The sequence below is a fragment of the Nocardioides sp. Iso805N genome (assembly GCF_000364605.1).
In the GTDB taxonomy this organism is placed as follows: domain Bacteria; phylum Actinomycetota; class Actinomycetes; order Propionibacteriales; family Nocardioidaceae; genus Nocardioides.
Map to the genome: position 1 here is coordinate 396,579 of NZ_KB822576.1, position 113,670 is coordinate 510,248.

The following is a 113,670-nucleotide window of genomic DNA, read 5'->3' on the forward strand; positions in this document are numbered from 1 at the left end:
TCAGAGCAGCTGCACGTGACCTGCGGGCGTTGACACGCACCGGTCCCGCGCGCTGGCGCTCAGTGACCGCCCAGCACCCGCCCTGCCAACGCGATCCGCTGAAGCGCCGTCGGATGCGAGCCGAAGACGAACTGCGACCACGCTGGCGGCGTCGGGTCGGAGAGCGAGCTGATCGCCAGCCGGCGCTGGAGCGCGACGAAGGAGTCCGCGTCCCGGGTGGTCACCAGCGCGTCCACGTCGGCGCGGGTCTCGATCTGGCGACTGATGGTGTTCTCCACCGGCAGCGCGAGCACCGAGGCCAGCGCGAAGAGCGCGAGCAGCAGCGGCACCGCGGCGGGATCGCGCAGACCGGCGTACCTGCGCCCGACCAGCAGCCCCAGCAGACCGACACCGAGGAACGCGGCGGCGACCCCGAGCAGCGTCCCGGTCAGCACGTCGTCGTGATGCGCGTGCCCGAGCTCGTGCGCGACCACGGAGAGCACCTGGCCGCGCGGCAGCTCGTCGATCAGGTTGTCGTAGAGCACCACCCGGCGAGTCGACCCGAAGCCGGTGACGTAGGCGTTGAGCTGCGTGGTCCGCTGCGAGGCATCGACGACCAGCACGTCATCGAGCCGAACGTGCTCCTCAGCCGCGATCTGGAGGATCTGGGAACGTAGCTCCCCCTGCGGCAGCGGCGTGAAGTCGCTGAACAGCGGCTCGACCAGGACCGGGTAGACGAACGAGCCGAGCAGCACCAGCGCGGCGATCACGACACCAGCGATCGCCGGCCAGGCGCGCTGCCAGCGCCTCGCGATGCCGAGCAGCACCACCACCGCGATCGCGGAAGCCACCACGGTGACGCCGACCCCGATCGCCACGTCGGAGAAGTACGACGCCCAGCTCTGCCTCGACAGGCCGTAGCGGAGCTGCTGGTGCTGCAGCGCGATGGCGAAGGGCAGTGTCGCGAGCCGGCCGATGACCGTGACCAGCAGCACCAGCACCGTCGCTCGCAGCCACCAGGGCCCGCGCAGCCGCTCGGCGACCGCCCGACCGAACCGGCTGAAACCCAACAGGCAGGCGACGGCCACCGAGACCACCAGGCTGCTGCGGCCCAGCCAGCGGGCCGCGTGCGAGTACGCCGTGGCACGGTCGATCTGCGCTTGGGTGAAGACGCTGTCGGCGGCCGGCGGGTGCAGCCGCCCGCCTGGGTAGGGGTGCCACGGCACCAGCACCGCCGCCAGTACGACGAACGCCGCGGCGCCGCCGACGGCCATGACGAGCGAGAGCCGCTTCATGGTGCTCACCGGGCCAGCCCCTCCAGCTCACGGCGCCACTGGACGGTGAATCCGCTGAGTCCGAAGCCGAACTGCTGCCGCATCGTCGTGTCCAGATCGGCTCCTCCGCGGACCTCGTCGTACAGGTGGACCAGGGCCTGCTCACCACCGACCCGGGCCAACAGCCGGCAGGCCAGCCAGGCCGCCTCGTACTCGGCACCGAACGACTCCGACTGGTCGTCGAACTCCGCCGGTCCCGGCAGGTGCTTCGGCGCGCCGTCCTTGCGCACCTCGGCCAGGATCTGCCGAGCCGTGGTGGACAGCGGCAGGGTGACGTCACGCAGCGCGACATAGTCGGCGAAGCCCTCCAGCAGCCACGGCGGCAGGGTGTCGTTGGTGGCCACGTCGGTCGCGGCGTGGGTGGCCTCGTGACTGAGCACGATCTGCGCGCCCTGGCTGTTGAGGCCGCCGATGACCTGCGGATTCACCAGCACGTGCACGGGGCCGCCCGTGCTGCCGTCGACCGTCGCCGTCACCGCCGCGACGCCGTGGTAGCTGCCGGTCGTGGCCCCCATCATCCGCTCCAGGCCGGTCTCGTCGGCCGGCACCTCAAGGACGAGGTCCGGGCGCGGCCAGGGCAGCACCTTGCGCACCGCCGCGACGGCACGGTCAGCGAGCGTCCCGTAGCGAGCGGCATGCCGCTGCGCAGCAGCACCGGTGCCGGCGAGCACCACCGTCGCGTCGTCGGTACGCCGCACCTGCACGGGGCCGGCCAGCCACAGTGGCAGCCGCCCTCCACCCGCCCCGAAGCCACGCAGCTCTATCCCGCCGCCGGCAGGCGCGAAGGTGGCACTGACGTCGGTGGAGGCGGTCTCGGTGTCGATGCCGCCGAAGCGCCAGGTGAGCGCGACGTCGGCGTTCCAGGAACCGTCGCTCGCCACGGCGCCGTCCTGCGCGACGTAGCGCGCAGTGAAGTCCTGCACCCGCAGCGCTGCTGCGTTGGCCACCACGGTGCGTGCCTCGCTGCCCTGCACCCGGTCGGGGCGCCGGTCGCGCACCGCCTGTTGAAGCGCTGCCAGGGCTGCGGCGGCCTTGCCCGGCTGCTCGGTCGCTGGCCTGCCGGAGCCGACCGCCTGAGGAGGCACCACGTAGGTGTCCTCGCCGTGCAGGCGCCAGGCGAGGAGACCGAGCGCCACCGCCAGCGCGGCGACCGTCGCCACGACGACACGGACCGCCACTCGCGAGGAGTGGCGGTCCGTGTCGGCAGTCATGGCGCCGAGTCAATCAGACCCGGCCTAGGGGTTGTGCGGGGATCAGCCCGGGCGGACGGCGCCCACGTAGGGCATCGAGTACAGGCCGGTCACCTTGACGCCCACGCTCGGGTTCTCGGCATTCACGATCATGCCGTTGCCGATGTACATGCCGACGTGGCTGATCGGGTGGTAGTAGAACACCAGGTCGCCCGGCTGAAGATCGGAGGCGGCGATGTGGCGACCGGAGCCGTACTGCGCGGCCGAGGAGTGCGGCAGCGAGACGCCGGCGGCGCCCCAGGCGCGCATGGTCAGACCCGAGCAGTCGAAGGCGCTGGGGCCGGCCGCACCGTAGACGTAGGCCTTGCCGACCTGAGCCATCGCGTAGGAGATCGCGGCCGCGGCGCTGCCGGTGGCGTTGATGTCACCGGCCGAGACCCGGGTCGAGTCGCGGGAGAGAAGCTCCTCGCGCTGCTTGGCCTGGAGGCCGCCGAGGACCTTCTTGGCCTCGGCGAGCTTGTCGTCGATCGTCGCCTTGGCCTGCTTGAGGTCGGCCTGGGTCTGCGTGACATCGGCGGCGCGATCCGCGGTCGCCTGCTGGCGCAGCTGGAGTGCCTGGACCTGGTTGGAGTAGTCGGTGAGCAGGCTGTTCTGGATGCCGTCGTAAGCGGACATCGTCGACAGGCCGGCGAGGAACGCCTTGGGATCGTCGCTGACGACGACCTGGCCCACGGCCGACATGTTGGAGCCCTCGAACTGGCGCATCACCGAGTCGCGGACCTGCTCGCGGACACCGCTGAGCGCCGTGTCCTGGCGCTTCTGGTCGGCTTCGAGGTCGGAGAGCTCGCTGCGCAGCTGCTTGAGCCGGACGTTGGCGGCGTCGTACTTCTCGCCGGCGGCGTCGGCCTGTTGGTAGAGGTCGTCGACCTGGGCCTGGACGTCCTTGATGGAGGGGGTCGCGTGGGCGGCCGTCGAGGGAAGCATTCCCACGACTCCGGCGACAGCAATCGTCGCGATACCAGCGATGAGTCGGTTCCGACCGTTCAGCACGAGCGGGCGTTCTCCTTGTTTTGTCGTACGCCTACCGGGTGAGCTGACGGATTCGGGCACGACATGCCCTACTCCCACTCCTCACGTCCGATAGGACGTGCCTCGCAGGAGATTCACCCCAGATGGCGGCTAGGCCGCCGATGGTTCCCCGGCTCGTGATCCGCCCCGATGCGGCTCACAACTCAGCGCGGTGCCCTCGCGGATCCGGTGTGATCCACTGCCTCGGGCACCAAGTGTCCTAGACCTTAACCGAGTCCTGCACAGCGTTGCCAATCCCTCTCCACAGTGTGTCGATATCCAATCTGCCTCATTTGTCACATGAGTCACATCAGCATCAGGAATCACGCCGAAACGCTAGGCCGACTCCACCGCCGGCCCCTCCACCGGCGAGACCAGTCGCAGCGGCGGCACCAGACCGCCGTCGGCCAGCACCTCCAGCGCCCGCCTCTCCTCGTCCTCCATGGTCAGCTCAGGTGGCAGTCCCAACAGCACCGTCACCACACAGTCGTGACACTCAAGGCCTCGCACCACACAGGTGTCGCAATCGATCGTCGTGCTCATGTCGAAGACGTTCGCAGCCGCCACCGACAGTTTTCGATCCGCCACCCGGACAGCGTGTCGCGGCGTGTCGCCACGGCGCTGCCGAAGGCCGGATCTAGCGCAGCGCCTGCAGCAGCACAGGCGTCGGCACCGGCCGTCCACCGCTGAGCGCGATGTCGCGCGCCACCGCCTGGTCGTCGCTGACCACCAGCACCACCCGGCCCGCAGGCTCGGCGGCAACCAGCTCACGGATCACGTCATCGGCGATCACACCGGCCGGGCTGAAGACCACCCGCACCCCGCGCGGCGCGCCGGCGACGTGACGGGCGGCAGCACCGGGCACCGCGGCCGCATCGAAGACGACGGTCGTCTCGGCGCCGGTGCGGGCCACCAGCGGCGCCAGCGCCTGCATCAGCCGGATCCGCTGGGCCTCCAGCGGAGAGGCGGGCCAGGCCTGCTTGGTGACGTTGTAGCCGTCGATGACCAGCCGGGCACGCGGCATCGCCAGGTAGCCCTCCAGCTCGCCGAGGCTCGCCACCGTACGGCTGCGCCCGGCCGGCTCGGACGGCACCTCGGCATAGGTCGCCTCGACGTTCTCCCCCGGCGTCCCGCTCACCTGCGGCAGGGCCAGCTCGCGGCGCAGACCGGACGCTGCGTCGATGATCGTCTCGAGCAGGAGCCGGGAGCGCTGGGTGGCCACCTCGCGCTCGCCGCGGGCGGCACGCCGCTCGTCCCCCGCCTCCGCCTCGAGCTGGGTGACCCGGCCCCGCAGCTGACGCAGCTCGCGGGCCTGGCTCGCCGCCGTCGCCTCGGCCTCGGCTCGGGCAGTCCGTGCCGCGGCGAGGCCCTCCTCGGCCTCGGCGAGGGCCTCGCGGCCGCCGCTCCGGGCCTCCCCGAGCCGACGCCGCAGCAGGGCGTTCTCCTGCTTGACCCCCTCGAGGTCGGTACGCCGCCGCTCGCGGGCCTCGCGCAGCTCCTGCTCGAGCTGGTCCACCCGGCGCTGCAGGCGCGCCACGTCCTGCTCCGCCACACCCGAGCGGGTCTGCTGCAGGCCCTGGAGCGCCTCCTCGAGCTGCTCGACCCAGGTCTCGGGCCGCAACAGCCAGGCGAACGCAGCGATCTCTGCGGCCTCGGCACCGGACGGCAGTCGGTCGGCGGCGTAGCGCGGCTGGGTGGAGCGCAGCTGCACCGCGAGCCGCTCACGCAGGCCGCCCTCGGCGTCCGGGTCCGCATCGAGCGCGGTCGCGATCGCCGTACCTCCCGCCTTGGCCCGCCGCGCTGGTGCGAAGGCGGCGATGCGGCGCAGCGCCGCCGGCAGGTCCGGAACCTGCGGCAGCACCTCGGCGCAGAGCGCGACGAGACGCGTCCGCACCGGCTCCGGAAGCTCGGCGACGGACGGCACCGGGGCCGGGGCAGTGGTCACGAGTGAAGGATAGGTGCGCCGGCACAGGCGCGCCGTCCCAGAACTGTCGGTGCTCGGATCTACGGTCACCGACATGAGTGAGCGGAGCGAGCGAATCGTGCGACACAGTGCGCGCCGTGCCTCATGCGCGCACGGAGCCCGGCGCCCTCGCATGCTGGGAGCGCGTGCATGAGCGCCACCGCAACGACCCGGTCTCGATGGGAGACCCAGCGCAGCTTCGACGAGCTGGGTCGACAGCTGCGCGACGTGACCTTCTGCGTGGTCGACCTGGAGACCACCGGCGGCTCTGCCGCGGGCGGCTCGATGATCACCGAGATCGGGGCAGTCAAGGTCCGCAGCGGCGAGATCCTGGGCGAGTTCCAGACGCTGGTCAACCCGCACAGTGCCATCCCGCCCTTCATCGCGGTGCTCACCGGCATCAGCGACACGATGGTGGCCGACGCTCCCGGGATCGAGTCGGCGCTGCCGGCGTTCCTGGAGTTCGCCGAGGGGTGCGTGCTGGTGGCGCACAACGCCCCCTTCGACGTCGGATTCCTCAAGCACTTCGCCACCCGCCAGGAGCGGCCCTGGCCTGCGTTCGAGGTGGTCGACACCGCCAAGCTCGCCCGCCGGGTGATCACCCGCGACGACGCTCCCAACTGCAAGCTCTCCTCGCTCGCCCAGGTCTTCCGGTCCGGCACCACGCCCAACCACCGCGCCCTCTCCGATGCGCGCGCGACCGTCGACGTGCTGCACGGCCTGATGGAGCGGCTCGGCGGCCTCGGCGTGCACACCCTGGAGGAGCTGCAGACGTTCTCCGCACGGGTCTCCACGGCCCAGCGCAAGAAGCGTCACCTCGCCGAGGCGCTGCCGCACGCGCCCGGGGTCTACCTGTTCCGCGACGACCGCGAGCGGGTCCTCTACGTCGGCACCAGTCGCGACCTCCGCACCCGGGTCCGGTCCTACTTCACCGCCTCCGAGACACGCTCCCGGATGGGCGAGATGGTCGGCCTGGCCGCGACGGTCACCGGCATCGAGTGCGCCACCACCCTGGAGGCGCAGATTCGCGAGCTTCGGCTGATCGCCGAGCACAAGCCCCGCTACAACCGGCGCTCCCGCTTCCCGGAGAAGATGCACTTCGTCAAGCTCACCCGCGAGCCGTGGCCGCGGCTCTCGCTGGTCAAGCGGGTCCTCGACGACCAGGCCGACTACCTGGGGCCGTTCTCCTCCAAGAAGGTCGCCGAGAAGGCCCTCCAGGCCCTCCACGACACCTTCCCGGTGCGCCAGTGCTCGGATCGGCTGGCGCGCAATGCCACGCGGTCGCCCTGTGTGCTGGCCGAGATGGGGCGCTGCCTGTCCCCCTGCGATGGCAGCGCCGACGAGGCCGCCTACGACGCCGTCGTCCGGCAGCTGCGCGACACCCTCCTGCGCAGGCCCGACGAGGTGATCGCCTCGATCAGCGGGCGGATGGAGGCGCTGGCGGCCTCGGAGCGCTTCGAGGAGGCCGGGGTGCATCGTGACCGCCTCGCTGCGTTCCTGCGCGCCGCTGCGCGCACCCAGCGGCTCTCCGCGCTGGCTCGTTGCAGCGAGATCGTGGCCGGCCGACGCCGCGACGACGGCCGCTGGGAGGTGCACGTGGTCCGGCGCGGCCGGCTCGCCGCGGCCGGCACGCTGCCGCCCGGCGGTGACGCCCACGCCTACGTCCGACAGCTGCGCGCCTCCGCTGAGACGGTGCTGCCCGCCCCGGGACCGGTTCCTGCGGCCAGCGCCGAGGAGAGCGAGCTGGTGCTCAAGTGGCTGGAGTCACCCGGCATCCGGCTGATCGACATCGACGGCGAGTGGACCTGCCCGGTCGCCGGGGCCACCCGGCATCTCGCTGTCCACGACGCCGTCGAGGAGTCGCGCCGCACGTTGGTCCCCTTCGACGAGCGCCGCGAGCTGTCCACCGTCCATCAAGGCGTGCCGTCGGCGCGGTAACGTGCCATCGTGATCACCGCCATCGTGCACGTCTCCGCAGAGGTCGCCAGCATCCCCGAGGTCGCCCAGGCGATCGCGGCAATCGACGGGGTCAGCGAGGTCTACTCCGTCACCGGCCCGATCGACCTGATCGTGCTGGTCCGGGTGCGCAACCACGACGAGATCGCCACCGTGGTGGCCGACAAGCTCAACAAGGTGCCGGGCGTGGTCGACACCGAGACGCACATCGCCTTCCGCACCTACTCCCGGCACGACCTGGAGGCTGCGTTCTCCCTCGGCCTCGACTAGGCAGACTCAGGCCTGCGCCGCGCTCGGGCCGGGCTTCCGTACGCCGTCAGCGCGACGAGCCGGCGACCCAACGCTCCAGCGCGCTCGCGGCAGCACCCGAGTCGACCGCCTCAGTCGCCCGCTCGACACCTGCTGCCAGCCGATCCTCGATCGAACCCTCGGCGTCGTCGTAGACCGCCAGTGCGGCCCCCGCGTTGAGCACCACCGCATCGCGGACCGGCCCGGGCTCCCCCGCCAACAGCCGGCGCACGACGTCGGCGTTCTGCACGGCGTCCCCGCCACGCAGGTCCTCGGTCGTGGCCCGGCCGATGCCGAAGCGGGTCGGATCGACCGCATGCTGGGTGATCTCGCCATCGTGCACGGCCCACAGCGAAGAGGTCGTCGTGGTGGTCAGCTCGTCGAGCCCGTCGTCGCCGCGGAAGACCCAGGCGTCGGTGCCGCGCGCCGCGAAGACGCCCGCCATCACCGGGGCCATCCGGACGTCGGCACAGCCGATCGCGCTCGCCGCGGCACGGGCCGGGTTGGACAGGGGGCCGAGGAAGTTGAACGTCGTGCCGATGCCCAGCTCGCGCCGCGCGACGGCGGCGTACCGCATGGCCGGGTGGAAGACGGCGGAGAACAGGAACGTGATGCCGGCCTCCTCGGCCAGCGCGGCGACCCGCGGTACCGGCAGGTCCAGCCGGATGCCGAGCGCCTCCAGCACGTCCGCGGAGCCGGACTTGGAGGACGCTGAGCGGTTGCCGTGCTTGACCACCTTGGCGCCGGCGCCGGCAGCCACGATCGCGGCCATCGTGGAGATGTTGACCGACATCGAGCGATCACCACCGGTGCCGACGATGTCCAGCAGCCGGCCGGGGATGGAGATCGGCGTGGCGCGGTCATACATCGCCGTGACGAGGCCGACCAGTTCCTCGGAGGTCTCGCCCTTGGCCCGCAGGGCCACCGCGAAGCCGGCGATCTGGGACGGCGACGCCTCACCCTCGAGGATCTCGCCCATCGCCCAGGCGGTCTGCTCGTTGGTCAGGTCGACGCGCGTGACCAGCGCCCCGAGCACGTCGGGCCAGGTGATCGTGGACATCGCGTCCTCAGGCGGGTACGGCGGCGCGGAGCAGGCCCACGACCGTCTCGGCCAGCACGATCGGGTCCAGCGGCTGCGGCACCGCCGCGTCGGCCCGCGACCAGGTCGCCAGCCAGGCATCCTGCGGTCGCCCGGTGAGGACGACGATCGGCGGGCAGGAGGCGATCTCGTCCTTCATCTGCTTGGCGACACCGATCCCGCCCGCGGGCACGGCCTCCCCGTCGAGGATCGCGAGGTCGATGGTGCCCGCGTCGAAGTTCTGCACGACGATCGGCTCGGTGGCTACCTCGACGTACTCGACGTCGGGAAGGTCGGGGTGAGGCCGGCGCCCGAGGGCCAGGATCACCTGCTTCCGAACGCTGACGTCGTCGCTGTAGACGAGCACCTTGAGCGGCTTCGCGGAGGCGGTCACGGGCGCGACTCTACTCGCGGCGGGCCTACGGCGGCAGCAACGAGCCAGCGGTCGGGATCAGGTAGTGCCCGACCCACCCGACCTGCATCCGGATGCCGACCGCTGCCACCACGCCCAGTACGACCGCGCGCACCCACCGCTGCGACCCCGCTGGCGCCAGCGCCGGCAGTGGCAGCCACGGCACCGCCGCGAGCAGCATGTAGCGCTCGATCGAGCTGGTCGGGCGCAGGGTCAGCGCGAGGTAGAGGCCGTAGACCATCGCCCAGACCCGCAGCTCGATCGGCCACGCCCGAGCACCGGGTATGACGAGGGTGAGCAGTAGCACCAGCAACACCAGCAGCGCCTTGACCGCGTCCTGGCGGTCGTCGCCGCCGAAGAACCAGCCCAGATAGGAGCTCTGCAGTCTCAGCTCGTTGCCCCAGGCGCGCTGGGTCGCGAAGTAGACGTCCCCTCGGCCGGTCACGGCGGCCGCCACGGCCGGCCACAGCAGCACCAGCAAGCCGGAGGCAGCGGTGAGGCCGCCCACCGCCCAGCGCTGCCAGCGCGTCGAGTCTCGCCAGTGCAGCCAGCCGTGCATCACGATCACCGGCGCCGCCACGATCACGATCGGGCGGGTCAGCGCGAGCACCAACAGCGCAGCGAGGGCTCCGCCGTACTGGCGACGCGAAAGGCACCAGATCAGCAGCGCGATGCCGAACAGCGCCAGTCCCTCGGTGTAGCCGGCCTGCAGGATCGGCGCCGAGGGGAAGACGCACAGCCCCAGCACGGTGATCGTGGCCGCGAACCCGTCGGCGCGCTCGAGGACCATCCGGTAGATCAGCACCATCGCCGCCGCCGCGAACGCAAGGCTCACCAGGGACGCGGCAGGCGCGAACCCGAGTGATGTGACCAGCATCACTGCACGAACGATCATCGGGTACAGCGGGTAGAAGGCCCACGCGGTCTGCGGCACCGGTCCGTGGGTCGGCAGCGAGCGCGGGTAGCCGTGGCGGGCGATCGTCTCGTACCACTGCCCGTCCCAGTTGGTCAGCGCCGCCCAGTAGCCCGGGTGGGCGGGCTTCGACTCCTCCACGTGGATGCCGTAGGAGCCGTCCATCAGCACCTGGGAGTGCGCCGCATGGGCGATCACGAAGATGTCGACGAGCCGGGTCAGGACGAAGATCGCAAGCGGCACGAGCCACCACGTCGAGCGCGCGGAGAGCCTCACGGCCCGAAAACTATCCTTTAACTGAGGGGGGCGGGGTGCCCTCGCCAACAGGTCACGACATAATGGCGCCCGTGGCGACAGTTTCGACTCTTCCGGCTTCCCGTCTGCACGGGCATCACGACCGGCCCAGCATGGTCAGCGTTGGGACGATCATCTGGCTCTCCAGTGAGCTGATGTTCTTCGCGGCGCTGTTCGCGGCGTACTACACGATCCGTGCGGTCAGCCCGGATCTGTGGGCGCAGAGCACCCAGCACCTCAATGTGCCGTTCGCCTCTGTGAACACCACGATCCTGGTGCTCTCCTCCTTCACCTGTCAGTGGGGCGTCTTCGCCGCTGAGCGGGGCCAGGTGGGCCGCACCGGCTCGCTGTTCAACGTAGCCAAGTGGGGTCTGCGCGAGTGGTTCGTGCTCACCTACCTCATGGGCGCGATCTTCATCGCCGGTCAGGCGACCGAGTACGCGAGCCTCATCCAGGAGGGCATCACCATGCCCAGCTCCGGATACGGCACGATGTTCTACCTGACCACCGGCTTCCACGGTCTCCACGTGACCGGCGGACTGATCGCGTTCCTCTTCGTGCTCGGCCGCACCTTCGTGGCCCGTCGCTTCACCCACGAGCAGGCGGTGAGCGCGATCGTCGTGTCGTACTACTGGCACTTCGTCGACGTCGTGTGGATCGGTCTGTTCGCGACCATCTACCTCATCAAGTAGTTCGACCGCCTGCGTAGATCAAGGACTGAATGTGCGTCTCCTGAACCGCTCCGCCGGTCGCCTCTCGCGGCACCGTCGCGGCCCGATCGCCGGCCTGGTGCTGCTGCTCCTGGGCCTGGCCCTCTCAGGTGGTCTCTACGCCGCCTTCTCCCCCTCCTCCTCGGCTGATACCGCCGAGGACCAGGCCGCCATGGCGGCCAAGGGTCGACAGCTCTTCCTGGTCAGCTGCGCCTTCTGCCACGGGCAGAACGGCGAGGGCCTCACCTCCAAGGACGGGAAGCTCATCGGCCCGGCCCTGGCGGGCGTCGGCGCTGCCGCCGTCGACTTCCAGGTCGGCACCGGCCGCATGCCCATGGTGCAGCCGGGCGCCCAGGTCCAGAAGAAGGAGAACGTCTTCTCCCAGGACGAGATCAACGAGCTCGCGGCGTACGTCGCCAGCCTCGCTCCGGGCCCGGCGATCCCGACCAAGGAGGACTACAGCACCGACGGTCTCAGCGCTGAGGAGAAGCAGGAAGCCATCGTGCGCGGTGGCCAGATCTTCCTCACCAATTGCACCGCGTGCCACAACTTCACCGGTGAGGGCGGTGCGATGCCACGTGGCGGCTTCGCTCCCAAGCTGCTCGACACCGACCCCAAGCACATCTACGAGGCCATGCTCACCGGCCCGCAGTCGATGGACTCCTTCTCCAACGGCAACCTCTCGCCGGAGATGAAGCGTGACGTCATCGCCTACATCCAGTCGATGAAGGCCCAGCCCGGCTACGGCGGGTTCAGCCTCGGCAACCTCGGCCCGGTGAGTGAGGGTCTCTTCGCCTGGATCGTGGGCCTCGGCGGCCTGGTCGGCTTCGCCGTCTGGATCGCGGCCCACACCGCGCGCACGAACAAGAAGAAGGGAACGGCCCAGTGAGCGACTCTCACGAGATCCAGGCGCACACCGACGCGCTGCTGCCGGATCCGGGTCATCCGGAGCACCACTGGCGTCCGACCGACGTCGACCCGAAGGCCGAGCGCCGCGCCGAGCGCCAGGTCGCCACGCTGTTCGGCCTCTCCGTGGTCTGCACGATCCTGTTCGTCGTCTCCTACGTGACGCTCCAGACGGGTATCGGCGGCCAGGAGTTCATCGGCCTGGGCGCCTCGAACGTCGCGCTCGGCCTCACCCTCGGCGGTGCCTTCCTCTTCATCGGCATCGGCGTCATCCAGTGGGCGCGCAAGCTCATGGCCGACGTCGAGCTGGTCGAGGAGCGCCACCCGGCGTCCTCGTCGTTGGAGGATCGCAGCGCCACGGTCGCCGCCCTGCAGGCCGGCCTCGAGGAGTCGGGCATCGCCCGCCGTCCCCTGATCCGCAACACGCTCGTCCTCTCGGTCGGCGTGCTCGTCGCTCCGGCCGTGGTCATGCTCCGCGACCTCGGTCCGCTGCCCGGCGACAAGCTGCGCCACACCGTGTGGGCGAAGAACATGCGCGTGGTCCGCGACGTCGTCGGTACGCCGATCCGTCCCGCCGACCTCGAGATCGGCGATCTGGTCAACGCGGAGCCGGAGATCATCTTCGGCACCGACAAGGGTCAGCCGCTGCCGTCCGGCGAGGTCATCGAGGGCAGCGACCTGCAGGTCCAGAAGGCCAAGTCGGCCACGGTCCTGCTGCGGATGGACCCCGACGACATCGTCTCCGACGTGACGCGCAACTGGTCCGTCAACGGCATCGTCGCCTACTCCAAGATCTGCACCCACGTGGGTTGCCCGATCTCGCTCAACGAGCGCACCACGCACCACCTGCTGTGCCCCTGCCACCAGTCGACCTTCGACCTCGCCGACTCCGGCAAGGTCATCTTCGGCCCGGCTGGCCGTCACCTTCCCCAGCTGCCGCTGGGTATCGACGACGAGGGCTTCCTGGTGGCGCTGAGCGACTACCCGGAGCCGGTCGGACCGAGCTTCTGGGAGCGCGAGACCAAGTCGCCTCAGGCGATCTATGACGAGTGGAGCAAGGAGACCGGCCAGTGAGTGTCGACACAAGCAAGGTCGCCACGAGCAACACCTCCGCTGCGACCGCGAACAAGCCGACGAAGGTCGGCGCCGCCGCTGAATGGGCCGACGAGCGCCTCGGCCTTGCGGCCATGGGCAAGAAGAACCTCCGCAAGATCTTCCCCGACCACTGGTCCTTCATGCTCGGTGAGATCGCCCTGTGGAGCTTCGTCGTCCTGCTGGTCACCGGCGTCTTCCTGACGCTGTGGTTCCGGCCCTCGATGGCAGAGGTCACCTACCAGGGCAGCTACCCGAACCTGCGTGGCATCTCCATGTCGGAGGCGTACTCCAGCGCGCTGAACATCTCCTTCGACGTCCGTGGCGGCCTGCTGCTGCGCCAGATGCACCACTGGGCCGCGATGCTGTTCATCTCGGCGATGATGATTCACATGCTGCGCGTGTTCTTCACCGGCGCGCACCGCAAGCCGCGTGAGCTCAACTGGGTCATCGGCTCCCTGCTGCTGCTCCTGGGCACGCTGGAGGGCTTCACCGGCTACTCGCTGCCTGACGACCTGCTCTCGGGCACCGGTGTCCGAGCCGCAGACGGCTTCATCCAGGCCATCCCGATCGTCGGCACCTATATCGGGTTCTTCCTCTTCGGCGGGGAGTTCCCGGGCGACGCGATCATCCCGCGCCTGTACACGATCCACGTGCTGCTGATCCCCGGCATCCTGCTGGGTCTGGTCGCCGCGCACATGCTGCTGCTCGTCTACCACAAGCACACGCAGTGGGCGGGCCCCGGCCGCAAGGAGACCAACGTCGTCGGCTACCCGATGCTCCCGGTCTACGCCGCGAAGGCCGGCGGCTTCTTCTTCATCACCTTCGGCGTCACTGCCGTCATGGGCGCGATCCTCTCGATCAACCCGGTGTGGAAGTTCGGTCCTTACGACCCGACCAAGGTGACCGCAGGCTCGCAGCCTGACTGGTACATGGGTTGGCCCGACGGCGCGCTGCGCATCATGCCGGGCTGGGAGTCCCACTTCTGGGGCTCGACCTGGTCGTGGAACATCTTCATCCCGGTCATCCTGATGCCGATGGTGTCGTGGATGGTCGTGACGTCCTTCCCGTTCCTCGAGTCCTGGATCACCGGCGACAAGCGCGAGCACCACCTGCTCCAGCGCCCGCGCAACGCGCCGACCCGCACGGGTGTGATGGTCGCGGCGATGGTCTGGTACGCCATGTTCTGGCTCGCCGGCGGCAACGACATCATCGCCATCAAGCTGCACATGTCGATCAACCAGATCACCTACTTCCTGCGGGCGGCGGTGTTCCTCGGCCCGGTGATCGCGTTCTTCATCACCCGTCGTTGGTGCATCGCGCTGCAGCGCCACGACAACGAGGTACTGCTGCACGGCTACGAGACCGGCGTGATCATGCGCTCGGCCGTGGGCGGCTACTCCGAGATCCACCTGCCGATCAGCGAGGAGAAGGCCTACGCGATCACCGTCCGTGACCGTGGCCCCGAGGGCGCCGGCGAGGCCGACGGTCCGAAGGCCAACGGCAAGCTGACCCTCCGTGACAAGCTCCGCACCCTCTACTACGAGGACGACGTGGAGAAGCCGACCGTGGAGGAGATCGAGGCGGCCCACGCCCACGCCGCACACGCGGTCGAGGGCGGTCACGACGACGCCCACGCGATCGAGGGCGGTCACGACGACGCCCGCGCGATCGAGGGTGGCCACGGCGAGCACTGATCGCCCAGCGCCCCCTACCAGGGCATCATGAGGGCCCGGGAGCACTGCTCCCGGGCCCTCGCTCGTTCCATTCCGTGCACCATCGGTTGAGGAGACACGATGTACGACGTGAAGTTCGGCCTAGACACCTTCGGAGACGTCACCGCCGATACCCACGGTGTGCCCCTCCCCTACCCCGAGGTGCTGCGCAACGTCGTCGAGCAGGGCGTCCTGTCCGACCGGGTCGGGGTCGACGCCTTCAGTGTCGGCGAGCACCACCGACCTGACTTCGCCATCAGTGCGCCCGACATCGTGCTGGCCGCGCTGGCTGCCCGCACGGAGCGGATCACGCTCGGCACCGCCGTCACCGTGCTCAGCTCGGACGACCCGGTCCGGGTCTACGAGCGGTTCGCCACCCTCGACGCGCTCTCGCACGGCCGCGCCGAGCTCACCTTGGGACGTGGCTCCTTCACCGAGAGCTTTCCGCTGTTCGGCTTCGACCTGGCCGATTACGAGGTGCTCTTCGAGGAGAAGCTGGAGATCTTCGCCGCACTGCGCAGCGAGCAGCACGTGCACTGGGAGGGCAGCACTCGGGCGCCGCTCGATGCCGAGATCTACCCGAAGACCGAGCGCGGCACGCTCGATGCCTGGATCGGCGTCGGCGGCTCACCCGAGTCGGTGGTGCGGGCGGCGCGGCACCGCTTCCCCCTGATGCTCGCGATCATCGGGGGCGCCCCTGACCGCTTCGCGCCGTACGTCGACCTCTACCACCGTGCCCTGGACCAGCTGCACCCCGAGCAACCGCGTCTGCCGGTCGGCGTGCACTCCCCCGGCTTCGTCTGGGACGACGACGCCCAGGCACGCGAGCTGCTCTTCCCGCACTTCAAGGCGAACCGCGACCGGATCGGCCGTGAGCGTGGCTGGCCGCCCAGCTCGATCGCCGAGCTGCACGAGGAGGCCGACCACGGTGCGCTCTTCGTCGGGTCGCCCGACTCCGTCGCCGAGAAGATCGCCGCCACTGTCAGGACGCTGGGCCTGAGCCGATTCGACCTGAAGTACAGCAACGGCCCGATGCCGCACGAGCAGCTGATGCACTGCATCGAGCTCTACGGCACCGAGGTGATCCCGCGGGTGCGCCGCCTGCTGGACTGAGGCAGCAAGATCGCAGGCTGGCGCGCGGACGCACGGGGGATACCGAAGAAGCGCTGCCGGAGGACGCGCCGGCGAGGTACGAGCCGCCGCGCGGCCGTAGGCCTGCTTCGAGGTGTCCCCGCGGGCGGTCGGGCGTCGACCCGCGAAGCAGGCCTCAGGCCAGCGCGCTGCCCGCCTTGTACTCCTTGTACGACATGTTCCAATCGCCGTACCCGTTGGTGACCTCCATCTTGCGGGAGGTGCCGAACTCGTTGACCACGTCGCCGACGCGGGTCATGTGGAAGAGCCAGTCCGCGTTCGCGGTGCTCATGCCCGTGCAGCCGTGGGAGACGTTCTCCCGGCCCTGCGAGCCGACCGACCAGGGCGCGGCGTGGATGAACTCACCCGAGTAGGTCATCCGCATCGCCCACTGGACGTCCTTCATGTTGTAGTAGTTGGGGTCGCCCTTGGGGATGCCGATGGTCTCGGAGTTCATCGTGTGCTTCTCGTCCTTCTCCACGATGACCTTGATGCCCGAGCGCGTGGTGAAGCCCGGCTGACCGGTCGTGACCGGGATGGTCCGCAGCAGCTTGCCGTTGGAGTAGACCTTCATCTGGTCCGTCTTCATATTGACCCGGTAGATGTGCTGCGCGCCAACCTTGAACGTGGCCTGGCGATCGCTCTGGCCGTAGATGCCGTTGCCGGCCGGGACGCTGTTGATGTCGGCGTGCACCGTCACTGTGCTGCCGGCCTTCCAGTAGTGCTTGGGACGCCAGTGCACCTCGGTGTCGGAGAACCAGTGCCACGAGCCCACCTGGGCCGGCTGGGACTCCACCGAGAGGTGCTTCTCGATCGACGCCCGGTCGGTGACGGGTACGTCGAAGTGCACGATCACCGGGAAGCCCACGCCGACCTTCTGGCCGTTCAACGGCGAGATCGAGGCGAAGGTCTGCTGCGAGAGGGCCAGCTTCTGGGTGTGGAAGCGGCGGGTCCAGCTGGTGCTCGAGCCCTGGTTGCTGGTCAGCGAAGCCTTGAGGACGTACGTCGTGTTCGGCTCCAGCAGGCTGCCCGCCTGCCACGTGCTGCCGTCGTCGGCCAGCGTGCCGTCGATCGCGACGCCGGCCTTCGAGGTGAGGGTGACGTCGTGCAGCTTGCCGTTGGCGCCGGTCACCTTCACGGTGGTGTCCACCGGAACCGGCTTGGCCCGCTTCACGTTAGCGGTGATGCTCGCCGCGACGTTGTCGACGCCGTTGTCGTTGGTCGCGCCGGAGACATCCGCGACCCCTCCCTTCGCTCCGCCTGTGCCGTCGGCGTCCGAGGAGGTGCTGGCGCCGCAGCCCGCGAGGCCGAGCGCAGCCGCTGCCGCGAGCGCCGTCACCCCCATGCGGAGGCGTCGAGCGCCTCCGATGCGACGCGACAGTGATGCGGTTGCGGTCATGTGGACTCCCCCAGCTCAGTCAAAACAGGACCGTCCCGAGGACGAGTCCGGCCCCCAGGGTAACTGTTCGACCGGTGAGACGGCCGAACCCCGCGTGCTGGGGTGTCCAGCATCACGGGGTCCGGTCGTGGGGTCAGCTCATGCTCAGTGACTGAACTCGCCCCGGTAGTACTCGAAGATCCAGCCGCAGAGCGCGATCAGGCCGACCACGCCGGCGATGATGAAGAGCCACCACTGCAGCATCGCGATCGAGAAGGCGATGAACGCCACGCACAGCGCGGCCCACAGCGGCCACCAGGAGAACGGCGGGAAGAAGCCGAGCTCACCGGCACCGTCGGCGATCTCGCCGTCGTTGCGGTCCTCAGGACGGTCGTCCATCTGCCGGGCGTGGAAGCCCAGGTAGGCGGAGATCATCGCCAGCAGCAGGGTGCACATGGTCAGGGCGGACGTGCCCGTCCAGTCGCCACCGTGCTCGGAGCCGGCGGTGACGAACCAGTAGGTGGGAGTCACCAGCACGAGGAAGATCGTGCAGGCGACGAACAACCAGGCTTCGGCCTTCATCAGACGTCTCCGTTCCCAATGCGAGCGGCGAGCTCCTGCTCGGACTCCATCTCCAGCGCGGCGATCTCCGGGTGGTGGAGGTCGAAGGCCGGGGACTCGGAGCGGATGCGCGGAAGCGTGTGGAAGTTGTGTCGCGGCGGCGGGCAGGACGTGGCCCACTCCAGCGAGCGGCCCCAGCCCCACGGGTCATCGACGGTGACCTTCGGCGCGTTCCGCGAGATGTAGAGGTTCAGGAACCACGGAACCATCGACAGGCTCAGCAGGAAGGCGCCCACGGTCGAGACCTGGTTGAGGCCGGTGAAGCCGTCGGTCGGCAGGTAGTCGGCGATACGACGCTGCATACCCTCGACTCCGAGCCAGTGCTGGACCAGGAAGGTGGTGTGGAAGCCAACGAACAGCAGCCAGAAGTGCACCTTGCCCAGGCGCTCGTTGAGCATCCGGCCGGTGATCTTGGGCCACCAGAAGTAGAACCCGGCGAACATCGCGAACACGACGGTACCGAAGACCACGTAGTGGAAGTGCGCCACCACGAAGTAGGAGTCGGAGACGTGGAAGTCCAGCGGCGGGCTGGCCAGGATGATGCCGGTGAGACCGCCGAAGAGGAAGGTCGTGAGGAAGCCGATCGACCACAGCATCGGGGTGTCGAAGCTGATGGATCCGCCCCACATCGTGCCGATCCAGTTGAAGAACTTCACGCCTGTCGGCACGGCGATCAGGAAGGTCATGCCGGAGAAGAACGGTAGGTCGACGGCTCCGGTGACGAACATGTGGTGAGCCCACACCGCCACCGACAGGATCGCGATGCCGAGGGTCGCGCCGACCAGGCCGATGTAGCCGAAGACCGGCTTGCGGCTGAAGACCGGCAGGATCTCGGTGATGATGCCGAAGAACGGCAGCGCGATGATGTAGACCTCGGGGTGGCCGAAGAACCAGAACAGGTGCTGCCACAGGATCGGGCCACCGTGGCTGGCGTCGAAGACGTGCGTGCCGAGCTGGCGGTCCGACTCGAGCATCAGGAGCGCACCGGCGAGCACCGGGAAGGCGATCAGGACCAGCAGCGAGGTCACCAGCGTGTTCCACACGAAGATCGGCATCCGGAACATGGTCATACCGGGTGCACGCATGCAGATGATCGTGGTGATGAAGTTGACCGCACCCAGGATGGTGCCCAGACCCGCGATGTAGAGACCCATGATCCACAGGTCACCGCCGACGCCCGGCGAGCGGACCGCGTTGGAGAGCGGGGTGTAGGCGAACCAGCCGAAGTCAGCCGCACCCTGCGGGGTCAGGAAGCCCGAACCGGCGATGAGGCCACCGAAGAGGAACAGCCAGTAGCTGAACATGTTCAGACGCGGGAACGCGACGTCCGGAGCACCGATCTGCAGCGGCATGATCATGTTGCCGAAGGCGAAGAACAGCGGCGTCGCGAACAGCAGCAGCATGATCGTGCCGTGCATCGTGAACATCTGGTTGTACAACTCGTCGTTGAGCAACTGCTGCCCGGGGAAGGCGAGCTCGGAGCGGATGAGGAGCGCCATCACGCCGCCGACGAGGAACCAGCAGAACGAGGTGACGGCGTACATCTTGCCGATCAGCTTGTGATCGGTGGTGGTGAGCAGCGAGTAGAGCTGCTGGCCCAGCGGCCTGCGCGCGGGGACGGTCGTGGTGGTGGTGGGGTGTGCTGTCGCAGTCACTCTGCTTGTCCTCCGGACTGGAGACCGGCCTGGGTGTAGGCGTTCCGGCCGCCGATGAGCGGCTGGGTGGCTGTGAAGCCCTCGGTCTGAAGGTTCTTGAGGTACGCCTGGTAGTCAGCCTTCGAGACGACCTTGACGTTGAAGAGCATCCGCGAGTGGTAGAGGCCGCAGAGCTCGTAGCACGCTCCCCGGTAGGTACCCATCTTGGTCGGGGTGACGGCATAGTGGTTCACCCGGCCTGGCACGACATCCATCTTCATCAGGAAGTGGTCCACGCCGAAGTCGTGGATGACGTCGGGCGAGTGCAGGTTGAACCGCGTGGTCTCGTCGACCGGCAGCACCAGCGTGGGGATGTGCGAGGCCGTACCGGCGTCGTACACGTAGTTCGAATACGGGAACTTCAGGTCCGCCGCGTCATCGTCAGCCGCGGCGTCACGCGCACCGATGCCGTAGCTGAAGGTCCACGTCCACTGCTGGCCGGTGACCTCGATGGTGTTGTCCACCGGCAGCTTGTCGTCGAGGATCGCGTCCTGCGCCTTGACGGTGTGGAAGAAGAACACGATCACCATCAACACTGGGGCGATCGTGTAGAAGATCTCCAGCGGAAGGTTGTAACGCGTCTGGACCGGGATCTCGTCCTCGCTGCGACGACGGAAACGCCAGATCGCATAGAAGATCAGACCCCACACGATGACACCGGTCACCAATGCGGCGATCCAAGCGCCCTGCCACAGGTGGAGGACGTGATCGCCCTGCTTCGTGGCGGGCGTCGGCATGCCGAAGTTCTTGGCGGCGGTGGAGCAGCCACCCAGCAGGACGGCGCTGGCGCCGAGCCCCGCCACCAAGGCGAGCCGGCGCACGCGTGCAGCCGTCCCCTTGGCGCGCTTGGGCCCGGGCGATCCGGGCATCTGCAGACCCACGAACGAGCCTCTCTCTCTACGACCAGTCACGGATAGCGGCAGACTATCGGAATCGACGCGGGGTTGAGAGGGTGGGTAGGCCGTTACGCTTCGGCTGTGACAAATGCCGCCGTCTATCTCGACGCGGCGTCCTCCGAACCGATGCACCCGGCCGCGCGCGACACGCTCCTGGCCGCTCTCGAGCACGGGTACGCCGATCCGCGCCGCCTGCACGGCCCCGGCCGCAACGCCCGGCTGCTGCTCGACAACGCCCGCGAGGTGGTAGCCGAGGTGCTCGGAGTACGGCGCGACGAGGTGCTCTTCACCTCCTCCGGCACCCGAGCGGTGCAGCTCGGCCTGCTCGGCCTGGCTGCGGCGCGGCCCGGTCGGTCGGCGTCAGGTCCGCCCGCAGCCGGACTGCCCGCGGACGGCCGGCGGATCGTGCACAGCGCTGTCGAGCACCAGGCGGTCACCGACGCAGCGGCGTGGTGGGGCGAGCCGGTCACGGTCGCGGTGGACACCACCGGCCGGGTCCTGCTCGAGGCGCTCGGCGAGGCGCTGGGCAAGGCTGCACCCGGTGCCGACGCGATCGCGTTGCAGAGCGCCAACCACGAGGTCGGCACGGTCCAGCCGGTCGCCGAGGCGGCCGAGCTGGCCGCGGACCGCGGCGTACCTTTGTTCGTCGACGCCTGCGCCTCCCTCGGCCGCCTACCGCTGCCGGACGGCTGGGACGCGTTGGCGGGCTCGGCGCACAAGTGGGGCGGCCCGGCCGGCGTGGGCGTCCTGCTGGTGCGCCACCGGGCGCGCTGGAGCCACCCGTTCCCCGCGGGAGACCCGCTGGCCCGAGTCGATGACGGCTTCCCCGATGTGGCGGGCACGCTCGCAGCGGCGGCCGCGCTGCAGGCGGTGACCACAGAACGTGAGCAGGTCGGTGCACGTCAGCGCGAGCTGATCGACCTGATCCGAGCGAGTGTGGCGCACATTCCCGACGTCGACGTCGTCGGCGACCCCCAGGGACGACTCCCCCACCTGGTCACCTTCTCGTTCCTGTACGTCGACGGCGAGGCGCTGGTGACCGAGCTGGATCGACTGGGGTTCGGGCTGGCCAGCGGCTCTGCCTGCGCGGTCGACACCCGCGAGCCCTCCCGCGTGCTGGCCGCGATGGGAGCGCTGACCCACGGCAACGTGCGACTCTCGCTGACCCGCGACACCAGCAGAGCCGACGTGGAGCGCTTCTTGGCGGTGCTGCCGGGTGTGATCCGCGGGCTGCGCGAACGGGCCGGCCTGTGAGCGGGCCTGTGAGCGGGCCTGCGAGCGGGCCTGTGAGCGGCGCCGCGAGCGGGCCCGAGCTGGACGTGCTCGACTGCCGCGGCCTGCTCTGCCCGGCCCCGATCATCGCGCTGGCGCGCCGGATCGGGGACGTCCCCGTGGGTGCGCTGCTCGGCGTGGCCGCGGACGACACTGCGGCACGCCACGACGTACCCGCGTGGTGCCGGATGCGGGCGCAGGAGTTCGTCGGCGAGGAGAAGGCCGCCGATGGCGTCCCGATCTACGTGATCCGCCGGATCACGTGATCAGGTGAGCGCCACCTCATGGTCAGACCGGGGGCGATTCGGCCCCGCGACCCTCAGCTCGGCAGGTGCTTGGCGACGTCGGCGGAGGCGTCAGCGCCGTACGAGCCCTCGAGCCGAGCCAGGAACTCCGCGCCGGTGAAGCTGTACTCCTGGGTGCCGACCGTCTCCACGACATAGGCGGCCAGGACGCAGCCGACCTGGGCGGCGCGCTCCAGCGAGACACCCCACGCCGTCGCGGCCAGGAAGCCGGCCCGGAACGCGTCACCGACGCCCGTCGGCTCGACGGCGACGACACCCTGGGCGGCGGGCAACACGATCGGAGCCTCGCCCTTGCGGGTGATCCGCACCCCTTCGGCGCCGAGCGTGGTCACCTGCGTGCCGACCCGGTCGAGGATGTCCTCGGCCGACCAGCCGGTCTTCTGCTCGATCATGTGCGACTCGTACTCGTTGGAGAACAGCACCGTCGCACCGTCGATGAGCTGGCGGATCAGCTCGCCGCTGCCGAACGCGAGCTGCTGGCTCGGGTCGGCGATGAAGCGGTAGCCGCGCTGGCGGCACTCCTCGGTGTGGCGCAACATGCCGTCCGGGTCGTCGGCGCCGACCAGGACGTAGTCGGGCTCGCCGACGGAGGCAACGATCGGGCCGAGCTCGATCAGCCGGGCCTCGGCCATCGCACCCGGGTAGAAGCTGGCGAACTGCGCGTGGGTCTCGTCGGTGGTGCACACGAACCGCGCCGTGTGCTTGGCGTCGGAGATGCGCACGTGGTCGCAGTCGACGCCGTGCCGCTCCAGCCAGGAGCGGTAATCGGCGAAGTCCTCACCGGCCGCACCGACCAGGACCGGGCGCAGGCCGAGTCGGCCCAGGCCGAAGCACATGTTCGGGGCCACGCCGCCGCGGCGGATCTCCAGGTCGTCGACCAAGAAGCTCACCGAGAGCTTGTCCAGCTGTTCGACCACGAGGGAGTCGGAGAACTTGCCCTTGAACGTCATCAGGTGGTCGGTGGCGATGGAACCGGCAATGAGGAGTGAACCCATGCGCGGAACACTACCCAGCGGTACTCCTGGAGGTACTCCGCGGTAGCCCATAGCGTCGAAGCATGACCTCCAGCCTCACCGCCTACGACGACCCCGCCACGCCCGCGGAGCTGCGCGCAGACTGCCGCGAGACGGAGCGCCGCCTTGCGCTCACGAGCGTCACCCGCAACGCCCTGCGACCCTCCCCGAGCATCCGGTTCGAGGAGCACCCGCAGGGTCTGCCGAAGCAGGACATCGACATGCTCGCCGCCGCGCACCGGCTCTCTGGTGTGCTCGGTCTCGACCTGGACTGACCTGCGCCGTACGGATGCACGAAGGGCCCCTGCCGAGGCAGGGGCCCTTCGTGGTGCCTGAGGCGCCCGGTGCGTGCCGGGCGTCTCAGATCAGTGGAAGCTGTCGCCGCAGGCGCAGGAACCGGTCGCGTTCGGGTTGTCGATCGTGAAGCCCTGCTTCTCGATCGTGTCCACGAAGTCGATGGTCGCGCCGTTGAGGTAGGGGACGCTCATCCGGTCGACGACGACGCCCACGCCGTCGAAGTCGGTCAGCACGTCGCCGTCGAGGCTGCGCTCGTCGAAGAAGAGCTGGTAGCGCAGACCCGAGCAGCCACCCGGCTGCACCGAGATCCGCAGGTTGAGGTCGTCGCGACCCTCCTGCTCGAGGAGGCTCTTCACCTTCGCGGAGGCGACGGGGCTGAGGTTGATGCTGTCCGTCCGGTGCTCGAACTGAACCTGCTCGGTCATGCTGATGCTCCCTGCGATTCTGGGGTGCGGAGTCTGTCCTTGGTCTCAATCGTCGCACATGCTCGGTTATTCCGCCCCGCTCCAGGTTCGCGCGACCCGCTCGGCGAGATCGGCCAGGGCGGACCTCGGATCCTTCATCGCCCGGTCCTCCCCGACGAGGTCGACGACGGAGTAGGCGGACTCCACGCCGAGCGCACGGTGCTCCCGTGCCCCCATGCCGACCCGGCCGGCCAGGACCACGCACGGGCGGGCCCGCTCCCCCGCCAACCTCGCCACGCCCACCGGCACCTTGCCGCCCCGGCTCGAGGCATCGAAGGCGCCCTCGCCGGTGAGGACCAGATCGGCACGCTCGATCCGCTCCTTCAACCCGACCGCCTCAGCCACGAGTGCAAGGCCCGGTCGGCGGGTGCCGCCCGCCAGCAGCAGCGCGAACCCGACGCCTCCGCCGGCCCCGGCGCCCGGCAACGTCGCGGTGACGCGATCGGTCAGCTCGGCCAGATGCTGGAGGGCAGCATCAGCACTGAGCTGCATCTCCTCGGTGAGCCCCTTCTGCGGGCCGAAGACCTTCGAGGCGCCGAACAGGCCGGTCAAGGGGTTGTCGACATCGGTGGCCGCCAGCAGCTCCACCCCGGCCAGCAGCCGGCGCGCCGGCTCCAGGTCGACGGCAGCCAGCCCGGCGAGCGGCCCGTAGCCGCTGTCCAGGACGCCGCCCTCCGCCTTCGCCCCCAGCGCGGCGAGCAGTCCGGCGCCGCCGTCGTTGGTCTGCGTGCCGCCCACCCCGACCACGATCCGGGTGGCTCCGCCCTCCACGGCAAGGCGGATCAGATGCCCCAGTGGGAGGGACGAACGACGCTCGGCGGCGGTCGTGGCGCCGTGGGGCGGTCCGAGTCGGCCCAGCACCTGAGCCGCCTCCACGTAGGCGGTCCCTCCCACCCGCAGGAGGGTGGCCGGCTCGGCCTCGGCCGTGTCCAGACCGGGCACCGAGGCGAGCACCAGCTCGCCGCCTAGCGCCGCGTGCAGAGCGTCGACGAACCCCGGTCCACCATCCGAGAGCGGAAGCAGATCGAGCTCGTCCTCGGGAGCAGTACGGCGCCACCCTGCGGCGATCGCCTCCGTCGCCTCGGCTGCGGCGAGGGTCCCGGCGTACTTGTCCGGCGCGATCAGGATCCGCATGGCGCTCACCCTAGGGCCCGGCGGAAGCCGTTGCCGCGCGCACGAGGTCCGCGTCCACCCGGCCGGCGCCGCGTGTCGACGGGGCTCGTGGCCTGACTTCCGTGGACTCCCCGAGCCGGCCCCCATGCGGAGGAAATAGAATGGGCTCATGACCACCGTGGACCTCCCGCTGCTGCCGCTCGGCCGCGGCGTCGACCCCAACTCCGAGCGCGGCGTGGACTGCCCCGGCGACCTGCCGCCGGCGTCCGACCCTGACCTGGTCGCCCGCGCGCGGGCGGCGAAGGAGAAGCTCGGCGAGCGGGTGTTCGTCCTGGGGCACCACTACCAGCGCGACGAGGTCATCCAGTTCGCCGACGTGACCGGTGACTCCTTCAAGCTCGCGCGCGACGCGGCAGCGCGCCCGGATGCGGAGTACATCGTCTTCTGCGGCGTGCACTTCATGGCCGAGTCCGCTGACATCCTCACCACCGACGAGCAGCAGGTCGTGCTGCCCGACCTCGCCGCTGGCTGCTCGATGGCCGACATGGCCCGCCTTCAGCAGGTCGAGAGCGCCTGGGAGGCCCTGGAGGCCGCCGGCATCGCCGATCAGGTCGTGCCGGTGACCTACATGAACAGCTCGGCCGACATCAAGGCCTTCTGCGGACGCCACGGCGGCGTCGTGTGTACGTCGAGCAACGCCGAGACAGTGCTCGAGTGGGCCTTCGAGCGCGGCTCGAAGGTGATGTTCCTGCCCGACCAGCACCTCGGCCGCAACACCGCCGTGCTCAAGCTCGGCATCCCGCTTGAGAAGAACGTCGTCTGGAACCCGCGGCTCGCGAACGGCGGCCTCACGGCCGAGCAGCTCCAGGACGCGACCATGATCCTGTGGCAGGGCCACTGCTCCGTGCACGGCCGCTTCTCGCCCGATACCGTCGACGAGCTGCGCGCCGAGATCCCGGGCGTCCAGATCCTGGTCCACCCCGAGTGCCAGCACGAGGTGGTCCTGAAGGCTGATCTGGTCGGCTCGACCGAGTTCATCATCAAGACGATCGCCGAGGCCCCGGCTGGTTCAGCCTGGGCCATCGGCACCGAGCTCAACCTCGTGCAGCGCCTGGCCAACGCCCACCCCGACAAGCGCATCGTCTTCCTCGACCGCACGGTCTGCTACTGCTCCACGATGAACCGGATCGACCTGCCCCACCTCGTCTGGGCACTGGAGTCGCTCGTCGAGGGCACCGTGGTCAACAAGATCGAGGTGGACCCCCAGACCCAGGCCGAGGCCACCGTCGCCCTGCAGCGGATGCTGGACCTTCCCGGCAAGTAAGCGCCCCTCCCACGCTCGTACGGCCATCCCGGAGCCGCGCAGACGCTCCCAGCAGCCGCGCAGCGCGGCAGGCGCGCTCAGGCGAGCAGCACCACGCTGATCGTCGTACTCCCAGGACGTGAGTCCAGCGCGACCGAGCCGCCGTGCGAGGTGACGATGGCCTGGACCAGCGACAACCCGAGGCCCGCTCCGCCATCGCGGTGCTCACGGTGGCGGGACTGGTCGCCACGGCTGAACCGCTCGAAGGCGTGGTCGACCAGGTCCGGCGGAAAGCCGGGGCCGTCGTCGTGCACGCTGAACCCGCCAGGCCGCACCGCCACGGTGATGGTCGTCCCCGTCGGGGTGTACTTGCGGGCGTTGGTCAGCAGATTGGTGATCACCTGGTGCAACCGGAGCCGGTCCCCCACCACCAGCACCGGCGCAGGGTCCTCCAGATCGCTCTCGGCCGGGAGCACCACTCGCCAGTGGTGCTGGGGCGAGATCACCCGGGCATCGGAGACCGCCTCGAGCAGCAGCTGGGTCAGGTCGACCGGCTGACGCTCGAGCGCACGGCCCGAATCCAGCCGCGCGAGGAGCAGCAGATCCTCGACCAGCGCCGACATCCGGACCGACTCCTCCTCCACCTTGGCTAGCGCGGTCTTGGTGGCCTGCTCGTCGCCGGGCCGGCGCTGTGCCAACTCGGTGTAGCCGCGGATCGTGGTCAGCGGCGTCCGGAGCTCGTGCGACGCGTCGGCGACGAACTGTCGCACCTGCTGCTCGCTGCGATGTCGTGCCCGCAGCGAAGCCTCGACGTGCTGGATCAGGGTGTTGAGAGCAGCACCGACCTGACCGACCTCGGTCGCCTCGTCGGTCAGATGGTCCGGCACGCGCGCCGTCACGTGGATCGCGCCGGAGGCCAGCGGCAACGCCGCCACCGCGTGCGCCGTGCCCGCGACCTCGCGCAGCGGCCGGAGCTGACGGCGTACGACGACGACACCCACGCCGGCCGCGATGCTGACCCCGAGCAGGGTGAGCAGCGCCTCCCAACCAATCAGGTTGTGGATCGTGGAATCGACGACGGAGGTCGGCAGCCCCGTCACCATCACCACCGAGCCGGTCTCCCCGATCACCTGCCCACTACGTGCGATCACTCGGTAACTGCCGAAGCCGGGCAGCCGAACGCTGTGGATCCGACCGTCACGAGGAACGCCCAGGAGTGCTGCGGTCGCGGTGTCGGAAAGCCCTCGATACTGCCCCGACACGTCGGTGAGCACGCCGCCCTCCACCTGGGAGCGGGCGTCGAGCGGGACCAGGGCGAGCAGCGTGCCGGGACCGCGATTGTGGGTGTCGGGTGCGCTGACCCGGGCAGGGAGGTGCTTCACGTCCTCGTCGAGCCGGTCCATCAGCGAGGACCGCATCGCCAGCGTGGTCAGGGTGACGGTCAGCACGCAGACGACGGCGACCAGCGCCACGGCCGTGATCACCAGCCTGGAGGTCAGTGAGACCCAGCGCCGGGGCGACTCCTCGGCCGCGTGGAGCGTGGACACGGCTTCCCCTGTCGGACTGTCGGTCCTGGCGAGGACCGGTGCGCGGCTCAGTCTGCCTGCTCGGTCTGCTGCGCGGGCTTCAGGACGTAGCCGGCGCCCCGCATGGTGTGGATCATCGGCGCACGGCCCACGTCGATCTTCTTGCGCAGGTAGGAGATGTAGAGCTCCACGACGTTGGCCTGGCCGCCGAAGTCGTAGTTCCAGACCCGGTCGAGGATCTGCGCCTTGCTCACCACCCGGCGCTGGTTGCGCATCAGGTAGCGGAGCAGCTCGAACTCCGTGGCGGTCAGACTGATCTCGTCACCGCCACGGAAAACCTCACGGCTGTCCTCATCCAGCTCCAGGTCACCGACGCTGAGCACCGAGCGGGCGTCGGCGCGGTGCGCGCCGGCCCGACGCATCAGCGCCCGCAGCCGAGCGACGACCTCCTCGAGCGAGAACGGCTTGGTGACGTAGTCGTCGCCACCCGCCGTCAGGCCGGCGATCCGGTCCTCGACCGCGTCGCGGGCGGTCAGGAAGACGACGGGTACGTCGGGGTCGTCGCGGCGGACCCGACGAAGCACCTCGAGGCCGTCGATGTCGGGCAGCATGATGTCGAGCACGATCGCATCGGGCTCGAAACCGCGAGCCGTCTGGACGGCATCGGCACCGGTGTGGGCCGAGCTGACCTGGAAGCCCTCGTAGCGCAGCGCCATCATGATCAGCTCAGCGATATTGATCTCGTCGTCCACCACGAGGACTCGCAGCGGCGACCCGTCGGGCCTGGTGAGCTCAGGCGCAGCAGACGTCATAGCGCACAGGTTCCCGCACCAGTCTGTGGGGAACCTGTGCGCCTGTTGTCAGCCTCGGCCCGCGAATCCTGCTCCCCCGCTGAAGCCGCCGCCGGTGAACCCGCCGCCGGTGCCGCCGCCGAACGTGCGGTTGGTGGTGGTCGAGCCGCTGGTCGGCAGAGCGGTGGACATGTCGGCCAGGACGATCTCCTGGCCGGCCTTGAGACCGCTGCTCACGACCGTGCGGGTGCGACCGACCAGACCGGTGGTGACGCGGACACGGCTGACCTCGCCGTCGGCGTACACCTCCACGGAGCCGTTGGATACGGCAGATGTCGGGACCGTGAGGACGTCGGTCGCCGACCCGAGCACGATGCCGACCGACGCGGTCGCGCCTGCCAGCACGTTGAGGCCCTTCTCGTCGAGCGTGACCGTCACCGGGTAGGTCGAGGACCCGGTGGTGCTCGTCGTCGGCACCTGACCGATGCGGGTCACGCTGCCGGCGTAGGCCTCACTCGCGCCAGCGGGCGTCACCTCGGCCTTCTGGCCGACCTTGAGCTGGGCGACCTGAGTGCTGCTCAGGCTGAGCTCGACGGTGGTCGTCCCCGGCGCGATCACCACCATCGCCGTGCTGCCCGCGCTGGCCGAGTCACCCTTGCCGACCGACAGCTGGCCGACGGTGCCGCTGGCCGGAGCCTTGATGGTGGCACCGGTCAGTGCCTGGCTGGCGGTGATCAGGGTGGCCTTGGCCGAGTCGATCGAGGCCTGGTCCTTGGCCAGAGTGGCGGCGGTGACCGTCTGGCTGCCGACGTAGCTGCCCGAGCTACCCGAGCTACCCGAGCGGGACGTCGAGGTCGCAGACCCCGACGAGGCGGACGAGGCGGCACCCGAGACGGAGGACGCCGACTTGTTCGAGCCCTGGGAGCTCTTGGACGTGGAGCCCGATCCGGTGGAGCCCGATCCGGTGGAGCCCGATCCGGTGGAGCCCGATCCGGTGGAGCCGGACCCCGTCGAACCCGTACCGGTGGACGTGCCTGTCGACGTGCCAGCCACCTTCGCTGCGTTGCCCAGCGTGGTCGACAGCGTCGCGAGGGCGTCCCTCAGGTTGCCGGAGCCGCTGTACTCGGCGTCGGCCACCTTCTGCTGGGCGCTCTGGACCGCGTCGATCGCCGCCCCGCAGGCGTCGCTCCCGGCGCCCGTGCTGGCACTTGCCGACGGTGAGGCGGTGCTGGAGGGGTCGGCGGAGGAGGAGTCCGAGCTCGCGCAGGCCGTGGTCTCCTGGTCGGTCGCGTCCTTGGCGGCCGCGATGGCCGTGTCGACAGCGGTCTGGGCCACCTCGACGGCCTTCTGCTGGGCGGCCAGCTGGGCCAGTGCTTTGGTCAGCGCTGCCGAGGAGCTCCCCGATGAGCTGGTCGAGCCGGAGCCGGTCGAGTGTGTCGAGCCTTGGTCCGAGGTGGTGGACTTGGTCGAGCCGGCACCAGACGACGACGAGCCGGACGAGCCCGACGTCGAGCCGGACGTCGAGCCGGACGTCGAGCTGGTGGTCTCGTCAGCCTGGGCGTCCTCGTCCTTCGCCAGCTGATCACGTGCCGAGGCGAGCTGGGCGTCGGCCTTGGTGACTGCGGTCTTGAGGCTGGTGGTGTCGAGCCGGGCGAGCAGCTCGCCCTTGGTCACCTTGTCGCCGACGGCGACCTTCAACGTGGCGATCGTGCCGGACGAAGCGAAGGAGAGGTCCGAGCGCCCGGAGGGGTCGACGGTGCCCGACAGTGCGAGCGTCTGCTCGACGTCGCCGAGGGCCGCCTTCGCGGTCCGGTAGTGGTCACTCCCGCTGCCGTGCTCGGCGTACGCTGCGACCCCACCGCCGACGAGGACGGCGACGATCGCGACGCCGGCACCGACCCGGACGGCCCGAGTGCGCCAACGGCTCACGCCGCGCCGCCCTGGTTGGAGCCCGCACCCTGACCGCCGGCGCCCTGTCCGCGACCACCGAAGCCGGTGCTGCAGGCGCCGTCGACCGGATCGCTGACCGTCAGCCGGGTGGCGGCGACCGCGCCGGTGTCATCGGACTGACCGACGGCGACCACGCACTTGCCCACCTTCAGCGCGGAGGCGTCGGAGGTCTTGGTGGCGGTGTACGTCGTCGATCCGCTCACGGTGACGGCGATGCTGCTGCTCGCGCTGGCGCCGGGGAAGCTGGATGCCACGGTGAAGCCGGTGCCGGAGACGGCGGTGACCTTGCCGTTGGCGCCGCCGAACCCGCGACCGCCGCCCGGGAAGCCGCTGGCACCGCGGCTGGGGAAGTTGCTCGGCCTGCTGGTGGGCATGCCGCTCGGCCGGGTACCGCCGCCGAATCCACCGCCTCCGAAGCCGCCGGTGCACTCACCGTTGACGGCAGCGGTGACCCGCACGGACGCGGCGGTCACCGCCGTGTTCGAGCGGGATCCGGAGGAGGAGCCGGAGGGCCCCGAGGTGTCGGTGACCGGGGTGACGGTGACGCAGCTGCCGACCTTGACCGCGCTCAGCGCGGCGGCGACCTGGGCGCTGATGGCGGTCTTGGCGGTGTAGGTGACGGCGACCTGACCGTCGGTCTGGTTCTGCACCTGCAGCGTGGAGCCGTCCTTGGCAGCGATCTGGCCCGATGCTCCCGGCGTACGATCCCGGGCGTTGTCCTGGCCGGAGCCGTTGGCTGCGGCGCTGGCCTGGGCCGAGGGCGCGGAGCCGCTGTCGGAGGCGCTGTCGGAGGACGAGCTGCCGCAAGCGGTGAGTGAGAGGAGAGCGATCGCGGCGGTGGCGACGGCGAAGAGGGGACGACGAGACATGGCAGGCTCCTTATTCCGAACGCAGAGCGTCGATGGGGGTCAGACGGGCGGCGCGGCTGGCGGGGTAGACCCCGAAGCCGATGCCGAGGATGAGTGAGGTGCCGATCGCGCCGGCGGTGGCCACCAGCGAGAGCGAGACCGGCTGGTTGATCAGGCTCGGCAGGACCGCGGCCCCGACCACCGCGATGATCACGCCGATGATGCCGCCGGCCAGACCGAGTAACGAGGCCTCCACCAGGAACTGGCGCCGGATCACCCGCGGCGCAGCCCCCAGGGCCTTGCGCAGCCCGATCTCGCGGATCCGCTCGGTGACCGAGACCAGCATGATGTTCATGACCCCGATCCCACCGACCAGCAGCGAGATCCCCGCGATCCCGGTCAACAGCACCGTCAGGGTCTTGTTGGTCGAGTTCGCGGTCGCCACCAGCGACTGCTGGGAGGAGATCGAGAAGTCGGCCGTGCTCGCGCTGACACCGTGCAGGTTGGTCAACAACCCATCGATCTCCTGATAGGCCGCCGAGAGCGCGTCGCCGCTTTGGGCCTGGACATAGATCGTGGAGACCGAGGCGTTGGTCGAGCCGGTGAGACGCTTCGCGGTGGTCATCGGCGTCACCGCCTGGTCGTCCTCGCTGGTCCCCGAGGAGGAGGAGCCGCTGGAGGCCAGCACGCCGATGACCGTCATCTGGGTGCCATCGACCGTCACGGACTGCCCCACCGGGCTGACCGGACCGGAGAACAGCTCGCTGGCCGTATCAGCACCCAGCACCACCACGTGGGCAGCGCTGGTGACCTCGTCCTCGTTGAAGAACCGCCCCGCCGACAAGCTCCGCTTGCGGACCTCGGGCCAGCTCGTGGTGGTGCCCACGATCGAGGTGGTCCAGTTGGTGGTGCCGTTGACCAGCTCAGCGCTGGTGGAGGTCTGCGCCGCAACGTTCTTCACGTCCGGGGCCACGGTCTTGTCCGCGATCGCCTCCGCGTCCTGCAGGGTCAGCGTGGAGGCCGACCCGAAGCCGCCCCGCACACCACTGGAGCTGGTGGTGCTGCCCGGGGAGACGATCAACAAGTTGGAGCCCAACGCACTGATCTGGTCCTTGACCTTGTCCTGGGCCCCCTGACCGAACCCGACGGTGAGGATCACCGAGGAGATGCCGATCACGATGCCGAGCATCGTCAAGATGCTGCGCATCCGATGCGCCCGCACCGCATCCACCGCAGAGCGGAACGTCTCGAGCCAGTTCATGCCGCCACCAGCTCGTCAGAGGTGATCTGCCCATCACGGATCACCAGGTTGCGCTGCGCGCGGGCCGCGACCTCGTGCTCGTGGGTGATCAACACGATCGTGCGACCGCTGTGGTGCAGCTCATCGAGCAGGCCCAAGACCGCCTCGGTCGAGACCGAGTCCAGGTTCCCGGTCGGCTCATCGGCCAAGATGATGTCCGGCTCGCTCACCAGCGCGCGGGCGACAGCCACCCGCTGCTGCTGACCACCGGACAACTCACCGGGACGGTTCTCCACCCGATCGCCCAGACCGACCCGCTCCAAGGCACGGATCGAGCGCTCGCGCCGCTCCGCACGCCCGATCCCGGCATAGATCAGCGGGAGCTCGACATTGCGCCACGCCGGCAACGACGTGAGCAGGTTGAACTGCTGGAACACGAACCCGATCCGACGATTGCGCACATGCGCCAGCTGCGCCTCCGACATCGTCGAGACATCCTCACCACCCAACAGGTAGGTGCCGTCGGACGGGTTGTCCAAGCAACCCAGGATGTTCATCAACGTGGACTTCCCGGAACCGGACGGACCGATCACCGCGACGTACTCGCCCTGGTTGATGGTGATATCCACCCCGCGCAGCGCCTCGAACTCGATGCTGCCACTGCGATACATCTTGCGAATCCCCGCCAGCTCCACCACCGGCTCGGGAACGATCAGCCGGCTCACTGCCCGCCACCCGGGAAGCCGCCCGCGCCGCCGCCCGGGAACGTGCCGGTGCCGCCGCCGGTGAAGCCGCCGCCACCTGTGAAGCCGCCACCGGTGCCGTTACGCCGGGTGGTCCCGCTACCAGTGCCGCTCGGCAGAGTGATGCCGGGGATCTGGACGGTGTCGCCGCTGGAGAGTCCGGAGACGATCTGGGTGCTAACGCCGTAGACGGTGCCGATCTTGACCGGCGTCTTGACCGCCTTCCCGTTGACCACCTTCATCACGTACGTGCTGCTGCCCGAGGACTGGATCGCCCGGCTGCTCACCGTCAGGACGTTGTCGACCTGCTTGACGATGATCGAGGCGGTCGCACTCGTGCCGGCGTAGATACCCTTCTGCGCACCGGTGAGGTCGATCGTGACGGGGAAGACCGCCGCGCCGCTGTCGCTGGTCTGGGCGACCAGGCCGACCGAGGCGACGGTGCCATAGATGGTGGCGGTGCTGCCGGTCGCGGTGATCGTGGCCTGCATCCCCTTCTTCACCTGGGTCGCCTCATCGGCCGAGACCGTCGCATCCACGATGTACTTGTTGGTCGAGGTCACCGTGACAGCACTGGTGCTCGACGTGCTGGAGCTGGCAGCGTTCGACATGGAGTTGCTCGCGCCGCTCGAGCCGCTGTTGCCCGAGCCGGAGCCGCTCACCACGTCACCGACAGCCAGATCGATCGAGGCGACGGTGCCATTGATCGTCGAACGCAGCACCGCATCGGTCACATCCTGCTTCGCCGACTCCAGATCCGACTCCGCCGACAGCACAGCGGTCTGGTCCGCAGCAAGCTGGACCGCCGAAGCATCCGCATCGATATCGTCGGTGTGCTGAGTCACCGCCGCGGCATAAGAAGCCTGCGCCGCAGTACGAGCAGCAACCAACGCCGCATCATCGACCTTCGCGATCGCCTGACCCTTGGACACCGTGTCGCCAGCCGCGACGTACACCTTGGTCACCGTGCCCGAGACACCGAAGTCGAGATCGGCGGTCTTGGCCGGCTCGATCGTCCCCGACGCGCTCACGCTCTGCTTGACGGTCCCGGATGAGGCAGTGGCGGTGAGTGCCTGCGTAGCGCCGGCCCCGTCATCCCGGGTCAACAGCCACGTACCGATACCGCCGACCACGACGAGGACGGCGACGAGCGCCAGCCAGCCCCGCTTCCCGGGTCGCCTCAACCTGCGCTTCACTGCAACGCCACCTCTTCACGTCCGAATTGACGTCAAGAGCCTCGCGGCGATGCCTGAAAGAAACCCATGAGCAACGCAAAGACGATTCTGTGACCTCTTCACAGAATCTCGTTGCCGGCCGTGCTGACCAGGGACTTTCGGCCTGGTCAGAGGGCTATCTCACAGCCCTGGAGCACTCCACAGGGCCATCCAGCGGGAGAGGTCGGCCTCGAGCGGCAACTCGTTCTTCAGGGTGTCCCGGATCTGGATCTCGAGCAGGTTGTCACGACTGTTCGCACCGGTCGGCGCGAAGGGGTAGAAGGTGCCCTGCTTGTAGAGGTAGACCAGCGCCACGGTCCGGCTCGCCGAGTCGGTGAACGGCACCAGCGAACACAGCAAGCCGGGGCCGAAGCCGTCCTGCTCCAGGGTGGTGTTGACGGCGTGCAGGTCGGTGCACAGCGAGGTCAGGTCCGGCGCCTGCGGGTCGAGGGGCTCGTTGTCCACCAGCAGCCACGTGAAGCCATAATCGTCGGATTGGGTGCTCACCTTGGGGGCTCCCTCCCCCTGCGCGAGCAGCGCGACCAGGTCTTGCTGCGCGTCGGCGAATCCCGCGCCGGCCGCGGCCCGATAGCAGACGGCTCCGTCGCCGGTGGGCACGAATCCGAGCGCGCTCTGCAACGTCAGTGCCGCGGACGGTATGCCGAAGAGTGCATCGAGATTGGCTTGCTTGGGCTTGCTGCGCCCCGTGAGAGCTCCCCAGAAGCTCATCAGGAGGTCGGCCTGCCCAACTCGGCCTCGATCTTCGCCAGCTGGGCGAGCCGCTGCTCGAGCGAAGGGTGGGTCGAGGTCAGCGTCGAGAGCGAGACGCCACTGATGGCCGGCGCGATGAAGAAGGCATTCATCGGCTGGGACCCGCGCAGGTCCTGTTGCGGGATCTTGTTGATCTCGCCGGTGATCTTCTGCAGGGCGCTGGCCAGTGCCCGCGGCTTCATGGTCAGCTGCGCGCCGGCCCGGTCGGCAGCGAGCTCGCGGTAGCGGGAGAGAAGTCGGAGCAGCACGAAGCTGATGGCATAGGTCACCAGCGAGACGATCAGGACGAGCAGCCACACCGGAACGCCGTTGTTGTTGCGATCGCGGCGGTCATCGCCGAACAGCGCGCCGTACTGGGCCCCGCGCGCCAGACCGCCGGCGATGATCCCGGCGCTGGAGGCCACGGTCATCACCAGCACGTCGCGGTGTGCCACGTGGGACAGCTCGTGCGCGAGCACCCCCTCCAGCTCCTCCGCGTCGAGGCGACGCATGATGCCGGTCGTGACGACGACGACCGCGCGGCCCGGCGAGCGGCCAGTCGCGAAGGCATTGGGGATGTCCGTGTCCGCGACCCCGACCCGCGGCATCGGCATGTCGGCCAGCGTGCAAAGCCGCTGCACCATGCCGTAGAGCTCGGGCGCATCCTGCGCGCTGACCTCCCGGGCACGCATCGCCTTCATCGCGACCTTGTCGGAGTTGTACCACTGCCACCAGGCGATGCCGAGCCCGATCAGCACGATGATCGGTGCCCACTGGGCCGGCAGGATCAGCATCACCACCACGATCAGTGCGACGAAGACCGCGCCGAGCAGGAAGATCACCGACGTCATGCGGGTGGTGAGCCCTCGGTCGGGTGCGAAGCGTGTGCGTGCCATCTCAGTCTCTCTCCTCCCCTGCCTCAACGAGTGCAGCGCCGGGGAGGTTCCATCGCTCAGCCGGGGATGAGGCCGTCGTCCGCGAGCATCTCGCGGACCTCCTCCAGCGCGGCATCGGCCGGCGGGAGGATCAGGTCGGACTCGATGAAGTCGTCCTCGGCGTGCGGGACGCCGACGGTGCGTACGCCGTCCAGCAAGGCCTCGAGCGCGGCGCGGAACCCGACGTGGTCACCCGAGGCCACCGCCGCCTCCAGGTGCGCGTCGAGCTCGTTGAGCCGGTCCAGCGCCGCGTCGGCGACGTCGTACTGTCCCTCGGAGAGGATGCGCACGATCACGGCTGCGTCTCCGGCTTGCTCTCGGTCGCCGGTACGTCGATGGGCGCGGCCGAGCCGACCTGGCCCTGCTCGATCGCCTGCGGTGCGGCCGGGGCGTCGAGGCCCTTCAGCTTCGCCAGCTCGAGCTCGACGTCGCTCTGCGAGCTGAGCTCGTTGAGCTGCTTGCCGATGTCGTCGCCCGGCTCTGCGGTCAGGTCGTCGAGCGCGCCGGAGGCGAGCAGCTCGTCGACAGCGCCGGCGCGGGCCTGCATCTGGGCGGTCTTGTCCTCGGCGCGCTGGATGGCCATACCGATGTCGCCCATCTCCTCACCGATGCCTGCGACTGCGTCGTTGATCTTGGTCTGCGCCTGGGCCGCGGTGTAGGTCGCCTTGATGGTCTCCTTCTTGGTGCGGAAGGCCTCCACCTTCGCCTGGAGCCGCTGCTGGGCGAGGATCAGCTTCTCCTCCTCGCCCTGCAGGTTGGCGTGCTGGGCCTGCAGGTCGGTGATCTGCTGCGCCAGGCCCGACTTGCGGGTCAGCGCCTCGCGGGCGAGGTCCTCGCGATTCATGTTGATCGCCTGCTGCGCCTGACCCTGGAGCTTGTCGGCCTGCTGCTGCAGCTGGTTCATCTGCAGCTCGATCCGCTTGCGACTGGTCGCCACGTCGGCGACGCCCTTGCGCACGTTGGTCAGGAGCTCCAGCTGCTTGGTGTAGCTGTAGTCCAGCACCTCGCGCGGGTCCTCGGCCTTGTCGAGGGCCTTGTTCGCCTTCGCCTTGAAGATCAGGCTCATGCGCTTCATCAGACTCATGGACGACGACTGCCTCTCTTGCACGCCACAGCGCCACTCGGCACCGGTGTGATCACCCTAGTCGACTCGAGCAAGAGCGAGAACGAGCCTGGCCAAGGTCGCGTCGTGCGAGAACGCCGTGTGGATGGACGCCAAGCGCCGGGGCCGTTGCGAGCCGTCGCCAGCGGGATCGGGCGCTGTGGCGGTTAGGCTGAGCGCTGCATCATTCCGAGACCTGAAGGCCGTCAGTTGTTCCGTCGCAAGTCCGAGGCCGCCGAGCCCGCCGTCATCGACACCACGAAGCCCGAGGGGAAGGGTCGCCCGACCCCCACCCGCAAGGAGGCGGAGGCGGCCGCCAGGGCGCGCGCGAAGGCGCCGCACGACCGCCGCGCCGCGGCCGCAGCCCAGCGCGCCGCCCGCACCGAGGGCTCGGCCAAGATGCGCCAAGCGCTGCGCACCGGCGACGATCGCTTCCTGCCGACCCGCGACAAGGGGGCTGTGCGCCGGTTCGTGCGCGACTACGTCGACACCAAGGTCACCTTCGCGGAGTTCGCACTGCCCCTGGTGGTGGTGTGCTTCCTGCCGAGCTTCTTCGCGCCGGCCGACTTCCTGCGGATCCTCAACAACATCCTGATCGTGATGATCGTGGTGATCGGGCTCAACCTGGTCGTCCTGCGCTTCGGGCTGGGTCGCGAGCTGGCCCGCCGGTTCCCCGACACGCCGACCCGCGGCCTGACCTGGTACATGTCCTCCCGCGCCCTGCAGCTGCGCTGGATCCGGGCGCCCAAGACGCAGCGACGGGTCGGCGAGAAGCTGCCCGACACCTACCGCTGAGGCACTCGCGCCACCTGCACACACGAGGGGCGGCCCGGTCGATATGACCGGGCCGCCCCTCGTACGTCTGGTGTCTCGGCTGGTGTCTTGCCTGGTGCCTCGGCTCAGTCCAGGGGCAGAAGGTGCTCCAGGCCGACGGTCAGGCCCGGGTGATCGGCGATCGCTCGTACGCCGGTCAGCACGCCGGGCGCGAACGAAGCCCGATCCATCGAGTCGTGCCGGATGGTCAGCGTCTCCCCCGGCCCACCCAGGATGACCTCCTGATGGGCGACCAGGCCGCGGATCCGCAGGCCGTGCACGTGGATGCCGTCGATGACAGCACCGCGGGCGCCGTCCAGCGACGTGCTGGTGGCGTCCGGAACCGGTCCCAGGCCGGCTTCGCGGCGCGCGGCCGCGATCAGCTCCGCCGTACGCCGCGCCGTACCTGAGGGGGCGTCGGCCTTCGTCGGGTGGTGCAGCTCGACGATCTCGACCGACTCGTAGAACGCGGCGGCCTGGGCGGCGAAGCGCATCATCAAGATCGCGCCGATGGAGAAGTTGGGGGCGATCAGCACGCCAACCCCCGGGGCGTCCGCGAGCCAGCCGCGCAGCGTGTCCAGCCGCCCTTCGTCGAAGCCTGTGGTGCCCACCACCGCGTGAATGCCCTGCTTGATGCAGTACTCCAGGTTGTCCATCACCACGTCGGGATGGGTGAAGTCGACGACCACCTGGGCACCGCTGGCCGAGAGATCGGCGATCGACTCGCCCGCGTCGATGCCGGCGACCAGATCGAGATCGGGGGCGTCCGAGACGGCCGTACAGATCTGGGAACCGACCTTGCCTCGCGCGCCCAGCACGCCCACGTTGATCACGGCGCCCAACCTACCGCCGATCCTCGCCACGCCTCGTGTGTGGGCGTTCGGGCGAGACCTACCCGAGCAGACGACGTCGGCATCTGGCAGGCTTGCCCCCATGGTGGTGCAGACGATTCCGGCGCGGATCCGCTGGGCGGTGGATTTCATGGACATCCAGCCGAGCGATCACGTCCTCGAGATCGGGTGCGGCCCGGGCGCCGGGGCGGAGCTCATCTGCAGCCGTCTGGTGACCGGCAAGCTGTTCGCGATCGACCGCTCGGAGTCCGGGGTCGACCGCACCAAGCGACGCTGCCAGAAGTACATCGACGCCGGCCGGCTCACCGTCCGTCAGATCGACCTGGCGACCCTGCGCGTCCCGGTCAAGCGACTGCACAAGGTCTTCGCCTTCAACGTCAACCTGTTCTGGGTGCGTGACGCGAGCGCCGAGATCGCCCTGCTGCACGAGCGCGTCCTGCCAGGCGGCAGTGTCTACATCTTCTACGAGGCGACCCACCGCGAGCAGGTCCCCGAGATGATCGAGCGTACGTCGAAGGCACTCGCCTCCGCCGGCTTCCGAGTCTCGATCGTCGACTCCAAGCAGCCCGCCGCTGTCGGCATCATCGGCAAGCGTTGAGAGGTCACTTTCCGCGGCTCGAGTGTCCAGCTCACTGGACACTCGACGCGCGGAAAGTGACCTCTCGACGTGCTTAGCGGGGACCGACGATCGCCAGGATCTCGGGCCGGCTGAAGACGTCGGCAGCGACCGCCTGACACTCCTCCACCGTCACCGAGCTGATCCGGTGGAGGACCTCGTCGATGGTGAGCAGCTGATCGTGGACGAGCTCGGCCTTGCCCAGCCGTGACATCCGCGAGGCCGGGTCCTCCAGACCGAGCACGAGGCCACCGCGCAGCTGGCCCTTGCCGCGGACGACCTCCTCGGCCGTGATGCCCTCGGCGGCCACCTTGCGCAGCTCCTCACGCACCACCTCGAGAACCTCCTCGACCTTGTTCGGCAGGCAGCCGACGGCGACACCGACTACACCGCTCTCGGCGTGCGCACCCGCGAAGGAGTAGACCGAGTAGGCCAGGCCGCGATGCTCACGCACCTCCTGGAAGAGGCGCGACGACGTACCGCCGCCGAGGGCAGCGTTGACGACGCCGAGGGCGAACCGGCGGTCGTCGTCGCGCCACAGACCCTGCATGCCGAGGACGACATTGACCTGCTCGAAGGGGCGGGTGGCACGCACCTCCCCCGGATGCAGCTCGAGTGGCACGCCCGAACGCGGCGGGATCGGCGACGCCGTACCGGACAGGAAGCCGTTGCGGGCGAAGGCCTGCTCGGCGAGCGCCACCACCACCTCGTGGGTGAGGTTGCCGGTCGCGGAGATGACGATGTTCTCGGGGCGGTAGTGCGCACGGTAGAAGGCGTCGATCTGGTCGCGGGTCAGCGCCTCGATCGACTCCACGGTGCCGGCGATGCCACGACCGAGCGGCGTGTCGGCACCCCACGCCTGGGCGGCGAAGAGGTTGTGCACCACGTCGTCGGGGTCGTCGTCGTGCATCGCGATCTCGTCCAGGATCACGTCTCGCTCGGCCTCGACGTCCTCGTCGGCGAGCAACGAGGAGGTGATCATGTCGCCGATGATGTCGACCGCCAGCTCCAGGTCCTCGTCCAGGACCCGGGCGTGGAAGCAGGTGTACTCCTTGGCGGTGAAGGCGTTGAACTCGCCGCCGACCGCGTCCAGGGCCACCGAGATGTCGAGTGCGGTCCGTTCGGCAGTGCCCTTGAAGAGCAGGTGCTCCAAGAAGTGCGAACAGCCGTGGGTGTTGTCGGCGCCCGCGGAAGCGTTCTCGTCGCGCGAGCCGACGCCGACCCACACGCCGACCGCGGCCGAGCGGACTCCGGGCATCTCCTCGGTGACGATCCGCAGACCGCTGGGCAGGACCGTGCGGTGCACACCCGGCTCCAGCTCCGCGGTGGAGCCGGGCGGCTGGAGTGCACCCGAAGGGGCAGAGCCGGACGGCCGGCCAGCAGTTTCCTGCCGACCGGCCGTCCGGGTGGTGCTGTTGGTCGAGCTCACTCCTCGGTCGACTCCTCAGCCGACTCGGCGGAGGCGGTCTCCTCCACGACGGGAGCCAGCGAGAGCTTGCCGCGGTCGTCGATCTCTACGATCTCGACCTGGATCTTCTGACCCACCTCGACGACGTCCTCCACCGACTCCACGCGCTTGCCGTCGTTGAGGACACGCAGCTTGGTGATATGGAGCAGGCCGTCCTTGCCCGGGAGCAGGGAGACGAACGCACCGAAGTTGGTCGTCTTGACGACGGTGCCGAGGTAGCGCTCGCCGATCTCGGGCATCGTCGGGTTGGCGATGGCGTTGACGGCCGCACGAGCAGCCTCGGCAGCCTCGCCGTTGGTCGCGCCGATGTAGACGGTGCCGTCGTCCTCGATGGAGAGGGTCGCGCCGGTGTCGTCCTGGATCTGGTTGATCACCTTGCCCTTCGGGCCGATGACCTCGCCGATCTTGTCGACCGGGACCTTGACGGTAATGATGCGCGGCGCGTACACCGACATCTCCTCGGGGCCGGCGATGGCCTCGTTCATCACGTCGAGGATGGTCAGACGAGCGTCCTTGGCCTGGTTGAGGGCCTGCGCGAGGACCTCGGCCGGGATGCCGTCGAGCTTGGTGTCGAGCTGGAGCGCGGTGACGAACTCGGCGGTGCCGGCGACCTTGAAGTCCATGTCGCCGAAGGCGTCCTCGGCACCGAGGATGTCGGTCAGCGCGACGTACTGGGTGGTGCCGTCGACCTCACCGGAGATCAGGCCCATCGCGATGCCGGCGACTGGCGCCTTCAGCGGCACGCCCGCCTGCAGCATCGACAGCGTCGAGGCACAGACCGAGCCCATCGAGGTGGAGCCGTTGGAGCCCATCGCCTCGGAGAGCTGGCGGATCGCGTAGGGGAACTCCTCGCGGGTCGGGAGGACCGGCAGCAGCGCACGGCGCGCGAGCGCACCGTGGCCGACCTCGCGACGCTTCGGCGAGCCGACCCGGCCCGTCTCACCGGTGGAGAACGGCGGGAAGACGTACTTGTGCATGTAGCGGCGCGACTTCTCCGGGGAGAGGGTGTCGAGCTGCTGCTCCATCTTCAGCATGTTCAGCGTGGTGACGCCCAGGATCTGGGTCTCGCCGCGCTCGAACAGCGCCGAGCCGTGCACCCGCGGGATGACCTCGACCTCGGCGTGCAGCGGGCGGATGTCGGCCAGGCCGCGTCCGTCGATGCGCACCTTGTCGCGCAGCACGCGCTCACGGATCAGCTTCTTGTTGACGCTGCGGAACGCTGCGCCGATCTCACCCTCGCGGCCCTCGAACTGGCCGGCGACCTTCTCCAGGAGCGCAGCCTTGATCTCGTCGAGCTTGGCCTCGCGCTCCTGCTTGGGGCCGATCTGCAGCGCTGCGGCGACGTCGGCGGCACTAGCGGCCTCGACGGCGGCGTAGACGTCGTCCTGGTAGTCCAGGAAGATCGGGTAGTCGACGACCGGCTTCGCGGCCTGCTTGGCCAGCTCGGCCTGGGCCTCCACCAGCTGCTTGATGAACGGCTTGGCGGCGTCGAGACCGCCGGCGACGATCGCCTCGGTCGGCGCCTGGGTGCCGCTCGAGACGAGGGTCCAGGTCTGGTCGGTGGCCTCGGCCTCGACCATCATGATCGCGACGTCGCCGGTCTCGGTGACGCGGCCGGCGACGACCATGTCGAAGACGGCGTTCTCGAGCTGGCTGTGCGTCGGGAATCCGACCCACTGGCCCTCGATGAGGGCGACGCGAACGCCGCCGACGGGGCCGGAGAACGGCAGGCCGGAGAGCTGGGTGGACATCGACGCGGCGTTGATGGCCAGCACGTCGTAGGGCTGGTCGGGGTCGAGCGCCAGCACGGTGATGACGACCTGGACCTCGTTGCGCAGACCCTTCTTGAAGGTCGGGCGCAGCGGGCGGTCGATCAGGCGGCAGGTCAGGATCGCGTCCTCGGAGGGGCGACCCTCGCTGCGGAAGAAGGAGCCGGGGATCTGACCCACGGCATACATCCGCTCCTCGACGTCGATCGTGAGGGGGAAGAAGTCGAAGTGGTCCTTCGGCTGCTTGGAGACGGTGGTGGCCGAGAGCAGCATCGTCTCGTCGTCCAGGTAGGCGGTCACGGAGCCGGCGGCCTGGCGAGCGAGCAGACCGGTCTCGAACTTGACCGTGCGCTTGCCGAACTTGCCGTTGTCGATAACGGTCTCGACCGCAGTGATGACGGGTTCAGTCACAGATTTTCTCTTGTCGTACGTCGGAGGCCTCGCGCCTCACGCGGATGGACTTGTGTGTTCGGCACCAGACTACTGATCTGTGGCGACAAATACAGAACGGGCGACTCCCGAAGGAGCCGCCCGTCCGGACGCTTTGCGATCAAGCGACGATCAACGGCGAAGGCCGAGGCGCTCGACGATCGAGCGGTAACGCTCGATCTCGGTCTTCTGCAGGTAGTTGAGCAGACGACGGCGCTGGCCCACCAGGAGCAGCAGACCACGACGGCTGTGGTGGTCGTGCTTGTGCTGCTTGAGGTGCTCGGTGAGGTGGCTGATGCGGTGCGAGAGCAGCGCGATCTGGACCTCGGGCGAACCGGTGTCACCCTCAACGGTGGCGTACTCGGCGATGATCTTCTTCTTGGTCTCCGCGTCGGTACCGATCGACATACGGGGCTCCTCTCGACTTGTTGCGCGGCGCGCCCGGGCCTGTTCACCGGGGCACTCTTGGATCCGCGGCCGTTAGACGGCAACCGGGGAAGACTATCAACGCCGTACGCCGGGACCGAATCCACGCCGGACCGCCCGTCGCGCCCGAGCCGATCCGGTGGCACCATCGGCTCATGAACCGTCTCGGACTCGTGCTCGGACCTGTGCTCGCCGGGGTCGTCCTGACGAGCGACCTGTTCCTCGCGCCGACCGCGATCGCGGTTCCCACGCTACCGGCCGCTGTCCCTGCGGGCGGCGTTGCGACCGCGCGCCCGGCCCAGGCGGCCACCCCGGCCACCCCGCGTGTCGCCCGCGCCAAGCTGCCCGACCCGCACACCGCGACGTTCGCCGACCAGGTCCCGGCCGACACCACCCAGGTCGTGCGCACCATCCCGAGCCACCGTTGGTGCAAGGCGGTCTACTGCAGCCTCACCCAGGCGTGGCGCAAGCAGGACGGCACGTGGCGACTGGTGCGACAGTTCCGCTCCACGATCGGCTCACGCGGCTGGGGCAAGACCAAGGAGGGCGACGACCGCTCCCCCGTCGGCGTCCTCCGGATCACCGTGACGTTCTCGACCGGCGCACGGCCGGGCCCGATGCCGTGGCGTCGACGCAAGCCCACCTCGGTGCTGTCCATGAGCCACGGCGCCAACTACAACACCTGGCTCGAGATCCCCGGCCGCACCGCCGGCAGCAGGCCCTCGATGCGGTGGGGCTGGGTGGTCGACTACAACCACCCGCGGCTCACGCCCGGCAAGGGACCGGCTCCGGTGGCCGGCAAGGGCGGGGCGATCTTCTATCACACGTCCCTGCCCGGGCACCGGTATGCGCCGACCGAGGGATGCACCCAGGTGGGCAATCCCCGGTCGATGCACTGGCTGGTGCACTGGCTGCGCCCGAAGGCGGACCCGCGCATCGTGCAGGACCTCTAGGCGACCAAGAGAGCCAGGAGCGAGCGCTGGCGCTGGCCGCGGGCACCGGAGCCAGGTGCCTCATGCTCAGTGCGCCCGATCCGGCGTTCCTGTCGTGGGCATCGGCGGAGTGCTCCTGAGCTCGGCGACCCGCGCGGCCGTGGCCGTACGCGATGCGTATCCGATCCGCGATTCGCGCACATGCCATCCCATCAGCTCTGCCGCACGGTCGCAATCGCCGGCATCGATGGCGCCGAGAATGACACGGTGGTCGGGCCAGGTGCGCTTGCCACGGGAGAACTTGTCGAGCGCGTAGAGCCACTCGATCTTGTGGGAGAGCTGGCGCAGAAGCGTCGCCAGGGTGCGGCTCGCGCTCAGCTCGGCGACCAGGAGGTGATAGCGGTCGTTGAGTGCTACCAGCGGTTCGAGATCCTCTCGGGCGATGCAGGCATCGCCATCGTCGAGAACCTGCGCCAGCTGATGCCGCACGGCGAACCATTCCGGGTCCGGCTCGGGCTGGGTGAAGATCGTTCGCGCGCGTTCCGCCGCGCGGCGCGCGGTGGCCATCTCGACGGCTTCACGAACGGCGAAGAGGTCATCTGCCTCCTCGACGGGTAGGTGTGCGACCCGGGCGCCGGCATTCGGGGTGGTCTCGATGAAACCCTCCGCATCAAGTGCTCGCAGCGCCTCGCGGATCGGCATCCTGCTGACGCCGTACCGCTTGGCGAGAAAGGTCTCGGTGACGCGGGTACCGGGCTCCAGGTGCCCGGCGATGATGTCGCTGCGCACAGCAGTGGTGATCGAGCCGATAGGACGGCTGGATGGGTCATCGGGCGAGCGCGGCACCGGGGATCGCTTCCAGCAGCTCCGCCGTGTAGGCGGATGTCGGCGTGGTGAACACCTGCTCGGTGGGGCCGTGTTCGACGTCCCGTCCCTTCTCCATGACCACCACTCTATGGGCGATCTGGCGAGTGACGGACAGATCGTGGGTGATGAACAGGAGCGTGATGCCGAGATTGCGCTGGAGCTCGTCGAGAAGACGAAGGATCTGGTCCTGAACCAGCACGTCGAGCGCGGAGACAGCCTCGTCGCACACGACGAGGTCGGGCGACGGCGCCAACGCCCGCGCGATCGCGACCCGCTGACGCTGCCCGCCGGAGAGCTCATGCGGTCTACGGGACGCGGTCCCGCGAGGCAGCGCCACCTGGTCGAGCAGCTCGGCGACACGGCGCCGGCGTCCCGCGCGATCCGTCGTGCCGAAGATCTCCATCGGCTCCGCCACGATCCGCTCGACCGTGTACGACGGATCGAGCGAGCCGTAGGGGTCTTGGAACACCGGCTGGACACGCCGTCGCAGCTGTCGGCGCTGAGCGCGTGAGTCGACCCCGACATCCTGTCCATCGATGAGAACCCGCCCAGAGGTCGGCGTCTCGAGTCCGAGGACCATCTTTGCGACGGTGGTCTTCCCCGAGCCCGACTCCCCGACCACCGCGGTCGTGGTGCCTCGCTCGACAGCGAAGGACACTCCGTCGGCGGCCACCAGACGCTGGCCACGGCGTCCGCGGAGGGCGTACTCCTTGGTCAGGCTCTCGATCACCAGGATCGGATCCGGTACCGGCGTCGCCGGCGCCTCGGCCGAGGTGGCAGCGCTCGCCATGGCTCCGGTCGTACGGGCGGTCACCGCGGGCGCCGCAGCGACCAGCCGCTTCGTGTACTCGTGCTGGGGATCTCCCAGGATCGCCTTGGCCGGGCCGGCTTCGACGATCTCACCGCGGTACATCACCACCACTCGCTCGGCGCGGTCCGCCGCCAGGCCCAGGTCGTGGGTGACGAAGAGCATCGAGGTCTGATGGGCGTCCACCAGCGATTCGAGGTGGTCGAGGATGCGCCGCTGCACCGTGACGTCCAGCGCACTCGTGGGCTCGTCGGCGACGAGCAGCTCAGGTCCGCGAGCGAGGGCGACAGCGATGAGGACGCGCTGCCGCATGCCGCCGGAGAACTCGTGCGGATACTGCCCGGCGCGCCGAGCAGCATCGGGGATGCCGGCCTCGGTCATGAGCTCGATGACACGTTCACGAACCGCGCTGGAGCGCAGGCCCCCGGCCCGGAGCGCGTCGGCGATCTGGGCGCCGATCTTCATCGATGGATTGAGGTTGGTGCCCGGATCCTGAGGTACGAGCCCGATGCGCTCACCGCGCACGGAGCGCCAGACCCGCTCGTGGCTGCCGGCGAGCTCCTGACCCGCGAGGCGGATCGACCCCGACGTGACCCTCCCAGATCCCGGCAAGAGGCCGAGTACGGCGCCGACGAGTGTCGACTTGCCCGACCCGGACTCGCCCACGATGGCGAGGCGCTCGCTGCGATCGAGGCGGAGGTCGACGCCGTGGAGGACCTCGGTGTCACCGAACGAGACGTGCAGGTCCGTGATCTCGAGCAGCTTCTCAGCGTCCTGCGGCATAGCCCTGCATTCCTCTCGGGTTGGCCGCGGCTGAGAGTGTCCCAGTCGCGTGGTCGCGGGTCACCGCGGAGAGCCGACCCAACGCCCAGTCACCGGCGCGCTGGATCCGGTGTCCGCGGCGTTCCAGCTCGGCGATGAGCTCATCGCCGAGCCGGTCTTCGACGACAGCGCCCGCCGGCTCCCAGGTGCGCGGCCAGAACGAGCCTGGGAACGAGGTCGAATGCAACGCGGGGGCGTCGATGGCCTGCTGCGGCGAATAGCCGCCGACGATGGTCCGCAGCAGGTAGAGGAGCTGCCACTGCTCCTGCTGATCACCTCCCGGTGAGCCGAGGGCGGTGACGGGTTGGCCGTCGCGCAGCACGAGTGTGGGCGTCAAGGTCGTCCGAGGCCGCTCGCCGGGAGCAAGTGTCGACGGCAGCCCCTCCTCGAGCCAGGTCATCTGCAGGCGCGTGCCGAGGCAGAAGCCGAGCTCGGGGATGGTCGGGGAGGACTGCAGCCAGCCGCCCGACGGGGTGGCAGCGACGATGTTCCCCCAGCGGTCGACGATGTCGAGATGACAGGTGTCACCACGAGACTCGCCCACGGCCGAGACGGTGGGCTCGCCGACACCGTGCGCATCCTGTGCTCCCGCCGGCGAGACGTAGGTACGTCGAAGCGGCGGGAAGTTGCCCTGACCGCCCTCGAGACCGGGGAGTGGCCGGGTCGAGGCGGTCTTCTTGATGAGCAGGCGGCGCTCGGCCGCGTAACCCTCGGAGAGCAACACACTGAGTTGCTCCGGGCGAGCGGCGTCACCGTAGTATGCGTCACGATCGGCGAAGGCGAGCTTGATCGCCTCGAGGATCGTGTGCGCACCCTCCGGCGTCCCCGGATCGAGGAGGCGATCATCGAATGGCTCGAGCAGGTTGAGGATCTGCAGCATCGCCGGGCCCTGAGTCCACGGACCCGCCTTGACGATGGTGTGCCCCCGGAAGACGGTCGTCATCGGGTCTTCGTAGGTGGCGCTGAACCTCGCCATGTCCGCGGCGGTGATCACGCCGGCGTGGTCGGTCCCCGAGGAGTGCCGGTGTGGGGTGCGAGCGAAGGTGTCGATCGCGGCGGCGACGTACCCGCTGCGCCACTCGCCTCGGGCCGCGTCGATGCGCTCCTCGCGCGTCGAGCCCGCGTGCCCCGCGTCGACCAAGCGCTCGAGCACGTCGGCGTACCGCTCGTTGCGGACCATCGCACCCGGGGCCGGGGGTTCACCGTCGACCAACCAGAGCTCCGCCGAAGTCGGCCAGTGCTCTCGAAACAGATCCGCGACGGTGCCGATCGTGGCGGCGGTGCGCTCGAGGATCGGATGACCGTGGCGGGCGTAGTCGATCGCGTAGCTCAGAACCTCACGCAACTCCCACGTGCCGTGGTCGCGCAGCAGGAGGAGCCACGCCTCCACCGCTCCGGGAACGGCGGCGGCCAGCGCCCCCGAACCGGGCACCATGTCGAGGCGTTGGCTACGGAAGTGGTCGATCGTCGCGGCCGCGGGTGCCGGGCCCTGCCCCATCAACACCTGCGGCTGGCCGGGGGCCTCGGCGGTGGCGAAGAGGCCGACCATGTCACCGCCGGGACCGTTGAGATGGGGCTCGACGACGTGGAGGACGAAGGCGGCGGCCACGGCGGCGTCGAAGGCGTTGCCCTCGCGCTCGAGCACGGCCTGTGCCGTGGCAGTCGCGATCCAGTGCGTCGTGGCGACCATGCCGAACCGGCCACGGAGGTCGGGCCTGGTCAGGAACGTTGGTGGTGGGGTGTAGCTCACGGGTCACTTCCTGTCGTGAGATGCGGGATCGAGAACGTCGCGCAAGCCGTCGCCGAAGAGGTTGAAGCTCAGGCAGATGATGGCGATCAGTGCCCCCGGGAAGACTCCGAGCCAGGCATCCTGGGACATGTACTGCTGAGCGTCGGAGAGCATGACCCCCAGACTCGGCATGGGCGGCTGGATACCGAGCCCGAGGAAGGAGAGGACAGCCTCGCCCAGCACCGCTCCGGGCATGATGATCGTGGCCTGCACGATGATCGCCGATACGCAGTTGGGCAGGATGTGTCGACTGACGATGCGCACGCTGCTGGCGTCCATCGCTACGGCAGCCATCACGAAGTCGGTGGACTTCAGCCGCAACGTCTCCCCCCGAACGACCCGGATCATCTGCGGGATGTGCGCGATGCCCAGGGCGAGTACGGCGTTGGACAGGCTGGCCCCCCGAATCGCGGCAAGACCGACCGCGATGATGAGGAACGGGAACGCCAGCGCCACGTCGGTCACGCGGGAGATGACCGCGTTGGCTGACTTCCAGTAGCCGGCCGCGAGACCGAGTGGGGTGCCGACCACGGTGGAGAGGACGACCGCCAGGATGCCCACCTCGAGAGAAGCACGTGCGCCGTACAACATCCGGAAGAGCACGTCTCGGCCGAGGTTGTCGGTGCCCAGGACGAACCCGACGGTTCCGGGTCGCTGGAAGGGCGTGTCGAAGTGCACCTGCGTCGGATCGTGCGGAGCCAGCAGCGGTGCCAGCGCCGCTGCCGCTACCACGAGGAGGAGCAGGACCGCTCCGATCATGCCGGTGCGGTGCCGGAGCAGCGCGCGCCACCAGCGCTGGCGGGAGTCCTTCCGCGCGATCGCCTGCGCCGGCGCGAGGGCCACCGACTCGGTCTGTCCGGCGGTGGTGCCGTCCGATGTCCGGGCGTCCTGGGCACTCATACGGCACCTGCCACGCGGATCCGGGGGTTGATGACCGAGTAGAGAGCGTCGACAGCTAGGTTGATCAACACATAGCCGACGGTGATGAGCAGGACGACGGCCTGGACCACGGGATAGTCGCGGCTGAAAACGCTGTTGAGCGTCAGCTTCCCGAAACCGGGCAGCCCGAAGATGCTTTCGGTGACGACTGCGCCGGAGATCAGGCCACCGAGCTGGAGCCCGACGATGGTCACCACCACGATGAGCGAGTTGCGCAGGCCGTACCGCACCAGCACCCGACCCCGTCGGAGTCCCTTCGCCCGCGCGGTGCGGACGTAGTCGGACTGCATGGTGGCGATCATCGAGGCACGCGTCTGCCGCATGACGACGGCAGCCAGTGCGAGTGCCAGGACCAGGGCCGGCAAGGTGAGGTGGTAGAGCGACCTTGCCGGGTCCTGCATCATCGGGACGTAGCCGGAGGCCGGGAAGACGTGGTGGTCGACGGAGAGGAACAAGATCGCGAGCAGCCCGAGCCAGAAGCTCGGCACGGACAGCCCGACCATGGCCACCAGGTTGGCGCCCCACTCGGGCCAACGACCGCGGAACCGCTCGGCGACCACACCGAGGATCAAGCCCACCACGACCGAGATCAGCAGCGCGTACGCAGCCAGCCATAGCGTGACCGGCAGCGTGCTGCGGATCAGCTCGCTCACCGGTGTGCCGGTGCGAAGTGAGCGGCCGAAGTCACCGTGCAGGCTGTTGCGGAGGAACGTGGCGTACTGGACCCACACGGGACGGTCCAGGCCGTACTCGGCGCGAATCGCCGCGATCCGAGCTGGCGTTGCCTCCTCACCCGCGAGGGAGACAGCCGGATCGCCGGGCAGCAGCCGCATGCCTGCGAAGACCACCATCGACGACAAGAAGATCGTCACGATCGATTGCCCCACGCGGGTGAGGAGGTAACGAGCCATATCGCGCTACACCTCAGCCCTGCGCCACGAAGGCGGCGCCGCTGAGCCGGACCACACCGTCGGGATAGACCGATACTCCAGCGACCTTGTTGGCGACACCCGTCAGGTTCCGGTTCCGGTAGAGGTAGATGTAGGGGTTGTCCTTCTGGACCTGTGCAATCGCCTTGCCGTAGAGATCGGCACGCGTGGCGGTGTCGGTCGTCGCAGCTGCAGCGGCCAACCAGGTGTCGACCTGCTTGTTGCTGTAGTTGGAGTAGTTGTTCCCGGAGCCGGTGAACAGGAAGTTGTAGGTGTCGCCGTTGGGGTCGACACGACCCGACCAGCCCAGCTGGAGGGCCTCGAACTTGCCCTGGCTGTCGTTCTGGAGCAGCGTCGTGTACTCGATCGGCTCGATCTTGAGATCGAATCCGGCTGCCCTGACCTGCGCCTGGATCGCCTGCGCCAACTGGAGGCTGCTGGGAATGTTGCTCGTCTGCATGGTGATCTGCAGGGGCAGCTTCACCCCCGCCTGCTCGAGCATCTGCTTCGCCTTCGAAGGGTCGTACGGCGGACAGGCGTTGCTAGCGGCGGTGGCATAGGCGCTGTTCGGTGCGATGGGAGAGCAGGCCGGGTCGTAGTAGCCGTCGAAGACGGTCTTGACCAGTTGCTTGCGGTCGATCGCCATCGAGAGCGCCTCACGGATCTGGGCGCTCTTCGCCAAGGGCGTGTCGATCTGGAGCGGAGGCGTGCCGACGCCGTGCTGATTGGCGATGTTGATCTGGATGCCCTGGTAGCCGTAGGACCCGACCTGCATCACGGTCAGCGCCTTGTCGCTGCGCAGACTGTTGACGTCCGATGGCGAGATGGTGTCGGCAACCTGCACGTCACCGGACTTGAGGTCGGTGGCCCTGATCGCCGGGTCGGTGATGATCTTGTAGACGATCTTGTCGAGGTGGACGTCCTTCGCGTCGTAGTAGTTCGGGTCCTTCTCCACGGTGATGGACGTCGCCGGGACCCGGCTGGCGAACTTGAAGGGCCCGACGCACACCGGGTGGTCACCGAAGTGGTCGCCCTCCTTGGCCAGGGCAGTGGGCGACATGACCATGCCGGCTCGATCCGCGAGCGAGGCTGCGAGCGGAGCGAACGGCGATCCGAAGGTCAGCCGTACCTCGTCGTTGCCGGTCGCCGAGATGGTCTTGAGCGTCCCCAGCTCACTGGCTCGTGCGGAGTCCGGCTTGGTCAGGTCCCGCTTGAGTGTCGTGACCACCGCGTCGGCGTTCAACGGCGTCCCGTCCGCGAACTTCACGCCCTGCTTGATCGGGAAGGTCGCAGTCTTGCCCCCGTCGCTCAGCGTCGGCAGGGCCGTGGCCAACATCGGCACGATCTGACCATCGGCATTGGTGTCATAGAGCTTCTGGCACATCGTCTCCATGACGTAGCGGGTGTAGAGCGACGACGAAGTGGTCGGATCGAGTGCGTCCGGATCGGCGGAGAGACCCATGGTGAGGGTCCCTCCCTGCTGGACCGGCCGGCTGCCGATCGGGATCGTGGTGATCACCTTTCCGGCCACCTCGGCCGAGGACTTGTTCGAGGTGGCCTGCGTCTGGCTACACGCACTCAGCGCCAGTGCCAGCCCAACCACGCCGGCCGCCGCCAGTCGGCGACGTACGGGACGAGAAGACATTTCAACCCCCAGAGATTCCATACAATCTCCGCCTTTATTCGCGGATCGTATGCATGGTGCCCGGGTGCCGGCTATCTTGTCCAGCAAAATCTGGACACCGTTTGCCCCGACGGCATGCTGCCGCCGGGGTGATGCTCCTGTTCGTCCTGGTATCGCCCCTGCGGCGTCGTCAGGATCAGATCGCGTGGGCGCGGTTGCGCCGTACGGACGACATCAGGGCCGCGGCGATGAACGCGACCCCGATCAGACCGGTGACCACCTCCGGCACCTCGTGCTCGACGCTGACCAGCAGCAGCACCGCCAGCGCACCGATCGCCCAGTGCGCACCGTGCTCGAGGTAGACCAGCTCGGAAAGCGTGCCCTTGCGCACCATCAGCACCGTCAGTGACCGCACGTAGAGCGCGCCGATGCCGAGGCCCAGCGCGATGATCACCGGGTCGACGGTGATCGCGAAGGCACCGATGACACCGTCGAAGGAGAAGCTGGCGTCGAGCACCTGCAGGTACATGAACAGGGAGAACGCCGCCTTCCCGGTCGCGGCCACGATCTGGCTGCTCTCGCCGACCTCGGAGAAGAGCTGGGCACCGCCGTCGACGAGCAGGTAGCACAGCAGCCCTGCGACCCCGGCGGCGAGGATCTGGCTGTCGTGCTCGTGGTAGACCGATGCGAAGCCGAGCAGCACCACCAGCACGATCATCACCGAGGCCTTGTCGAGCAGGCCGAGTCGCTGGATGCCGCGTTCGAGGCCGCCCAGCCAGTGCAGCGACTTCTGCTCGTCGATCAGGAAGTCGAGGAAGATCATCAGCAGGAAGATCCCGCCGAACGCCGCGATCGCCGGGTGGGCATCGCTCAGCAGATAGCCGTAGGTCCCCGGCGTCTCCGCGTCGCCGCGTTCGAGGGCCAGCTGCCAGGCCCGCCACGGCGAGATGTGGGCGGTCGCGCCGACCACCAACAGCGGGAAGATCAGCCGCATGCCGAAGACTGCAATGACCATGCCGAGGGTCAGGAACAGTCGCTGCCAGTAGGCCGACATGCGCTCCAGCACGCGGGCGTTCACCACGGCGTTGTCGAAGGAGAGCGAGACCTCCAGGACCACCAGGATCGCCGTGATCACCAGCGCGTGGCCACCGCCGTAGAACAGCGCTGCCACCAGGCCTGCGATCGTCAGGGCGAAGGACCAGCCGAAGGTTCGCAGCATCACGGGGCGAACCCTAACCGGCACCCGGTGAGCACCGTGACCGCGGTTGGTCTGACCAGAGCGTGACTGTTATCTGATCAGAGCCTGACCGCAGCCGAGAACCGCGCCCGGCGTCTCCTCGGGTCAGCTCAGCAGGGAGCGGGTGCGGTCGACGTCGGCACGCATCTGCACGATCAGCGCGTCGATCGACTCGAAGGCGACCATGCCGCGCAGGTGCTCCGCGAAGGCCACCTCGACCTCGACGCCGTACAGGTCCAGGTCGGTGCGATCCAGGACGTAGGACTCGACCCGACGCCCGATCACCCCGTCGAAGGTCGGGTTGGTGCCGACGCTGATCGCTGCGGGGAACGTCTCCCCGGTGTCACGTCGGGTCAGCCAGCCGGCGTAGACGCCGTCGGGCGGCACCGCCCGCTCGCTGGTCGCCGGCACGTTCGCGGTCGGGAAGCCCAGCTCGCGTCCGCGCTGGTCGCCCTTCACCACGATGCCGCGGATGCTGTAGGGCCGGCCGAGCGCCTCGGCCGCACCGGCGACGTCGCCCGAGGCCAGACACGTCCGCACGTACGTCGAGGACCACACCTGCGGGCCACCGTCGAGCGGGATGCCCTCCACCGCGAAGTCGTGCCCGGCTCCGAAGTCGCTCAAGCAGCTCACGTCGCCGGCGGCGCGGTTGCCGTAGCGGAAGTTGGCGCCGACCACCACCACCGAGGCGTGCAGCCGGCTGACCAGCACCCGTTCGGCGAACTCGTCCGGGGTCCAGGCAGCCATGTCGCGGTCGAACGGCAGCGCGAGCACCGCGTCGGCACCGGCGTCGGCCAACAGCTCAGCACGCTGCTCCAGGGTGGTCAGCACGACCGGCGTGTGCTCGGGCCGCAGCACCGCCATCGGGTGCGGCTCGAAGGTCACCGCGACCAGGATCAGGTCCCGCTCGGCGGCCACCTCGTGCCCGCGGCGTACGACGTGCTGATGACCGCGGTGGACACCGTCGAAGTTGCCGATGACCACGGCGGTGCGACTTAGATCCTCGGGCACCTCCGAGAGGCTTCGCCACAGCTTCACCACGGGGATCACCCTAGCGGCTGGACCGCGAGGGCAAATTCTGGGCGCCCCTTCGAGGATCAGACGAAGACCGCGGCCGGCTTCGCCCGAGCGGCACCGGCCGGCTCGTAGAGCGCCAAGAACTCCCCCTCGGGAGCGAACACAGCCGTCAGGTGCTCCAGCCCGAGCTTGAGGGGCCGCCCGTAGCGGACATCTTGGGCCTGCGCCTCGTCCAGGTCCAGCGAGGGGAAGGCGCGCCGGGCGGCCGCAGTGAGCGGAAGCACGGTGAAGTCTTCGGCGAGCTTCTCCAGCGTGTGCGCCACCTCGAGCCCGTAAGGCCCCACAGCCGTACGGCGCAGCGCGGTGAGGTGCCCGCCGACGCCCAGCGACTCGCCGACATCGCGGGCGATCGCCCGGATGTAGGTGCCGCTCGAGCAGCGCACCGAGATGTCGACGTCGACGTACAGCTCGCCACCGGGGCCGCCGCGATCGCGACGGATCCGGTGCACGACCAGCTCGTGCACCTTGACCGGGCGAGGCTTCAGCTCGACCTGCTCACCGTCGCGGACGCGCTGGTAGGCCCGCTTGCCGTCGACCTTGATCGCGCTGACGGCGCTGGGCACCTGCAGCAGATCGCCGACCTGCTCGGCGAAGGCGGCCCGCACCTGGTCCTGGTCGAGCGTCGCGGTGCTCCACATCCCGACGAACTCGCCCTCAGCGTCGTCCGTCGTCGTGGTGACACCGAGCCGGACGGTCGCGTCGTACCTCTTCTCGGTGAGCATGAGGTGGCCGAGCAGCCGGGTGGCCCTCTCGACCCCGACGATCAGGACACCTGTCGCCATCGGGTCCAGGGTGCCGGCGTGGCCGACCTTGCGGGTGCCGGCCAGCCGCCGGACACGCGCAACGACATCGTGCGACGTCATGCCGCCGGCCTTGTCGACGACGACGAGGCCGGACTCCGCGCTCACGGCTCCTGAGGAGGGCGCACAGCGCCCGGCTCGGAGGGCTCGTCCCGGTCCGCGTCATCGCGGTCCGAGTCATCCCAGTCGTCCTCGTCGAGGTCGTCGAGGTCGTCCTCGTCCCGCGGCTTCTTGTACGGATCCTCCTCGCCGGCGTAGGCGCTGCCGCGCGCGGCGGCGACGGCCTCGTCCTGGGCGCGGGCCTTGGCCAGCACCTCGTCGAGGTGGCGTGCGGTCTCCGGCAGCGCGTCGTGGATGAACTCGACGGTCGGCGCGTGCCGCATGCCGAGCTGCTTGGCGACCTCGGAGCGGATCAGCCCCTTGGCCGACTCCAACGCCGCGGCGGTCTCGGCCAGCTCGGCGGGGGTGTCCGCGCCGAGGACGGTGTAGAAGACCGTCGCCTGCTGGCTGTCGCCCGAGACCCTCACGTCGGTCACGGTCGTGAAGCCGAGCCGGGGGTCCTTGATCCGGCGCTCCAACATCTGGGCGACGATCACCTTGATGCGATCGGCGATCTTGCGCACGCGCGGGTTGGTCATGTCTCTTACTCTCTCATTCACCGAGTCGGGAGTTCTGCAGCACCGGTTCGGAAGTCACACCGCCGAGCCGCCAGAGAAACTGGCGACTCGGCGATGCGAAACTCCCGATTCGATGGCGTCAGCCGCGCGGGATCTCCACCATCTCGAACGCCTCGACGATGTCGCCGTCCTTGATGTCCTGGAAGTTGCGCAGCACCAGACCACACTCGAAGCCCTCGCGAACCTCGGCCGCGTCGTCCTTCTCCCGCTTGAGCGAGGCCAAGTCGAGGTTGTCGGCGATCGTCTTACCATCGCGGATGACCCGGACCTTGGCGTTGCGTCGGATCACGCCGCCGATGACCATACAACCGGCGATGTTGCCGACCTTGGAGCTGCGGAAGATCGCACGGATCTCCGCCTGGCCCAGGGTGCGCTCCTCGTACTCCGGCTTGAGCATGCCCTTGAGCGCAGCCTCGATCTCCTCGATGGCCTGGTAGATGACCGTGTAGTAACGGATCTCCACGCCCTCGCGGTCGGCCATCTCGGTCGCCTTGCCCTGCGGGCGGACGTTGAAGCCGATGATGATCGCGTCGGAGGCAGCAGCCAGGTCGACGTTGGTCTCGGTGATCGCACCGACACCGCGGTCGATGACGCGGATCGAGACCTCGTCGCCACCCACGTCGATCTTCGCCAGGGCGTCCTCGAGAGCCTCGACCGAACCGGACACGTCGCCCTTGAGGATGAGGTTGAGCTCCTGGCTCTCGCCCTTCTCCATGGAAGCCATGAAGTCCTCGAGCGTACGCCGCACGCGCCGCTTGGCCTGCATGGCCGCACGCTCGCGCGCCTCGCGCTTCTCGGCGATCTGACGGGCCATCCGGTCGTCCTCGACGACCAGGAAGGTCTGCCCCGCACCCGGGACCGCCGAGAGACCCAGCACCATCGCCGGGCGGGCCGGCGTGGCCTCGGTGAGCTCGTTGCCGTACTCGTCGAGCATCGCTCGGACACGACCGAAGGCCGGACCGGCGACGATCGAGTCGCCGACGCGCAGCGTGCCGCGCTGGACCAGCACCGTGGCCACCGGACCGCGACCGCGGTCGAGGTGGGCCTCGATGACCAGACCCTGGGCATCCTGCGTCGGGTTGGCCCGCAGGTCGAGCGAGGCGTCGGCCGTCAGGACGATCGCCTCGAGCAGCTTGTCAAGGTTGAGGTTCGACTTCGCGGAGACGTCGACGAACATCGCGTCGCCGCCGTACTCCTCGGGCACCAGGCCGTACTCGGTCAGCTGGCCACGGACCTTGGTCGGGTCCGCCTCCGGCTTGTCGATCTTGTTGACCGCGACCACGATCGGGACACCTGCGGCCTTGGCGTGGTTGAGCGCCTCGACCGTCTGCGGCATCACGCCGTCGTCGGCAGCGACCACGAGGACCGCGATGTCGGAGGACTGCGAGCCGCGGGCACGCATGGCGGTGAACGCCTCGTGACCCGGGGTGTCGATGAAGGTGATCTTGCGCTCGTTGCCGTCGACCTCGGTGGCCACCTGGTAGGCACCGATGTGCTGGGTGATGCCACCTGCCTCGCCCGCGACGACGTTGGCGTTGCGCAGCGCGTCGAGGAGCTTGGTCTTACCGTGGTCGACGTGACCCATGACGGTCACGACCGGCGGACGGACCGCCAGGTCGGACTCGTCGCCCTCGTCACCGAACTCGATGTCGAAGGACTCGAGCAGCTCGCGGTCCTCGTCCTCGGGCGAGACGACCTGGACGACGTAGTTGAGCTCCTCGCCGAGCAGCTCGAACGTCTCGTCGCCCACGGACTGGGTCGCCGTGACCATCTCGCCGAGGCTGAAGAGCATCTGGACGAGCTGAGCAGCGTCGACGTTGATCCGCTCGGCGAAGTCGGTCAGCGAGGCGCCACGCGGCAGGCGAACGGTCTCGCCGTTGCCCTTGCGGACGCGGATGCCGCCGATCGTCGGGGCCTCCATGGCCTCGAACTCCATGCGACGGGCACGCTTCGACTTGCGGCCACGACGCGAGGGACCTCCGGCTCGGCCGAACGCGCCCTGGGTCGAGCCGCGCTGGCCGGGACGGCCACCGCCGCCACCGGGGCGACCGCCACCGGCGGGACCACCGGCACCGGCACCGGCCGGCGCACCAAAGCGCCCACCGCCGCCGCCCGGAGCGCCACCGCGACCCGGCGCACCGCCGGGACGACCGGCACCGCCGCCGCCCTGACCCGGACGACCCGGAGCACCGGGACGGCCCGGAGCACCACCGGGACGGGCACCGAACGCGGCCGGCGACTTCGGCATCATCGCCGGGTTGGGACGCGGCATGCCCGGACGCGGAGCGGCGCCGCCACCCTCGCGGGCGGCTGCAGGACGCGGCGGGCGCTGGTCGCCCGGAGTGCCGCCGCCGGTCGGCGCACCGGCGCCACCGTCACGCGGACCCGGGGCGGAGCGACGACCCATGCCCTGGCTGGAGGAGAACGGGTTGTTGCCCGGACGCGGCGCGCCGGGCTTGCCGACCGGACGGGGTCCCGGCGACGGAGCCTTGGGCGACGGGGCCTTCGGCGCCGGTGCCGCCGGCGTGGCCGAGGCAGCCGGTGCGGCGGGCGCCGCCGGGGCAGGCTTGGGAGCCGCCGGCGCAGGCGCGGCTGCTGCCGGGGCCGGAGCCTCGGCGGCGGCACGCGGACCCGGCTTGGGGCCCGGGCGCGGTGCGGACGGAGCGGCGGGAGCTGCCGATGCGGGCTGCGCAGGAGCCGCGGCCTCAGGGGCTGCGGCAGCCGGGGCCGCCTTGGCAGCCTCGGCAGGCTTGTCCGCAACCTTCTCGGCGGGCTTCTCGGCCGGCTTGGCGGCAGGTGTCTGCTCAGCCTTCGCCGGCTTCTCCGGCGCCTGCTGGGCCTGAAGCTCGGCGGCGTAGGTCGCCTCGAACTTCTTCACCGCCGGCAGCTCGATGCTGGAGGAGGCAGTCTTGGCGAACTCGCCGATAGCGCTCAGCTTCTCCAGCGCGTCCTTGCTGGTGATGCCGTACTGCTTCGCGAGTTCGGAAACTCGGGTCTTGGCCACAATTCTCCTTCTGGCCTCAAGACCCGGGTCGGGTATTTCTCGAGACCGTTAGTGGTTGGTGCTGTGTGAACAGCGGAGGGGGCTCATCGCGAGATACTCATCGAGTGCTCATGAGCTTTTGCTCCAGTTCCTGGTCGTATCCATCACGGTCTTCGAGTCGAGGTACGTTCCCACGGCCGCCGCACTGATCCCGCCCTCGCACCGGAGTGCTCGGGCGAACGCCTTGCGCCGTACCGCGAGGTCGTAGCACTCGGTGCTGGGGTGCAGATGCGCCCCGCGACCGGGTGCGGTGGCTGTCGGATCAGGGAGGATGGCCTGGCGGCCGTCCACGAGACCCACGGTCACCCGCAACAACTCGCATTTGGCGGCCCGGCCCCGACAACCGACACAGGTCCGGACAGGTCCGGGGAGAGTCGAGTCGTCAGGGAGTGCCACCAAGGAGAAACTCTACCGCCTCGAGCCAGCCGTTACCGAACCGGGACCGACTCGGCCCCGGCTCGAGCACGTACTCAGCCCAGGCTCAGGCCCCGGTCGACTCCTCATCACTGCGGATGTCGATCCGCCAGCCGGTCAGGCGCGCGGCCAGGCGGGCGTTCTGGCCCTCCTTGCCGATCGCCAGCGACAGCTGATAGTCGGGTACGACGACGCGCGCCGACCTGGTGGCCGGATCGACGATCTCGACAGAGTTGACCCGCGCCGGAGAGAGCGCGCTGGCGATCATCGAGGCCGGGTCCTCAGACCAGTCGACGATGTCGATCTTCTCGCCGTGCAGCTCGGTCATGATCTGGCGCACGCGCTGACCCATCGGGCCGATGCAGGCGCCCTTGGCGTTGACGCCCGGGACCGCTGCGCGCACCGCGATCTTGGTGCGGTGCCCGGCCTCGCGGGCGATCGCCGCGATCTCGACGGAGCCGTCCGCAATCTCGGGGACCTCGAAGGCGAACAGCTTCTTGACCAGGTTCGGGTGGCTGCGCGAAAGCGTGATCTGCGGGCCCCGCATGCCCTTGCGCACGCTCATCACCAGGCACTTGATCCGGGTGCCGTGGTCGTAGCGCTCGCCCGGGACGCGCTCGCTGACCGGCAGCAGCGCCTCCAGCTTGCCGAGGTCGACCATCACGTCGTCGGGGTTGCGACCCTGCTGGATCACGCCCGAGATGATGTCGCCCTCCTTGCCGGAGAACTCACCGAACCTGACCTCGTCCTCGGCGTCGCGAAGCCGCTGCAGAACGATCTGCCGGGCGGTGGTCGCGGCGATGCGGCCGAAGCCCGCCGGGGTGTCGTCGTACTCGCCGATCTGGTTGCCCTCGTCGTCGAGCTCCGCGGCCAGCACACGCACGTGCCCGCTCTTGCGGTCCAGCTCGACTCGCGCCTTCTGCTGAGCGCCCGAAGTCTTGTGGTAGGCCGTCAGCAGGCCCTGCTCGATCGCCTCGACGAGCACGTCGAAGGAGATCTCCCGCTCGCGCTCCAGCATCCGCAGGATGCTCAGGTCGATGTCCATCAGTCGTCACTCTCGATCTTCTTGAATTCGATCTGCACCAGCGCCTTCGCGATGTCCGCGTAGCGCAGGGCGCGCGGGTCACCCTCCACGTCGAGGGTGACCTCCTCTTCGTCGGACGCGCCGATCCGGCCCGTCTCGACCTCCCCCTCGACCAGCGTCACCTTGACCAGGCGACCCTTGTTGCGGCGCCAGTGGCGCGGCAGGGTCAGCGGCCGGTCCACCCCGCGCGAGGTGACCTCGAGGGTGTAGGGCAACTCCCCCAGGACATCGGACTCGTCCAGGATGTCGTTGATCGCAGTCGTCGCATCGGCGACGTCGTCGAGGGTGACCCCACCGTCCTTGTCGACGGCGATTCGCAGCACGCGACGCTTGCCGGCCGGGGTGAGCTCGATCGCCTCGATGTCGAGGCTCAGGGCTCGCAGTCGGTCGGCGAGGGCGGCTTCAATTCGCGACTCCGTCGCGCCAGGTCCGCTCATGGGTCGTCCCTCCTGTGATCCTGTTGTGGGGTGCAGTTGTGAGGCATCACCCTACCGGGTCGAAGGGGGTGGAACCGATAAGGTCGGAGCGTGACGCCGCCGACTCCTGCCCTTTCCCGGCGGGCCACTCTAGGCCTGGCCGCGGCGCCGCTGGCGCTGTTCCTCACCGGTTGCTCCGGGGGCGAGGCGAAGGACCGGCTGGACGCGACGGCCGACCGGTTGCAGGCTCCACGCAGCACCCCACCGGCCCCGGCCAACCCCGACCAGCCGCTGGTCGACGAGGTCGTCACGGCCATCGCCGACCTGCGCGCGACGCTGCTACCGCATCGCTCGGAGGCATCGGTCATCGACGACCTCGTCCGGCTGCACGCCAGCCACCTCAGGTCCCTCGATGCCGCGTCGGCGCCGGGCACGCCCGCCACGCTCGGCTCCGGTGCCGTGCTCGAGCAGATCGATTCCCGGGAGCGGGCACTCAGCAGCCTGCTCGCCACCAAGGCCTCGACGGCGCACGACGGCGGGCTCGCCCGGCTGCTGGGCTCGATGAGCGCGGCGATCGCTCAGCGCACGACAGGCGGGCTGGCATGAGTGACGATGCCCTGATCGCGGTGCTGCGGACCGCACTGTCGGGCGAGCACGCCGCCGTCTACCTCTTCGCCGCCCTGAGCACCCGTACGACGCCCGGCGCGCTCGCCGGCTCGTTGCGCGGGGCCTACGACTTCCACCGTGCCGCCCGCGACATCCTGGCCGAGCGGTTGGCTGCTCTCGGCGACTCCGCTCCCCCGGGCGCCGCGCCGGCCTACGACCTGCCGGACGGGCTGGGCTCGGCGGCCGGAGTCAGCGCAGCCGCGCTCGCAGCCGAGCAGAGCTCCGCTGGAGGGTATGGCGACCTCGTGGCTGCCACCACGGGCTCCGACCGATCCCGGTCGATCGCATGGCTCAGCGCGACCGCAGTGCGTGAGTTGCACTTCGGCGGCACGCCGTCCGATCTGCCCGGCATCGCCTGATCGCTGCCGATCGCGGCTGCCTCGAAAACGAGGCTCGCGCGTCGGTTGGCCACGAGGAACTCCCGAGACGTCCCCCGGGGCCAACCGGCGCGCGAACACCTTGCAGGCCTGGACACGTGGGCCTGGCGGAGCTCCGGAGAATATGGAGTGTGGGGGATCAACGGCGCCCCGCATGCACAAGTCTGCAATGACGAGGGCCGACGCCGATAGAGCGCGGGTGCTTCACCTCTGTGCACTGCATAAAGTTGCAAATCACACGGCGGCCGTCCCAGCAGTCGTCGACAGCACGACGCCGGCACGACGACCGAGGTCGTCGTGCCGGCGTCGAAGGCCGGGATCGGTGGCGCGGGCTCGGTGGCGCGGGCTCGCTCAGCCCCTCACCAGGGCGGTGAGATGTGCGACCACGTCGCCGACCGCGACGTCGGTCTTCTCGCCGCTGCGACGGTCCTTGACCTCGATCACGCCATCGGCCAGTCCGCGACCGATGGTCACGATCGTCGGTACGCCGATCAGCTCGGCATCCTTGAACTTCACCCCGGGGCTGACCTTCTCGCGGTCGTCGAGCAGAACGTCGAGACCCTCGGCGCTGAGCTCGCCGGCCAGGCGTGCCGCGGTATCGAAGACGACCTGGTCCTTGCCCGTCGCGACCAGGTGCAGGTCGTAGGGCGCGATGTTGCGCGGCCAGCACAGCCCGATCTCGTCCAGCGTGCCCTCGGCAACCGCGGCCACCGCACGCGTCACGCCGACGCCGTAGGAGCCCATCGTGACCGTCTGGAGCTTGCCGTTGACATCCAGCACCTGGAGGCCGAGAGCCTCGGCGTACTTCTTGCCGAGCTGGAACACGTGGCCCATCTCGATGCCCTTCGCGGTCTCCAGGGTGCCCTCGGTGCAGTTGGGGCAGGCGTCGCCGTCGCGGACGTCGGCGGCCTCGATGGTGCCGTCGGGGGTGAAGTCCCGACCGGCGACCAGGTCCAGGACGTGCCTGCCGGGCTCGTTGGCCCCGGTCACCCAGGAGGTGCCGGTGACCACGCGCGGGTCGACCAGGTAGCGGACCCCGCTCCGGGACTCCTCACCGAGCGCTTCGGGACCGATGTAGCCCTTGACCAGCTCGGGGTGCTTGCGCAGCTCCTCGTCGGTCATCGGCGCGACCTCGATCGGCTCGAGCTGGCCCTCGAGACGCTTGGTGTCGACCTCGCGGTCGCCGGGCAGGCCGATGGCCAGCGGCTCGGTGGTGCCGTCCGGGTGCTTGAGCGTGAGCAGAACGTTCTTGAGCGTGTCGCCCGCGGCCCACGGCCGGTCGGAACGGGGGTGCTGCTCGTTGAGCAGCGCGACCAACGACTCGATGGTGGGTGTGGCGGGCGTGTCCTCCACGTGCGCGGCGGTCAGCCCCTCGACCGTCCCAGCCTCGGGCGTCCGGACCGCGACCGCCTCCACGTTGGCGGCGTAGTCGCAGTGGGTGCAGCGGACGTAGGTGTCCTCGCCGACATCGGCCTTGGCCAGGAACTCCTCCGACTTCGAGCCGCCCATCGCGCCGGCGGTCGCCTTCACGATCGCGTAGTCGAAGCCGAGCTGGTCGAAGATCCGGACGTAGGCGTTGCGGTGCGCCTGGTAGGAGGCCTCCAGGCCGGCCTCGTCGATGTCGAAGGAGTAGGAGTCCTTCATGGTGAACTCGCGGCCGCGCAGCAGACCGGCACGAGGACGCGCCTCGTCGCGGTACTTGGTCTGGATCTGGTAGAGGCTCAGCGGCAGGTCCTTGTAGGAGCTGTACATGTCCTTGACCAGGAGGGTGAACATCTCCTCGTGGGTCGGCCCGAGGAGGTAGTCGGCGTCCTTGCGATCCTTGAGTCGGAAGATGCCGTCGCCGTACTCGGTCCAGCGGTTGGTCGCCTCGTAGGGCTCGCGAGGCAGCAGCGCCGGGAACGACACCTCCTGCGCGCCGATGGAGTCCATCTCCGTGCGGATGATGTGCTCGACGTTGCGCAGCACCCGCAGCCCCAGAGGCAGCCAGGTGTAGATGCCCGGTGCGGCGCGCCGGATGTAGCCGGCGCGGATCAGGAGCTTGTGACTCGCGACCTCGGCTTCGGCCGGGTCCTCCCGCAGGGTCCGCAGGAACAGGGTCGACATCCGGGCCAGCATGGGCAGAAGGCTACTGTCGCCCGCACACCGGGCGCGAACCGGTTGCGCGGCGTGGACCGCGCAGAACCCGCCACCCTGACGCCGAGTCATCACTAGGGTGGGCTCCGAGGAGGAGAAGGGATGAGCCGCTTGGAGCAGGATGAGACATCCGCCCCCGCCATCGCGCGATCCGGGCTGTCCTGGCGACAGCGCGCCGAGCTGGTCCGCGGTGGTGCTGCCGAGCTGGCCGACGCGCCCGCCCAGGTGGGGCTCGCCCTGATGCGCGACCTCTTCGAGACCATCCTGCGCACCTCCTTCGACGGGGTGGTGCTGTGCGACCGGGTCAGCGGGGAGTACCTGGAGGTGAGCGACTCCTACTGTCGGCTCACCGGCTACACGCGCGCCGAGCTGCTCGGCCGCAGCTCGGCCGAGCTCGGTGTGGTGGATCCGTTGAGGATCCGGCAGATCGCCGAGGCCGACGCCTCGCTCGGGCACGAGGGGATGTACGAGAACACGATCGTCCGGCGCGACGGCCAGGAGCTGGTGGCCGAGTTCACCCACAGCTTCCTCAAGAACGGCTACACCCTCGTGATGGCGCGCGACGTCACCGCACGCAAGGCACGCGAGGCTTCGCTGCACCGGCTGGCGCTGATGGACGAGCTCACCGGAGTGCTGAACAGGCGCGGCTTCCGCACCGAGCTCGACGCGGCCCTCGATGTCGCACGGGCAGGACGCGGCGATCTGCACGTCCTCATCGCCGACGCGGACAACCTCAAGCAGTTCAACGACGACCTCGGACATGAGTACGGCGACCAGCTGCTCGCCACCACTGCCGTGACGCTGTGCGCCGCGACAGCTCCGCAGGGCGTGGTCGGCCGACTCGGCGGCGACGAGTTCGCTGCCTTCCTCCCCACGGGGTCGCGCGCTGACGCCGAGGCGATCGTGACGCGGATCCTCGCCGGACTACCGCAGCATCGGATCGGACCCCCGGACGACGCACGACCGGTCTCGGCGAGCATCGGCCTGGCCTCTGCCTCGGAAGTCGGCTACGAGGCCGACGGGCTGCTCTCGCTGGCCGACGCCCGGATGTATCACGCCAAGCGGCGCTGACCACTACCCCGGGCGGCCCGGAGCGCGCCGCGGATGAGCGGCAGCTGCAGGGGCAGCCGGCCGAACGCCACCGCCTGGACTCCGGGCTTGCCGCGCCTCCGTGCGTCGGCCGCCATCTTGAGGTTGCCGGGGAAGACGCCCACCAGGAGCGCCGCGCTGGCGTAGCCCGCCCAGCGGCGGGTGGCCGGGATGGCCAGGCCGGCCGCGCAGGCCAACTCCGCGACGCCGCTGGCCAGGATGATCTCGCGGTGTGCGGGCAGCTGGCGCGGCATCAACGGCTCGAACACCTCGGGCTTGACCAGATGGACGATGCCACTGACCGTGAAGGCGCCGAGGACCAGCTTGGCGTCGATCGGAAGACTCATGCTGCGACCCTAGCCAGGAGCCCGAAGCAGGCACATCGGTGGACCGTCCGCCAGCGTCGGTGTCAGAACATCACGGTCGCGAAGGTCGCGGTCTGGCGGAAGCCGACCCGCTCGTACGCCGCCCGCGCCGGCGTGTTCCACTCGTTCACGTACAGCGAGACGGCCGGGGCGATCTCTCGCCGTACGATCTCGGCGACCGCTGCCATGCCGCGCGTGGCCAGACCCTGGCCGCGGAGGTCGGGGACGACGTAGACGCCCTGGATCTGGGCCGCGTAGGGCGAGGCGCAGGCCACCTCGGCCTTGAACACCAGCCGGCCGTGCTCGAACCGCACGAACGACCAGCCGCGACTGATCAGCTGGAGCACGCGGGCTCGGTAGAGCTCTCCCCCACCACCGATCTCGGGCGAGACGCCTACCTCCTCGGTGTACATCGCCACACAGGCCGGATAGAGCTCGTCGAAGTCGGCACGGGTTGAGCGGCGCACCAGCGGGTCGGGCTCCACCACGGGCGGGCCGGTGAGGACCAGGTGCGGCTGCACCCACCGCTGCTCGCGCGGTCGGCCCCAGGAGGCTGCGACGGTGTCCCAGAAAGCCCGCACCGGCGCGGTCGGCCCGACGAGGGTGGAGACGGAACGGCCCCGCGTCAGCGCACGCTCGGCGAATGCGCGCGCATCCTCCTCGTTCGCCGCGATCGGGACGAGGTTGGCGCCGACGTGGCAGGCGGCGACCAGGTCGCCGCCGACCCAGCGACCCCACACCTCGCCCCCGAGCCACCGCGGCTCGAGGCTGGTGGTGCGGGCACGGTAATCGGCGAAGACGTTGACAACCGGATCCGTGGCGGTCAGCTCGAGGAACGCATCCAGATCGGCCGGTCCTAGCGGCCGGATCCCCTGACGCATGGTGAGCATGCGCCAGACTCTAGCGCCGAGCCGGGCGGGATCCTCGGGCCCCTCGCCTCAGGAGACGCTGACCTGCGCCGTGCCACCCTCGACAGGCTCCATGCCCTCGGCCAGGCGCATGGCCTCCTCGATCAGTGTCTCGACGATCTTGGACTCAGGCACGGTCTTGATCACCTCGCCCTTGACGAAGATCTGCCCCTTGCCGTTGCCGGACGCGACACCCAGGTCGGCCTCGCGGGCCTCGCCCGGTCCGTTCACGACGCAGCCCATCACGGCCACCCGCAGAGGGACCTCGAGGCCGTCGAGCCCCGCGGTGACCTGCTCGGCGAGGGTGTAGACGTCCACCTGGGCGCGGCCGCAGGAAGGGCACGAGACGATCTCCAGCCGCCGCGGACGCAGGTTGAGGGACTCCAGGATCTGGAGGCCGACCTTGACCTCCTCGACCGGCGGCGCGCTCAGCGAGACGCGGATCGTGTCGCCGATGCCCTTCGACAGCAACGCACCGAAGGCGGTGGCGGACTTGATCGTGCCCTGGAACGCCGGGCCTGCCTCGGTGACGCCGAGGTGCAGGGGCCAGTCGCCCCGCTCGGCGAGCAGCTCGTAGGCACGCACCATCACGACCGGGTCGTTGTGCTTGACCGAGATCTTGAAGTCACCGAAGCCGTGCTCCTCGAAGAGGCCCGCCTCCCACACGGCCGACTCGACCAGCGCCTCGGGAGTGGCCTTGCCGTACTTCTCCAGCAGCCGCTTGTCGAGCGAGCCGGCGTTGACCCCGATCCGGATCGAGGTGCCGTGGTCCTTGGCCGCCTGGGCGATCTGCTTGACCTGGTCGTCGAACTTGCGGATGTTGCCCGGGTTGACGCGCACGGCCGCGCAACCGGCCTCGATCGCGGCGAAGACGTAGTTGGGCTGGAAGTGGATGTCGGCGATCACCGGGATCTGGGAGTGCTGGGCGATCTCGGGCAGCGCGGCAGCGTCGTCGGCACTCGGGCAGGCGACGCGCACGATGTCACAGCCGGCAGCGGTCAGCTCGGCGATCTGCTGCAGGGTGCTGTTGACGTCGGAGGTCAGCGTGGTGGTCATCGACTGCACGGAGATCGGGTAGTCGCTGCCGACGCCGACCTTCCCGACCTTGATCTGACGGGTCTTGCGGCGCGGGGCGAGGACCGGCGCAGGCGCCTCGGGCATGCCCAGGGAAGTCATGTTCGCAGGCTATCCGTTCACTGAGTCAGGGGGTGAAGTGGCACGACGAGGTCGCCGACGATGAGGACGGCGCCCATCACCAGCAAGAAGCTGGCCACGACGTACGCGACCGGCAGCAGTTTGGCGGCGTCGACGTAGCCCGGGTCCGGGCGGCGGCGCAGGCGGGCGATGCCGCGACGGATCGCCTCCCACAGCGCCGAGGCGATGTGACCGCCGTCGAGCGGGAGCAGCGGGATGAAGTTGAACAGCCCGATGAACAGGTTGAAGCCGGCGACCAGCATGAGCAGCCCGGCGATCTTGTCCTCGAGCGGGAATCCCTTGGCCGAGATCTCCTCACCCGCGATCCGACCGCCGCCGACGATGCTGACCGGGCTGTCAGCCGCGCGCGCCTTGACCCCGACGATGGCCTCGGCGACGCCCCAGACCTTCACCGGCAGGTGCACCAGAGCGACCGCGGAGTCCCGCGTCATGGTGCCCATCTGGCGCAGCGTGTAGACCGGCCCGCCGTGGGTGACCTGGACGTGGCTGCGCGGGGAGACGCCGAGGAAGCCGACCTGCTTGAGCGCCTGGTCGCTGGGGTTGTCGCTACTGGGGCGCGCCTCGACGGTGGTGGTGGTCGTGCCCGTCATCGCAACGCCGTTGCGGGTGTAGCCGATGACGGCCTGACCGGCGAGGTTGCTGCGGATCAGACCCTGCAGCTGACTCCAGTCCCGGACCGGGGTGCCGTTGAACGAGGTGATCCGGTCTCCTTGCTGCAGACCGGCCTGGTACGCCGGAGTCACCGGGTCGGTGCCCTTGCAGGCGCGGCCCGACTCGGCGTACGGAACGACGCACGGGCTCACGCTCTCGATCACCGGCTTGCCGCTGTCGGGGACGACCTCGTGCGAGCCGTAGATGCCGAAGACACCGAGGAAGACGAAGAACGCGATCAGCAGGTTGACCGTCGGGCCACCCGCCATCACGATCACCTTCTTCCACCAGGCCAGCCGGTAGAAGAGCCGCGGGGCGTCCTCGGGCTGGATGGTCTCCCACTCGGCCGCGCGGGCGTCCGAGATCAGCTGGGTGAACATCCCGGTGTTGGAGCGGCGCACCAGCAGCGCGCCGGAAGCCTCGTCGACGACGGTGTCGCTGACCGCGCTGCCGTCGCCGACCGCACTGCCGTCCTCGAACTGGGCGGCTCCCGGCGGCAGCATCCCGACGATCTTCACGTAGCCGCCGAGCGGCACGCCCTTCACGCCGTACTCGGTCTCGCCCTTCTTCCGCGACCACACGGTCGGGCCGAAGCCGATGAAGTACTGCGTCACCTTCGCCCCGAACGCCTTCGCCGGGATCATGTGGCCGAGCTCGTGCAGTCCGATCGAGGCCAGGATCGCGGCCACGAAGAGGACGACCCCGAGGATGTAGAAGACGGCGGTCAACAGCGTTCCGTTCAGGCTGGGTGGATGAGGTCAGAGGCGGCGGCGCGCGCCCAGGCGTCGGCGGCCAGGACGTCGTCGACGGTGAGCGTCCCCTCCGAGGGTACGTCGCCATGCCCAGCAACGACCTTCTCGACGGTGTCCACGATGTCGGTGAACCGGATCCGGCCGTCGTGGAAGGCATCGACGCAGACCTCGTTGGCGGCGTTGTAGACCGCCGGGAACGTGCCGCCACGCTCGCCGACCTCACGTGCGAGGCGTACGGCGGGGAACGCCTCGTCGTCCAGCGGGAAGAACTCCCAGCTCGTCGGCTGCGTCCAGTCGACGGCGGGTGCCGTGTCCGGCACCCGATCGGGCCAGGCCAGGCCGAGCGCGATCGGCACCAGCATCGTGGGCGGCCCCGCCTGCACCAGCGTCGACCCGTCGGTGAACTCCACCATCGAGTGCACGTAGGACGTCGGATGAACGACCACGTCGATGCGGTCGAAGGGGATGCCGAAGAGCAGGTGCGCCTCGATCACCTCCAGGCCCTTGTTGACCAGCGTGGCCGAATTGGTGGTGACCACCCTGCCCATGTCCCAGGTGGGGTGCGCCAGCGCCTGAGCGGGCGTGACGTCATCGAGCTCGTCACGGGAGCGGCCGCGGAAGGGCCCGCCGCTGGCGGTGAGCACGAGCTTGCGGACCTCGCTCGGGGCACCGCCGCGCAGGCACTGCGCGATGGCCGAATGCTCGGAGTCCACGGGCACGATCTGTCCTGGCGCGGCGCGATCCAGGACGATCGGGCCGCCGATGATGAGCGACTCCTTGTTGGCCAGAGCGAGGGTGTTGCCGGCGTCCAGCGCCGCCAGGGTCGGACGCAGCCCGACGGCACCGGTGATGCCGTTGAGCACCACATCGGCCGGCCGGCCGGCCGCCTCGACACTCGCCTCCTCGCCCAGACCCGCGTACGCCGGCCCGAACTCAGCGACCTGTCGCTCGAACAGCTCACGGTTGCCCCCGCCTGCGGTCAGGCCGACCACACGGAACCGATCGGGGTTGCGGCGTACGAGCTCTAGAGCCTGGGTCCCGATGGAGCCGGTCGAACCGAGAATCACCACGTCGCGCACCCGACCATCCTCCCAGGCGCGGCGCCCCGTGTCCCCTTCGCCATGCCTAGGCTGGCGCCCATGGGCGAGTACGTCGACATCAACAGCCATCCCACCTGGGTCCACCGCCCCGACGGGTCCGGGGAGACCGTGCTCCTGCTTCACGGCGGGCTGAGCTGCAGCGACGAGTTCCTCGCCGCACTCGAGGAGCCGTTGGCCGCGCGGTATCGGGTGGCGGCGTTCGACCGGCGCGGTCACGGCTACACCCGCGACAGCGACGCACCCTTCCACTACGAGGCGATGGCGCAGGAGGTGATCGGCGTGATCGAGCATCTCGGTGGTCCGGTTCACCTGGTCGGTTGGAGCGACGGCGGGATCGCCGCGCTGCTCGCGAGCCTGGAGCGGCCCGATCTGATCGGCCGCCAGGTGCTGATCGGGACCAACTTCCACCACGACGGCATCGTCTGGGACGTCGACCTCTCCGATGACTCACCGGTGGGTCAGGCGACCGCGCAGGCCTACGCCGAGCGCTCGCCCGACGGTCCCGAGCACCTGGCCGTGGTCACCGCCAAGTTCGACCGGATGGCGCACACCGAGCCGACCCTGACGTCGGCGGACCTCCGCCCGGTCATGACGCCGACCCTGGTGCTGGCCGGGGACGACGACATGGTGCGACTCGACCACACCGTCGCGCTCTTCGAGGCGTTGCCGGCCGGTCAGCTCGCCGTCGTGCCGGGTGCCTCGCACGCCCTCCCGGTGGAGAAGCCGGCGCTGGTGGCCGAGCTGATCCTCGACTTCCTGAGCGGCCCGGTGCCGCCTCGGACCTTCCTGCCGGTACGGCGGGCTGCCGGTCTACGCAGCTGACGCGGTCTGACCGAAACCTGTGCGCACGCCAGTCGGGCGCCCTATCGTCCGCAACATGCTGCGCGCTGTGATGGCTGTCTGCCTCGGGTTGACCCTCGCGCTCGGGCTCACCGTCGGCGCTGTCGAGATTGCCGATACGCCTGCCGGCGCGGTCGAGCCGGTCGCCTTCGACGTCCCAGCGACACCATCGGGTGATGTCTTGGCCACGGCAAGTGCGCCACCCGCTACCGCCCCCTTCCTGCGGGTGACGATCCTGGGCATCGGCCCGGCTCCCGTCCCGAACACCGGCGGGACCGTGAGCCTGCCCTTCGCCACGTGGGGATTCAGCGGGGCTCAGACCTTCACCCTGTCGACGTGCACGACGGAGGTCGTGTCAAGCTGCACCTCGTTGGCCAACGCCGACCGCACGATCATCCAGACGGCTCCGTTCAGCGCGAGCATCGACGCGCCGAGCGAGGCATTCACGTGGCCGGAGCAGCAGGTCACCGTATCGGCACACAACGAGGGTGGCGGTGTCGCGGTCGCTCGTGTCTCAGGCGGCATCGACTATGCGGTCGGCCCCAACGCAACCGACCTCAACCAGCGGCTGACGAACGACGCGCCGACCGTCCTGGATCTCAGCAACGTCGTCCCACCGGCCGTCGGAAGCGCTGTCTCTGTCAAGCGTTGCAGCGCCTACGCTTCTGACTACCGGCCGCGCGACTACATCCCGGTCGCCTGCGAGGCACCGTCTGCCCGCGCCGCTATCGACTTCATCTCCAAGGTCACCGCCTATACGACCTCGATGATGCCCACCGGGTCGCCGCTGCCGTCCTTCCTCGTGACGGATCCGGCCCTGGCCGCCCACGCGGACGGCAGCGAGACCGTGACGGACCTCGGCCCCATCTCCCCATCTTTTCCGTTCCAGGTCTCCTGGCGCATCCAGGACGCGGCGGGCAACACGGTCGTCGGTCCGGTGAGCGCGGCCGCGAACGTCAGCCGGGGACTCGCCGACATCACGATCGACCCGTCCGCCGAGCCGGGCGGCGCGATGCTCGACGGTACGTACACGCTCGTCGTCACCAACACGGTTTCGACGCCGGCCGGGATGCGATCCGCGTCGACGACCCGACCCCTCGCACTTGTGCGCAACCCGCCCCGTCCACCGGCGCCGGGGGCGACGACCGTGGGGGGCGACGTGTGGCGGATGAGCGGTACTTACGACCCTGCCAGCGCGCGATGGCGTGTTCCGGCCATCGGCGACGTTTCCGACGTCGCCACCGTCTCCATGTACGACGCCGGCGGTCACCTCGTCGACGCAGACGTGCCCGTGGCGGCAACCTGCGGCGAACAGCCGTGCAGCAGCACAGACTCCGACGCCTACTTCCCGCTCTGGTGGGATTGGACCGACTCCGACGGGCACATCGTCGGGCCTGGCGTCTACCGCGCCGTGGCGTCGATCCCGGACCGGTGGGGTCGGCCCGTCGTCGTACCTCTGGGCACGGTCCGGAGCTACTGGCCCGACCTCGCACAGCGATCGTTCAGCGTGAGGCTCGCGCACGCCAAGAAGGTCACGCGACACTGGCGTAGCTACGACATCACGGTCCCGAAGGTCGCGATGATCCGGCCGACTACCCTCGACCTGCACGTGAACGTCTCCGTGGCCCATGTGCCCGCGCGGAAGTTCCGCCACGGCAAGGTGCCCGCACCGGGATACTCCGCACGGTTCCGGATCCCTGGACTGACCGACTGGCGGCGTATCCATGCGTTCGCACCGAGCAGCGTCTTCGGCGGCGTGATCGAGGTGCCCTTCGATGTAGGCGCGGCCTCGATCTCCGGGCGCACGGTCCAGGTGCAGGTCAAGGGACCCAGCTCGAAGGTGAGGGTTCACGGCGTGGGCGGGGAGCTCGGCTACTGGTTCTGGTCGCTCGGCTGACGCACGCCGACCGAATCCGCGGCACACACCCCCTTCAAGCGACGGATCCCGTCGCCTAGGCTTGGCCTCATGCCCATGACCGGTGGCCTCGGCCTCCTGTTGCAGGGCTCCGGCAGCGCCCGCCAAGTCTCGAGGGCGGTCGGTCGCCTGACCGGAACCACATCCCCGATCTACCCGCACAACCAATCCCGCGTGAGAAAGCGACGAAGATGACGCAGACACCGGCCTACCAGGTCACCGATCCCGCTACAGGTGAGGTCGTGGAGAAGTTCCCGTTCGCGACCGATGCCGAGGTCGAGCAGGCCGTGGCCGGCGCGACCGCCGCCTACGAGGAGTGGCGCAAGCGTCCGGTCGAGGAGCGCGCGGCGATCGTGAAGCGGATCGCCGAGCTCTTCACCGAGCGCGCCGAGGAGCTGGGCAACCTCATCACCACCGAGATGGGCAAGCGTCCCAGCTCCGCCAAGGGTGAGGCCGAGTTCTGCACCGACATCTTCGGCTACTACGCCGACAACGGCGCCACCCTGCTCGCCGACAAGCCGCTCCCGGGCCACGACGACGCCCGTATCCAGTACCTGCCGGTCGGCCCGATCGTCGGCGTGATGCCGTGGAACTACCCCTACTACCAGGTGGCCCGGTTCGCGGCGCCGAACCTCATCGCGGGCAACGTCGTGCTGCTCAAGCATGCCGAGAACTGCCCGACCTCCGCGCTGGCGATCGCCCAGATCATGACGGACGCCGGCGTGCCCGAGGGGGTCTACACCAACCTGTTCGCCACCCACGAGCAGATCGCCTCGCTGATCGCCGACAAGCGGGTCCACGGCGTCTCGCTGACCGGCTCGGAGCGGGCGGGCACCGCTGTCGCTGAGCAGGCCGGACGCAACCTGAAGAAGGTCGTCCTCGAGCTCGGTGGCTCCGACCCCTACATCATCCTGGACACCGCCGACGTGGAGTCGGCCGCCGAGACCGCGTGGGCGACCCGGATGGAGAACGTGGGCCAGGCCTGCAACTCCAACAAGCGGATGATCGTGATGAGCGACGTGTACGACGACTTCGTCAGCGCGCTCACGAAGCGCGCCAGCGCGATGCAGCCGCGGACCGCGGGGGCTGACGGCGACGACCTCTACTCCCCGATGGTCTCCCGCAAGGCGGCCGAGGGCCTCCACGCACAGATCCAGGACGCCGTCGACAAGGGCGCGACCCTGCACGCAGGCGGCACTCTTGGTGACGGTGCGTACTTCGCGCCCGCCGTGCTCACCGGCGTCACCCCCGAGATGCGGGCCTACTCCGAGGAGCTCTTCGGACCGGTGGCGGTCGTCTACAAGGTCGAGGACGACGAGCAGGCGGTCGAGCTGGCCAACGCCGTCGAGTTCGGCCTCGGCGGCGCGGTGTGGAGCACGGACGAGGAGCGGGCCGTGAAGGTCGCCCGCCAGCTCGAGGTCGGCATGGCCAACGTGAACACGCCGGCCGGCGAGGGCGCCGACCTGCCCTTCGGCGGCACCAAGCGCTCCGGCTTCGGCCGCGAGCTCGGCCCGCTCGGCATCGACGAGTTCGTCAACAAGCGGCTCTTCTACGTGCAGAAGTGACGTAGCCGGACCGGCACACCTGCGGCAACACCGAACGCCGCCCCGCACGATGTGCGGGGCGGCGTCGGCGTTCTGCCGGCCCGGGTCCGAGGGGCCGTCCTCAGAGTTCCTTGGTCCCCCACGGGCTGCCGTAGGCGTTGAGCAGATCGAGGAACGGCAACGCGTCGAACGCCTCCGGGCCGAGCACCCCGGTGCCCTCCCACACGCCGGTGGCGAGCAGCTCCAGCGCCACCACCGGGCAGATCGCCGTCTGCCAGACGACGCACTGGTGGCCGTACTCCTCCATCGACCACTCGTTGTCGACGACGTGGTAGAGGTACGTCGAGCGCGGTGCGCCCTCCTTGTCCTTACCGGTGACCCAGAGGCCGGCGCAGGTCTTGCCGCGCATCTGCGGCCCCAGCTTGGCCGGGTTCGGAAGCAGCGCCGCGACGACGTCACGCGGGCTGACCTCGACCTCCCCGGCACTCGAGCGGACAGCGACCGGCTCGGTCCTGTCCAGGCCGAGCTTGGAGAGGGTCTTGAGCACCTCGATGAACTCGTCGCCGAGGCCGTACTTGAAGGTCACCTTCTTGGCGTTGACGAAGCGCGGCATGAGGAGGACCTCCTCGTGCTCGACGTTGACGCACTCCACCGGGCCGATGCCCTCGGGGAAGTCGAAGACCTCGGGGTCGGAGAAGGGCGAGGTCGTGTGCCAGGTGCCGTTCTCCCAGACCACCGGCGGGTTGAGGCACTCCTCGATCGTGGTCCAGATGGAGAACGACGGCGCGAACTCGTAGCCCTCGACAGTGATGTTGGAGCCGTCGCGGACGCCGAGCTCGTCGATCTCACTGAAGAGGTGGTCGGACGCGTAGCGGGCGAAGACGTCGGCCAGGCCAGGCTCGACACCCATCCCGACCAGCGCCAGCCGGCCGTTCGCCTGCCACAGGTGGTGCTGGGCGAACTGCTGATCGCCGAGCATCACGCCGGTCTTGGAGTAGGGCTCCTGCGGGTGCCGCTGGGAGAGCGACATCGCCATGTCGAGGTAGTCGGCGCCGACGATCCGTGCGGCCTCGAAGACCGGCATCACGAAGCGGGGGTCGACGGCGTTCATCACATGGGTGATGCGGTGCTCCTGCGCGATCGCGACGAGCGCCTCCACGTCGCCGGCATCCGCGGTCGCCCAGGTGAAGCGGGAGTCGACCGAGGCGGCCTTCTCCGCGCTCTCGGCGTCGTAGTCGACGATCAGGAGGGTCTCGTAGAAGTCACGGCGGGCGGCGATCGACGCGAACGCCGCCCCGACGCCACCGGCACCCACGAGAAGGATGCGCATCGGGGCAGGTTTGTGCTGGGGCTTGGCCATACCGGACTCTAACCCGATGTACGAAGCGCTCGCTACATTCTCGTCACGAAAGTTTGCTAGCCTGCGACGGATTCCGTCGTACATTCCGCTCTTTGCGATGGATCCGCTTGCCGGAGTCGCCTTCGGCGACCAACATGGGGACATGGCCCTCGACTACGAACACCTCCAGCAGGCAGCGAAGGATCACCTTTGGCTGCACTTCGCCCGTCACTCGGTCTATCAGCAGGCCGACATCCCCGTCATGGTCCGCGGCGAGGGTGCCTACCTCTGGGACGCCCAGGGCAAGCGCTACCTCGACGGACTGGGTGGGCTGTTCACCAGCCAGCTCGGTCACGGCCGGCACGACCTCGCCGAGGCGGCCGCCGAGCAGGCCAAGCAGCTGGAGTTCATGCCGCTGTGGTCCTACGCCCACCCGGCAGCGATCGAGCTGGCCGAGAAGGTCGCGTCGTACGCGCCCGGTGACCTCAACCGGATCTTCTTCACCACCGGCGGCGGCGAGGCCGTCGAGAGTGCGTGGAAGCTGGCCAAGAACTACTTCAAGCTGGTCGGCAAGCCCGGCAAGCACAAGGTGATCAGCCGCAAGTACGCCTACCACGGCACCACCCAAGGCGCCCTGTCGATCACCGGTCTGCCGATGTTCAAGGAGCCCTTCGAGCCGTTGGTGCCCTCGACCTTCCGGGTGCCGAACACGAACTTCTACCGCGCACCCGAGCACGTCGGCGACGACGTCGAGGCGTTCGGCCGCTGGGCGGCCGACCAGATCGCCGAGGCGATCGAGTACGAGGGCGCCGACACCGTCGCCGCCGTCTTCCTCGAGCCGGTGCAGAACGCCGGCGGCTGCTTCCCGCCGCCTCCCGGCTACTTCCAGCGCGTGCGCGAGATCTGCGACGAGTACGACGTCCTGCTGGTCTCCGACGAGGTGATCTGCGCGTTCGGCCGGCTCGGGTACATGTTCGGCGCCGAGCGCTACGGCTATCAGCCCGACATCATCACCTGCGCCAAGGGACTCTCCTCGGGCTACTCCCCCATCGGCGCGATGATCGCCTCCGACCGCCTGATGGAGCCCTTCCTGCAGGGCACCAACACCTTCTTCCACGGCTACACCTTCGGCGGCCACCCGGTCTCGGCGGCCGTCGCGCTGAAGAACCTGCAGATCTTCGAGGAGGAGAAGATCCTCGAAGGCGTCCGGGAGCGCGAGGGGGCGTTCCGGGCGGCGCTGGAGTCGCTGCAGGATATTCCGATCGTCGGCGACGTACGCGGCGACGGGTACTTCTACGGCATCGAGCTGGTCAAGGACCAGGGCACCAAGGAGTCGTTCAGCGACGAGGAGTCCGAACGGCTGCTGCGCGGCTACCTGTCGGGGGCGCTGTACGCCGAGGGCCTCTACTGCCGCGCCGACGACCGCGGTGACCCGGTCATCCAGGTCGCGCCGCCGCTCATCTGCGACCAGAGCCACTTCGACGAGATGACCCAGATCCTGCGCGTCGTGCTGGAGAAGGGCGCCTCGCTGATCTGACATGGGCCCTGCGGCTGGCCCCGGCCTACGGGTCGGGGCCAGCCGTCAGCCGATCGACCGGCCTGTTCGCGGTCGGCCGATCGGCATTTCGGGTCAGCTGTCGAAGCCCAGCCCCACGGCGTCCAGCATCCGCAGCCACGGCCCGCGCTTCCCGGTGTGAGTGGCCTTCTCCATGGCCCGACGGGTGAGGGTGATGCCGATCCACTTCAGTGGCTCGGGTGGGAACCGCATCGGCTTCTCCTGCACCATCCGCAGCTGGGTCCGCTCGGTCTGCTCACCGGCCAGGAGGTCGAGCATCACGTTGGCCCCGAACCGTGTGGAGGTGACACCGAGGCCGGTGTAGCCGACGGCGTAGGCCACCTTCCCGCGGTGGGTCGTGCCGAAGAACGCCGTGAACCGGTTGCAGGTGTCGATGACACCGGCCCAGCGGTACTCCCAGCGCAGGTCGGCGACCTGCGGGAAGCGGTGGCGGAACAGCTCGGCCAGCCGCTCGTGGACGTCGCTGCGGAGCTCGTACTCGGGGCCCGTCGTGTTGCCGAAGAAGTAGACCGCGTCGTAGCCACCCCACAGGATGCGCCGGTCGGGGGTCATCCGGTAGTAGACGAACATCGAGGAGGCGTCCGAGAGACCGGAGCCGTCCTTCCACCCGAGGGCGTCGTACTGCTCATCGGTGAGCGGCTCGCTCATCAGGACGTAGTCGTAGACCGGCACGACCCGCCGCTTGATCGGCCTCACCAGTGCGGAGGCGGCGTTGGTGCCGAGGGCGACCCGATGGGCGTCGACCACGCCCTGGTCGGTCACCGCCCGGATCCCCGTTCCGTGCTCCTTGAGCTCGTTGACCCACGTGCCTTCGTAGATGCGCACGCCGAGCTCGAGACACGCGCGACGCAGGCCGAAGACCAGCCGAGCAGGGTCCACGAGCGCGGACTCGACCTGGATCATGCCGCCGAGGAAGTGTGCTCCCCGCGCCGCGATGTCGTCGGGACCCAGCCAGCGCACGTCGTGTCCGTGCGCCAGCATCTCCTCGTAGGTCTCGCGCAGGCCCTCCAGGTCGGCTTCGGTCTCGGCCACCGACACCTCGCCACCCCAGGAGAAGTCGCAGTCGATGTCATAGCGCCGGATCGCCGCCTCGATCTCGCGCAGGTTCTGCGCGCCCTGGCGGTCCAGCTCGTCGATCTCCTCGGGCCAGCGGGCCAGGCCGTTGTCGAAGCCGTGGGTGAGCGAAGGGTTCATGAAGCCCCCGTTGCGCCCACTCGCGCCGTCGCCACACCGGTAGCCCTCCACCAGGATCACGGACCGGTCGGGGTTGCGCTCGCGGGCCAGGAGTGCGGTCCACAGGCCGGTGTAACCGCCGCCGACGACCAGGAGGTCGGCCCGGTCCTCCCCCATCAGCGCAGGTAGCGGGTCGGGTCGGTCCTCGTCGTCGAGCCAGTAGACCTCGTTCCGGACGTGGGTGAACAGGTCGTCGGATTCGCTAGCCGGCGAAGTCGGCATCGCGCACCTCGTTCTTGTTGTCGTATGAAGCGCTCGCTACATATCGTAGCCGAAACGAGTGCTACCCAACAGCGCCGACGCAATGGTGGTCCGCGGGTGGAGGCGCCTCAGGCCCGCCCTCGAGCGCGCCGCCTGCCCACGATGTCGGCGCCCAGCACGAGCAGGATCGCCAGCACGAACATCATGGTGCCGATGACGTTGACCTGCATCGGCAGCCCGCGCAACGCGGCTCCCCACACGAAGATGGGGAACGTCGAGACGGTGCCGGCGTTGAGGTTGGTGATGATGTAGTCGTCGAAGGAGAGCGAGAAGCTCAGCAGCGCGGCCGCGAGGATGCCCGGGAAGACCAGCGGGAAGGTGACCCGCCAGAACGTCTGGGACTCGTTCGCGTAGAGATCCATCGCGGCCTGTTGCAGGGTCGAGTCCATGCCGGACAGGCGCGCCCGAACGGTGACGACGACGTAGGAGAGGCAGAACATCACGTGCGCGATGATGATCGTGGTGTGGCCGAGATGGCCGCCCGCGCGGATCGCGATGAAGAAGGCCAGCAACGAGGAGCCCATCACGATGTCGGGCGTCGCCATCGGCAGGAACAGCACCGTGTTGGTCGTGCTGCGACCAGTGAAGGCGTTGCGCATCGCGAAGGCCGCCAAGGTGCCGAACAGGGTGGCGAGGACGGTGGCGATCGCGCCGATCCACAGGCTGGTCACCACCGAGCCGCACATCCGCGCAGGAGCGCAGACGTGGGTCCAGTTGTCGAAGGTGAAGCTGTACCACTGGTAGGTGGTGTGCTTTCCCGACTCGTGGTTGAAGCTCATCGCGGCGACCACGAGGTTGGGGATGTAGAGGTAGGCCATCACCAGCACACCGATGAAGGCGATCAGGTTGGCCCGGATCCAGGTCCAGACGTTCAGCGCGGGCGAGCGGCCCTCCAGCCACGCGCTGGCCTCGCGCGTCGACATCAACGTCAGCGAGACCACCGTGAGCAACAGCCAGACGACGCCGATCCAGGCGGTGGGCTTGGAGACGGCGAAGAGTCGGATCGTGAGGATCAGCATCAACACCGCGCCGGCCGCGCCGAAGCCGAACAGCTGGTCGCGGGCGCCGGTGTCGTCGTGCAGCGTCCGGGTCGCCGCGCGTACGGCGAAGCCCGCAGCGACCGCGAACGCGGCGAGCATGACCATGCAGAACAAGAATGCGGGACCGGCGAAGTTCAGGCTGGTGCCGGAGACGTGGTAGCGCCGGATCGAGAGCCCGACGATGGCGGCCACCAGACCGACCACGCCGAGAGCGGAGAGAGCGCGGCCGAGCTGGACGCCGGCGACCAGGCTGGCCGGCTTGGTCTCCGTGACGTGGCTCTCCTGAGGTGGCGTGGATCGCAGCGTGGTGGTCACAGAAGCTCCTCTGTCCCGGCCTTGCGGACGTAGATCAGCGTCGCGGCCAGGACGACCACCAGCAGCGTCACCGAGAGGGCGCCCGCCGCTGCGTAGTCCTGGGTGGTGGTGAACAGGCTCTGGATGTCAGCGCCGATCACCCGGTCGTTGGTGCTGCCCAGCAGCTGGGCGTTGATGTAGTCGCCCACGGCCGGGATGAAGGTGAGCAGGCTCGCACCGACGACGCCCGGCATGGTGAGCGGCAGCGTCACGTTCAGGAACGCGCGGAAGGGGCTGGCGTAGAGATCGCCGGCTGCCTCGATCAGGCGACGGTCGACCTTCTCGATGCTGGTGTAGAGCGGCAGGATCGCGAACGGCAGGTAGTTGTAGGTCAGACCCGCGATGGCCGCGACCGGCGTAGCCAAGATCCTGCCGTCCTGGGAGAGCAGGTGCACCGACTGCAGCGCGTGCACGACCCAGCCGTGGTCGCCCAGGATCAGCTTCCAGGCGTCGGTGCGGATCAGGAAGCTGGTGAAGAAGGGCGCCACCACCATCACCAGCACCAGGTTCTTCCAGCGGCCGGTCTTGAAGGCGATGGTGTAGGCCAGGATGTAGCCGAAGACCAGGCACAGCGCCGTGGCGATGAGCGCCCACCACACCGAGCGCCACAGGTGCGGGCCGTAGGCCTTGATGGCGTCGGGGAAGTTAGCGAAGTGCCAGGTCACGTGGTATCCGGTCAGCACGGAGCCGTCCGGGTCGTAAAGACTCGTCGCCACCAGCGACAGGAACGGGATCAGGAAGAACAGGAAGAGCCACAGCGCCGCTGGCAGGAGCAGCCAGTACGGCAGCATCCGCGAGCGCATCAGTGCTCCTCGATGCCGGCGCTCGCGTCCTGGCTCGCATCGAGCAGGAACGCGAACTCGGGGCGCCAGGAGAAGTCCACCGCCGTACCGGGAGGCATCACGCCGCGAGCACCGGTGTTCTGCTCGAAGGCGGCGATCTCCTGACCCCAGGCCGTCCTGAGGACGTACTGGGTCGAGACGCCGATGAAGCTGGTGCTCACGATGGTGGCACCGGTGAAGTGGCTCCCCGGCGCGTCGATATTCTCACCGGCCGGAGCGACCAGGACCTTCTCGGGCCGGATGCCGACCCAACCGGCACCGGTGATGGCGTGCGCGCGCTCCTCGGGGATGGAGACGATCGTGCCCTCCATGTCGACCTTGACCACGGAGGCGCCCGCCAGCGTGTCCTTGCCGATGATCGAGCCCTTGATCAGGTTGGACTGGCCGAGGAAGTTGGCCACGAAGGTGGTCCGCGGGTTCTCGTAGAGCTCCTCCGGCGAGCCCATCTGCTCGACCCGACCGGCGTTCATCACCGCGATGGTGTCGGCCATCGTCATGGCCTCCTCCTGGTCGTGGGTGACGTGCACGAAGGTCAGCCCGACCTCGGTCTGGATCCGCTTCAGCTCCAGCTGCATGGCGCGACGCAGCTTGAGGTCGAGCGCACCCAGGGGCTCGTCGAGGAGGAGGACCTCGGGCTGGTTGATCAACGCTCGGGCCAGCGCGACACGCTGCTGCTGACCACCGGAGAGCTGAGCCGGCTTCTTGTTCGCCTGGGTGGTGAGCTCGACCAGGTCGAGCATCTGGGCGACCTGCTCCGCTGTGTTCTTGACGCCGCGGCGACGCAGTCCGAAGGCGACGTTGTCGGCGATGGTCAGGTGCGGGAAGAGCGCGTAGTTCTGGAAGACAGTGTTCACCGGACGCTTGTAGGGCTTCTCGTAGGTGATGTCGGACTCGCCGATCCGCACCGTGCCGGCCGTCGGGATCTCCAGACCCGCGACCATCCGCAGCGTGGTCGTCTTGCCGCAGCCGGAGGGACCGAGCAGGGCGAAGAAGCTCCCCTGCGGCACCACCAGGTCGAGCGGCTGCACCGCGGTGAAGCCGTTGGCGTAGGTCTTCTCGACCTGGGTCAGCCGCAGCTCACGGTTGTCAGACGCCTGAGACATTCGAGAAGTCCCTCTCATAGTTGCGGATCTGCGCCTCGCTCAGCGCCATGAAGTTGTGCGTCTGCTTGAGGTAGTCGTCGTTGGGCAGCACCAGGTTGGCAAGATCTCGATCCTTGAGCAGGTCCGGGTCGATCTTCTTGATGTAGGGCTCGATGCCCTGCACAGGGCTGACGTAGTAGTTGTAGTCAGCCAGCCGGGCCGCCTGCTCGGGGCGGTAGTAGAAGTTCACCCAGTCCTCGGCGATGGTCTGGTGCGAGGCCATGTTGGGGATCAGCATGTTGTCCGACCAGATCATCATCCCCTCCTCGGGGACGAGGAACTTCGAGTGCGCGTCCGGGCTTGCCGCCGCCATGTCACCCGACCAGGCGATGCAGGCGACGGTGTTCCCAGCGGCCAGGTCGTCGGTGTACTCCTGGCCGGAGAAAGCCCGGATCTGACCGTCGACCTTCGCCTTCTCCAAGAACGCGATCGACTCGTCCCACTGGGCCTGGGTGAAGTTCTCCGGGTCGTAGCCGAGGCCCAGCAGCATCAGGCCCATCGTGTCGCGCATCTCGGTCATCACCGCGACCTTGCCCTTGAGGTCAGGACGGGTGAGCAGGTCCTTGATGTTCCGCGGCGGATTCGGGAGGTACTTGGTGTTGTAGCCGATCCCGGTGAAGCCGGCCTGCCAGGGCGCGGAGAACTTCCGCTCCGGGTCCCAGGCCGGCGCTCGCAGCGAGGAGATGATGTTGTTGTGCAGGTTCGGCACCTTGGCCGGATCCATCGGCTGCAGCCAGCCCATCTGGATCATCCGGGCGGCCATCCAGTCGGTCAGCACCATCATGTCCCGGCCCGTGGTCGTGCACGAGCCGAGCTGGTTGACGACCTTGTTGAAGAACACGACGTTGTCGGTCACGTCGGTGTAGTAGTTGACCTTGACCCCGAACTCCTTCTGGAAGTCGGTCAACGTCGACGTGTGGTGCTTGGTGTCGGTGTCGATGTAGAGCGGCCAGGTGCTGATGGTGAACGTCTTGTTCTTCGCCGAGACGTCCTGGGCCCGGCAGGCGGCAGGATCCTGGTGGCGGTCAGGAGTCGAGAACAGCGGCAGCACGCCGATGCCCACGCCGGCCACCGCGATTCCGCCCGCTCCTTTGAAGAGGGTACGGCGACCGATCCGGCGACCGCCGGTCCCCGGACCGAGCCGGCCGGCTCCGTTGCCCGGCCCGGCCGCAAGACCCGGATCCTGACGTTGGCTCGGGTCCGGCGCACCCCACGGCTGCTCCCCCGATGGTGGCTGGGCCACGCTCACTCCCTTGGCTGCTGATGAGGCGAGGATCGTGTCATGCGTCACGCCTCTTCCACAAGCGTTTCCGGCTGTGAGAGGAGGCCGATCCGACGCACATCGTCGTAGAGGAACGTTGCGGCGACGGATTCCTCTTGTTATCGCTGTGTTTCGTTCGTTGCCAAGGCTTCGTCGGAGCGGTTCACTTGCGTTCCATGACCCGTAAGCGGATCCCTGGCCAGGCACCCCTCGATGAGGTGAGCAAGGCGATCATCGAACACCTGCAGCAGGACGGTCGCCGTTCCTACGCCTCGATCGGCAAGGAGGTGGGGCTCTCAGAGGCGGCCGTACGCCAGCGGGTGCAGCGGCTGATCGACGGAGGCATCATGCAGGTCGTCGCCGTCACGGATCCGCTCGAGCTCGGCTTCGCCCGGCAGGCGATGATCGGCATCCGGGTCAACGGCCCTGTGGAGCCGGTCGCCGAAGCCATCGCGGCGTTCGAGGAGGTCGACTACGTAGTGGTGACGGCCGGCGCCTACGACCTGCTCGTCGAGGTCGTCGTCGAGAGCGACGAGAGCCTGCTCCAGCTCATCTCGGGCACGATCCGCACCGTCCCGGGCGTCGCGGGGACCGAGACCTTCATGTACCTGCGACTGCAGAAGCAGTCCTATGCCTGGGGCGTCCGGTGAGCGCTGCAGTGAACTACGCCGGGCTGTCACTGTGGCACGAGACAGCTAGGGACAGCTTCGTGCCGCGGCCTGCGCTGGAGGGCGACCTCAGCTGTGACGTCGCCATCGTCGGCGCCGGCTACACCGGTCTGTGGACCGCCTACTACCTAGCGCGCGCCCGGCCCGACCTGCGGATCGTCGTGCTCGAGGCGGAGAGCGCCGGTTTCGGCGCCTCCGGCCGCAACGGCGGGTGGTGCTCGGCGCTCTTCCCGGCGTCGCAGGAGAAGCTGGCCGCGATGACCTCACCGGAGGAGGCGGCGGCGCAGCATCGCGCCATGCGCGGATCGGTCGACGAGGTCGTCCGGGTCGCCGAGGCTGAGGGGATCGAGGCCGACGTCGTCAAGGGCGGCACCCTCGTGCTCGCCCGTACGGCGCCGCAGCTGGTCCGAGCCCGCGCGGAGGCGGCGGCCGCCGCGGCATCAGGGACCGACGACGTCACCCTCCTCTCCGCAGCCGACGCTCGCGCGCGGCTGAACGCCACCGGGGTCCTGGGCGCGACCTACACGCCCGACTGCGCCGCACTGCACCCGGCGAAGCTGGCCCGGGGCCTGGCCACCACCGTGGAGCGGTACGGCGTCACCGTCCACGAGCGCACCCGTGTCACGGCGATCAGACCGCACGAGGCCGTGACCGAGCGCGGCACCGTGCGGGCTGACGTCGTCGTACGCGCCACCGAGGGCTACACCGCCGCGCTGCCCGGTCTGTCCCGTGCCGTCATCCCGGTCTACTCCCTCATCGTCGCGACCGAGCCGCTGCCGACATCGGTGTGGGACGAGATCGGCCTGGCGCAGCGGGAGACGTTCAGCGACCACCGGCACCTGATCGTCTACGGGCAGCGCACCGCCGACGACCGGCTCGTGTTCGGCGGCCGAGGCGCGCCGTATCCCTTCGCGTCCAGGATCTCCGCACAGCACGAACGCAACGCGGCGGTCTTCGGCAAGCTGCGCAGCACCCTCGTCGAGATGTTCCCCGTGCTCCACGGTGCCCGGTTCACGCACGCGTGGGGCGGCGCGCTGGGCATCGCTCGCGACTGGTGCGCCTCGGTGGGGCTGGACACCGAGACCGGCCTCGCCTGGGCCGGTGGGTACGTCGGCGACGGGGTCTCGACGACCAATCTCGCCGGGCGCACGCTCCGCGACCTCGTGCTGGGCTCGCCCACCGACCTGACCGCGTTGCCGTGGGTCGGGCACCGCTCCCCCGACTGGGAGCCCGAACCGCTGCGCTGGCTGGGCGTCAACGTCGGGCTCCGGGCCATGACACTGGCCGACGGCGAAGAGCGCCTCACCGGGCGACCCTCGCTGCTCGCTCGGGCGGTCGCACCGCTGCTGGGCTGAGGTCGGGGCGGCGAACGACCGCCGTCAGCCGATGGGCGCCAGCCCGTTGGCGGCCGTCATCGCCGGTCGCGACGGCGTGTCGAGCCACGCGGAGAAGAAGCCGCCGAGGTCCTGGTGGCTCACCTTCGCGGCGTACCGCTCGAACTGGGCGGTGGTCGCGGTGCGGCCGGCGCGCACGTGTGCCCACCCGCGGAGGATCCGCCAGAAGGTCTTGTCGCCGACCTTCGTGCGCAGCGCCTGCAGGGTCATCGCGCCGCGCTCGTAGACCGGCGTGTCCCACAGGTGGGCCGGGCCGGGCGCGTCGACCCGGGTGTGCCAGAACGACCCGGAGAGCTGGGCATGGTCATCGAGCAGGTGCTCCTCGGCGGGCGGGCCACCGTGCTTCTCCGTCCAGTACCACTCCATGAAGGTGGCGAAGCCCTCGTTGAGCCACACGTCGCGCCACTGCGAGAGCCGCACCGAGTCGCCGAACCACTGATGGGCGAGCTCGTGCACGACGGTGGTCGTGCGCTCGAGCCGGAGCACGGGGTAGGTCGGTCGGGTCTGGTTCTCGAGGGCGAAGTCGGGGTCGAGCGACGTGGTGACGCCGCCGACCGTCTCGAACGGGTACTTCCCCAGCTGACGTGAGAGCCAGGCGGTGATGGCGGGCGTCTTCTTCATCAGTCGCATGGACGAGGCTCGGGTGGCCGCCGGCAGCTGGTCGGAGACGGCCACCAGCCAGGGCAGCCCGTGCCGGGTGCCCTTGGCCTCGGTGTAGTCACCTGCGGTGAAGAAGGCGAGGTAGGGCGCCATCGGGTTGCGGGCCTTCCAGCGGGTGGTCGCCAGCGCGCCGGCGACCGTGCGGCTGACCTGTCGGCCGTTGGCGATCACCTTCATCGCTGCGGGCACGGTGACGCTGATGTCCATCGTCGCGGCATCGGCCGGGGTGTCGTTGGCCGGGAACCACCAGGCCGCCATGTGCGGCTCGTTCATCGTGGTGACCTCGTGCTGGTCGGCGAGCCAGTCGCACTCCTTGTCCCAGCACACGGTGCCGGGGAACCCGTCGTAGGTCACCGCCACGCGGAACGTCCGGCCGCGGGCGATGGTGCTGGAGGGAATGATCCGCAGCTCGTGCGCATCCGGACGCTCGAAGGCGACGGCCGCACCGTCGATGGCGACCGCGGAGACCGGCAGCAGCAGGTCCAGGTCGAAGGCGGTCAGCGGCTGGGTCGCCCGCACCGTCAAGGTGGTGTGCCCGCTCAGCTCGCCCCGCGCGAAGTCATAGGTGTCGGCGATCTTGTAGGCCTGCACGTCGATGCCGCCGTTGCCGTCCTCGGGGAAGTAGCTGTCGCCGGAGCCGACCAGGCTCGGGCCGGCGGCGTCGGCGGGCGCCATGCCGATGCCGGCCGCGAGGGCAAGGGCGAGGATGCAGAGCAGAGGGCGGACGATCGATCTCACGGGCCAGAACCTATGCCAACGACCGACGAACTCGGATGCCGCCGCGTCGAGGCGCCTCGACAAGCTCGGCGGGCGTACGTTGACGCCCGTGAAGCGCCTCCCCGTCCGCCGCCGCCCGGTCCCGGTCGCACCACCGGTGCTGCACGCCCCGGTAGACCCCGAGCGAAGCACCCTCTACACGCCGGAGGACCTCTACGACACCCCCGCGTACGCCGACTCGCTGGACGCCCGCGCCTACTCCTGGTCGCGCGAGGAGCACACCCGCGACCGGGCCCGCGTGCGGGCGCTGCACGACTTCGGCATCGACGAGGCACTCGACGCCTGGATCGTCGGGCGGCACATGGTCGGGGTGATGGGCGGCCACGCGGCGCAGCGAGGCGACGAGACGTACGCCTTGGCAGCTCGCCTCGGTCATCTCCTGGGCAAGCGTCACGTGGTCGCCACCGGCGGTGGACCGGGGGCGATGGAGGCCGCCAACCTCGGCGCCTGGCTGACGTCGTACCCCGTCGAGGTGGTGGAGACCGCCATCGAGGAGCTCGCCGTGGTGCCCGGATTCGCCCCCTCCATCCAGGACTGGATGGTGACGGCGATGGCCGTGCGCGCCGGGTACGCCGAGGGCAGGCCGCTCGCGAGCTCGCTCGGCGTCCCCACCTGGTTCTACGGCCACGAGCCGCCGAACCTCTTCTGCGACGTCATCGCGAAGTACTTCCGCAACGCCACCCGCGAGGCGATCCTGCTGGAGATCTGCGACGCCGGCATCGTGTTCCTGCCCGGTGCCGCGGGAACGGTGCAGGAGGTGTTCCAAGACGCCTGCGAGAACTACTACGCCGCGCCGGAGCGGGTCGCGCCGATGATCCTGCTGGGCCGCGACCACTGGACCGATGTGCTGCCGGCCTGGCCGCTGCTGGAGTCGCTCGCCCGTGGGTCGGCGATGGCCGACCGGGTGCACCTGGTCGACAGCGTCGACGAGGTGGCCGAGCTCCTCATGCCGTGAGCCGGAACCGGCCGAGCCGGTCGTCGATGACCTCACGGTAGTGGTCGATCAGTCGTTGGTTGATCGCCGTCCAGGACCGGCCCTGGACGGCTATCCGAGCCGATCGGCCCATGGTGCGGCGCAGCACGGGGTCCTCGGCCAGGAAGTCGACGCTGCGACGAAGGTCCTCGCCGTCGCCGGGCCGGTAGAGCAGGCCGGTGACACCGTCGTTGACGATGTCCACCGGACCGCCGGAGCGTGGCGCCACGACAGGTACGCCGGAGGCCAGCGCCTCCTGCGCAGACTGGCAGAAGGTCTCGTGCCGGCCGGTGTGCACGAACACGTCGAGGCTGGCGTAGGCAGCGCCCAGCTCCTCGCCGTGCAGCACGCCGAGGAAGTGAGCCCCGGGGAGCAACCCGCGCAGACGCTGCTCCTCGGGGCCGCCGCCGACGACGACCAGCGCGTAGCGGTCATCGCGGGTCAGGTGGATCAGGAGCGGTAGCTCCTTCTCGGCGGCCAGGCGGCCGACGTACCCGACGATGACCTGGCCGCCGGGCGCCAGTCGGCGCCGCAGCTCACGGTCGATCCGCGAGGGGTGGAAGCCCTCGACGTCGACACCGCGCGGCCAGAGCATCGTCCGCGGCACGCCCAGCTGGTCCAGCTGGGTGAGGCTGGCGGTGCTCGGCACCAGTGTGCGGTCGACCTGCAGGTGGATCTTGCGGGTGAGCGCCGCCATCGCGCGAGCACCACCGCTGAGGCCGTACTTCTGCTCGTAGCGCTGCGCGAAGCCGACCAGGTCGGTCTGGTAGATCGCCACCGTCGGGATGCCGAGCTCGGCGGCGACCCGGACGGCCTGGTAGCCGAGGGTAGCCGGCGACGCGACGTGCACGACGTCGGGCCGGAAGCGTTGCATCACCGAGCGCAGCCGCCGCCGGGTCTCCAGACCGATCCGGAAGTCGCGGTAGAACCAGAGGCTCGCGCTGCGGGCACGGGTGATCGGAAAGCCGGCGTACGTCGCCGGACCGGTCGGGGCGACCAGCTCGGCCTCGTGGCCTTCGGCTGCGAGGTGCTCGAGCACGCGTCGTACGGAGTTGGTGACGCCGTTGATCTGGGGAAGGAACGACTCGCTGACCACCAGCACGCGAAGGCGGTCGGTCGGGGCCGTCCGGAGGGGCAGCTCGGTCACGGTCATGGTTCGACGGTGACCGTCGCGTCCGACCTGACGCTGAGAGTCAGGTGGCGCGCGGGTGAATGTCGGGTGGCACTCAGCCCTCGGCGAGGGCCCAGGTCGTCGAACGACCGTTCGGCGACGAGCCGACGTCCTCCGAGCGCGAACGTTCGTTCAGGGCGCGACCCGAACGCACTCCCCCCGCAGGGGTGACACTCAGCCCTCGACCGCCGCCAGCTGGCCGCAGGCGGCGTCGATCTCGTCGCCGCGCGTGTCGCGGATCGTCGTACTGATGCCGCCGGCCTCGAGGCGCCGGACGAACTCGTCCATGTCCTCGTCGCGCGAGCGGGTGTACTTCGATCCACGCACCTCGTTGAGCGGGATGAGGTTGACGTGCACCCAGCCTCGACCGCGCTCGTTGAGCACCTCGGCGAGCAGGTCGGCTCGGTGCGCCTGGTCGTTGATGTCGCGCATCATGGCGTACTCGATGGAGACCCGACGGCCGGTCTGATCGAAGTAGTAGCGGGCGGCGTCGACGGTCTCGGCGACCGAGAAGCGGTTGTTGATCGGCACCAGCTCGTTGCGCAGCTCGTCGTCGGGTGCGTGCAGGCTCAGCGCCAGGGTCACCGGGATGCCCTCGTCGGCCAGCTGCTTGATCCGCGGGACCAGACCGACCGTGGAGACCGTGACGTGCCGGGCCGAGAGACCCAGGCCCTCGGGAGCGGGATCGGTCAGCCGGCGTACGGCGCCCATCACGGCGCGGTAGTTGGCCAGCGGCTCCCCCATGCCCATGAAGACGACGTTGGAGAGCCGACCGGGACCGCCCGCGACATCACCGTTCGCCATCGCGCGAGCGCCCACCACGACCTGGTGCACGATCTCGGCGGTCGACATGTTGCGCTGCAGGCCACCCTGACCGGTCGCGCAGAACGGGCAGGCCATGCCACAGCCGGCCTGCGAGGAGATGCAGATGGTGGCTCGGTCGCTGTAGCGCATCAGCACGGACTCGACCAGGGAGCCGTCGAAGAGCTTCCACAGCGTCTTGACGGTGGTGCCGGCATCGGCGCTCTGCGTGCGCAGCGAGGTCATGAGGTCCGGCAGGAACGTCGAGACCAGCTCGGCGCGCTGGGCCGAGGGCAGGTCGGTCATCTGCTCGGGGTCGTGCACCAGCCGCTCGAAGTAGTGCACCGAGATCTGCTTGGCACGGAAGCCCTGGAGGCCGGCCGCCTTGGCCGCATCCTGCCGCTCGGCGAGGGTGAGGTCGGCGAGGTGCCGCGGCGGCTTGGCGCGCCCGCGCGGGGCGTCCATCACCAGTGGCAGGGTCTTGGGTGCGTCACTCACCGCTCTATTCTCCCATCGCCCGGCCGTATACCACGAAACGCGAACCGGCCCCGGGGCGCCCCGGGGCCGGTCACGATCAGCGCCGTGGCGGCGCCCCGCTCACTTGAGCTGCTTCTGGATCGCCTTGTAGGCGCTCAGCTGCGCCTTCAGCTTGGCCTTCTTGGCGCCCTTGGCCTTCTTGATCTTCTTCTTCAGGGTGGCGATCTTCTCGCCCACCGACTGCTGGAGCTGGGCCGGTACGACCTCGGTCGGCTTCGGGGTTGCAGTGACGGTCACCGTCGGAGCAGGCTGCGGCGATGCGGTGACGGTGGTTGTAGCTCCGGGCACCTCGACCGTCCGGGTGACAGCGGGCGGCAGGATCGGCGAGACGTCGGCCTTGCTGCGGAAGATGTCGACCCGGTCGACGATCGAGCCGATCGGCAGCGGGCTGCCCGCCAGGTCGGGCCCGACACCGGTCGACTTGCCGCGGTCGATCGCTGCGTTCGGACCGCTGCCGTCGTTGGCACGGACGTTCTTGACCTGGAGACCCTTGTCGTTGACCGTGACCTCGATGTAGGTCTGGACGTGCTCCTGGTTCTCTACCGAGTTCGCCCAGTGCCGCAGGTGGGAGACGGTGCCGTCGAGGTTGAGCGTCTCGTCACCGCCCACCTTGGTGTCGGCGCCGTAGCCGGCCTTGGAGGAGTCCGGTGCGGTCAGGTCGTAGTACTTCGAGCCCGACGCCGTGTTGGCGGTGACGTAGATGACGCCGCCCGGCCCCTCGACGACCGTCGTCTGACCGGGCTTCTCGTTGGCGTCGGCCTTGGCGCCGCTCGGCGACGCGGTCGATCCCTTGATCGCATACGAGCGCGAGTACGAGTGGTCGTGACCCTGCAGGACGAGGTCGACGCCGAGATCGGAGAACGCCTTGGTGAAGTCGGTACGGCGCTGCTGGTTGTCCGAGTCGTTGGCGTGGTCGGCCGGAGAGTAGATCGAGTGGTGATAGACGAGGACGACGTGCTTCGCGTCGCCCTTGTGATTGGTGATGGTGTCGGTGACGAACTGCACGTGCGCCGGGTCCGAGCCGTTGGCCGAGCTGTACGCGTTCGAGTTCAGGTCGATGAACAGCACACCCTTGTACTTGAACCAATAGTCGCCACCGGGGTGCGCGGTCGCGCTCGGGGCATTGGTGTTGGTGTCGTAGAGGTTCGCGTCGTTCCGCTTCGTGTCCGGCAGCGCGAAGTGCTGGTCGTAGGCGATGCCACCGTTGTCGTGGTTTCCGATGGTGGCGGCCCACGGGATCGAGCGGAGCTCGTCGGGCCGCAGGAAGTTGTCCCACTGCGTCTCGTTGTTGGCAGCGTCGACCTGGTCACCGCCCGAGACGTAGAGCTCGGCCTTAGGGCTCTGGATCTTGGACTGGTCCAACGTGTACTGCCAGCCGTTGCCGTCCGCGGCCGGGTCGCCGGAGGCACCGATCTGCGGGTCGCCGAAGAACAGGAACTGGAAGTTGCCGTTGCCGAAGGCACCGGTCGTGAAGGAGTAGGCGCTCGAGTGGCTCGTGCTGCCCTTCTGGGCCACCCGGTAGTAGTAGGTCGTGTCCGCCTTGAGGCCGCTCAGGGTCGCCTTGCCGTTGAAGTTCGTCAGCGCAAGAGCGGTCGCGCTGTCGGTGGTGATGTTCGCCGCCAGCGTCGCGGCGACATTCACCTCGTCGGAGAAGTCGGCCTTCGTGGCCAGCTCGACGACCTCGCCACCAGCCGGGCTGGTTGAGGAGTACCAGTCGAGGGTGCGCGAGGTCTCGTCATCGCCGACGCCGAGGACCAGGCCCGAGAAGGCAGGCGTGCCGTCTGCGCCGAAGGAGGAGAACGTGACACCTGTGCCCACGACGGCAGCGGCGGCCAGGCCGAGTGTCGCAACGCCCGCGCCGACGCGTCGGCGGCGGCTCATGTTGAGCTTCATCGAAGCAATGCCCTTTCACAAGCAGAGTCTGGAAATGTTCTGGAAATTTCCTGAACGCGGCGAGGCTTGCGGCCGTTGATGTACACCCGGTGAATGGCGACTTGCCTTCACCTGCACGCTCCCGGATCGCCATGTGATTTTCAGGTGAACTCGGTCGCCAGAACCCCGGCCCCACAACCGCCCTGCGGCCGCTCCTCATGAACAGAACGGGTCATCGAGACGAACACATCGTCAGGTTGTCGTCAGGGTTGGAGACGGGGGTCGGCGATCAGGTAGGAAGTGCGAGTGTTTCGCTCTCCCACTCTGAAGACGGCCGGCCTGCTGGCCGCGCTTGCCACCGTGTCGACCCTGAGCGCCTGCGGACAGGGCAACAGCAGCAGTGCGACACCGGCCCCCTCCCCAGCTCTCTCGACCGCTCCCCCGAACCCGGCCGCAACGGTGGGCGCCGACGGCGGTCCCGTACGCCCCCTGCCAGGTTCCGGCCAGCTGGGCAGCGGCTTCGTGACGCCGTCGGCACCACCGGCACCCGGCGGCACCCTTTCGCCGAGCCCTGGGTCGTGGTCGCAGGTGCACCCGCCGACCGGCTACCGGGTCGCACTGATCTCCACAGGGGACAAGGAGTCGACGAAGCTGCGCCGCGTGGTGGCGGCGTGGGCGAAGGGCGCCCACGTGACCGTCACCTACGTGCCGGCCGGCCGGCCGGCCGGCTACCTCGCCGACATCCAGCGCGCGATCGACCTCAGCCCCGACCTGGTGATCAGTGTCGGCCAAGCACTCGCAGATCCACTCACGGTGACCACCGCCGACCATCTCGACCAGAAGTTCCTCGTGCTGGGCGCCGAGCTCGCTGAGCCGACGTACAACGTCACCGCCGCTGTGTGGCAGGACTCCAGCTATCGGGGTGGCAACGACGGCACCGTCGAGGACTACGACCCCACCCGCTTCACCACGGCCCGGATCAACAAAGCTCTGGTGGCCGCCGTCGCCGCCGCCGTGAGCGGCTACTCGGGGTACGTCGTGCGCGTCTCCTGACCGGCCAGCGGCTTCCAGGTCCCGAGGGGCGCCTCACCGCGACGGTCGGGCGTCCCTCGGCGTTCCGGCGGGACTCAGCCTCCCTCGCCGAGGATCTGGAACCCGAAGACCCTCTGACCGAACCAGATGAGCCCGACCACGGTGACCACGACCGCCACACCGGCGGTGACCACGAGTGCCACCCGCGGGTGGTAACGACGCAGCACCATCAGCAGGGGAAAGACGAGCACGATCAGACCGAGCTGAACTGTCTCGATGCCGACGTTGAAGACCAGCAACGACCACAACAGCGGCCACGACCACGCGTGATCGATGCCGAGTGCTCCGGCGAAACCCAGGCCGTGGACGAGCCCGAAGCAGAACACCACCGCGAGGCGCGACCAGCCGGCCCGGTCTAGCGCGAAGTGGCTCGTGCCCGACACGTCCAGATCGGTCGCGTGCTCGCCCCTGCGCCACACACGCCACAGGAACCAGGAAGCGGTGGCGGCGATCGAGAGTGCGATCAGCGGCTCGACCAGGTCATTGGAGACGTGCACCACACCGAAGGCCGCCAGGATCAGCGTGGTCGAGTGGGCCAAGGTGAAGGTGGTCGCGGCAAGCACGATCTCGCGCAGCCGGCGTGAGCCGATGATCAGGGCGGTCAGGAACAGCATGTGGTCGAGGCCGGTGAGCAGGTGCTCCGCCCCGAGCCGCCAGAACTCCCAGAAGCGTTGCCCCCAGGACTGCCTGGTGGAGAACGACGTGTGGTCACCGTCCAGTGCAGCGCTGCCCACACGGTCGTCGATGTCGTAGGTGACGATCGTCTTCGTACCAGTGACGAAACCCTCCGAGTCGGGGAACATCGTCGACCCGACGATGTGCCCTTCATGCATGGCCTCGGCATCGGAGTCACTGCGGCAGCGATAGTCGACGGTGACGTTCGCGTAGGGCACCCCCTGCTGGTCGTTCATCTTCACCGAGACGTCAGTCTGGAGGGTCGGCGTACAGGTGGCACCGGCGTAGACGAGCGTGAACCGTTCCGCCAGATAGGACTGCAGCGAGACCCGGTGGTCCTGGAGTGCCTTCACCATGCCGGGGAAGTCACCGTCGTCCCAGGCCGGCTGGCCGGCACGGTAGAGAGGGTCGTCCTTCTGCGCCTCGGCCACCGAGACCAGCAGCAGGTCGTACTCGAGGCCGAGCCTCATCCGTACGACGTCAGCGGACGGCGCGCTCGCGTGGGCATAGACGACCGTGGTGAATCCGTGGGCGCCGGCGGGACCAGCGGTGGTGAACAGGGCGAAGAGCGCGGCGAGGAAGGCGAGCGCAACGGAACATGATCTGAACATGACCGGCGTACGCTCTCGGGCACCGATGAACAGATGGCCGACGCCGCCGGAACGTCGGGCGAATGCCTGCTTGCCGTTGGCCCGGACAGGACCGTCGGATCAGCGCATCATGTACCAGAAGACGCCGACCCCGACACCGAGGACGACGATCGCCGTGCTCACCATCCCCAGCCACATGTAGCGACCGAAGCGGCGGGTGCGGCGATTGATCACCAGCAGCAGCGGCACCACCAAGGTGACCAGCACGAACGGGAACAGGTCCTCGGCTCGGTCCTGACCGAACAGCGCGGCGAGGATGCCGACGTACAGGCCCGGGATGACGATCGCGAAGACCAGGCCGGTGTAGAACCCGGTCAGGGCCGCGAACGTCGGATGGTCACGGTGCCACCAGTCGGGCTGGGCGGCAGGTGCCTGCTCCTCGGTCTCCTCGGTCGACATCACGCTTCACGGTATCTCTGTCCGCACGAGAGCACGAGCGACGCGCCCACCGCGCGCATCAACAGGCGCATCCTCGCGCGTCGTGGGTGAGTGCGGCTCAGAAGACCGCGTAGTGCAGGAGCAGCCAGATCGGTGCGATGGTGGCGAGCAGCGAGTCGAGCCTGTCCATGATCCCTCCGTGACCGGGGATGATCTGGCTCATGTCCTTGACCCCGAGGTCACGCTTGATCACCGACTCGACGAGGTCGCCGAGGACGGCCATCACCACGGCGATGGCGCCGAGCGCGACGCCGATGTACCAGTCGGCGTCGAACATCCAGACGACCAGCGCGATGCCCACAGCGATGGTCGCGATCGCCGACCCGGCGAAGCCCTCCCAGGACTTCTTCGGCGAGATCACCGGCGCCATCGGGTGCTTGCCGAACAGCACGCCCGCCACGAAGCCGCCGATATCGGAGGCGATGGTGACCAGCACGAACGCGATGATCCCCTTCACGCCCGCATCGATGCCCGTCTCCCGCCAGGTTCCGCCCTCGCGGAGCATCAGCGCGACGAACGAACCGAGGAACGGCAGGTAGACGATCGCGAAGACGGACGCCGTCGCCGTACGGACATAGCCCTCGACGCCCCGGCGCAGCAGCCAGAGCATGGTGGTCAGTGCCGTGACGGCGGTGGCTGTCACGAGCGCGTCGGCGCCCCAGAAGTAGGCGACCACGATCATCACCACGCCACCGAGCATCAGTGGCTGCTCGGGAAGGTCGACGTCCTTGGCCATCAGGCCACGGCGCAGCTCCCACACGCCTGCCACCAGCACGATCGCGACCAGGGCGATGAAGGCCGTCTTCCAGAAGAAGAGGGTCAGGCCGGCCGCGCCAAGCAGCACGACCGCCGACGCGATCGAGACCGGGATGTTGCGGCCGGCTCGGCCGTAGTCCTTCTTCGGGGGCGGCGGTACGGCGGTGCCCGTCGTATCCACCATGTCGGCGTGAGCTCCTCAGACCTCGAGGAGCTCGGCCTCCTTGCTCTTGAGCTGCTCGTCGATGGCGTCGGTGTGCTTCTTGGTCATCGTGTCGAGCCGCTTCTCGGCGCCGGTGACGTCGTCCTTGCCGACCTCGCCGTCCTTCTCCAGCTTCTCGAGGTTCTGCTTGGCCTTCTGGCGAACCTGACGGACCGCGATCCGGCCCTGCTCGGCCTTCTCCTTGGCCTGCTTGATGAACTCCTTGCGGCGCTCCTCGGTCAGCTCCGGGAAGACGGCGCGCAGGATCTTGCCGTCGTTCGACGGGTTGATTCCGAGATCGGAGTCGCGGATCGCCTTCTCGATCGCCGGCATGGCGGTGATGTCGAAGGGCGCGATGTTGATCACGCGCGGCTCGGGGCTGGTGAACGTCGCGAGCTGCTGCAGCGGGGTCGGGGTGCCGTAGTACTCCGCGTTCAACTTGCTGAACACGCTCGGAGTGATCCGGCCGGCACGAATGGTCGCGAAGTCATCGCGCGTGGCCTCGACCGACTTGCCCATCTTGTCGTCGGCCTCGTCGAGGATGTCGTTGATCGCCATGTCACTCCTGTCGCGTTCTTCTCAGCCGGTTCCGCAGGTCAGCCGGCGCTGACGAGCGTACCGATCCTCTCACCCTGCACGACGCGCAGGATGTTGCCCTCGGGCTCCATGCCGAAGACGACCATCGGCAGCTTGTTCTCGCCGCACAGCGCGAAGGCCGTCTGGTCCATGATCTTGAGGCCCTCGGTGAGCGCCTGCTCGTAGCTGAGGTCGTCGTACTTGACCGCGGTGGGGTCCTTCTTCGGGTCGGCGGAGTAGACCCCGTCCACACCGGACTTGGCCACCAGCACCACGTCGCACTTGCTCTCCAGCGCACGTTGGACCGCGACCGTGTCGGTGGAGAAGTAGGGCATGCCCATGCCGGCGCCGAAGATGACGACCCGGCCCTTCTCCATATGACGGATCGCCTTACGCGGGATGTAGGGCTCGGCCACCTGGCCCATCGTGATGGCGGTCTGGACGCGGGTGTCCACACCCATCCGCTCCAAGAAGTCCTGGAGCGCCAGGCAGTTCATCACGATCCCGAGCATGCCCATGTAGTCGGCGCGGGCACGCTCCATGCCGCGCTGCTGCAGCTCGGCACCGCGGAAGAAGTTGCCGCCACCGGTCACGACGGCGATCTGTACGCCGGAGTCGGAGACGGCCTTGATCTCGCGGGCGACCTTCTCCACCACGTCGGGGTCGACCCCGACCTTGCCCCCACCGAAAACCTCGCCGGAGAGCTTGAGCAGCACTCGCTTGTAGCCGGTCATCGCGCGACCACGTCCTTCCTGGAGATCTTCGAACGGTCCCTCGCGGGGATGAGGAAGGCCGGCCCGATGATCACGTGCTGTGACATCGGACCGGCCTCCTTCGTCGTACTGGTCATCCGATCCAGTCGGATCAGGCGCCGACCTCGAAGCGGGCGAACCGCGTCACCGTCGTGTTGGCGGCGTCGAGGACCTGCTTGACCGACTTCTTGGCCTCGAAGACCGACTCCTGGTCGAGCAGGACGATCTCCTTGAAGAAGGCGCCGATGCGACCCTCGACGATCTTGGCGACGGCAGCCTCGGGCTTGCCCTCCTCGAGCGTCTTCTTGGTCAGGACGTCCTTCTCCTTCGCGACGACGTCGGCGGGGACCTCGTCGGAGGTGAGGAACTGCGCCTTCAGCGCCGCGGCCTGCTGAGCGGCCTGCTTCGCGGCCGCCTCGTCGCCGTCGAACTCGACGAGCACACCGAGGGTCGGCGGCAGGTCGGAGGCCTTCTTGTGCAGGTAGACCGTGGTGTTGCCCTCGAAGTAGGCGACGTCGCCCAGCTCGATCTTCTCGCCGATGGTGCGGGCGAGCTCGTCCACGGTCTCACCGACGGTCTTCTCGCCGAGCGAGACGGCCCGGAGCGCCTCGGCGTCGCCCACCTTGGCGGTGTTCGCGGCGTCCGCGATCGCCTGGGCGGCGCTGATGAAGGCCTCGTTCTTCGCGACGAAGTCGGTCTCGGCCTTGAGGCTGATCAGCGCGTTGCCGGAAGCCGCAACCAGACCGGCCGATGCCTCACGCTCGGCGGCGCGGGCAGCAGCCTTGGCGGCGCCCTTGACGCGGAGCAGCTCGACGGCCTTGTCGAAGTCGCCGTCGGTCTCGTCGAGCGCCTTCTTGCAGTCCATCATGCCGGCCTGCGTCAGCTCACGCAGCTTCTTGACGTCGGCAGCGGTGTAAGCCATGTGTTGTCCTTAGTACGTCGGTGTACGGATGGATCAGGCCTCGGCCGGAGCCTCGGGGGCCGGGGTCTCGGCGACCTCAGCCGCAGCCTCAGCGACGGGGGCCTCAGTGGCCTCGGCGGCCTCGGCGACCTCAGGGGTCTCGGTGACCTCAGGGGTCTCGGGCGCCTCAGCAGCCTCGGGGGCCTCAGCAGCCTCAGCGGCGGGGGCCTCGGCACCCTCGGCCGGGGTCGCGAGCAGCTCGCGCTCCCACTCGGCCAGCGGCTCCTCGGCGCCGGACTCGGCACCCTCGGTCTTCGCACCCGAGCGGGCGATCAGGCCCTCGGCCACGGCGTCGGCGATGACGCGGGTCAGCAGGCTGACGGCGCGGATGGCGTCGTCGTTGCCCGGGATCGGGAAGTCGACCTCGTCGGGGTCGCAGTTGGTGTCCAGGATGCCGATGACCGGGATCTTGAGCTTGCGAGCCTCCTCGACAGCGAGGTGCTCCTTCTTGGTGTCGACGATCCAGACGGCCGACGGCGTGCGGCCCATGTCGCGCAGACCGCCGAGGGTCTTCTGCAGCTTGTCCTTCTCGCGGCGCAGCTGCAGGAGCTCCTTCTTGGTGCGGCCCGAGCCGGCCACGTCCTCGAAGTCGAGCTCCTCGAGCTCCTTGAGGCGGTTGATCCGCTGGTGCACCGTCTGGAAGTTGGTGAGCATGCCGCCGAGCCAACGCTGGTTGACGTAGGGCTGGCCGACGCGGGTCGCCTGCTCGGCGATGGCCTCCTGGGCCTGCTTCTTGGTGCCGACGAACAGGATGGTGCCGCCCTTGGCGACGGTCTCCTTGATGAAGGCGAAGGAGCGGTCGATGTAGGCCAGCGACTGCTGCAGGTCGATGATGTAGATGCCGTTGCGCTCGGTCATGATGAAGCGCTTCATCTTCGGGTTCCACCGACGGGTCTGGTGTCCGAAGTGGACGCCGCTCTCGAGGAGCTGGCGCATGGTCACGACTGCCATGATGTCTTCTTTCCTTGTTTCCAGTTCTGCCTGGCGTCCGCGCGCGACCCGACCCTGCGAGAGGGACTGGAGGCCGCGCCCGTGTGCGGTCAGGAACGGAGAGCTCCTGCACGGTCTGCGGACACGCGAAGTCAGCCCGGGTGGGCTGCTGCGCTCAGACTAGTCGTTCCGGCGACGGCGGGCGAATCGATGCGGAGCGGTCCTGGGTGAGGTCCGCGGCGATCCCCGATGGCCGCTTGTCGTCCACAGACCAGCTCTCTGGCGGCCGTGTCCACAACGCGTACGACGGGCGCTGCGCGCCACCGCTCGACCGGCGAGGCTGAGCCCATGAACCGCGCCACCACCGATCGGATCCGTCGCTCCGGCGTACGCCTCCTCGCCGTCCTGGCGACCGTGTTGCTCGCCCTTCTGCTGACCGGCACGGGGCGTGCAGCGGTCGCCGGCGACGCCGGGGCGGCGGTTCCGAGCGGTGCGTGGCCGCTGCAGCCAGAGCCCACGGTGGTTCGGGGCTTCGACCCACCGTCGTCCGCATGGGGCGCGGGTCACCGCGGGGTGGATCTGGCGGGCGCCGTGGGCCAGGCGGTGCACGCGGCTCTCGCCGGCACGGTGACCTTCGCCGGCACACTTGCCGGACGCGGCGTCGTGGTGGTGGACCACGGCGCGACACGGACGACCTATGAGCCCGTCACGGCGAGTGTGACGGTGGGCGACGTGGTCGCCCAAGGCGCGAGGATCGGCACGCTCACTCTCCTGCGGTCCCACTGCCTGCCCGCCGCCTGCCTGCACTGGGGCCTGGTGCGAAACGCCGATGACGTCTATCTCGATCCACTCCAGCTGGTAGGGCTCGACGCGCCCGTTCGGCTGCTCCCGCTGTCATCTGCGCCCACGACAGCGCGGCCGGTCTCCAGGGTCGCGTCAGGGTCGGGCATCGCCTGGCCGACCCCCTATGCGGCGTGGCATCCGCCGATCGCACTGCACCTGGGGGAATGAGCCCGGCGCTGACGGCAGGGCGCCCGCTCTCAGGCCCGCGGGTGCGCCTGCTGGTAGGCCCGCCGCAACCGGTCGGTGCTGACGTGGGTGTAGAGCTGCGTCGTCGCCAGCGACGCGTGCCCCAGCAGTTCCTGCACCGAGCGCAGATCGGCCCCACCCTCGAGCAGGTGGGTCGCGGCCGTGTGGCGCAAGCCGTGCGGTGCCAGGTCGGGCACGCCCGGCACGGCGCTCACCGCCTTGTGCACCAGGGTGCGCACCGCGCGCTGGTCCATCCTGGCCCCGCGGGCACCCAGGAACAGCGCCGGCCCCGAGCCGGCCCGTGCGATCTGGGCACGCCCTGTCGCCAGCCAGCCGTCCAGGGCCTGCGCCGCAGGCATACCGAACGGCACCGTGCGCTCCTTGCGCCCCTTGCCGAGCACGCGCACGACGTTGCGCTGCCGGTCGACGTCGTCGACATCGAGCCCGACCAGCTCGCCGACCCGGATTCCCGTCGCGTAGAGCAGTTCGAGGATCGCCAGGTCGCGCAGTCCCAGCGGGCTGTCGACGGTGGCCGCCGCCTCGATGGTCGAGCGCAGGACCGATTCCGCTTCGTCTGCTCGCAGCACCGGGGGCAAGGTGCGGTGTGCCTTCGGTGAGCGCAGCGCTGCGCCGGCGTCCACGGCCGCCCGGCCAGTGCGAGCGAGCCACGAGGTGAAGACCCGCGCGGCCGTCGCGCGTCGCGCGATGGTGGTGCGGCTGCGGCCCATCGACTGCTGCTTGGCCAGCCAACTGCGCAACGTGCGCAGGTCGAGCTGGTCGGGCATGCTCATGCCGAGCCTGCTGGCGTGGTCGAGCAGGGCGAGGATGTCACCGACGTACGCTCGGACGGAGTGAGCGCTGAGGTCGCGCTCTGAGACGAGGTGGCGCTCGTAGTCCGCAAGGACCACGGCGAACGACTCAGGCAGCTCCGTCACCTCCGCCTCATCCGTCACACCGCGAGTCTAGGCGTGCAGCCGATCCGCGAGGTGGAACCCGGGCGAGGCGGATGCGTCCCGCCGCCGTTACGACCTCGTGTCCGTGGTCGACTGAAGTGCTATCGGAGTCAGTCGCCAGCCGTCGCCTGCAAGCAGCGCAAGTCCGCGCTCCTGGAGGATGCGAAGCGCGCCTTGCACGGCGAGAACGCTCATCCCTGCCGTCACGGCGATCGAGTCGACGCGAGCGCCTCTGCCCACCGGTACGGCGTCGAGGACCTGCTGCTCGCGCAAGGTCACCTGGTCACGCGGAAGCACGGGAGCGGACTCCTCGAACGGCAGGTACTCCCCAGCCGAGCCCACCATCTCCAGCACCTCCTCCCCCGAGGTCACGACCACGGCCTCCCCCGAGCGCAACATCCGGTGGACACCCTCGGACGCAGCGCTCGTGACCGGCCCCGGCACCCCCATGAGGGGTCTGCTGAGTCGGGAGGTCCACGTCGCCGTGTTGCGGGCGCCGCTGCGACGGCCGGCCTCGACGATGACGGTTCCTCGTGCCACGCCCGCGATGATGCGGTTGCGGCTCAGGAAGCGCAGCCGGGTCGGCGGCAGGCCGGGTGCCACCTCGGCGACGATCGCTCCCTCTCGGGCCAGGATCTCGAAGAGTCGGCGATGACTGGGCGGATAGACGCGGTCCGCGCCACAGGCGAGCACGGCGACGGTGGGCGTGCCTGCGGCCAGCGCCCCGCGGTGAGCAGCGATGTCGATGCCATACGCCCCGCCGGAGACGACGGCATATCCGGCTCTACCCACCTCGGCCGCGATGAGGGAGGCGGTGTCGGCGCCATAGCTGGTGGCGGCGCGAGCGCCGACGATCGCGACCGACCTCTCGAGCGTGTCCAGCGTCAGGGGGCCGCGGACCCACAGGCCCGGCGGGCAGCCGGTCCGTTCGTGGAGTGGCGAGACATGGTCGAGCGGTGCCAGCTGGCTCGGCCACTCCGGGTCCCCCGGTACGACGTAGCGCATCCCCCGCTGCTGTCCGAGCTCTAGCTGATGTGCCGGATCGACGCGTGCCAGCCTCGCGGCGACGTCGACCTGCGGCAGATCGTGCTCGCCGGTGCGCAGCATCTCCAGGAGCCTGATGCCGCCGAGCTGATCGACCAGACCGGCGATGCGGTGGTCGCCCGGCTCCAGCACCTGGCTCAACGCAAGCCTGGCGAGGCGTTCTTCATCGGTGACGCTCATCCCGCTCGCTCCATCACCACCGCGACGGGCAGGGAGTCACCCTGACGTAGCGCGAGCGCCACCTCGGCCTCGCCCCGCCCTGGAGACAGGAGGCCACGGAGATCGGCGATCGTCCAGGCCAGCCGGTGAACCTTCACCGCACCTCGCCGGCTGAGTCGCCCTCGTCCGATGGCGTCGTCGACCAGCGATTGCGCCTCGGTGCTCATCGGCCAGCGCTCACGCAGCGCGGCACTCGGGGCCTGGGCATTGAGCCGCCAGTCGTGCTCGGCGTACCGGCGGGCCTGCCGGGCCCTTGCCTCGTGCACCCGCGCACGGATGGTCTCGCTGTTCTCCTTCAGCCCGAGCGGGTCTCGGGTGAACACGGCCGGCAGCAGATGGCGAGTGATGTCGATGCGGTCCGCGATCGGCCCGCTGACCTTGCTCTGGTAGTCCCGACGCTGGACCGAGGTGCAGGTGCAGGCGGCGTGGTTCTTGCCGACGTTGTTGCCGCAGGCGCACGGGTTTGCGGCGAGGACGACCATGCTGCGCGCGGGCAGGGTGACCGCCTCCTCACCTCGGGCCACGGTGATGTCGCCGTTCTCGAGGGGCTCGCGCAACGCCTCGATGACGTCGGTCCGGAACAGCGGGAACTCGTCCAGGAAAAGCACGCCTCCATGGGCCAGGCTCAGCTCGCCCGGGCGCACCCTGCCCGTGCCGCCGCCCACCACACTGACCTTGCTGGCGTCGTGGTGCGGCGCCGAGAAGGGCGGCCGAGTCGCCATCCCGAGGTCGGGATCGAGCAACCCTGCCAGCGAACGGATGGCCGTCAGCTCGACCGATTCGGTGCCGGTGAGGTCGGGCAGGATGGTGGGTATCCGCTCCGCGATCGAGGTCTTCCCACAGCCCTTCGGGCCATCGATCAGCAGGTGGTGCCCGCCTGCAGCTGCCACCTCCGCGGCGAACTTCACCTCCTCGAGGCCCACCAGGTCGGCCATGTCCACCTCCTCGAGTCGGGCAGAGCCCCGCCAGGCGAGGAAGCGGCCGCCCGACAGGGGCGGGACCGGCGGCGCTTCGGGCACGTCGGCGTCGGTGAGCGCTGCCACCACCTGATGGAGGGATCGCAGCCCGAGGACCGTCATTCCGGGCACCATCGTCGCCTCCCTGGCCTGCGGCTCGGGCACGAAGACCTGCCGGATGCCGCGCTTGGAGGCCGCCAGCACCATCGGCAGTACGCCGCCGACAGCGCGCAGCCCGCCGCCGAGCGTGAGCTCACCGATGAAGGCGGTGTCCTCCAGCCGGCGTGGGTCCACCTCTCCGCTGGCCGCGAGGATCGCGACCGCGATGGCGAGATCGAAATGCGCGCCCGACTTGGGCAGGTCTGCTGGTGAGAGCAGCACGGTGACGCGCTTGGTGGTGCCGGGCCAGGTGAGCTGCGAGTTCTCGATTGCCATCCGCACCCGATCACGAGCCTCGTGCAGCGCAGCGTCGACCCGGCCGACCAGCGTGGTGCCGACCTGCCCCGGTGAGACATCGGCCTGGACGTCCACCAGATGCCCGACAGCGCCGCGGAGAGCGACGCAGTGCGCGGATGCGACGGCCATCAGCTCAGCCCTCGAACATGCTCGACGCGGGCGGCGCCGCGGCGCGGCCTGTGCACGGCGACGAGGTCCACCCGCACCTCGGCCGGACGCAGTCCGCGCGCCGTGATCCAGCGCTCGGCAAGACGGTGCAGCCGGTCGAGCTTGGCCTGGGTCACCGCCTGCTGCGGTGTGCCGAAGGCATCGTCGGACCGAGTCTTCACCTCGCAGATAACCAGGGTGTCGCCCTCGCGGAGGACGAGGTCGATCTCGCCCTCGGTGCAGTGCCAGTTGCGCTCGAGCACGACCAGGCCCTGCGCGGTGAGATGTCGCTCGGCGATGGCCTCGCCATAGCGCCCCATCGCCTGTTTGCTCGCTGCTGTCGTCGTCATGGTGCCTCCGTCCGAGATCGGAGAGCCAGCATCGAACGTCGCCCCGACAGCCCGCGACGCACGGCAGCCCACCTGTGGACAAGCGATACGGGAGCCCCAGCTGTGGACAGATTGGGCCCGGATCGACCCCGGTCAGTTGTTCAGCTTGGGGGTGCCGCACCCGGGAGTCGGAAGCGGCGTGTAGGTCGAGCCCGCAATCGTCACGCCGAGCAGAGAGTTGAGAGCCGACGTCACGGCCGAGAGCAACGGCGTCAGGACAGCTGTCTCCAGCGGCGTGATCAAGTTGTTGTCGACAGCGTTGGTCACCCAGGCGATCCCACCGAGGATGTCACCGACGAGGTACCTCCCGTAGTCACCCGGAACCTGGAGCGTCCCGGTGACCGACTGTGGCGAGGCCGGCACCGTCGTGAGGGTGATCGCCAACTTGGTCGTGAGGTTCTCCGACTGCGAGCCGAGCGCCCCCCACGAGTGCTTCACCGTCACCGTCAGCGGGACGATGATGGTGGTCGGCGCGAGCGCCGACTGCTCCGAGGCGGAGATCGACTGCGGCGTCGCGTCCGACCAGTTAAGCGCGAGAACCTTGCCGGACGCCTGCGCGAGTCCCACCGATGCGGTGATCGGGTCGGGGAAGGTGATCTGCGGGATGCCGTACGTGTCCGCCGCGAGAGGAGACCGAGGACGCTCGACAGGACGCCGCTCAGCCCGTTCGCCAGGTTGGTCACCGCGCTGGTCACCCCGCCGCTGACGTTCGCACTCAGCCCGACCGAGGTCTGTGCCATCGACCTGGTGTCCTCACCCAGGCAGACAGGCGTCGGCCGGCTGCCGACGGCGGACACGGCCAGCGGGACGATGTTGCTGCTGGAGAGAGGATTCTGCAGGTTGTGGTGCCTAGTCCTTTCGGGCCATGCGGCTGCTCAGTCCTTGGGCAGGTCGAGCTCGGAGGGGCTCAGCTCCTCGACGTTGACGTCCTTGAAGGTGAGGACCTTGACGTTCTTGGCGAAGCGGGCGGGTCGGTACATGTCCCACACCCAGGCATCGGTCATCGAGACCTCGAAGAAGACGTCACCTGCCTCGGTCCGAGCCTTCACGTCGACCTGGTTGCACAGGTAGAACCGCCGGTCCGTCTCGACGACGTACTTGAAGATGCCGACCACATCGCGGTACTCGCGATAGAGGGTCAGCTCCATCTCGGTCTCGTACTTCTCGAGATCCTCGGCGCTCATGCTGGGATCCTAGAGCCACCCCGGGTACGACGCCTCGCCGCCTCCACGACCGACGCGCCTCGATGGGACTTCGCCACGTTCGCCGAGCTTCGAGGCGCGCCTCGACAAGGTCGGCGTACGACGCGCCGACTGGCCCGATCAGCCGGCGGCCGCGACCCCGGGCAGGCTCCACGAGCGCCGGTGATGGATCGAGGGGCCGTGGGCGGCCAGCGCTGCGATGTGGGCCGGCGCGGAGTAGCCCTTGTTCTCCGCCCACAGGTACGCCGGAAACTCCTCGTGCAGCTGCGTCATCAGCGCATCGCGGGTGGTCTTCGCCAAGATGGAGGCCGCCGCGACCCCGGCGCACTTCATGTCGGCCTTGATCAGCGTGGTGACCGGCGGCACCGTCGGACCTGTGGCGTCGCACCCGCCGAACTCGATCGGTGCCCCGAACAGCGCGTCCTGCAACGGCGCACTGAGGTAGTCGTGGTTGCCGTCCAGCAGCACCGCGTCGGGAACGATGCTCAGCTGGACCAGCGCTCGGTGACCGGCGAGGCGGAGCGCCGCCATGATGCCGTAGGAGTCGATCTCGGCCGGGCTGGCGTGGCCCACGGCATGGCACAGCGCCCAGCGGCGTACCTTCGGAGCGAGCCGCTCCCGGGCCTCCGGCGTGAGCAGCTTGGAGTCGCGCACGCCCTGCGGAGCGGTCCGGGTCTCGGCCGAGATCACCACCATGCCGATGCTGACCGGCCCCGACAACGCGCCGCGACCGACCTCGTCGGCGCAGGCGAGGTGGACCACCCCGTCGCGCAACAGGGTGCGCTCGAACCGCAGGCTGGGCGCTGTGCTCACGGCTTCGGGATGTCCTTGAAGTCGGCCGGCCGGTGGATGACGTGCGCCCTGCCGAGCGGCCAGACCAGGGAGACGACCTTGCCCACGACGTTGTCGACCGGCACCCACGGAGACTGCGAGCAATCGGTCTCGGCATCGGTGCACAGGTGATAGCTGGAGTCGGCGGAGTTGTCCCGGTTGTCGCCCATCACGAAGACGTAGCCCGCCGGGACCGGGCCGGCCTTCCAGTGCGGGGTGCGGGCCATCGGCCCGTAGCAGACGGCTGTCCCGACGTCGTTGTCGTCGCAGCCGCGCTGCGCGGGCTTGGCGTAGCTGGACTCGTCCAGCGCCTTCCCGTTGACCCTGATGCGGCCCTGCTTGTCACAGCACACGATGGTGTCGCCGCCGACCCCGATCACCCGCTTGACCAGGTGGCCGCCGGTCGGGAACAGCCCGATCCGGGCCATGAACTTCGAGACCACGTTGGTCGCCTGGGTGTCCTCCTCGGCGCTGAGCCAGCCGCCCGGGTCGGAGAAGACGACGATGTCGCCGCGCTGCGGTGTACCGCTCCCCCAGTACGACGGCTTCTCCACCAGCACCCGGTCGTCCGACTTCACACCGGGGCCTCCCTGCAACCCCGGCTCCATCGACGCGGAGGGGATGTAGAACGCCTGGACGAAGAACGACTTGATCACCAGCGCGATGATCACCGCCAAGACGAGCAGCAGGATCGACTCCTGCCACACCGGCAGGTTGCGGGACGGCTTGTTCTGGTGATCCGCGCCGTTGTCGGGAGAAGCAGAAGACCGCGACCCCTCCTGTTCCTCGTCGAGGAAGGTGGAGAGATCGCGGTCTTCGGAAGTCACGCGCAGAGCCTAGAACAGGCTGCCCCGCGATCGCGCTTCGACTCGGCTCACGCCTCGCGACCGGTCAGACCGCGAGGGCTCACACCTCGCAACTGGTCAGATCGGGCGTCGCTTCGCTTCGCCGATCAGACCGTGCGCGGCTCACGCCTCGCGGCGCTCCTTGATCTTGGCCTTCTTGCCGCGCAGGTTGCGCAGGTAGTAGAGCTTGGCGCGGCGGACGTCGCCGCGGCTGACGATCTCGATCTGCTCGAAGATCGGGGAGTGCAGCGGGAAGGTGCGCTCGACACCGACGCTGAAGGAGACCTTGCGGACGGTGAAGGTGCGGGAGATGCCGGCGCCCTGGAGCGCGATGACGACACCCTGGAAGACCTGGACACGGGAGCGGCTGCCCTCGACGACCTTGACGTGCACCTTGACGGTGTCACCGGCCTTGAAGTCGGGAACGTCGGTGCGCTTGGCGGCATTGCCGAGCTCGGCAAGCAGGTGGTTGCTCATGGTTGCTCCTCACGGATGCCACAGGTCGGCCGCGGGTGTTCGGATCTTCAGCGGGAGGTCGTCGCCTGGTGGCCGGCGGCGTCAGGCTCCCCCTGTGGCAGAAGCCCGTCGCAGGCCCTCCGCGTGCTTTCACCGGAGCTGCCCTTCGGCCGACGATGACCAAGTAGGGATTCTGCCACAGTGCCGATGACGGGCGGAAATCACTCAGCCCGACGGCGCCGCTTGGTCAGCACGACAGTCCCCGGCACGCTCGCCAGGTCGGGCCGGATCCGGAAGCCCGCCTTCTTGTAGAACCGCTGGTTGCGACCGGCGTTCGCGCCGGTGAAGAGCCAGTACGTCGAGGCCGTCGGCGGCGCAACCTTCTCGATGTGCTCCAGAAGCACCCGGCCCAGACCCCGGCCCTGCAGATCCGGAACCACGCACAGCCGACCGATGTCCCACCACTGGCTCTCGCCGTCGGGGGCCTCGACGAGCCGACCGCGCACCGACCCGACCAGGCGACCGCCCTCGCGCACCACGTAGGTGTCCCAGGAAGTGAGGTTCTCGACGACCTCCTCGAGGGACTCGTGCAGTGCCGGCACGTCGAACGACTGCTCCTCGACCGCCACCTGCGACCAGCAGGCCCGCATCAGCGTCATCAGCTCGCCCGCGTCGCCTCGGGTGGCCCGTTCGATCGTCCACTCGGTCGCGGCGGCGCTGGCGTGCAGCAGATCCGGGCGTCGCGAGGCGGTCCGCTCCAGCTGGCGCTGGTGGCGCCAGGACGCGATCCGGCCGTGGTCGCCCGACAACAGCACGTCCGGCACCTCGTGACCGCGCCACTCCTGGGGCTTGGTGTAGACGGGGTATTCCAGCAGACCGTCCTCGTGGGACTCCTCGACCAGCGATGCCGCGTTGCCCATGAACCCCGGCAGCAGCCGCACCACGGCCTCGGTGATCGCCAGCGCGGCGACCTCACCGCCGTTGAGCACGTAGTCGCCCAGGCTGACCTCGCGGACCTCGGTGCGCGCCCGCGCGTGGTCGATCACGCGTTGGTCGATGCCCTCGTAGCGGCCGATCAGGAACAGCAGACGCTGTCGCGTCGCCAGCTCGCGCGCCAGCGACTGCGTGAGCGGCTCCCCGCTCGGCGTCGTCACGATCACGGTGGTGCCGTCGAGGCCGAGCTCGTCGAAGGCCTCGCCGTACGGCTCGGGCTTCATCACCATCCCGGCACCCCCGCCGTAGGGGGTGTCGTCGACGGTCCGATGCCGGTCGCGCGCCCACGACCGCAGGTCGTGGACGTGGATCTCGAGCAGCCCCGAGGCGATCGCCTTCCCGGGCAGGCTCAGCTGCAGCGGGGCGAGGTAGTCGGGGAAGATCGTGAGGTAGTCGAGCCGCATCAGGCCTCGTCCTGATCGGGCTCCAGCAGCCCGGGACGGTCGGCGACGACGACCTTGCCTCCGTCGAGATCGACCTCGGGCACCAGCGCGGCCACGAACGGGACGAGTACGTCGCGACGCGTCGGCGTCCTGATGCTCAGCAGATCCTGGGCTCCGCCGTGGACGAGACCGGTGACCTCGCCGCGCCGCGTCCCGTCGGCGTCGTAGACGGCCAGCCCGATGAGCTGGTGGTCGTAGAACTCCTCCGGGTCCTCGGGGCGGTCGTCGGTGTCGATGTCGGTGTAGAGCAGCACCCCGCGGACGGTCTCGGCCGCGTTGCGGTCGGGGATCTCCTCGAACAGGACGTGCAGCACACCCTGGTGCCAGCGGATGCCCTCGACGGTCAGCGCACTCAGCTGCAACGCCGAGCCCTTCGGCGGAACCGCCCGCAGCCGGGCGCCGACTGCGAAACGGCGCTCCGGCTCGTCGGTGCGGACGTCAACGGTCAGGTGGCCGCGGATCCCGTGCGGCTTGCCGATGCGGCCGACCAGGACCTCGATGGAGTCGCTCATGATGGCAGAAGGCTATCGGCTCGGCGGGCCGGCGCAGAACGCAGGACGCCCTGGCTGCCGGAGCAGCCAGGGCGTCGTGCGTTGTGTTGCTGTGGGCTCAGCGCCGACGGTCCACGTCGACGAAGTCGACCCGTGCGCCACCCTTGCCGGCCAGCGCGCTGATGACCGTGCGGAAGGCCGTGGCGGTGCGACCGTTGCGGCCGATCACCTTGCCGAGGTCGTCGGGGTGCACCCGGACCTCGAGGACCGATCCGCGTCGCATCTGCTTGTCGCGCACGACGACGTCGTCGGGGTGGTCAACCACACCTCGGACGAGGTGCTCGAGAGCCTCGGCGAGCATGCTCAGGCCTCGGCCGGAGCCTCGGCCGGAGCCTCGGTCGTCTCGGCGGCGGCAGCAGCCGGAGCCTCCTCGACCTTCTCCTCAGCCTTCTTGGCCTTCTTGGTGACGGCCTCGGCGGCCGGCGTGGAGTGAGCCTCGGCGAGCGCCTTGTTGAACAGCTCGAGCTTGTCGGGCTTGGGGGCAGCGGTCCTCAGCGTGCCCTCGGTGCCCGGGAGGCCCTTGAACTTCTGCCAGTCGCCGGTCACCTTGAGGATGGCCTCGACGGCCTCGGACGGCTGCGCGCCGACACCGAGCCAGTACTGGGCACGGTCGGAGGTCACCTGGATGAAGGAGGGCTCCTCCTTCGGGCGGTACTGACCGATCTCCTCGATGACGCGACCGTCGCGCTTGGTGCGCGAGTCGACGACGACGATGCGATACTGCGGAACCCGGATCTTGCCCAGGCGCTTGAGGCGGATCTTGACGGCCACGGTTGTGGTGTCTCCTTGAAATTCGGTAAGTGGGTGAGACGCCGTCGCCAGGTGGGGAACACCGGTCTCGGACTCTCGATGAACACTGCGACACCCGGTGAGAGGGTCCGGAATGCGCAGGACTCAGCCAGCAAGTCTGCCAGAGCGGGCCGATCAGGTGAAATCCCGAACGGGGTGCGCCCTGACCGTCCTCGCGACTCAGCCTCGCACGATGTTGCCGCGAAGCACGATCGCAGTCGGGCGGTCGAGCACGCTGAGGTCGTGGCGCGGGTCCGCTTCGTAGACCACGAAGTCGGCCGAGGCCCCCTCCTCGATGCCCGGGAATCCGAGCCAGGCCCGCGCGTGCCAGGACGCCGCGCCCAGGGCGTATTCGGCCGGCAGCCCCATCTCGACCATCGCGCGGATCTCCCCGGGCAGGTTGCCGTGCCTCCGTGCGCCTCCCCCGTCGCTGCCGGCGTACAGGGCGACCCCGGCCTCGAAGGCACTCATGATCGTCTCGCGACGGCGCTGGTAGAGGTCGGTCATGGTGGTCGCGTACGTCGGGAACCTCGCGCCGCCCTGCTCGGCGAAGGTCGGGAACCTCTCGGTCTGCATCACCGTGGGCACCACCGCGATGCCCTTCTCGGCGACCAGCTCGACCAGGTCCGGCGTCAGCCCCGTGCCGTGCTCGATGCAGTCGATGCCGTGCTCGATCAGGCCGGGTAGGACGTCGCGCCCGAAGCAGTGCGCGGTCACCTTGGCGCCGTGGTTGTGGGCGACCTTGATCGCCGCGGCGAACTCATCGATCGAGAACGACGGACGCAGGTCGCCCTCCTCGCGGGAGATCCAGTCGCCGACCAGCTTCACCCAGCCGTCGCCGCGCTCGGCCTCGCGGGCGACCGCCTCGGCCAGACCGGTCGGCTCGACCTCGTCGGCGTAGCCGCGCATGTAGCGCTTGGTCCGGGCGATGTGTCGGCCCATCCGGATCAGGCGGGGAAGGTCGGCGCGCTGCTGGATCCAGCGGGTGTCGATCGGCGAGCCGCAGTCGCGGATCAGCAGCGCGCCGGCGTCACGGTCCTCGAGCGCCGTACGCTCGGTCTCCTCGACGCTGATCGCACCGTCGTCGCCCAGGCCGAGATGGCAGTGCGCATCGACCAGGCCGGGGACGATCCACCCCTGGACCGCGCTCTCGGACCCGGCCTGCGGTTCGAAGGTGACGTTGCCCTTGACGACGTAGACATCTGTGGCCTCACCGTGGGGCAGCACCGGTCCGTGGAAGCGCAGCGCGGTCATGACCCGGAGGCTACTCCGGGGCCATGGCCGCGCTGCCCCTCCTCTACGACTCAGTCACGCAGCCCGTAGCCGAAGCGGAACAGCGGGTTGTAGTTCGCATCGCCGACGTTGATCGGCTCCTGGGCCACGGTGCGCGGCCACGAGACCGGGAGCTTGCCGGTGAAGCGGTGGTGCCCGAACAGGTCGTCGGCCACGCCGATGCCCTCACTGCCCGGCAGCCAGCCGGCGACGAGGGAGTCGATCTGACCGAGCAGGTCGGGCGGGATGATCATCGGCCGACCCGAGATGACGACCACGGTGCAGCTGCGCGCTGCGGCACAGACCGTCTTGATCGCCTGGGTGTCGGCGTCGGAGAGCATCATGGTCTTCGCCGGGCGCGGCACGTTGTTGTCGCCCGGGTCGAAGGCCCACTGTGGGCCACCGACGTCCCCGTAGCCCTCGGCGTACGGCGTCTCGCCGACCACGACGATGCCGTCGGCACCGGCCGGGACCGGAGTGGAGGCGTCGACGCTGTAGGTCACGGGTGCCTTGGCCTCGGCCTCGATCCCGTCGAGGATGGTCGTGCCCGGGATCACGTTGGTCGAACCGCCCTGCCAGGTCAGCGTCCAGCCGCCGGCCTGGTTGCCGATGTTGTCGGCGTTGCTGCCGGCGACGTAGACCGGGTGGCGCCCCGGCTTGAGCGGCAGCGTGCGGGACTTGTTGGTGAGCAGCACCTGCGACTCGGCAGCCGCTTGGCGGGCCACCTCATGGTGCGCCTTGTCGCCGATCGTGTTGGCCAGCGAGCGGTTGGTGTAGGGGTGCTCGAAGAGTCCGAGCTCGAACTTCACCCGCAGGATCCGCGAGACCGCGTCGTTGATCCGCGCCATGGAGACGGTGCCGTCATTGACCAGCGAGGTCAGCGTCGCCTCGAACTGCGGGGCGCCGGTCGCGCTGCCCGAGTAGGGCTCCATGAACATGTCGATGCCGGCGTTGACGCCCGTCGCGACCTGGTCGGAGTAGGTCCCCGGCAGCTGCCGGATCGCCTGCCAGTCGGAGATCACCAGCCCCTTGAAGCGCTGCTGGTTCTTGAGCCAGCCGGTGATCAGCGCCTTGTTCGCGCTCATCTTGACCGGGTTGCCCAGGCCGTCGTTGGTGAAGTCGACGCTGGAGAAGGACGGCATCACCGACTGCACGTGGTGCTTCTTGATCGCCGGGACGTACGGCGCCAGCGCCAGCTGGGCGAACTGGGCCTTGCTGACCTGGTCGACCCCCTGGTCGATCGGGTAGGCACCGGTGCCTGCCTTGGAGGCGTCATAGGTGGTCAGGCCG

109 protein-coding genes, 1 pseudogene and 1 riboswitch (2 of these 111 running past the window's edge) are annotated in these 113,670 nt (G+C 69.2%); of the genes and pseudogenes, 27 read left to right on the forward strand and 83 right to left on the reverse strand.

Features of this window, described 5'->3' with window-relative positions; genetic code table 11:
* Window positions 1-19 carry the 3' portion of a Flp family type IVb pilin gene (locus H036_RS0106205; RefSeq protein WP_017933919.1) on the forward strand. Its footprint begins 164 nt before the window's first position, so 19 of the gene's 183 nt are visible here — the last part of the coding sequence; its start codon lies beyond the left edge, outside the window; its stop codon occupies window positions 17-19.
* A 40-nt stretch (window positions 20-59) separates the two neighbouring features.
* On the opposite strand, the gene H036_RS0106210 is transcribed toward H036_RS0106205, so the two are convergent.
* The 5 genes from H036_RS0106210 to H036_RS0106230 form a co-directional block, all read right to left on the reverse strand.
* The gene (locus H036_RS0106210) at window positions 60-1,274 is read right to left on the reverse strand and encodes a M48 family metallopeptidase (protein ID WP_232421824.1); all 1,215 of its coding nucleotides are present in this window, start codon (window positions 1,272-1,274) and stop codon (window positions 60-62) included.
* A gap of 5 nt (window positions 1,275-1,279) precedes the next feature.
* The gene (locus H036_RS24255) at window positions 1,280-2,524 is read right to left on the reverse strand and encodes a hypothetical protein (RefSeq protein WP_017933921.1); all 1,245 of its coding nucleotides are present in this window, start codon (window positions 2,522-2,524) and stop codon (window positions 1,280-1,282) included.
* A gap of 42 nt (window positions 2,525-2,566) precedes the next feature.
* Entirely contained in the window at window positions 2,567-3,487 is a 921-nt protein-coding gene (locus tag H036_RS0106220; protein WP_017933922.1) for a C40 family peptidase, read from the reverse strand.
* A 79-nt stretch (window positions 3,488-3,566) separates the two neighbouring features.
* Window positions 3,567-3,739, reverse strand: a riboswitch (cyclic di-AMP (ydaO/yuaA leader).
* A gap of 168 nt (window positions 3,740-3,907) precedes the next feature.
* Window positions 3,908-4,114, reverse strand: a complete 207-nt coding sequence (locus tag H036_RS0106225) for a hypothetical protein (RefSeq protein WP_051068630.1) — start codon at window positions 4,112-4,114, stop codon at window positions 3,908-3,910.
* Window positions 4,115-4,208: 94 nt separating this feature from the next.
* Entirely contained in the window at window positions 4,209-5,516 is a 1,308-nt protein-coding gene (locus tag H036_RS0106230; RefSeq protein ID WP_026145833.1) for an NYN domain-containing protein, read from the reverse strand.
* Window positions 5,517-5,684: 168 nt separating this feature from the next.
* Here H036_RS0106230 and H036_RS0106235 point away from each other — a divergent pair, with 168 nt between their 5' ends.
* Together H036_RS0106235 and H036_RS0106240 are read left to right on the forward strand one after the other, a co-directional pair.
* A complete protein-coding gene (locus tag H036_RS0106235; protein ID WP_017933925.1) occupies window positions 5,685-7,472 on the forward strand; it encodes a DEDD exonuclease domain-containing protein in 1,788 nt (595 codons plus the stop codon).
* A gap of 9 nt (window positions 7,473-7,481) precedes the next feature.
* On the forward strand, window positions 7,482-7,760 hold the full coding sequence (locus H036_RS0106240) for an Lrp/AsnC family transcriptional regulator (protein WP_017933926.1): 279 nt from the start codon (window positions 7,482-7,484) through the stop codon (window positions 7,758-7,760).
* Between the two features lie 46 nt (window positions 7,761-7,806).
* Here H036_RS0106240 and trpD read toward each other — a convergent pair whose 3' ends face one another.
* From trpD to H036_RS0106255, 3 genes are read right to left on the reverse strand one after another with little or no spacing between them, the layout of a single operon-like run.
* Window positions 7,807-8,838 carry an anthranilate phosphoribosyltransferase gene (gene trpD / locus H036_RS0106245; RefSeq protein ID WP_017933927.1) on the reverse strand — a complete coding sequence of 344 codons (1,032 nt, stop codon included), beginning with the start codon at window positions 8,836-8,838 and terminating at the stop codon, window positions 7,807-7,809.
* A gap of 7 nt (window positions 8,839-8,845) precedes the next feature.
* The gene (locus tag H036_RS0106250) at window positions 8,846-9,250 is read right to left on the reverse strand and encodes an Rv3143 family two-component system response regulator (RefSeq protein ID WP_017933928.1); all 405 of its coding nucleotides are present in this window, start codon (window positions 9,248-9,250) and stop codon (window positions 8,846-8,848) included.
* Window positions 9,251-9,275: 25 nt separating this feature from the next.
* On the reverse strand, window positions 9,276-10,457 hold the full coding sequence (locus tag H036_RS0106255) for a hypothetical protein (protein ID WP_017933929.1): 1,182 nt from the start codon (window positions 10,455-10,457) through the stop codon (window positions 9,276-9,278).
* Window positions 10,458-10,588: 131 nt separating this feature from the next.
* On the opposite strand from H036_RS0106255, the gene ctaE reads away from it, so the two are divergent.
* From ctaE to H036_RS0106280, 5 genes are all read left to right on the forward strand, one after another.
* A complete protein-coding gene (gene ctaE / locus H036_RS0106260; protein WP_017933930.1) occupies window positions 10,589-11,167 on the forward strand; it encodes an aa3-type cytochrome oxidase subunit III in 579 nt (192 codons plus the stop codon).
* A gap of 31 nt (window positions 11,168-11,198) precedes the next feature.
* Entirely contained in the window at window positions 11,199-12,074 is an 876-nt protein-coding gene (gene qcrC, locus H036_RS0106265) for a cytochrome bc1 complex diheme cytochrome c subunit (protein WP_017933931.1), read from the forward strand.
* Window positions 12,071-13,165, forward strand: coding sequence for a cytochrome bc1 complex Rieske iron-sulfur subunit (gene qcrA / locus H036_RS22015; protein ID WP_017933932.1), 1,095 nt, complete (start codon window positions 12,071-12,073; stop codon window positions 13,163-13,165). Before qcrC ends, qcrA begins: the two co-directional genes overlap by 4 nt.
* A complete protein-coding gene (gene qcrB, locus H036_RS0106275) occupies window positions 13,162-14,880 on the forward strand; it encodes a cytochrome bc1 complex cytochrome b subunit (protein WP_017933933.1) in 1,719 nt (572 codons plus the stop codon). The genes qcrA and qcrB overlap by 4 nt, the downstream gene beginning before the upstream one ends.
* A 99-nt stretch (window positions 14,881-14,979) precedes the next feature.
* Window positions 14,980-16,011 (forward strand): LLM class flavin-dependent oxidoreductase, encoded by a 1,032-nt coding sequence (locus tag H036_RS0106280; protein ID WP_017933934.1) that lies wholly within the window; start codon window positions 14,980-14,982, stop codon window positions 16,009-16,011.
* Window positions 16,012-16,165: 154 nt separating this feature from the next.
* Here the strand turns inward: H036_RS0106280 and H036_RS0106285 are convergent, their stop codons facing one another.
* The 4 genes from H036_RS0106285 to ctaC form a co-directional block, all read right to left on the reverse strand.
* A complete protein-coding gene (locus H036_RS0106285) occupies window positions 16,166-17,428 on the reverse strand; it encodes a L,D-transpeptidase (protein ID WP_232421813.1) in 1,263 nt (420 codons plus the stop codon).
* 144 nt (window positions 17,429-17,572) lie between these two features.
* The gene (locus tag H036_RS0106290) at window positions 17,573-17,989 is read right to left on the reverse strand and encodes a cytochrome c oxidase subunit 4 (RefSeq protein ID WP_017933936.1); all 417 of its coding nucleotides are present in this window, start codon (window positions 17,987-17,989) and stop codon (window positions 17,573-17,575) included.
* Complete coding sequence (gene ctaD, locus H036_RS0106295; protein WP_017933937.1) at window positions 17,989-19,683, reverse strand: aa3-type cytochrome oxidase subunit I; 1,695 nt, start codon at window positions 19,681-19,683, stop codon at window positions 17,989-17,991. The genes H036_RS0106290 and ctaD overlap by 1 nt, the downstream gene beginning before the upstream one ends.
* Window positions 19,680-20,603, reverse strand: a complete 924-nt coding sequence (ctaC, locus tag H036_RS0106300; protein WP_017933938.1) for an aa3-type cytochrome oxidase subunit II — start codon at window positions 20,601-20,603, stop codon at window positions 19,680-19,682. The genes ctaD and ctaC overlap by 4 nt, the downstream gene beginning before the upstream one ends.
* Window positions 20,604-20,699: 96 nt before the next feature.
* On the opposite strand from ctaC, the gene H036_RS0106305 reads away from it, so the two are divergent.
* Both H036_RS0106305 and H036_RS0106310 read left to right on the forward strand, forming a co-directional pair.
* The gene (locus H036_RS0106305) at window positions 20,700-21,872 is read left to right on the forward strand and encodes a cysteine desulfurase family protein (protein WP_017933939.1); all 1,173 of its coding nucleotides are present in this window, start codon (window positions 20,700-20,702) and stop codon (window positions 21,870-21,872) included.
* Between the two features lie 32 nt (window positions 21,873-21,904).
* Window positions 21,905-22,156, forward strand: a complete 252-nt coding sequence (locus H036_RS0106310) for a sulfurtransferase TusA family protein (RefSeq protein ID WP_017933940.1) — start codon at window positions 21,905-21,907, stop codon at window positions 22,154-22,156.
* Window positions 22,157-22,209: 53 nt separating this feature from the next.
* Here the strand turns inward: H036_RS0106310 and H036_RS0106315 are convergent, their stop codons facing one another.
* Window positions 22,210-23,190: a carbohydrate kinase family protein gene (locus tag H036_RS0106315; protein WP_017933941.1), complete on the reverse strand. Its 981-nt coding sequence runs from the start codon at window positions 23,188-23,190 to the stop codon at window positions 22,210-22,212.
* A 62-nt stretch (window positions 23,191-23,252) separates the two neighbouring features.
* Here H036_RS0106315 and H036_RS0106320 point away from each other — a divergent pair, with 62 nt between their 5' ends.
* Window positions 23,253-23,483, forward strand: a complete 231-nt coding sequence (locus H036_RS0106320; RefSeq protein WP_017933942.1) for a hypothetical protein — start codon at window positions 23,253-23,255, stop codon at window positions 23,481-23,483.
* A 90-nt stretch (window positions 23,484-23,573) separates the two neighbouring features.
* On the opposite strand, the gene H036_RS0106325 is transcribed toward H036_RS0106320, so the two are convergent.
* Window positions 23,574-23,930, reverse strand: a complete 357-nt coding sequence (locus H036_RS0106325; RefSeq protein ID WP_017933943.1) for a HesB/IscA family protein — start codon at window positions 23,928-23,930, stop codon at window positions 23,574-23,576.
* A gap of 66 nt (window positions 23,931-23,996) precedes the next feature.
* Window positions 23,997-25,103: a glycerate kinase family protein gene (locus H036_RS0106330; RefSeq protein WP_017933944.1), complete on the reverse strand. Its 1,107-nt coding sequence runs from the start codon at window positions 25,101-25,103 to the stop codon at window positions 23,997-23,999.
* Between the two features lie 148 nt (window positions 25,104-25,251).
* Here H036_RS0106330 and nadA point away from each other — a divergent pair, with 148 nt between their 5' ends.
* Complete coding sequence (gene nadA / locus H036_RS0106335) at window positions 25,252-26,406, forward strand: quinolinate synthase NadA (protein WP_017933945.1); 1,155 nt, start codon at window positions 25,252-25,254, stop codon at window positions 26,404-26,406.
* Between the two features lie 77 nt (window positions 26,407-26,483).
* Here the strand turns inward: nadA and H036_RS0106340 are convergent, their stop codons facing one another.
* The 11 genes from H036_RS0106340 to H036_RS0106390 form a co-directional block, all read right to left on the reverse strand.
* Window positions 26,484-27,932, reverse strand: a complete 1,449-nt coding sequence (locus tag H036_RS0106340) for a sensor histidine kinase (protein WP_017933946.1) — start codon at window positions 27,930-27,932, stop codon at window positions 26,484-26,486.
* Between the two features lie 47 nt (window positions 27,933-27,979).
* Entirely contained in the window at window positions 27,980-28,723 is a 744-nt protein-coding gene (locus tag H036_RS0106345) for a response regulator transcription factor (RefSeq protein ID WP_017933947.1), read from the reverse strand.
* A 48-nt stretch (window positions 28,724-28,771) separates the two neighbouring features.
* Window positions 28,772-30,631, reverse strand: a complete 1,860-nt coding sequence (locus H036_RS0106350; RefSeq protein WP_026145835.1) for an HlyD family efflux transporter periplasmic adaptor subunit — start codon at window positions 30,629-30,631, stop codon at window positions 28,772-28,774.
* The gene (locus H036_RS0106355; RefSeq protein WP_017933948.1) at window positions 30,628-31,521 is read right to left on the reverse strand and encodes a DUF5666 domain-containing protein; all 894 of its coding nucleotides are present in this window, start codon (window positions 31,519-31,521) and stop codon (window positions 30,628-30,630) included. The genes H036_RS0106350 and H036_RS0106355 overlap by 4 nt, the downstream gene beginning before the upstream one ends.
* A gap of 10 nt (window positions 31,522-31,531) precedes the next feature.
* The gene (locus H036_RS0106360) at window positions 31,532-32,761 is read right to left on the reverse strand and encodes an ABC transporter permease (RefSeq protein ID WP_017933949.1); all 1,230 of its coding nucleotides are present in this window, start codon (window positions 32,759-32,761) and stop codon (window positions 31,532-31,534) included.
* Window positions 32,758-33,465, reverse strand: coding sequence for an ABC transporter ATP-binding protein (locus H036_RS0106365; RefSeq protein WP_017933950.1), 708 nt, complete (start codon window positions 33,463-33,465; stop codon window positions 32,758-32,760). Before H036_RS0106365 ends, H036_RS0106360 begins: the two co-directional genes overlap by 4 nt.
* Entirely contained in the window at window positions 33,462-34,679 is a 1,218-nt protein-coding gene (locus H036_RS0106370) for an efflux RND transporter periplasmic adaptor subunit (RefSeq protein WP_017933951.1), read from the reverse strand. The genes H036_RS0106365 and H036_RS0106370 overlap by 4 nt, the downstream gene beginning before the upstream one ends.
* Before the next feature lie 159 nt (window positions 34,680-34,838).
* Entirely contained in the window at window positions 34,839-35,426 is a 588-nt protein-coding gene (pspAB, locus tag H036_RS0106375; RefSeq protein WP_017933952.1) for a PspA-associated protein PspAB, read from the reverse strand.
* Complete coding sequence (gene htpX, locus H036_RS0106380) at window positions 35,426-36,343, reverse strand: zinc metalloprotease HtpX (protein WP_017933953.1); 918 nt, start codon at window positions 36,341-36,343, stop codon at window positions 35,426-35,428. Before htpX ends, pspAB begins: the two co-directional genes overlap by 1 nt.
* 56 nt (window positions 36,344-36,399) lie before the next feature.
* Window positions 36,400-36,678: a PspA-associated protein PspAA gene (pspAA, locus tag H036_RS0106385; protein WP_017933954.1), complete on the reverse strand. Its 279-nt coding sequence runs from the start codon at window positions 36,676-36,678 to the stop codon at window positions 36,400-36,402.
* Entirely contained in the window at window positions 36,675-37,466 is a 792-nt protein-coding gene (locus H036_RS0106390; protein WP_198289902.1) for a PspA/IM30 family protein, read from the reverse strand. The genes pspAA and H036_RS0106390 overlap by 4 nt, the downstream gene beginning before the upstream one ends.
* Window positions 37,467-37,694: 228 nt before the next feature.
* Here H036_RS0106390 and H036_RS0106395 point away from each other — a divergent pair, with 228 nt between their 5' ends.
* Window positions 37,695-38,279 (forward strand): DUF3043 domain-containing protein, encoded by a 585-nt coding sequence (locus tag H036_RS0106395; protein ID WP_017933956.1) that lies wholly within the window; start codon window positions 37,695-37,697, stop codon window positions 38,277-38,279.
* 104 nt (window positions 38,280-38,383) lie between these two features.
* Here the strand turns inward: H036_RS0106395 and dapB are convergent, their stop codons facing one another.
* Window positions 38,384-39,130 (reverse strand): 4-hydroxy-tetrahydrodipicolinate reductase, encoded by a 747-nt coding sequence (dapB, locus tag H036_RS0106400; RefSeq protein ID WP_026145836.1) that lies wholly within the window; start codon window positions 39,128-39,130, stop codon window positions 38,384-38,386.
* A gap of 100 nt (window positions 39,131-39,230) precedes the next feature.
* Here dapB and H036_RS0106405 point away from each other — a divergent pair, with 100 nt between their 5' ends.
* Window positions 39,231-39,746, forward strand: coding sequence for a class I SAM-dependent methyltransferase (locus H036_RS0106405; RefSeq protein WP_017933958.1), 516 nt, complete (start codon window positions 39,231-39,233; stop codon window positions 39,744-39,746).
* 73 nt (window positions 39,747-39,819) lie between these two features.
* Here H036_RS0106405 and H036_RS0106410 read toward each other — a convergent pair whose 3' ends face one another.
* The 3 genes from H036_RS0106410 to rpsO all read right to left on the reverse strand — a co-directional run bounded on the left by H036_RS0106410 (window position 39,820) and on the right by rpsO (window position 43,838).
* On the reverse strand, window positions 39,820-41,070 hold the full coding sequence (locus H036_RS0106410; RefSeq protein WP_232421814.1) for a M16 family metallopeptidase: 1,251 nt from the start codon (window positions 41,068-41,070) through the stop codon (window positions 39,820-39,822).
* Window positions 41,071-41,189: 119 nt separating this feature from the next.
* Window positions 41,190-43,412 carry a polyribonucleotide nucleotidyltransferase gene (locus H036_RS0106415; RefSeq protein ID WP_017933960.1) on the reverse strand — a complete coding sequence of 741 codons (2,223 nt, stop codon included), beginning with the start codon at window positions 43,410-43,412 and terminating at the stop codon, window positions 41,190-41,192.
* A gap of 150 nt (window positions 43,413-43,562) precedes the next feature.
* Window positions 43,563-43,838, reverse strand: a complete 276-nt coding sequence (gene rpsO / locus H036_RS0106420; protein WP_017933961.1) for a 30S ribosomal protein S15 — start codon at window positions 43,836-43,838, stop codon at window positions 43,563-43,565.
* A 173-nt stretch (window positions 43,839-44,011) separates the two neighbouring features.
* Between rpsO and H036_RS0106425 the strand changes: the two genes are divergently transcribed.
* The gene (locus H036_RS0106425) at window positions 44,012-44,809 is read left to right on the forward strand and encodes a L,D-transpeptidase family protein (RefSeq protein WP_017933962.1); all 798 of its coding nucleotides are present in this window, start codon (window positions 44,012-44,014) and stop codon (window positions 44,807-44,809) included.
* Window positions 44,810-44,875: 66 nt separating this feature from the next.
* Here H036_RS0106425 and H036_RS0106430 read toward each other — a convergent pair whose 3' ends face one another.
* From H036_RS0106430 to rimP, 14 genes are all read right to left on the reverse strand, one after another.
* The gene (locus H036_RS0106430; protein ID WP_198289903.1) at window positions 44,876-45,634 is read right to left on the reverse strand and encodes a GntR family transcriptional regulator; all 759 of its coding nucleotides are present in this window, start codon (window positions 45,632-45,634) and stop codon (window positions 44,876-44,878) included.
* The gene (locus H036_RS0106435; protein ID WP_017933964.1) at window positions 45,615-47,246 is read right to left on the reverse strand and encodes a dipeptide ABC transporter ATP-binding protein; all 1,632 of its coding nucleotides are present in this window, start codon (window positions 47,244-47,246) and stop codon (window positions 45,615-45,617) included. Before H036_RS0106435 ends, H036_RS0106430 begins: the two co-directional genes overlap by 20 nt.
* Window positions 47,230-49,035, reverse strand: coding sequence for a gamma-glutamyltransferase family protein (locus H036_RS0106440; protein ID WP_026145837.1), 1,806 nt, complete (start codon window positions 49,033-49,035; stop codon window positions 47,230-47,232). Before H036_RS0106440 ends, H036_RS0106435 begins: the two co-directional genes overlap by 17 nt.
* A 3-nt stretch (window positions 49,036-49,038) precedes the next feature.
* On the reverse strand, window positions 49,039-49,974 hold the full coding sequence (locus H036_RS0106445) for an ABC transporter permease (protein WP_017933966.1): 936 nt from the start codon (window positions 49,972-49,974) through the stop codon (window positions 49,039-49,041).
* A complete protein-coding gene (locus tag H036_RS0106450) occupies window positions 49,971-50,924 on the reverse strand; it encodes an ABC transporter permease (protein ID WP_017933967.1) in 954 nt (317 codons plus the stop codon). Before H036_RS0106450 ends, H036_RS0106445 begins: the two co-directional genes overlap by 4 nt.
* A 13-nt stretch (window positions 50,925-50,937) precedes the next feature.
* Window positions 50,938-52,587, reverse strand: a complete 1,650-nt coding sequence (locus tag H036_RS0106455; RefSeq protein WP_026145838.1) for an ABC transporter substrate-binding protein — start codon at window positions 52,585-52,587, stop codon at window positions 50,938-50,940.
* Window positions 52,588-52,762: 175 nt separating this feature from the next.
* Window positions 52,763-53,785 (reverse strand): DUF475 domain-containing protein, encoded by a 1,023-nt coding sequence (locus H036_RS0106460; protein WP_232421825.1) that lies wholly within the window; start codon window positions 53,783-53,785, stop codon window positions 52,763-52,765.
* A 123-nt stretch (window positions 53,786-53,908) separates the two neighbouring features.
* Window positions 53,909-54,841: a bifunctional riboflavin kinase/FAD synthetase gene (locus tag H036_RS0106465; protein ID WP_026145839.1), complete on the reverse strand. Its 933-nt coding sequence runs from the start codon at window positions 54,839-54,841 to the stop codon at window positions 53,909-53,911.
* Window positions 54,842-54,900: 59 nt separating this feature from the next.
* On the reverse strand, window positions 54,901-55,788 hold the full coding sequence (gene truB / locus H036_RS0106470) for a tRNA pseudouridine(55) synthase TruB (RefSeq protein ID WP_017933971.1): 888 nt from the start codon (window positions 55,786-55,788) through the stop codon (window positions 54,901-54,903).
* Window positions 55,785-56,318, reverse strand: a complete 534-nt coding sequence (rbfA, locus tag H036_RS0106475) for a 30S ribosome-binding factor RbfA (protein ID WP_017933972.1) — start codon at window positions 56,316-56,318, stop codon at window positions 55,785-55,787. Before rbfA ends, truB begins: the two co-directional genes overlap by 4 nt.
* Window positions 56,319-56,436: 118 nt before the next feature.
* The gene (infB, locus tag H036_RS0106480; RefSeq protein WP_017933973.1) at window positions 56,437-59,361 is read right to left on the reverse strand and encodes a translation initiation factor IF-2; all 2,925 of its coding nucleotides are present in this window, start codon (window positions 59,359-59,361) and stop codon (window positions 56,437-56,439) included.
* Window positions 59,362-59,469: 108 nt separating this feature from the next.
* Window positions 59,470-59,796: a YlxR family protein gene (locus H036_RS24810; RefSeq protein WP_081615466.1), complete on the reverse strand. Its 327-nt coding sequence runs from the start codon at window positions 59,794-59,796 to the stop codon at window positions 59,470-59,472.
* 85 nt (window positions 59,797-59,881) lie between these two features.
* Window positions 59,882-60,859: a transcription termination factor NusA gene (nusA, locus tag H036_RS0106485; protein WP_017933974.1), complete on the reverse strand. Its 978-nt coding sequence runs from the start codon at window positions 60,857-60,859 to the stop codon at window positions 59,882-59,884.
* Window positions 60,859-61,335 (reverse strand): ribosome maturation factor RimP, encoded by a 477-nt coding sequence (rimP, locus tag H036_RS0106490; protein WP_017933975.1) that lies wholly within the window; start codon window positions 61,333-61,335, stop codon window positions 60,859-60,861. The genes nusA and rimP overlap by 1 nt, the downstream gene beginning before the upstream one ends.
* A 90-nt stretch (window positions 61,336-61,425) precedes the next feature.
* Here rimP and H036_RS0106495 point away from each other — a divergent pair, with 90 nt between their 5' ends.
* Together H036_RS0106495 and H036_RS24260 are read left to right on the forward strand one after the other, a co-directional pair.
* Complete coding sequence (locus H036_RS0106495) at window positions 61,426-61,920, forward strand: hypothetical protein (RefSeq protein ID WP_017933976.1); 495 nt, start codon at window positions 61,426-61,428, stop codon at window positions 61,918-61,920.
* Complete coding sequence (locus tag H036_RS24260) at window positions 61,917-62,339, forward strand: DUF4439 domain-containing protein (protein WP_017933977.1); 423 nt, start codon at window positions 61,917-61,919, stop codon at window positions 62,337-62,339. Before H036_RS0106495 ends, H036_RS24260 begins: the two co-directional genes overlap by 4 nt.
* A gap of 369 nt (window positions 62,340-62,708) precedes the next feature.
* Here H036_RS24260 and H036_RS0106505 read toward each other — a convergent pair whose 3' ends face one another.
* The gene (locus H036_RS0106505) at window positions 62,709-64,475 is read right to left on the reverse strand and encodes a proline--tRNA ligase (protein ID WP_017933978.1); all 1,767 of its coding nucleotides are present in this window, start codon (window positions 64,473-64,475) and stop codon (window positions 62,709-62,711) included.
* A 120-nt stretch (window positions 64,476-64,595) separates the two neighbouring features.
* Between H036_RS0106505 and H036_RS0106510 the strand changes: the two genes are divergently transcribed.
* A complete protein-coding gene (locus H036_RS0106510; protein WP_017933979.1) occupies window positions 64,596-65,564 on the forward strand; it encodes a sensor domain-containing diguanylate cyclase in 969 nt (322 codons plus the stop codon).
* Here the strand turns inward: H036_RS0106510 and H036_RS0106515 are convergent.
* From H036_RS0106515 to H036_RS0106535, 5 genes are all read right to left on the reverse strand, one after another.
* The gene (locus tag H036_RS0106515) at window positions 65,546-65,929 is read right to left on the reverse strand and encodes a DoxX family protein (RefSeq protein ID WP_017933980.1); all 384 of its coding nucleotides are present in this window, start codon (window positions 65,927-65,929) and stop codon (window positions 65,546-65,548) included. The genes H036_RS0106510 and H036_RS0106515 overlap by 19 nt on opposite strands.
* Before the next feature lie 62 nt (window positions 65,930-65,991).
* A complete protein-coding gene (locus H036_RS0106520) occupies window positions 65,992-66,837 on the reverse strand; it encodes a GNAT family N-acetyltransferase (protein WP_017933981.1) in 846 nt (281 codons plus the stop codon).
* A gap of 48 nt (window positions 66,838-66,885) precedes the next feature.
* Entirely contained in the window at window positions 66,886-68,031 is a 1,146-nt protein-coding gene (ispG, locus tag H036_RS0106525) for a flavodoxin-dependent (E)-4-hydroxy-3-methylbut-2-enyl-diphosphate synthase (protein WP_036487526.1), read from the reverse strand.
* A gap of 17 nt (window positions 68,032-68,048) precedes the next feature.
* The gene (locus tag H036_RS0106530; protein ID WP_017933983.1) at window positions 68,049-69,449 is read right to left on the reverse strand and encodes a M50 family metallopeptidase; all 1,401 of its coding nucleotides are present in this window, start codon (window positions 69,447-69,449) and stop codon (window positions 68,049-68,051) included.
* Window positions 69,450-69,460: 11 nt separating this feature from the next.
* Window positions 69,461-70,552, reverse strand: coding sequence for a 1-deoxy-D-xylulose-5-phosphate reductoisomerase (locus tag H036_RS0106535; protein WP_017933984.1), 1,092 nt, complete (start codon window positions 70,550-70,552; stop codon window positions 69,461-69,463).
* Window positions 70,553-70,612: 60 nt separating this feature from the next.
* On the opposite strand from H036_RS0106535, the gene H036_RS0106540 reads away from it, so the two are divergent.
* The 3 genes from H036_RS0106540 to H036_RS0106550 all read left to right on the forward strand — a co-directional run bounded on the left by H036_RS0106540 (window position 70,613) and on the right by H036_RS0106550 (window position 74,893).
* Window positions 70,613-71,395, forward strand: coding sequence for an alpha/beta fold hydrolase (locus H036_RS0106540; RefSeq protein ID WP_017933985.1), 783 nt, complete (start codon window positions 70,613-70,615; stop codon window positions 71,393-71,395).
* A gap of 55 nt (window positions 71,396-71,450) precedes the next feature.
* The gene (locus tag H036_RS0106545) at window positions 71,451-73,310 is read left to right on the forward strand and encodes a hypothetical protein (protein WP_020485877.1); all 1,860 of its coding nucleotides are present in this window, start codon (window positions 71,451-71,453) and stop codon (window positions 73,308-73,310) included.
* Between the two features lie 209 nt (window positions 73,311-73,519).
* Window positions 73,520-74,893, forward strand: coding sequence for an NAD-dependent succinate-semialdehyde dehydrogenase (locus H036_RS0106550; RefSeq protein ID WP_017933986.1), 1,374 nt, complete (start codon window positions 73,520-73,522; stop codon window positions 74,891-74,893).
* A gap of 100 nt (window positions 74,894-74,993) precedes the next feature.
* Here H036_RS0106550 and H036_RS0106555 read toward each other — a convergent pair whose 3' ends face one another.
* Window positions 74,994-76,202: a saccharopine dehydrogenase family protein gene (locus H036_RS0106555; protein WP_017933987.1), complete on the reverse strand. Its 1,209-nt coding sequence runs from the start codon at window positions 76,200-76,202 to the stop codon at window positions 74,994-74,996.
* Between the two features lie 172 nt (window positions 76,203-76,374).
* On the opposite strand from H036_RS0106555, the gene H036_RS0106560 reads away from it, so the two are divergent.
* On the forward strand, window positions 76,375-77,748 hold the full coding sequence (locus H036_RS0106560; RefSeq protein WP_026145840.1) for an aspartate aminotransferase family protein: 1,374 nt from the start codon (window positions 76,375-76,377) through the stop codon (window positions 77,746-77,748).
* Between the two features lie 93 nt (window positions 77,749-77,841).
* Here the strand turns inward: H036_RS0106560 and H036_RS0106565 are convergent, their stop codons facing one another.
* The 5 genes from H036_RS0106565 to H036_RS22025 form a co-directional block, all read right to left on the reverse strand.
* Window positions 77,842-79,242: an NAD(P)/FAD-dependent oxidoreductase gene (locus tag H036_RS0106565; RefSeq protein ID WP_017933989.1), complete on the reverse strand. Its 1,401-nt coding sequence runs from the start codon at window positions 79,240-79,242 to the stop codon at window positions 77,842-77,844.
* Between the two features lie 107 nt (window positions 79,243-79,349).
* Window positions 79,350-80,636, reverse strand: a complete 1,287-nt coding sequence (locus H036_RS0106570; RefSeq protein ID WP_017933990.1) for an ABC transporter permease — start codon at window positions 80,634-80,636, stop codon at window positions 79,350-79,352.
* Window positions 80,633-81,478 carry an ABC transporter permease gene (locus H036_RS0106575; RefSeq protein ID WP_017933991.1) on the reverse strand — a complete coding sequence of 282 codons (846 nt, stop codon included), beginning with the start codon at window positions 81,476-81,478 and terminating at the stop codon, window positions 80,633-80,635. Before H036_RS0106575 ends, H036_RS0106570 begins: the two co-directional genes overlap by 4 nt.
* The gene (locus tag H036_RS0106580; RefSeq protein ID WP_017933992.1) at window positions 81,478-82,620 is read right to left on the reverse strand and encodes an ABC transporter ATP-binding protein; all 1,143 of its coding nucleotides are present in this window, start codon (window positions 82,618-82,620) and stop codon (window positions 81,478-81,480) included. The genes H036_RS0106575 and H036_RS0106580 overlap by 1 nt, the downstream gene beginning before the upstream one ends.
* Entirely contained in the window at window positions 82,604-83,902 is a 1,299-nt protein-coding gene (locus H036_RS22025) for a polyamine ABC transporter substrate-binding protein (RefSeq protein WP_157417088.1), read from the reverse strand. Before H036_RS22025 ends, H036_RS0106580 begins: the two co-directional genes overlap by 17 nt.
* Before the next feature lie 194 nt (window positions 83,903-84,096).
* On the opposite strand from H036_RS22025, the gene H036_RS0106590 reads away from it, so the two are divergent.
* The gene (locus tag H036_RS0106590; protein WP_026145843.1) at window positions 84,097-84,570 is read left to right on the forward strand and encodes an Lrp/AsnC family transcriptional regulator; all 474 of its coding nucleotides are present in this window, start codon (window positions 84,097-84,099) and stop codon (window positions 84,568-84,570) included.
* A complete protein-coding gene (locus tag H036_RS0106595; RefSeq protein ID WP_198289904.1) occupies window positions 84,567-85,943 on the forward strand; it encodes an NAD(P)/FAD-dependent oxidoreductase in 1,377 nt (458 codons plus the stop codon). Before H036_RS0106590 ends, H036_RS0106595 begins: the two co-directional genes overlap by 4 nt.
* Before the next feature lie 24 nt (window positions 85,944-85,967).
* Here the strand turns inward: H036_RS0106595 and H036_RS22030 are convergent, their stop codons facing one another.
* The gene (locus H036_RS22030) at window positions 85,968-87,380 is read right to left on the reverse strand and encodes a M1 family metallopeptidase (RefSeq protein ID WP_017933996.1); all 1,413 of its coding nucleotides are present in this window, start codon (window positions 87,378-87,380) and stop codon (window positions 85,968-85,970) included.
* Window positions 87,381-87,468: 88 nt separating this feature from the next.
* Here H036_RS22030 and H036_RS0106605 point away from each other — a divergent pair, with 88 nt between their 5' ends.
* Window positions 87,469-88,374: an LOG family protein gene (locus tag H036_RS0106605; protein ID WP_017933997.1), complete on the forward strand. Its 906-nt coding sequence runs from the start codon at window positions 87,469-87,471 to the stop codon at window positions 88,372-88,374.
* On the opposite strand, the gene H036_RS0106610 is transcribed toward H036_RS0106605, so the two are convergent.
* From H036_RS0106610 to H036_RS0106620, 3 genes are all read right to left on the reverse strand, one after another.
* Window positions 88,364-89,545 (reverse strand): glycosyltransferase family 4 protein, encoded by a 1,182-nt coding sequence (locus tag H036_RS0106610; protein ID WP_017933998.1) that lies wholly within the window; start codon window positions 89,543-89,545, stop codon window positions 88,364-88,366. The genes H036_RS0106605 and H036_RS0106610 overlap by 11 nt on opposite strands.
* Window positions 89,546-89,737: 192 nt before the next feature.
* Window positions 89,738-90,829, reverse strand: coding sequence for a 23S rRNA (adenine(2503)-C(2))-methyltransferase RlmN (rlmN, locus tag H036_RS0106615; RefSeq protein WP_232421827.1), 1,092 nt, complete (start codon window positions 90,827-90,829; stop codon window positions 89,738-89,740).
* Between the two features lie 132 nt (window positions 90,830-90,961).
* On the reverse strand, window positions 90,962-92,782 hold the full coding sequence (locus H036_RS0106620; protein ID WP_157417092.1) for a purple acid phosphatase family protein: 1,821 nt from the start codon (window positions 92,780-92,782) through the stop codon (window positions 90,962-90,964).
* Between the two features lie 297 nt (window positions 92,783-93,079).
* Here H036_RS0106620 and H036_RS25275 point away from each other — a divergent pair, with 297 nt between their 5' ends.
* Entirely contained in the window at window positions 93,080-93,826 is a 747-nt protein-coding gene (locus tag H036_RS25275) for a hypothetical protein (protein ID WP_157417094.1), read from the forward strand.
* A gap of 74 nt (window positions 93,827-93,900) precedes the next feature.
* Here the strand turns inward: H036_RS25275 and H036_RS0106630 are convergent, their stop codons facing one another.
* The 7 genes from H036_RS0106630 to rpsB all read right to left on the reverse strand — a co-directional run bounded on the left by H036_RS0106630 (window position 93,901) and on the right by rpsB (window position 99,826).
* Entirely contained in the window at window positions 93,901-95,151 is a 1,251-nt protein-coding gene (locus H036_RS0106630; protein ID WP_017934002.1) for a HupE/UreJ family protein, read from the reverse strand.
* 99 nt (window positions 95,152-95,250) lie between these two features.
* A complete protein-coding gene (locus tag H036_RS0106635) occupies window positions 95,251-95,589 on the reverse strand; it encodes a hypothetical protein (protein WP_017934003.1) in 339 nt (112 codons plus the stop codon).
* A 97-nt stretch (window positions 95,590-95,686) separates the two neighbouring features.
* Entirely contained in the window at window positions 95,687-96,568 is an 882-nt protein-coding gene (locus tag H036_RS0106640) for a phosphatidate cytidylyltransferase (protein WP_017934004.1), read from the reverse strand.
* A 15-nt stretch (window positions 96,569-96,583) separates the two neighbouring features.
* Window positions 96,584-97,138 carry a ribosome recycling factor gene (gene frr, locus H036_RS0106645; protein ID WP_198289922.1) on the reverse strand — a complete coding sequence of 185 codons (555 nt, stop codon included), beginning with the start codon at window positions 97,136-97,138 and terminating at the stop codon, window positions 96,584-96,586.
* Window positions 97,139-97,182: 44 nt separating this feature from the next.
* Window positions 97,183-97,896: a UMP kinase gene (pyrH, locus tag H036_RS0106650; RefSeq protein ID WP_017934006.1), complete on the reverse strand. Its 714-nt coding sequence runs from the start codon at window positions 97,894-97,896 to the stop codon at window positions 97,183-97,185.
* Window positions 97,897-98,026: 130 nt separating this feature from the next.
* Entirely contained in the window at window positions 98,027-98,836 is an 810-nt protein-coding gene (tsf, locus tag H036_RS0106660) for a translation elongation factor Ts (RefSeq protein ID WP_017934008.1), read from the reverse strand.
* Window positions 98,837-98,869: 33 nt separating this feature from the next.
* Window positions 98,870-99,826 carry a 30S ribosomal protein S2 gene (rpsB, locus tag H036_RS0106665; protein ID WP_017934009.1) on the reverse strand — a complete coding sequence of 319 codons (957 nt, stop codon included), beginning with the start codon at window positions 99,824-99,826 and terminating at the stop codon, window positions 98,870-98,872.
* A 327-nt stretch (window positions 99,827-100,153) separates the two neighbouring features.
* On the opposite strand from rpsB, the gene H036_RS0106670 reads away from it, so the two are divergent.
* Window positions 100,154-100,816, forward strand: coding sequence for a M23 family metallopeptidase (locus H036_RS0106670; RefSeq protein WP_017934010.1), 663 nt, complete (start codon window positions 100,154-100,156; stop codon window positions 100,814-100,816).
* A 29-nt stretch (window positions 100,817-100,845) separates the two neighbouring features.
* Here H036_RS0106670 and H036_RS0106675 read toward each other — a convergent pair whose 3' ends face one another.
* From H036_RS0106675 to H036_RS0106745, 16 genes and pseudogenes are all read right to left on the reverse strand, one after another.
* Window positions 100,846-101,787, reverse strand: coding sequence for a tyrosine recombinase XerC (locus H036_RS0106675; RefSeq protein ID WP_017934011.1), 942 nt, complete (start codon window positions 101,785-101,787; stop codon window positions 100,846-100,848).
* 69 nt (window positions 101,788-101,856) lie between these two features.
* Window positions 101,857-103,011 carry a DNA-processing protein DprA gene (gene dprA / locus H036_RS0106680; RefSeq protein ID WP_017934012.1) on the reverse strand — a complete coding sequence of 385 codons (1,155 nt, stop codon included), beginning with the start codon at window positions 103,009-103,011 and terminating at the stop codon, window positions 101,857-101,859.
* Entirely contained in the window at window positions 103,008-104,591 is a 1,584-nt protein-coding gene (locus H036_RS0106685) for a YifB family Mg chelatase-like AAA ATPase (RefSeq protein ID WP_017934013.1), read from the reverse strand. Before H036_RS0106685 ends, dprA begins: the two co-directional genes overlap by 4 nt.
* The gene (locus H036_RS0106690) at window positions 104,591-104,959 is read right to left on the reverse strand and encodes a YraN family protein (RefSeq protein ID WP_026145847.1); all 369 of its coding nucleotides are present in this window, start codon (window positions 104,957-104,959) and stop codon (window positions 104,591-104,593) included. Before H036_RS0106690 ends, H036_RS0106685 begins: the two co-directional genes overlap by 1 nt.
* A gap of 132 nt (window positions 104,960-105,091) precedes the next feature.
* Window positions 105,092-105,565: a hypothetical protein gene (locus H036_RS0106695; RefSeq protein WP_017934015.1), complete on the reverse strand. Its 474-nt coding sequence runs from the start codon at window positions 105,563-105,565 to the stop codon at window positions 105,092-105,094.
* A gap of 308 nt (window positions 105,566-105,873) precedes the next feature.
* The gene (locus H036_RS0106700; RefSeq protein ID WP_017934016.1) at window positions 105,874-106,182 is read right to left on the reverse strand and encodes a DUF2469 domain-containing protein; all 309 of its coding nucleotides are present in this window, start codon (window positions 106,180-106,182) and stop codon (window positions 105,874-105,876) included.
* Between the two features lie 138 nt (window positions 106,183-106,320).
* Window positions 106,321-107,013, reverse strand: coding sequence for a ribonuclease HII (locus H036_RS22035; protein ID WP_017934017.1), 693 nt, complete (start codon window positions 107,011-107,013; stop codon window positions 106,321-106,323).
* The gene (gene lepB, locus H036_RS0106710) at window positions 107,010-107,858 is read right to left on the reverse strand and encodes a signal peptidase I (RefSeq protein WP_017934018.1); all 849 of its coding nucleotides are present in this window, start codon (window positions 107,856-107,858) and stop codon (window positions 107,010-107,012) included. The genes H036_RS22035 and lepB overlap by 4 nt, the downstream gene beginning before the upstream one ends.
* A gap of 141 nt (window positions 107,859-107,999) precedes the next feature.
* The gene (gene rplS / locus H036_RS0106715) at window positions 108,000-108,353 is read right to left on the reverse strand and encodes a 50S ribosomal protein L19 (protein ID WP_017934019.1); all 354 of its coding nucleotides are present in this window, start codon (window positions 108,351-108,353) and stop codon (window positions 108,000-108,002) included.
* A gap of 200 nt (window positions 108,354-108,553) precedes the next feature.
* Window positions 108,554-108,991, reverse strand: a complete 438-nt coding sequence (locus H036_RS25865; RefSeq protein ID WP_332308789.1) for a GNAT family N-acetyltransferase — start codon at window positions 108,989-108,991, stop codon at window positions 108,554-108,556.
* Window positions 108,992-109,042: 51 nt separating this feature from the next.
* A pseudogene (trmD, locus tag H036_RS25870) lies at window positions 109,043-109,729 on the reverse strand (tRNA (guanosine(37)-N1)-methyltransferase TrmD); the annotation flags it as partial.
* Complete coding sequence (rimM, locus tag H036_RS0106725) at window positions 109,729-110,280, reverse strand: ribosome maturation factor RimM (RefSeq protein ID WP_017934021.1); 552 nt, start codon at window positions 110,278-110,280, stop codon at window positions 109,729-109,731. The pseudogene trmD and the gene rimM, both read right to left, overlap by 1 nt.
* Before the next feature lie 97 nt (window positions 110,281-110,377).
* Window positions 110,378-110,620 carry an RNA-binding protein gene (locus H036_RS0106730; RefSeq protein ID WP_017934022.1) on the reverse strand — a complete coding sequence of 81 codons (243 nt, stop codon included), beginning with the start codon at window positions 110,618-110,620 and terminating at the stop codon, window positions 110,378-110,380.
* A gap of 2 nt (window positions 110,621-110,622) precedes the next feature.
* Window positions 110,623-111,090, reverse strand: a complete 468-nt coding sequence (rpsP, locus tag H036_RS0106735) for a 30S ribosomal protein S16 (protein WP_017934023.1) — start codon at window positions 111,088-111,090, stop codon at window positions 110,623-110,625.
* Between the two features lie 198 nt (window positions 111,091-111,288).
* On the reverse strand, window positions 111,289-112,362 hold the full coding sequence (locus H036_RS0106740; protein ID WP_017934024.1) for an amidohydrolase family protein: 1,074 nt from the start codon (window positions 112,360-112,362) through the stop codon (window positions 111,289-111,291).
* 50 nt (window positions 112,363-112,412) lie between these two features.
* Window positions 112,413-113,670, reverse strand: partial view of a glycoside hydrolase family 3 protein gene (locus H036_RS0106745; RefSeq protein WP_017934025.1) — the 3' portion only. Its footprint extends 764 nt past the window's final position; only the last 1,258 of its 2,022 coding nucleotides appear in the window; its start codon lies beyond the right edge, outside the window; the stop codon is at window positions 112,413-112,415.

Bases quoted from the DNA above. Each gene is read 5' to 3' on its own strand.
- H036_RS0106210 (WP_232421824.1), bottom strand. From the start codon at position 1,274: ATGAAGCGGCTCTCGCTCGTCATGGCCGTCGGCGGCGCCGCGGCGTTC.
- H036_RS24255 (WP_017933921.1), bottom strand. From the start codon at position 2,524: ATGACTGCCGACACGGACCGCCACTCCTCGCGAGTGGCGGTCCGTGTC.
- H036_RS0106220 (WP_017933922.1), bottom strand. From the start codon at position 3,487: ATGCTTCCCTCGACGGCCGCCCACGCGACCCCCTCCATCAAGGACGTC.
- H036_RS0106225 (WP_051068630.1), bottom strand. From the start codon at position 4,114: ATGAGCACGACGATCGATTGCGACACCTGTGTGGTGCGAGGCCTTGAG.
- H036_RS0106235 (WP_017933925.1), top strand. From the start codon at position 5,685: ATGAGCGCCACCGCAACGACCCGGTCTCGATGGGAGACCCAGCGCAGC.
- trpD (WP_017933927.1), bottom strand. From the start codon at position 8,838: ATGTCCACGATCACCTGGCCCGACGTGCTCGGGGCGCTGGTCACGCGC.
- ctaE (WP_017933930.1), top strand. From the start codon at position 10,589: ATGGTCAGCGTTGGGACGATCATCTGGCTCTCCAGTGAGCTGATGTTC.
- H036_RS0106280 (WP_017933934.1), top strand. From the start codon at position 14,980: ATGTACGACGTGAAGTTCGGCCTAGACACCTTCGGAGACGTCACCGCC.
- H036_RS0106285 (WP_232421813.1), bottom strand. From the start codon at position 17,428: ATGACCGCAACCGCATCACTGTCGCGTCGCATCGGAGGCGCTCGACGC.
- H036_RS0106290 (WP_017933936.1), bottom strand. From the start codon at position 17,989: ATGAAGGCCGAAGCCTGGTTGTTCGTCGCCTGCACGATCTTCCTCGTG.
- H036_RS0106315 (WP_017933941.1), bottom strand. From the start codon at position 23,190: ATGGGTTCACTCCTCATTGCCGGTTCCATCGCCACCGACCACCTGATG.
- H036_RS0106320 (WP_017933942.1), top strand. From the start codon at position 23,253: ATGACCTCCAGCCTCACCGCCTACGACGACCCCGCCACGCCCGCGGAG.
- H036_RS0106325 (WP_017933943.1), bottom strand. From the start codon at position 23,930: ATGACCGAGCAGGTTCAGTTCGAGCACCGGACGGACAGCATCAACCTC.
- H036_RS0106330 (WP_017933944.1), bottom strand. From the start codon at position 25,103: ATGCGGATCCTGATCGCGCCGGACAAGTACGCCGGGACCCTCGCCGCA.
- nadA (WP_017933945.1), top strand. From the start codon at position 25,252: ATGACCACCGTGGACCTCCCGCTGCTGCCGCTCGGCCGCGGCGTCGAC.
- H036_RS0106345 (WP_017933947.1), bottom strand. From the start codon at position 28,723: ATGACGTCTGCTGCGCCTGAGCTCACCAGGCCCGACGGGTCGCCGCTG.
- H036_RS0106355 (WP_017933948.1), bottom strand. From the start codon at position 31,521: ATGTCTCGTCGTCCCCTCTTCGCCGTCGCCACCGCCGCGATCGCTCTC.
- H036_RS0106360 (WP_017933949.1), bottom strand. From the start codon at position 32,761: ATGAACTGGCTCGAGACGTTCCGCTCTGCGGTGGATGCGGTGCGGGCG.
- pspAB (WP_017933952.1), bottom strand. From the start codon at position 35,426: ATGAGCTTCTGGGGAGCTCTCACGGGGCGCAGCAAGCCCAAGCAAGCC.
- htpX (WP_017933953.1), bottom strand. From the start codon at position 36,343: ATGGCACGCACACGCTTCGCACCCGACCGAGGGCTCACCACCCGCATG.
- H036_RS0106390 (WP_198289902.1), bottom strand. From the start codon at position 37,466: ATGAGTCTGATGAAGCGCATGAGCCTGATCTTCAAGGCGAAGGCGAAC.
- H036_RS0106405 (WP_017933958.1), top strand. From the start codon at position 39,231: ATGGTGGTGCAGACGATTCCGGCGCGGATCCGCTGGGCGGTGGATTTC.
- rpsO (WP_017933961.1), bottom strand. From the start codon at position 43,838: ATGTCGATCGGTACCGACGCGGAGACCAAGAAGAAGATCATCGCCGAG.
- H036_RS0106425 (WP_017933962.1), top strand. From the start codon at position 44,012: ATGAACCGTCTCGGACTCGTGCTCGGACCTGTGCTCGCCGGGGTCGTC.
- H036_RS0106435 (WP_017933964.1), bottom strand. From the start codon at position 47,246: ATGCCGCAGGACGCTGAGAAGCTGCTCGAGATCACGGACCTGCACGTC.
- H036_RS0106445 (WP_017933966.1), bottom strand. From the start codon at position 49,974: ATGAGTGCCCAGGACGCCCGGACATCGGACGGCACCACCGCCGGACAG.
- H036_RS0106450 (WP_017933967.1), bottom strand. From the start codon at position 50,924: ATGGCTCGTTACCTCCTCACCCGCGTGGGGCAATCGATCGTGACGATC.
- H036_RS0106455 (WP_026145838.1), bottom strand. From the start codon at position 52,587: ATGTCTTCTCGTCCCGTACGTCGCCGACTGGCGGCGGCCGGCGTGGTT.
- H036_RS0106460 (WP_232421825.1), bottom strand. From the start codon at position 53,785: ATGCTGCGAACCTTCGGCTGGTCCTTCGCCCTGACGATCGCAGGCCTG.
- rbfA (WP_017933972.1), bottom strand. From the start codon at position 56,318: ATGACCAACCCGCGCGTGCGCAAGATCGCCGATCGCATCAAGGTGATC.
- nusA (WP_017933974.1), bottom strand. From the start codon at position 60,859: ATGGACATCGACCTGAGCATCCTGCGGATGCTGGAGCGCGAGCGGGAG.
- rimP (WP_017933975.1), bottom strand. From the start codon at position 61,335: ATGAGCGGACCTGGCGCGACGGAGTCGCGAATTGAAGCCGCCCTCGCC.
- H036_RS24260 (WP_017933977.1), top strand. From the start codon at position 61,917: ATGAGTGACGATGCCCTGATCGCGGTGCTGCGGACCGCACTGTCGGGC.
- H036_RS0106505 (WP_017933978.1), bottom strand. From the start codon at position 64,475: ATGCTGGCCCGGATGTCGACCCTGTTCCTGCGGACCCTGCGGGAGGAC.
- H036_RS0106510 (WP_017933979.1), top strand. From the start codon at position 64,596: ATGAGCCGCTTGGAGCAGGATGAGACATCCGCCCCCGCCATCGCGCGA.
- H036_RS0106515 (WP_017933980.1), bottom strand. From the start codon at position 65,929: ATGAGTCTTCCGATCGACGCCAAGCTGGTCCTCGGCGCCTTCACGGTC.
- H036_RS0106520 (WP_017933981.1), bottom strand. From the start codon at position 66,837: ATGCTCACCATGCGTCAGGGGATCCGGCCGCTAGGACCGGCCGATCTG.
- ispG (WP_036487526.1), bottom strand. From the start codon at position 68,031: ATGACTTCCCTGGGCATGCCCGAGGCGCCTGCGCCGGTCCTCGCCCCG.
- H036_RS0106540 (WP_017933985.1), top strand. From the start codon at position 70,613: ATGGGCGAGTACGTCGACATCAACAGCCATCCCACCTGGGTCCACCGC.
- H036_RS0106545 (WP_020485877.1), top strand. From the start codon at position 71,451: ATGCTGCGCGCTGTGATGGCTGTCTGCCTCGGGTTGACCCTCGCGCTC.
- H036_RS0106550 (WP_017933986.1), top strand. From the start codon at position 73,520: ATGACGCAGACACCGGCCTACCAGGTCACCGATCCCGCTACAGGTGAG.
- H036_RS0106555 (WP_017933987.1), bottom strand. From the start codon at position 76,202: ATGCGCATCCTTCTCGTGGGTGCCGGTGGCGTCGGGGCGGCGTTCGCG.
- H036_RS0106560 (WP_026145840.1), top strand. From the start codon at position 76,375: ATGGCCCTCGACTACGAACACCTCCAGCAGGCAGCGAAGGATCACCTT.
- H036_RS0106565 (WP_017933989.1), bottom strand. From the start codon at position 79,242: ATGCCGACTTCGCCGGCTAGCGAATCCGACGACCTGTTCACCCACGTC.
- H036_RS0106575 (WP_017933991.1), bottom strand. From the start codon at position 81,478: ATGCGCTCGCGGATGCTGCCGTACTGGCTGCTCCTGCCAGCGGCGCTG.
- H036_RS0106580 (WP_017933992.1), bottom strand. From the start codon at position 82,620: ATGTCTCAGGCGTCTGACAACCGTGAGCTGCGGCTGACCCAGGTCGAG.
- H036_RS0106590 (WP_026145843.1), top strand. From the start codon at position 84,097: ATGACCCGTAAGCGGATCCCTGGCCAGGCACCCCTCGATGAGGTGAGC.
- H036_RS0106610 (WP_017933998.1), bottom strand. From the start codon at position 89,545: ATGACCGTGACCGAGCTGCCCCTCCGGACGGCCCCGACCGACCGCCTT.
- rlmN (WP_232421827.1), bottom strand. From the start codon at position 90,829: ATGGACGCCCCGCGCGGGCGCGCCAAGCCGCCGCGGCACCTCGCCGAC.
- H036_RS0106620 (WP_157417092.1), bottom strand. From the start codon at position 92,782: ATGAGCCGCCGCCGACGCGTCGGCGCGGGCGTTGCGACACTCGGCCTG.
- H036_RS0106630 (WP_017934002.1), bottom strand. From the start codon at position 95,151: ATGTTCAGATCATGTTCCGTTGCGCTCGCCTTCCTCGCCGCGCTCTTC.
- H036_RS0106635 (WP_017934003.1), bottom strand. From the start codon at position 95,589: ATGTCGACCGAGGAGACCGAGGAGCAGGCACCTGCCGCCCAGCCCGAC.
- H036_RS0106640 (WP_017934004.1), bottom strand. From the start codon at position 96,568: ATGGTGGATACGACGGGCACCGCCGTACCGCCGCCCCCGAAGAAGGAC.
- pyrH (WP_017934006.1), bottom strand. From the start codon at position 97,896: ATGACCGGCTACAAGCGAGTGCTGCTCAAGCTCTCCGGCGAGGTTTTC.
- tsf (WP_017934008.1), bottom strand. From the start codon at position 98,836: ATGGCTTACACCGCTGCCGACGTCAAGAAGCTGCGTGAGCTGACGCAG.
- rpsB (WP_017934009.1), bottom strand. From the start codon at position 99,826: ATGGCAGTCGTGACCATGCGCCAGCTCCTCGAGAGCGGCGTCCACTTC.
- H036_RS0106670 (WP_017934010.1), top strand. From the start codon at position 100,154: ATGAACCGCGCCACCACCGATCGGATCCGTCGCTCCGGCGTACGCCTC.
- dprA (WP_017934012.1), bottom strand. From the start codon at position 103,011: ATGAGCGTCACCGATGAAGAACGCCTCGCCAGGCTTGCGTTGAGCCAG.
- H036_RS0106685 (WP_017934013.1), bottom strand. From the start codon at position 104,591: ATGGCCGTCGCATCCGCGCACTGCGTCGCTCTCCGCGGCGCTGTCGGG.
- H036_RS0106690 (WP_026145847.1), bottom strand. From the start codon at position 104,959: ATGACGACGACAGCAGCGAGCAAACAGGCGATGGGGCGCTATGGCGAG.
- H036_RS0106700 (WP_017934016.1), bottom strand. From the start codon at position 106,182: ATGAGCGCCGAGGATCTCGAGAAGTACGAGACCGAGATGGAGCTGACC.
- rplS (WP_017934019.1), bottom strand. From the start codon at position 108,353: ATGAGCAACCACCTGCTTGCCGAGCTCGGCAATGCCGCCAAGCGCACC.
- H036_RS25865 (WP_332308789.1), bottom strand. From the start codon at position 108,991: ATGACGCTGATGCGGGCCTGCTGGTCGCAGGTGGCGGTCGAGGAGCAG.
- rimM (WP_017934021.1), bottom strand. From the start codon at position 110,280: ATGAGCGACTCCATCGAGGTCCTGGTCGGCCGCATCGGCAAGCCGCAC.
- H036_RS0106730 (WP_017934022.1), bottom strand. From the start codon at position 110,620: ATGCTCGCCGAGGCTCTCGAGCACCTCGTCCGAGGTGTGGTTGACCAC.
- H036_RS0106740 (WP_017934024.1), bottom strand. From the start codon at position 112,362: ATGACCGCGCTGCGCTTCCACGGACCGGTGCTGCCCCACGGTGAGGCC.